105 protein-coding genes and 2 pseudogenes (1 of these 107 running past the window's edge) are annotated in these 115,343 nt (G+C 45.8%); 64 read left to right on the forward strand and 43 right to left on the reverse strand.

The annotated features are described in order from the left end of the window. Positions 1-5 precede the first annotated feature (5 nt). From G475_RS28150 to G475_RS0122060, 4 genes are all read left to right on the forward strand, one after another. The gene (locus G475_RS28150; RefSeq protein WP_407636223.1) at positions 6-110 is read left to right on the forward strand and encodes an IS3 family transposase; all 105 of its coding nucleotides are present in this window, start codon (positions 6-8) and stop codon (positions 108-110) included. Between the two features lie 606 nt (positions 111-716). After that, positions 717-1,253, forward strand: a complete 537-nt coding sequence (locus tag G475_RS0122050) for an RNA polymerase sigma factor (protein ID WP_026703101.1) — start codon at positions 717-719, stop codon at positions 1,251-1,253. Further along, positions 1,246-2,496 carry a hypothetical protein gene (locus G475_RS26595; RefSeq protein WP_026703102.1) on the forward strand — a complete coding sequence of 417 codons (1,251 nt, stop codon included), beginning with the start codon at positions 1,246-1,248 and terminating at the stop codon, positions 2,494-2,496. The genes G475_RS0122050 and G475_RS26595 overlap by 8 nt, the downstream gene beginning before the upstream one ends. 145 nt (positions 2,497-2,641) lie before the next feature. Continuing rightward, positions 2,642-3,127, forward strand: a complete 486-nt coding sequence (locus G475_RS0122060) for a hypothetical protein (protein ID WP_026703103.1) — start codon at positions 2,642-2,644, stop codon at positions 3,125-3,127. A 289-nt stretch (positions 3,128-3,416) separates the two neighbouring features. Here G475_RS0122060 and G475_RS0122065 read toward each other — a convergent pair whose 3' ends face one another. The 5 genes from G475_RS0122065 to G475_RS0122085 form a co-directional block, all read right to left on the reverse strand. Further along, complete coding sequence (locus G475_RS0122065) at positions 3,417-4,106, reverse strand: DUF421 domain-containing protein (protein WP_026703104.1); 690 nt, start codon at positions 4,104-4,106, stop codon at positions 3,417-3,419. 88 nt (positions 4,107-4,194) lie between these two features. Continuing rightward, the gene (locus G475_RS0122070) at positions 4,195-5,172 is read right to left on the reverse strand and encodes a DUF4003 family protein (RefSeq protein WP_026703105.1); all 978 of its coding nucleotides are present in this window, start codon (positions 5,170-5,172) and stop codon (positions 4,195-4,197) included. A gap of 87 nt (positions 5,173-5,259) precedes the next feature. Beyond that, positions 5,260-6,138 (reverse strand): L-serine ammonia-lyase, iron-sulfur-dependent, subunit alpha, encoded by an 879-nt coding sequence (gene sdaAA / locus G475_RS0122075; RefSeq protein WP_026703106.1) that lies wholly within the window; start codon positions 6,136-6,138, stop codon positions 5,260-5,262. Then, entirely contained in the window at positions 6,135-6,815 is a 681-nt protein-coding gene (gene sdaAB / locus G475_RS0122080) for an L-serine ammonia-lyase, iron-sulfur-dependent subunit beta (protein ID WP_026703107.1), read from the reverse strand. Before sdaAB ends, sdaAA begins: the two co-directional genes overlap by 4 nt. A 107-nt stretch (positions 6,816-6,922) precedes the next feature. After that, positions 6,923-8,254, reverse strand: coding sequence for a hypothetical protein (locus G475_RS0122085; RefSeq protein WP_026703108.1), 1,332 nt, complete (start codon positions 8,252-8,254; stop codon positions 6,923-6,925). Between the two features lie 237 nt (positions 8,255-8,491). On the opposite strand from G475_RS0122085, the gene G475_RS0122090 reads away from it, so the two are divergent. The 3 genes from G475_RS0122090 to G475_RS0122105 all read left to right on the forward strand — a co-directional run bounded on the left by G475_RS0122090 (position 8,492) and on the right by G475_RS0122105 (position 12,979). Beyond that, positions 8,492-9,508 (forward strand): NAD-dependent epimerase/dehydratase family protein, encoded by a 1,017-nt coding sequence (locus G475_RS0122090; protein ID WP_026703109.1) that lies wholly within the window; start codon positions 8,492-8,494, stop codon positions 9,506-9,508. Beyond that, positions 9,509-10,576 carry a dihydrodipicolinate synthase family protein gene (locus G475_RS0122095; protein ID WP_026703110.1) on the forward strand — a complete coding sequence of 356 codons (1,068 nt, stop codon included), beginning with the start codon at positions 9,509-9,511 and terminating at the stop codon, positions 10,574-10,576. 369 nt (positions 10,577-10,945) lie between these two features. Further along, on the forward strand, positions 10,946-12,979 hold the full coding sequence (locus G475_RS0122105) for an alginate lyase family protein (RefSeq protein ID WP_026703112.1): 2,034 nt from the start codon (positions 10,946-10,948) through the stop codon (positions 12,977-12,979). A 234-nt stretch (positions 12,980-13,213) separates the two neighbouring features. Here the strand turns inward: G475_RS0122105 and G475_RS0122110 are convergent, their stop codons facing one another. Both G475_RS0122110 and G475_RS0122115 read right to left on the reverse strand, forming a co-directional pair. Continuing rightward, positions 13,214-14,266: a response regulator transcription factor gene (locus G475_RS0122110; protein WP_026703113.1), complete on the reverse strand. Its 1,053-nt coding sequence runs from the start codon at positions 14,264-14,266 to the stop codon at positions 13,214-13,216. 1 nt (position 14,267) lies between these two features. Next, positions 14,268-16,097, reverse strand: a complete 1,830-nt coding sequence (locus G475_RS0122115; protein ID WP_026703114.1) for a sensor histidine kinase — start codon at positions 16,095-16,097, stop codon at positions 14,268-14,270. 146 nt (positions 16,098-16,243) lie between these two features. Here G475_RS0122115 and G475_RS0122120 point away from each other — a divergent pair, with 146 nt between their 5' ends. From G475_RS0122120 to G475_RS0122150, 7 genes are all read left to right on the forward strand, one after another. Then, a complete protein-coding gene (locus tag G475_RS0122120; RefSeq protein ID WP_035712509.1) occupies positions 16,244-17,593 on the forward strand; it encodes an ABC transporter substrate-binding protein in 1,350 nt (449 codons plus the stop codon). 39 nt (positions 17,594-17,632) lie between these two features. Then, positions 17,633-18,583, forward strand: coding sequence for a carbohydrate ABC transporter permease (locus G475_RS0122125; RefSeq protein ID WP_026703116.1), 951 nt, complete (start codon positions 17,633-17,635; stop codon positions 18,581-18,583). Positions 18,584-18,612: 29 nt separating this feature from the next. After that, positions 18,613-19,443, forward strand: coding sequence for a carbohydrate ABC transporter permease (locus tag G475_RS0122130; RefSeq protein ID WP_026703117.1), 831 nt, complete (start codon positions 18,613-18,615; stop codon positions 19,441-19,443). A 21-nt stretch (positions 19,444-19,464) separates the two neighbouring features. After that, on the forward strand, positions 19,465-20,229 hold the full coding sequence (locus G475_RS0122135; protein WP_026703118.1) for a sugar phosphate isomerase/epimerase family protein: 765 nt from the start codon (positions 19,465-19,467) through the stop codon (positions 20,227-20,229). 30 nt (positions 20,230-20,259) lie between these two features. After that, positions 20,260-21,273, forward strand: coding sequence for a Gfo/Idh/MocA family protein (locus G475_RS0122140; RefSeq protein WP_026703119.1), 1,014 nt, complete (start codon positions 20,260-20,262; stop codon positions 21,271-21,273). After that, a complete protein-coding gene (locus G475_RS26060) occupies positions 21,270-23,150 on the forward strand; it encodes a beta-N-acetylhexosaminidase (RefSeq protein ID WP_035712511.1) in 1,881 nt (626 codons plus the stop codon). The genes G475_RS0122140 and G475_RS26060 overlap by 4 nt, the downstream gene beginning before the upstream one ends. A 91-nt stretch (positions 23,151-23,241) precedes the next feature. After that, positions 23,242-24,264, forward strand: coding sequence for a hypothetical protein (locus G475_RS0122150; RefSeq protein ID WP_026703120.1), 1,023 nt, complete (start codon positions 23,242-23,244; stop codon positions 24,262-24,264). Between the two features lie 337 nt (positions 24,265-24,601). Here G475_RS0122150 and G475_RS0122160 read toward each other — a convergent pair whose 3' ends face one another. Further along, positions 24,602-25,270 carry an SOS response-associated peptidase gene (locus G475_RS0122160; RefSeq protein ID WP_026703122.1) on the reverse strand — a complete coding sequence of 223 codons (669 nt, stop codon included), beginning with the start codon at positions 25,268-25,270 and terminating at the stop codon, positions 24,602-24,604. 291 nt (positions 25,271-25,561) lie between these two features. Between G475_RS0122160 and G475_RS0122170 the strand changes: the two genes are divergently transcribed. Next, complete coding sequence (locus G475_RS0122170) at positions 25,562-25,855, forward strand: hypothetical protein (RefSeq protein ID WP_026703123.1); 294 nt, start codon at positions 25,562-25,564, stop codon at positions 25,853-25,855. A gap of 33 nt (positions 25,856-25,888) precedes the next feature. Beyond that, a complete protein-coding gene (locus G475_RS26065; protein WP_035712599.1) occupies positions 25,889-26,260 on the forward strand; it encodes an RDD family protein in 372 nt (123 codons plus the stop codon). A 201-nt stretch (positions 26,261-26,461) separates the two neighbouring features. Here the strand turns inward: G475_RS26065 and nasC are convergent, their stop codons facing one another. Both nasC and G475_RS0122185 read right to left on the reverse strand, forming a co-directional pair. Then, entirely contained in the window at positions 26,462-28,615 is a 2,154-nt protein-coding gene (gene nasC, locus G475_RS0122180) for an assimilatory nitrate reductase catalytic subunit NasC (protein ID WP_026703124.1), read from the reverse strand. Positions 28,616-28,631: 16 nt separating this feature from the next. Beyond that, entirely contained in the window at positions 28,632-30,902 is a 2,271-nt protein-coding gene (locus G475_RS0122185; protein ID WP_026703125.1) for an FAD-dependent oxidoreductase, read from the reverse strand. 153 nt (positions 30,903-31,055) lie between these two features. On the opposite strand from G475_RS0122185, the gene G475_RS27840 reads away from it, so the two are divergent. Continuing rightward, positions 31,056-31,967 (forward strand): DUF4349 domain-containing protein, encoded by a 912-nt coding sequence (locus tag G475_RS27840; protein ID WP_035712513.1) that lies wholly within the window; start codon positions 31,056-31,058, stop codon positions 31,965-31,967. 132 nt (positions 31,968-32,099) lie between these two features. Beyond that, a complete protein-coding gene (locus G475_RS26990; protein ID WP_026703126.1) occupies positions 32,100-32,450 on the forward strand; it encodes a M24 family metallopeptidase in 351 nt (116 codons plus the stop codon). Between the two features lie 232 nt (positions 32,451-32,682). On the opposite strand, the gene G475_RS0122210 is transcribed toward G475_RS26990, so the two are convergent. The 6 genes from G475_RS0122210 to G475_RS0122240 form a co-directional block, all read right to left on the reverse strand. Beyond that, entirely contained in the window at positions 32,683-33,882 is a 1,200-nt protein-coding gene (locus tag G475_RS0122210; RefSeq protein ID WP_035712602.1) for a DUF819 family protein, read from the reverse strand. Positions 33,883-34,017: 135 nt separating this feature from the next. Continuing rightward, positions 34,018-34,218 carry an STAS domain-containing protein gene (locus G475_RS0122215; protein ID WP_026703128.1) on the reverse strand — a complete coding sequence of 67 codons (201 nt, stop codon included), beginning with the start codon at positions 34,216-34,218 and terminating at the stop codon, positions 34,018-34,020. Between the two features lie 246 nt (positions 34,219-34,464). Next, entirely contained in the window at positions 34,465-35,610 is a 1,146-nt protein-coding gene (locus G475_RS0122220; protein ID WP_035712517.1) for a M20 family metallopeptidase, read from the reverse strand. A gap of 8 nt (positions 35,611-35,618) precedes the next feature. Next, positions 35,619-36,458 (reverse strand): MurR/RpiR family transcriptional regulator, encoded by an 840-nt coding sequence (locus G475_RS0122225; RefSeq protein ID WP_026703130.1) that lies wholly within the window; start codon positions 36,456-36,458, stop codon positions 35,619-35,621. 95 nt (positions 36,459-36,553) lie between these two features. Further along, positions 36,554-37,948, reverse strand: coding sequence for a YfcC family protein (locus G475_RS0122230; protein WP_026703131.1), 1,395 nt, complete (start codon positions 37,946-37,948; stop codon positions 36,554-36,556). Positions 37,949-38,181: 233 nt separating this feature from the next. Beyond that, positions 38,182-39,186, reverse strand: coding sequence for a DUF3231 family protein (locus G475_RS0122240; RefSeq protein WP_026703132.1), 1,005 nt, complete (start codon positions 39,184-39,186; stop codon positions 38,182-38,184). Positions 39,187-39,380: 194 nt separating this feature from the next. Here G475_RS0122240 and G475_RS0122245 point away from each other — a divergent pair, with 194 nt between their 5' ends. Further along, complete coding sequence (locus G475_RS0122245) at positions 39,381-39,905, forward strand: RDD family protein (protein WP_026703133.1); 525 nt, start codon at positions 39,381-39,383, stop codon at positions 39,903-39,905. 60 nt (positions 39,906-39,965) lie between these two features. Here the strand turns inward: G475_RS0122245 and G475_RS0122250 are convergent, their stop codons facing one another. Continuing rightward, positions 39,966-40,799, reverse strand: coding sequence for an STAS domain-containing protein (locus tag G475_RS0122250; RefSeq protein ID WP_026703134.1), 834 nt, complete (start codon positions 40,797-40,799; stop codon positions 39,966-39,968). A 479-nt stretch (positions 40,800-41,278) separates the two neighbouring features. Here G475_RS0122250 and G475_RS0122265 point away from each other — a divergent pair, with 479 nt between their 5' ends. The 8 genes from G475_RS0122265 to G475_RS0122300 all read left to right on the forward strand — a co-directional run bounded on the left by G475_RS0122265 (position 41,279) and on the right by G475_RS0122300 (position 49,807). Next, positions 41,279-41,752: a UPF0158 family protein gene (locus tag G475_RS0122265; RefSeq protein ID WP_026703135.1), complete on the forward strand. Its 474-nt coding sequence runs from the start codon at positions 41,279-41,281 to the stop codon at positions 41,750-41,752. A 278-nt stretch (positions 41,753-42,030) separates the two neighbouring features. Then, positions 42,031-43,812, forward strand: a complete 1,782-nt coding sequence (locus tag G475_RS0122270; protein ID WP_026703136.1) for an L-lactate permease — start codon at positions 42,031-42,033, stop codon at positions 43,810-43,812. Positions 43,813-44,019: 207 nt separating this feature from the next. Beyond that, entirely contained in the window at positions 44,020-44,706 is a 687-nt protein-coding gene (locus G475_RS0122275) for a GntR family transcriptional regulator (RefSeq protein WP_026703137.1), read from the forward strand. A gap of 60 nt (positions 44,707-44,766) precedes the next feature. After that, entirely contained in the window at positions 44,767-45,777 is a 1,011-nt protein-coding gene (gene allD, locus G475_RS0122280; protein WP_026703138.1) for an ureidoglycolate dehydrogenase, read from the forward strand. A gap of 103 nt (positions 45,778-45,880) precedes the next feature. Continuing rightward, positions 45,881-46,924, forward strand: coding sequence for a TRAP transporter substrate-binding protein (locus G475_RS0122285; protein WP_233275832.1), 1,044 nt, complete (start codon positions 45,881-45,883; stop codon positions 46,922-46,924). A gap of 86 nt (positions 46,925-47,010) precedes the next feature. Beyond that, positions 47,011-47,493, forward strand: coding sequence for a TRAP transporter small permease (locus G475_RS0122290; protein WP_051302832.1), 483 nt, complete (start codon positions 47,011-47,013; stop codon positions 47,491-47,493). After that, a complete protein-coding gene (locus G475_RS0122295; protein ID WP_026703141.1) occupies positions 47,490-48,767 on the forward strand; it encodes a TRAP transporter large permease in 1,278 nt (425 codons plus the stop codon). Before G475_RS0122290 ends, G475_RS0122295 begins: the two co-directional genes overlap by 4 nt. A 17-nt stretch (positions 48,768-48,784) precedes the next feature. Continuing rightward, positions 48,785-49,807: a zinc-binding alcohol dehydrogenase family protein gene (locus G475_RS0122300; protein WP_026703142.1), complete on the forward strand. Its 1,023-nt coding sequence runs from the start codon at positions 48,785-48,787 to the stop codon at positions 49,805-49,807. 257 nt (positions 49,808-50,064) lie between these two features. On the opposite strand, the gene G475_RS0122305 is transcribed toward G475_RS0122300, so the two are convergent. Continuing rightward, positions 50,065-51,087 (reverse strand): ATP-grasp domain-containing protein, encoded by a 1,023-nt coding sequence (locus tag G475_RS0122305; RefSeq protein ID WP_026703143.1) that lies wholly within the window; start codon positions 51,085-51,087, stop codon positions 50,065-50,067. 246 nt (positions 51,088-51,333) lie between these two features. Between G475_RS0122305 and G475_RS0122310 the strand changes: the two genes are divergently transcribed. The 3 genes from G475_RS0122310 (at position 51,334) to G475_RS0122320 (ending at position 52,977) form a co-directional block, all read left to right on the forward strand. After that, positions 51,334-51,834, forward strand: coding sequence for a DinB family protein (locus G475_RS0122310; protein WP_035712520.1), 501 nt, complete (start codon positions 51,334-51,336; stop codon positions 51,832-51,834). A gap of 146 nt (positions 51,835-51,980) precedes the next feature. Then, positions 51,981-52,331 carry a PadR family transcriptional regulator gene (locus G475_RS0122315; protein ID WP_026703145.1) on the forward strand — a complete coding sequence of 117 codons (351 nt, stop codon included), beginning with the start codon at positions 51,981-51,983 and terminating at the stop codon, positions 52,329-52,331. After that, on the forward strand, positions 52,321-52,977 hold the full coding sequence (locus G475_RS0122320; protein ID WP_026703146.1) for a permease prefix domain 1-containing protein: 657 nt from the start codon (positions 52,321-52,323) through the stop codon (positions 52,975-52,977). The genes G475_RS0122315 and G475_RS0122320 overlap by 11 nt, the downstream gene beginning before the upstream one ends. A 222-nt stretch (positions 52,978-53,199) precedes the next feature. On the opposite strand, the pseudogene G475_RS0122335 reads toward G475_RS0122320, so the two are convergent. The 4 genes and pseudogenes from G475_RS0122335 to G475_RS0122350 all read right to left on the reverse strand — a co-directional run bounded on the left by G475_RS0122335 (position 53,200) and on the right by G475_RS0122350 (position 56,891). Continuing rightward, positions 53,200-54,629, reverse strand: a pseudogene (locus G475_RS0122335) (xylulokinase). A 298-nt stretch (positions 54,630-54,927) separates the two neighbouring features. Then, positions 54,928-55,647 carry a hypothetical protein gene (locus G475_RS0122340; RefSeq protein WP_026703150.1) on the reverse strand — a complete coding sequence of 240 codons (720 nt, stop codon included), beginning with the start codon at positions 55,645-55,647 and terminating at the stop codon, positions 54,928-54,930. Further along, positions 55,631-56,518, reverse strand: coding sequence for an ATP-binding cassette domain-containing protein (locus G475_RS0122345; RefSeq protein ID WP_026703151.1), 888 nt, complete (start codon positions 56,516-56,518; stop codon positions 55,631-55,633). The genes G475_RS0122340 and G475_RS0122345 overlap by 17 nt, the downstream gene beginning before the upstream one ends. Next, the gene (locus G475_RS0122350; protein WP_026703152.1) at positions 56,508-56,891 is read right to left on the reverse strand and encodes a GntR family transcriptional regulator; all 384 of its coding nucleotides are present in this window, start codon (positions 56,889-56,891) and stop codon (positions 56,508-56,510) included. The genes G475_RS0122345 and G475_RS0122350 overlap by 11 nt, the downstream gene beginning before the upstream one ends. A gap of 175 nt (positions 56,892-57,066) precedes the next feature. On the opposite strand from G475_RS0122350, the gene G475_RS0122355 reads away from it, so the two are divergent. From G475_RS0122355 to G475_RS0122395, 8 genes are all read left to right on the forward strand, one after another. Next, the gene (locus G475_RS0122355) at positions 57,067-57,729 is read left to right on the forward strand and encodes an HAD family hydrolase (RefSeq protein ID WP_035712524.1); all 663 of its coding nucleotides are present in this window, start codon (positions 57,067-57,069) and stop codon (positions 57,727-57,729) included. A gap of 190 nt (positions 57,730-57,919) precedes the next feature. After that, a complete protein-coding gene (locus tag G475_RS26080) occupies positions 57,920-58,885 on the forward strand; it encodes an ABC transporter substrate-binding protein (RefSeq protein WP_035712526.1) in 966 nt (321 codons plus the stop codon). A gap of 23 nt (positions 58,886-58,908) precedes the next feature. Next, on the forward strand, positions 58,909-59,913 hold the full coding sequence (locus tag G475_RS0122365) for a FecCD family ABC transporter permease (protein ID WP_026703154.1): 1,005 nt from the start codon (positions 58,909-58,911) through the stop codon (positions 59,911-59,913). Beyond that, positions 59,910-60,941 (forward strand): FecCD family ABC transporter permease, encoded by a 1,032-nt coding sequence (locus G475_RS0122370; protein ID WP_026703155.1) that lies wholly within the window; start codon positions 59,910-59,912, stop codon positions 60,939-60,941. The genes G475_RS0122365 and G475_RS0122370 overlap by 4 nt, the downstream gene beginning before the upstream one ends. A gap of 13 nt (positions 60,942-60,954) precedes the next feature. Then, on the forward strand, positions 60,955-61,776 hold the full coding sequence (locus G475_RS0122375) for an ABC transporter ATP-binding protein (protein ID WP_026703156.1): 822 nt from the start codon (positions 60,955-60,957) through the stop codon (positions 61,774-61,776). After that, positions 61,745-62,434, forward strand: coding sequence for a hypothetical protein (locus G475_RS0122380; protein ID WP_026703157.1), 690 nt, complete (start codon positions 61,745-61,747; stop codon positions 62,432-62,434). Before G475_RS0122375 ends, G475_RS0122380 begins: the two co-directional genes overlap by 32 nt. A gap of 98 nt (positions 62,435-62,532) precedes the next feature. Further along, a complete protein-coding gene (locus G475_RS26085; protein ID WP_051302833.1) occupies positions 62,533-63,090 on the forward strand; it encodes a TraR/DksA C4-type zinc finger protein in 558 nt (185 codons plus the stop codon). 320 nt (positions 63,091-63,410) lie between these two features. Next, entirely contained in the window at positions 63,411-64,460 is a 1,050-nt protein-coding gene (locus tag G475_RS0122395; RefSeq protein ID WP_026703158.1) for an NAD(P)/FAD-dependent oxidoreductase, read from the forward strand. A 154-nt stretch (positions 64,461-64,614) separates the two neighbouring features. On the opposite strand, the gene G475_RS0122400 is transcribed toward G475_RS0122395, so the two are convergent. Continuing rightward, positions 64,615-65,667 carry a fatty acid desaturase family protein gene (locus G475_RS0122400; protein ID WP_026703159.1) on the reverse strand — a complete coding sequence of 351 codons (1,053 nt, stop codon included), beginning with the start codon at positions 65,665-65,667 and terminating at the stop codon, positions 64,615-64,617. A 143-nt stretch (positions 65,668-65,810) separates the two neighbouring features. On the opposite strand from G475_RS0122400, the gene G475_RS0122405 reads away from it, so the two are divergent. Beyond that, positions 65,811-66,458 (forward strand): FusB/FusC family EF-G-binding protein, encoded by a 648-nt coding sequence (locus G475_RS0122405; RefSeq protein ID WP_026703160.1) that lies wholly within the window; start codon positions 65,811-65,813, stop codon positions 66,456-66,458. A gap of 12 nt (positions 66,459-66,470) precedes the next feature. Here G475_RS0122405 and G475_RS26090 read toward each other — a convergent pair whose 3' ends face one another. The 7 genes from G475_RS26090 to G475_RS0122440 all read right to left on the reverse strand — a co-directional run bounded on the left by G475_RS26090 (position 66,471) and on the right by G475_RS0122440 (position 76,496). Continuing rightward, entirely contained in the window at positions 66,471-67,826 is a 1,356-nt protein-coding gene (locus G475_RS26090; RefSeq protein WP_051302834.1) for a purine-cytosine permease family protein, read from the reverse strand. Between the two features lie 13 nt (positions 67,827-67,839). Beyond that, a complete protein-coding gene (locus tag G475_RS0122415; RefSeq protein WP_026703161.1) occupies positions 67,840-69,576 on the reverse strand; it encodes a hydantoinase B/oxoprolinase family protein in 1,737 nt (578 codons plus the stop codon). Beyond that, complete coding sequence (locus tag G475_RS0122420) at positions 69,573-71,612, reverse strand: hydantoinase/oxoprolinase family protein (protein WP_026703162.1); 2,040 nt, start codon at positions 71,610-71,612, stop codon at positions 69,573-69,575. The genes G475_RS0122415 and G475_RS0122420 overlap by 4 nt, the downstream gene beginning before the upstream one ends. 25 nt (positions 71,613-71,637) lie before the next feature. Further along, positions 71,638-72,750, reverse strand: a complete 1,113-nt coding sequence (locus tag G475_RS0122425; protein WP_233275833.1) for a M24 family metallopeptidase — start codon at positions 72,748-72,750, stop codon at positions 71,638-71,640. A 70-nt stretch (positions 72,751-72,820) separates the two neighbouring features. After that, on the reverse strand, positions 72,821-74,251 hold the full coding sequence (gene nhaC / locus G475_RS0122430; RefSeq protein WP_026703164.1) for a Na+/H+ antiporter NhaC: 1,431 nt from the start codon (positions 74,249-74,251) through the stop codon (positions 72,821-72,823). 32 nt (positions 74,252-74,283) lie between these two features. Continuing rightward, the gene (locus G475_RS0122435; protein WP_026703165.1) at positions 74,284-75,309 is read right to left on the reverse strand and encodes a proline racemase family protein; all 1,026 of its coding nucleotides are present in this window, start codon (positions 75,307-75,309) and stop codon (positions 74,284-74,286) included. Next, complete coding sequence (locus tag G475_RS0122440; protein ID WP_026703166.1) at positions 75,306-76,496, reverse strand: NAD(P)/FAD-dependent oxidoreductase; 1,191 nt, start codon at positions 76,494-76,496, stop codon at positions 75,306-75,308. Before G475_RS0122440 ends, G475_RS0122435 begins: the two co-directional genes overlap by 4 nt. Before the next feature lie 213 nt (positions 76,497-76,709). Between G475_RS0122440 and G475_RS0122445 the strand changes: the two genes are divergently transcribed. From G475_RS0122445 to G475_RS0122455, 3 genes are read left to right on the forward strand one after another with little or no spacing between them, the layout of a single operon-like run. Beyond that, a complete protein-coding gene (locus tag G475_RS0122445; RefSeq protein ID WP_026703167.1) occupies positions 76,710-76,976 on the forward strand; it encodes a (2Fe-2S)-binding protein in 267 nt (88 codons plus the stop codon). Continuing rightward, a complete protein-coding gene (locus G475_RS0122450; protein WP_026703168.1) occupies positions 76,973-77,302 on the forward strand; it encodes a (2Fe-2S)-binding protein in 330 nt (109 codons plus the stop codon). The genes G475_RS0122445 and G475_RS0122450 overlap by 4 nt, the downstream gene beginning before the upstream one ends. Then, positions 77,299-78,531, forward strand: coding sequence for an NAD(P)/FAD-dependent oxidoreductase (locus tag G475_RS0122455; RefSeq protein ID WP_026703169.1), 1,233 nt, complete (start codon positions 77,299-77,301; stop codon positions 78,529-78,531). Before G475_RS0122450 ends, G475_RS0122455 begins: the two co-directional genes overlap by 4 nt. A gap of 40 nt (positions 78,532-78,571) precedes the next feature. On the opposite strand, the gene G475_RS0122460 is transcribed toward G475_RS0122455, so the two are convergent. From G475_RS0122460 to G475_RS0122470, 3 genes are all read right to left on the reverse strand, one after another. Further along, the gene (locus G475_RS0122460; RefSeq protein ID WP_156911864.1) at positions 78,572-80,014 is read right to left on the reverse strand and encodes an aldehyde dehydrogenase family protein; all 1,443 of its coding nucleotides are present in this window, start codon (positions 80,012-80,014) and stop codon (positions 78,572-78,574) included. A gap of 12 nt (positions 80,015-80,026) precedes the next feature. Then, complete coding sequence (locus G475_RS0122465; protein WP_026703171.1) at positions 80,027-80,911, reverse strand: dihydrodipicolinate synthase family protein; 885 nt, start codon at positions 80,909-80,911, stop codon at positions 80,027-80,029. A 92-nt stretch (positions 80,912-81,003) separates the two neighbouring features. Further along, positions 81,004-82,752, reverse strand: coding sequence for a sigma-54 interaction domain-containing protein (locus G475_RS0122470; RefSeq protein WP_026703172.1), 1,749 nt, complete (start codon positions 82,750-82,752; stop codon positions 81,004-81,006). 455 nt (positions 82,753-83,207) lie between these two features. Between G475_RS0122470 and G475_RS26095 the strand changes: the two genes are divergently transcribed. The 5 genes and pseudogenes from G475_RS26095 to G475_RS0122500 all read left to right on the forward strand — a co-directional run bounded on the left by G475_RS26095 (position 83,208) and on the right by G475_RS0122500 (position 90,657). Next, positions 83,208-85,391, forward strand: coding sequence for a choice-of-anchor I family protein (locus G475_RS26095; RefSeq protein WP_051302835.1), 2,184 nt, complete (start codon positions 83,208-83,210; stop codon positions 85,389-85,391). A 241-nt stretch (positions 85,392-85,632) separates the two neighbouring features. Beyond that, positions 85,633-87,514 (forward strand): annotated as a pseudogene (gene htpG, locus G475_RS26100) (molecular chaperone HtpG). Positions 87,515-87,676: 162 nt separating this feature from the next. Next, positions 87,677-88,723 (forward strand): TRAP transporter substrate-binding protein, encoded by a 1,047-nt coding sequence (locus G475_RS0122490; RefSeq protein ID WP_026703173.1) that lies wholly within the window; start codon positions 87,677-87,679, stop codon positions 88,721-88,723. A gap of 156 nt (positions 88,724-88,879) precedes the next feature. Continuing rightward, positions 88,880-89,392, forward strand: a complete 513-nt coding sequence (locus G475_RS26105; protein WP_035712530.1) for a TRAP transporter small permease — start codon at positions 88,880-88,882, stop codon at positions 89,390-89,392. Beyond that, on the forward strand, positions 89,389-90,657 hold the full coding sequence (locus G475_RS0122500; protein WP_026703174.1) for a TRAP transporter large permease: 1,269 nt from the start codon (positions 89,389-89,391) through the stop codon (positions 90,655-90,657). The genes G475_RS26105 and G475_RS0122500 overlap by 4 nt, the downstream gene beginning before the upstream one ends. Positions 90,658-90,790: 133 nt before the next feature. On the opposite strand, the gene G475_RS0122505 is transcribed toward G475_RS0122500, so the two are convergent. Genes G475_RS0122505 through G475_RS0122515 form a run of 3 tightly spaced genes read right to left on the reverse strand, consistent with a single transcriptional unit; the run spans position 90,791 to position 92,611 of the window. Continuing rightward, positions 90,791-91,378: a TetR/AcrR family transcriptional regulator gene (locus G475_RS0122505; protein WP_026703175.1), complete on the reverse strand. Its 588-nt coding sequence runs from the start codon at positions 91,376-91,378 to the stop codon at positions 90,791-90,793. A gap of 17 nt (positions 91,379-91,395) precedes the next feature. Then, complete coding sequence (locus G475_RS0122510) at positions 91,396-92,181, reverse strand: DNA alkylation repair protein (protein ID WP_026703176.1); 786 nt, start codon at positions 92,179-92,181, stop codon at positions 91,396-91,398. 13 nt (positions 92,182-92,194) lie between these two features. Then, a complete protein-coding gene (locus tag G475_RS0122515) occupies positions 92,195-92,611 on the reverse strand; it encodes a VOC family protein (protein ID WP_026703177.1) in 417 nt (138 codons plus the stop codon). Between the two features lie 131 nt (positions 92,612-92,742). On the opposite strand from G475_RS0122515, the gene G475_RS27455 reads away from it, so the two are divergent. The 4 genes from G475_RS27455 (at position 92,743) to G475_RS27940 (ending at position 94,253) form a co-directional block, all read left to right on the forward strand. Continuing rightward, a complete protein-coding gene (locus G475_RS27455) occupies positions 92,743-92,919 on the forward strand; it encodes a hypothetical protein (RefSeq protein WP_156911866.1) in 177 nt (58 codons plus the stop codon). Positions 92,920-93,080: 161 nt separating this feature from the next. Beyond that, entirely contained in the window at positions 93,081-93,350 is a 270-nt protein-coding gene (locus G475_RS27845) for a hypothetical protein (RefSeq protein ID WP_051302836.1), read from the forward strand. Beyond that, a complete protein-coding gene (locus G475_RS26110; protein ID WP_233275834.1) occupies positions 93,332-94,093 on the forward strand; it encodes an ABC transporter substrate-binding protein in 762 nt (253 codons plus the stop codon). Before G475_RS27845 ends, G475_RS26110 begins: the two co-directional genes overlap by 19 nt. Before the next feature lie 25 nt (positions 94,094-94,118). Further along, complete coding sequence (locus G475_RS27940; protein WP_267880120.1) at positions 94,119-94,253, forward strand: hypothetical protein; 135 nt, start codon at positions 94,119-94,121, stop codon at positions 94,251-94,253. Between the two features lie 22 nt (positions 94,254-94,275). Here the strand turns inward: G475_RS27940 and G475_RS0122535 are convergent, their stop codons facing one another. Then, positions 94,276-95,523: an ROK family transcriptional regulator gene (locus tag G475_RS0122535; RefSeq protein ID WP_026703178.1), complete on the reverse strand. Its 1,248-nt coding sequence runs from the start codon at positions 95,521-95,523 to the stop codon at positions 94,276-94,278. A 219-nt stretch (positions 95,524-95,742) separates the two neighbouring features. Here G475_RS0122535 and G475_RS0122540 point away from each other — a divergent pair, with 219 nt between their 5' ends. The 5 genes from G475_RS0122540 (at position 95,743) to G475_RS0122560 (ending at position 102,494) form a co-directional block, all read left to right on the forward strand. Beyond that, entirely contained in the window at positions 95,743-96,528 is a 786-nt protein-coding gene (locus tag G475_RS0122540) for an SDR family NAD(P)-dependent oxidoreductase (protein ID WP_026703179.1), read from the forward strand. Positions 96,529-96,557: 29 nt separating this feature from the next. Next, positions 96,558-99,365, forward strand: a complete 2,808-nt coding sequence (locus G475_RS0122545; RefSeq protein ID WP_026703180.1) for a glycoside hydrolase family 2 protein — start codon at positions 96,558-96,560, stop codon at positions 99,363-99,365. Positions 99,366-99,380: 15 nt separating this feature from the next. Continuing rightward, on the forward strand, positions 99,381-100,667 hold the full coding sequence (locus tag G475_RS0122550; protein ID WP_026703181.1) for an ABC transporter substrate-binding protein: 1,287 nt from the start codon (positions 99,381-99,383) through the stop codon (positions 100,665-100,667). A gap of 63 nt (positions 100,668-100,730) precedes the next feature. After that, the gene (locus G475_RS26115) at positions 100,731-101,654 is read left to right on the forward strand and encodes a carbohydrate ABC transporter permease (RefSeq protein ID WP_051302838.1); all 924 of its coding nucleotides are present in this window, start codon (positions 100,731-100,733) and stop codon (positions 101,652-101,654) included. A 15-nt stretch (positions 101,655-101,669) separates the two neighbouring features. Beyond that, positions 101,670-102,494 carry a carbohydrate ABC transporter permease gene (locus G475_RS0122560; protein WP_026703182.1) on the forward strand — a complete coding sequence of 275 codons (825 nt, stop codon included), beginning with the start codon at positions 101,670-101,672 and terminating at the stop codon, positions 102,492-102,494. A 2-nt stretch (positions 102,495-102,496) separates the two neighbouring features. Here the strand turns inward: G475_RS0122560 and G475_RS0122565 are convergent, their stop codons facing one another. From G475_RS0122565 to G475_RS27460, 3 genes are all read right to left on the reverse strand, one after another. After that, positions 102,497-102,850, reverse strand: a complete 354-nt coding sequence (locus G475_RS0122565; protein ID WP_026703183.1) for a DoxX family membrane protein — start codon at positions 102,848-102,850, stop codon at positions 102,497-102,499. 94 nt (positions 102,851-102,944) lie between these two features. Further along, positions 102,945-104,288 carry an NADP-specific glutamate dehydrogenase gene (gene gdhA, locus G475_RS0122570; protein WP_407636224.1) on the reverse strand — a complete coding sequence of 448 codons (1,344 nt, stop codon included), beginning with the start codon at positions 104,286-104,288 and terminating at the stop codon, positions 102,945-102,947. Positions 104,289-104,544: 256 nt separating this feature from the next. Beyond that, a complete protein-coding gene (locus tag G475_RS27460; protein ID WP_156911868.1) occupies positions 104,545-104,697 on the reverse strand; it encodes a hypothetical protein in 153 nt (50 codons plus the stop codon). A gap of 143 nt (positions 104,698-104,840) precedes the next feature. Between G475_RS27460 and G475_RS0122580 the strand changes: the two genes are divergently transcribed. Further along, positions 104,841-105,728 carry a LysR family transcriptional regulator gene (locus G475_RS0122580; protein WP_026703185.1) on the forward strand — a complete coding sequence of 296 codons (888 nt, stop codon included), beginning with the start codon at positions 104,841-104,843 and terminating at the stop codon, positions 105,726-105,728. Positions 105,729-105,762: 34 nt separating this feature from the next. On the opposite strand, the gene G475_RS0122585 is transcribed toward G475_RS0122580, so the two are convergent. Continuing rightward, a complete protein-coding gene (locus tag G475_RS0122585; protein ID WP_026703186.1) occupies positions 105,763-106,173 on the reverse strand; it encodes a VOC family protein in 411 nt (136 codons plus the stop codon). A 157-nt stretch (positions 106,174-106,330) separates the two neighbouring features. Here G475_RS0122585 and G475_RS0122590 point away from each other — a divergent pair, with 157 nt between their 5' ends. Genes G475_RS0122590 through G475_RS0122600 form a run of 3 tightly spaced genes read left to right on the forward strand, consistent with a single transcriptional unit; the run spans position 106,331 to position 108,433 of the window. Beyond that, the gene (locus G475_RS0122590) at positions 106,331-107,206 is read left to right on the forward strand and encodes an alpha/beta fold hydrolase (RefSeq protein ID WP_026703187.1); all 876 of its coding nucleotides are present in this window, start codon (positions 106,331-106,333) and stop codon (positions 107,204-107,206) included. Continuing rightward, positions 107,199-107,969: a TatD family hydrolase gene (locus G475_RS0122595; RefSeq protein WP_026703188.1), complete on the forward strand. Its 771-nt coding sequence runs from the start codon at positions 107,199-107,201 to the stop codon at positions 107,967-107,969. Before G475_RS0122590 ends, G475_RS0122595 begins: the two co-directional genes overlap by 8 nt. Continuing rightward, positions 107,966-108,433, forward strand: a complete 468-nt coding sequence (locus tag G475_RS0122600) for a helix-hairpin-helix domain-containing protein (RefSeq protein WP_026703189.1) — start codon at positions 107,966-107,968, stop codon at positions 108,431-108,433. Before G475_RS0122595 ends, G475_RS0122600 begins: the two co-directional genes overlap by 4 nt. A 281-nt stretch (positions 108,434-108,714) precedes the next feature. On the opposite strand, the gene G475_RS0122610 is transcribed toward G475_RS0122600, so the two are convergent. Next, the gene (locus G475_RS0122610; protein WP_026703191.1) at positions 108,715-109,821 is read right to left on the reverse strand and encodes a 5-methyltetrahydropteroyltriglutamate--homocysteine S-methyltransferase; all 1,107 of its coding nucleotides are present in this window, start codon (positions 109,819-109,821) and stop codon (positions 108,715-108,717) included. Positions 109,822-109,875: 54 nt separating this feature from the next. Then, positions 109,876-110,766, reverse strand: coding sequence for an AraC family transcriptional regulator (locus G475_RS0122615; protein WP_026703192.1), 891 nt, complete (start codon positions 110,764-110,766; stop codon positions 109,876-109,878). 288 nt (positions 110,767-111,054) lie between these two features. On the opposite strand from G475_RS0122615, the gene G475_RS0122620 reads away from it, so the two are divergent. The 4 genes in view from G475_RS0122620 to G475_RS0122635 are tightly spaced (at most 60 nt apart) and all read left to right on the forward strand, a layout consistent with a single transcriptional unit that may run on beyond the window. Further along, entirely contained in the window at positions 111,055-112,989 is a 1,935-nt protein-coding gene (locus G475_RS0122620; RefSeq protein WP_026703193.1) for a glycoside hydrolase family 127 protein, read from the forward strand. A 19-nt stretch (positions 112,990-113,008) separates the two neighbouring features. Beyond that, a complete protein-coding gene (locus G475_RS0122625) occupies positions 113,009-114,313 on the forward strand; it encodes an ABC transporter substrate-binding protein (protein ID WP_026703194.1) in 1,305 nt (434 codons plus the stop codon). Between the two features lie 60 nt (positions 114,314-114,373). Continuing rightward, the gene (locus G475_RS26120; protein WP_051302839.1) at positions 114,374-115,249 is read left to right on the forward strand and encodes a carbohydrate ABC transporter permease; all 876 of its coding nucleotides are present in this window, start codon (positions 114,374-114,376) and stop codon (positions 115,247-115,249) included. A gap of 13 nt (positions 115,250-115,262) precedes the next feature. Further along, positions 115,263-115,343 carry the beginning of a carbohydrate ABC transporter permease gene (locus tag G475_RS0122635; RefSeq protein WP_026703195.1) on the forward strand. The gene runs 738 nt beyond the window's last position, so the window shows 81 of its 819 coding nt (coding positions 1-81); its start codon is at positions 115,263-115,265; the stop codon falls past the right edge of the window.

Genomic DNA, 115,343 nt, shown 5'->3' on the forward strand with positions numbered 1-115,343 from the left:
AACTGATTTACAACCGCAAGCGTATCCACAGTACCCTGAACTATTTGACCCCGGTGCAGTATTATAAACAGCAGGTTCTGCGGAGTCGAGCGCCCGTAGAAACCTCCTAATGCAGGCAGGAGAATACTTTTTTCCTTAACCACCGCTCTAGATGATAGAGCGGATGGGTCAAGCGGTTTGAGCTTGACGCTTCCGCGGCATCATCTATCCTGACAGGTGGGAAAAAAAGCCTGCGTCCGTTCCGTTTTATAACGGACAAATCATAAAAAAAGGTGTCTACTTTCTTGACATAGATCCAATTGTTCACCTACGCACGCATGGCTGGAGTGAAAGACGTTCCTTTTTTCATTAAACAGCCTCCGCGAAAATAATAAAGATTTTGGGAGGGGGACCCAACATTACGGGCTCCCCCTGTTTTGTGTGCAGCCGGCGGACATATAATCCGTTATTTCCTCTATTTTCCCCTTTTTGAAGAAGGATATGGACATTTATTCCGTTATTTCCCGTTTTTAAGGAGAAATCAGCTGTCATTTCGTCCAATAGAGGAACAAATGTCCGAACAGCCGCCGGATATCCCATTTTCCCAATGATTAACGGAATATATGTCCGCTTAAAGAGCTACGTCCAAAGTTAAAATAAGATTTTAAAAACATGGGACTATTTTTTTATTCGTAACGTTACATAGGTAGAACAAACAACAAAAGGGGGTAAGGCACATGACCGGCGAAGAGTCGATTGAACTCGCCCGAAGCGGGAATAAAGAAGCATTTCACACCATCGTTCATACCTATTATCAAACCGTGCAGCGGTTCGCCTACCAGATTGGCGTCCGCCCGGAAGATATAGACGATGTGACACAGGAAGTGTTTCTGAGAGTATACCGGTCGCTCCGCTCCTATTCCGGCGGAACATTTACGACCTGGCTTTATTCGATTACGTTAAACACCGCACGGGATTTGATGAGAAAGCAGAAGCGGCAGAACCGCAAGATAGAAAAAATGAGAGAGACCACTCCGAATCATACGTATGAAACCTTGAATGTCAGCGAAGAAGCCATGGAATTGCATGATTTGATCCGCGGGTTGGATGAAAAATACCGAATCCCGCTCGTTCTGCATTATTTTCATCACCAGACCTATGCAGAAATCAGTGAGGTGACCGGTACCTCGGAGTCCGGGGTGAAGTCGCAGGTGATGCGGGCGAAGAAAAAACTAAAATATCAGATAGAAAAGGAGGGTGTGTCCAATGAGTAAGTCGTTTGAAGAACGTATGAAAGAGCTCGAAGATGGCTACAACCGTATGCCGGATTCTATCTCCCCGGATCAGATTATTCAAGGCGTGGAACAGAAATCCAAGAAAAAATCGTACTGGAAGCGTATCTATACGTTCGGCGGCGGTATTCTTGCTGCCGGCATTGCCACGCTTCTTGTGATGAGTCAGCCGGGAATGGCTCCGGGATCGGGTAACTCCAATTCTGAACCAGGCTCAGACTCGGATGGGCAAGCACCTTCAGCAGAAACGGAAGAAGATCCGGCTGAAGAAACAGAAGAGGAAGAAACACCCGAACTCACAGAGGAAAAGGCGTTTCAACTTATGGCCGATTATGAGGAATCCTTCACCTCGCTGATAAATGAAACAGATAGTCAGAAAGTAGAGTCCTACCAAACGACTGATGAAGTGCGGCAGCATTTTGAGGGCGTTATGTCTGAAGACTTGGCATCGTGGATGACCGACTCCTACTTTAGAGAGGAGGCAGACGGGGTATATGTAATTGCTAAAGATGCGCCGACCTGGCTTCAGGAAGATCAACCATTTGAACTCGAAGAAGAATCAGAAGGCCATGTCCGGATTGTGCAGGAACGTAACAATAATCTGCTCGGACATGTAGAGATGATTTACCACGCCGCCTATGTTGACGGCCAATGGATGGTGGATGAGATCGAGACGAATGAACTTGAGGATAGTAATAGCCCTGGAGATAATGCAGATGGTCATCAACAGGAGGTGGCAGAAGCTGCCCAGTCTGTGGTGGATTATCTTGTCAGCCAGGATATGCCCCGTCTTGCCGAGCTGGTTCATCCGGAAAAAGGGGTCCTTTTCTCTCCCTATGTCCATGTGGAAGAAGATGATGCTCAAGTATTGCAGGCCGGAGAAATAGAGAATTTCTTCCAGGATGAAGAGCAATATGTGTGGGGTACCCAGGATGGAAGTGGCCGCACGATAGAGATGACGCCGAGTGAATACTACGAAGAATATATCTATGAGGCCGACCTGTCCGATCCGGATGAAATTAACGTCGAAGAAATAGAAGAGCGCAGCACGATGACCAATAACATCAAGGATGTCTTTCCAGAAGCAACGGTGGTGGAATACTACATCGAAGGCTCGGGAGAAAATGCAGAAATGAGCTGGTCCGCACTGAATATCGTAATGGAGCAGGATGAGAACGGTGAGTGGAAAGTAGTCGCCATTGTTCATGACGAGTGGACGATATAGAATAAAAGGGTGTTAGGCGCACACCTCCCCCTTTTCCAGTAAAGAATAACGGCAGGGGTATTAACGGCCGGCATAGAAGGCATCCGTCTGCAGGTGGATGCCTTCTGCTTTTTAACAAAAGAAAGACATAGCGAGGTGGTATTTCATGGCCGACATACTTAGAAAAAGAAGGAAAGCTTCATATCTTTTAAGTCTGTTTATTACTTTTGTTCTCCTGTCAGCATGTGGAGAATCCGGCGAATCCAATAACAGATCATTAAATTATGGACAGCTACTTGCAGAGGAAAGTACTGGTGGTGCCCCTAACCTTGAAGTTTATCGTGTTTTCGAACAAGGAGAATTTGAAGAGAAATGGGAGTATTTTAAATTGTCAACTACCATGCCATCTGTTGATTGGGAAGAATCCGCTGTTCTTTTCATAGCAACTAATGAATCAAGTAGTTGCCCTATAGAAATAGAAACAATTGACATTAATTCTAGCAACAAGGCGATTCATTTTCAAATAGAAGATATTAGTGGGTTTTGTAATGATGATGCAAATCCAAAAACATTTGTAATTGAAATGGAACGGAGTGTTATAGAAGAGACGGAACAGATAAAGCTCGGAGCCGAAACTGCAGAAATACAATAGCGGTAAAAAAGGCGGCCAACTTGGAGGTTTATTTTTGAAGTAAATTATATTCATTTAGAAGATAAGAAAGTATAAATTTCGGACGTTTTCAAGAACCAGCTTCGGCGCCCAGCCGCTCGGGGTTTTCCCGTGCGATTTCGGGCAGCAGGCTGCCCTGCGCGGCCAGTCCAGAACTTGTTGCGGCTGCCCAGGGCGCTTGCACTTTTCATAATACCGAATTTCATTCAATTATGATGCTATTGAGAATAAAATAGTATAGGGCAGAAGGGCTCCCGTTGTCAGGCAGCCTCTATTTCGTTTGGGCTGCATCGATATACAACGAGCCATCTCGTTGAAGTTCCGCATAGAATATTTCTGAAATACTGGAGAATCCAGCCTGGTTAACCTGTTGCTGGACCCACTCTTCACTGAGTTCCAGTTTGGCAAGGTTGGGTTGATGCAGGACTCCGTCGGAAATGACTTTTGTGGGAAGGTAGTCTGGTTTTGGCGGAGCAGCAGGGTGAACATCCTGCTTCACGGCAGGCTGCTGGTTTTCTTTTTTCATAACGGAAAGGTTCCCATCTGTTTCTAAAACGGCAAATGCTACCTCCGATACAGAAAACGCATTTTTCTGCCGGAGCAGGGCTTTTAGCGCGTCCACATCCAGCCGCACCCGCTGCAGTGCCTCTTTTAGAATTCGACCGTTTTGGATCAGAATCACTGGATCCCCTTCGAGGACCTGGCGTGCTTTCTGGGATCGAATATCGATAAATCCCATGACAATCGTGAGCGCCGCCCAGGCCGTCAAGGCGGTCAAGCCGTTTCTCAGGCTGAAGGTCTCGCTGGCAATGAGATCCGCAGTAATTGAACCGATGGTGATGCCGGAAACAAAATTGAAAAATGTTAACTGCCGCAACTCTTTCCGCCCCATCAATCTGGTGAGCAGCAGCAGGGCGAGAAAAGCACAGACGACACGGAGAAGTACTTCTGAGACAGACAAAAAAACCGCTCCTTTTTTCCCTTAGTCTGTCTTATTCTATTGAATCCATGCAGGGGGCTGGAAAAAATATAGAGACTTTTCCCATCGATTAATTGCTACCACTGCTGGAAGCAGATGCAGATGCGGCGCTGGCTGCGGTGATGGTCGCTATCATGGCGGCCTGCTGTGCCTGAAGAATAGACTCCAGTGACGTATAAAGGCTTGTTTCTGCAAGTCCGGCATGATCCAGCTTTTCACTGACGAAAAAACTGCCGGCAATGAGGACGTTCATATCTTTGTTCCATTTAAAATGTTTGATCCCATTTAGCTGCTCGTACATATCGTGAATCTCAGCGATATCCACTTGTTCGGCTGGAAGCAAAGCCAGCATGCCAATCATGGGGTAATACATTGTTTTCGGCCGGATTCCTGCGTTTTTAAAAGCATCATGAACTTCTACAGTACGATGGACAAGCTGCTGGGGATTCTCCTGGCTTCCCATGGATAAGATGTGGCTTAAAAACTGAAGGTCATTTCCTTTCTTCAGTCCCTGCCTGCTTAATGCGTCGTAACAGGATTCGATCCGCTGAATCATGTCGTTTTGCTCTTCCAGCGCCAGCAGCACGGCGAGCGGATAATCCCCCGTCCCTGTCAAAAAAGGATGCTCCTTTTTCATCTCCTGATAGAGCGCCATCGCTCTTTTTGCGGTATCCTCTGCCGGGGATTCTTCATTTAAAAGGGTGGATGCCGCAATATACGTTGAAGTACCGCTTTTGAACTTCTCTTTTTTGAGGGTTTGGTAGACGTCGAACAGCTTCGGTATTTTGGTTTCGGGCTCGTCAAAGCTCACATCCAGCATGGCGGCCATGGTAAACCTTGGATGGGAGCGCATGGAAGAGAAGAGCCCGGCCTGTTTTTTTAACTCCTCCGCCACGTTTAAGAACGGATGTACCTTTACTTCTTTTCCTTTCATGACATACATGGAGGCTGTTGTCATGATAATCTTGTTATCAAATACTTTCCACTTCATTGCTTTTTTCAGTGTTTCATACGTATCCACGTACTGATTAATCTTTGCTTCACTCAACCTTCGAGCCCCTCTCTAGTTTCTTTCTTATCATCTACGAATTATTTTATATTTTGTTTCATTGAATGGATAGGAGAGGAGATTTTTTTACCCTCTTCCAAAAATATTGTCCATCATCGCTTTTCCTGTTGGAGTCTGGGCGAGGCCGCCTCTCGCTGTTTCCTTGTAATCGGAGGACATCGCATTTCCAATGTCAAACATCGTTGTAATGACTTCATCGGCAGGGATCACACTTTTCATTCCTGCCCGTGCCATATCGGCGGCGGTTAAGGCGGTGACGGCGCCAAACCCGTTTCGGACAATACAGGGAACTTCGACCAGGCCGGCAACGGGATCGCATATCAGGCCAAGCATATTTTTAAGTGACATCCCGACGGCATGGGACACTTCCCTTGGAGAGGCGTCATTTAATTCAGCGATCGCGCCAGCAGCCATGCCGACGGCGGAACCGATTTCGGCCTGACAGCCGCCTTCTGCCCCGGAAACAAAGGAGTTGTTGGCAATCACATATCCTAATGCTCCGGCACAAAAAAGTCCCTGGACCATTTTCTCGTCGGGCCATTGGTGTCTTTCCTGGGCGCTGACAAATACTCCTGGAATGACACCGCACGATCCCGCGGTCGGGGTGGCTACAATCTTTCCCATAGAAGCATTTACTTCGGAAACGGCAAGGGCATACGTCATCGCTTTGGCAGCATGTTCGCCGGCAATAGGATCATGGGAAGCGGTATAATGCCTGACGCGCTGCGCATCTTTTCCGGTTAAGCCGTTTTTGGAGGTGGTATCCTCGGTCAAGCCTTTGCGGACAGCGTTTTTCATCACCCCGTATAGGTCTTTCATTTGGGAAAACTCTTCCGTCGGAGTGCGGCCCGTTTCGGAAGATTGTTCTTCTATCATTAAGTCGGCGATCGATTTATTTTCCTGCTCCCCCAGTGTTACCAATTCTTCGATGGTTTGAAATCTCATGAGAGGACCCCCTTTGTTATATCCACCTTCCGTACGCTTTCCGTCCCTGAAACGCTGCCTATTTTAGAAACGACTTCTTCCGGAAGGGGATCATCTATTTCCATCACCATCATGGCTTCGCCGCTTCGACCTTTCCGATCGACTTCCATGTGGCTGATATTGACCTGTTTTTCCCACAACAGCCCGCTAATTTCAGCAACCATTCCCGGCCGGTCCCGGTACGTAATCACTAAGGTGGGGTACAGCCCTGTGAAGGAAACGTCAAACCCGTTTATATTTACAATCTGCACATTTCCGCCTCCGATTGAAGAGCCCGTGACGTTCAGGTGCCGGCTGGCGGCGCTTAAACAGAGCCGGGCTGTGTTGGGATGCAGATGGGAACCAGTCTCTTTGGAAAAGATAAGGTTGATGCCATTGTTTTTAGCAATATTCAGCGAATTTGGAATTTTTTTATCGTCGGTATCGAAGTTAAGCAGACCTCCGGCTACCGCAATATCTGTCCCATGTCCTTGATATGTTTCTGCAAACGAACCGTAAAACGTGACAGCTGCTTTCTCGGGCTGTTTTCCAAATAATTGCCTTGCTATTCTTCCCAGACGTACGGCCCCGGCGGTATGGGAACTGGATGGACCAACCATCGCAGGCCCAATGATGGAGAACACGTCTTTAAATTTCATGCCCTTCACCTCACTTACGTATTATTTTATGTGTCATTCCCTGTACCGGCAAGTCTCTTAAATGTCTATAAATCATGGAGGCAGCATTTCCACCTTTGCGGCAGGGGTTAGTTTTGGGAAAGAATAGAAATCCGATATATCTGTCTGGGTCTTCCTTTAGAGGCCGCTTTTTCTTCGCCGATGATTTCGATGAGCCCGGCATCCATCCATTTCACTAAGATCCGGTGCACGCTTCGTAAGGTAATTCCTAAGACGCCGGCGAGTTCATGGGCCGTATAATCAGTTTTACCGAGGCGGTCCACCTGAGCCAGGAGTTTATTCATATAAACGGCAGACATGCCGGCGGAGCGAGCCCTTTCCATCAACTCGGAATTTTTTATTGATAAGTCATACACGACAGGGTGCGTCATTTCTACCGGACCAATGACACTTTTATCTTCCCGGACAATAAAACACGTATTGCCGCCAAATTCCTGAGACTGTCCGAGAGCCAGCCGGGCGTTTGTCCCGGCGTTGGTGGCCGAGCGTCCAAATCCAATGCCGATGCTCAGCGGTACCCCAGCAGTTGTCTGGATATCATTTAACAGCGGCATAAATTTATATCCTCTCGTTTCCCGCTCGAAAATGCCGCGGGTCGTGAAAAACACATACTCTTCTCCTACATCGACTAAATGGCCGTCCAATTGTTTGACATAATCAAGCAGCATCCGTTGGATCTCTAATTTTAATTTCTGTGCTTCATGTTCAAGAGGACCGTTTCCTGTATGGTCTTTCAGGTGGTCAACTTTTATCAGTCCGACCACGATTTGAGATTCTTTGTTCCGTCTTGTTTCTGTTGCTAACAGCGCACGCTCCAATGCAATCATAATATCCTGATGGGTGGGGATGACCCATTCGTTGGGAACATTCATCCTCGTTAAATGCTCCGCCACGGACTTTATACTGGTTAAAGCCGCTGAAGTGATGCCCTGGTCGAACAAGCTTTTATGAAATGCTGCTATTTCCAGGGGAGAAGCAGAGGATACACCGTTGAAAGGATAGATAGTAAAATCCGTATGGTCCAGATCATACATAATCTCTTCCACATATTCTTTGGAAAGCATGTCGATGGAAAGGTTCTGCAGGCCGTCTGCGTTCTTTACGCGCGACAACGACCGGTAAATTCCTGTGCTCAACGGAATATAATGGGCGGACACATCAATCTCTGTTTTGTTATTGGTTTGATGATACGTGTAATAGTCGGAAAAGAGCAGAATTTCGACCCGGCTTCCTAAGGCAGAGGCCGGTTCCGCCGCTTCCTCTTCCTTTTCACAAGGCTTTAAATAAGGGGAGAACGATGGGAAATAGCTTAGCGCAGCCTTTACATGTTCAAGAATCACTTCCGGGCCGATCACTCCGATGGATACACTTTCCTGAGAAGAATAGTTATGAACAGACATAGGTTTCTCCTCCTATACGCGGTAAACTATCTTTTATTATAAACACACTTCGTGGTGCAGGCATATCTTTTGCCGGTATTTTAAAGACATATTATAGACGTTGTCTTTTTTTAAAAGGCTATTGTAGTATGGACTTACCGAAAAAATACCAGGGAGAAGGCCTGCATTCCTGAACCGATAATAAAATTCGGAATATTGGGACAAATGAAGCGAAAGGCTTTTGGAAAGGAGAATAACATGAAAACTGTGGCGGAGCTTGAATACAAATTAACCCAGCCTTCCGATGAACTAGTGCAAACGATGTGTCAGTTGGATGGGGATATCATTATTTTAGGAGTAGGAGGGAAAATGGGGCCGAGCCTGGCTAAATTAGCGAAAAAAGCCATCGATGCAGCCGGGCTGGACAAAAGAGTGTATGGCGTCTCCCGGTTTTCATCGGGGACGCTGCAGGAAGAATTAGAAGCCCATGGTGTCCAAACCCTCGCCGCCGATTTGTTGGATGATCACCAGCTTCAGCGCTTGCCGGAAGTGAAAAATGTCATTTTTATGGCCGGGAAAAAATTCGGCACGACCGGAAACGAACATTTTACGTGGGTGATGAACTCCTATTTACCGGGAAGGGTGGCAGAGAAATTTAAAAATTCACGGATGGTTGTTTTTTCGACCGGCAATATTTATCCATTTATCCCTGTCAAACAGATGGGGGTCACAGAAGATGAGCCTGTGGGCCCTGTTGGAGAATATGCGCAGTCCTGCCTCGGAAGAGAACGCGTTTTTGAACATTTTTCCCATAAATATCAAATCCCGATGGTTCTTTTCCGGCTGACGTATGCGATAGATATGCGCTACGGCGTCCTGATGGAAATCGCGAAAGCCGTAAAAGAGCAAAAGCCAATCAATCTAAACATGGGATTTACGAACTGCATTTGGCAGGGGGATGCCAATGACATCGCGATTCGTGCATTGCGGATGGCAGATTCCCCGGCTGTGCCGTTGAATGTAAACGGCCCGGAAGTGCTTTCAGTCCGCTGGGTGGCGAACCAATTTGCGGAAAAGTTTGATACTGCTCCGATTTTTGAAGGGGAGGAACAGGACAGTTCCTTTATCCGAAATGCAGCGAAAATGCATCAATTATTCGGCTATCCGAGCGTTACGCTGCGGGACATGATGGACTGGACGTCGGAATGGCTTGACGCCGGCGCCGAAACATGGGACCAGCCAACCCACTTTCAAGTAAGAAATGGGGCGTTTTAAGTGAAGGAATTAGAACAAGAAAAAAAGAAGGCTCTGCATGAAGGGATCGTCATCCCCGCTCATCCGCTGGCGCTGGACGCTTCGTATCAGCTGGACGAAGCGAGACAGCGTGCCTTAACCAGGTATTACTTAGCAGCAGGGGCGGGAGGCGTTGCGGTCGGCGTGCACTCCACCCAATTTGAAATCCGCGACTCCGGCGTCCATCTCTTTGAACCAGTACTCCGAATGGCGGCCGAAGAAGTCGCTAAAGCCGAAGCGTCTTATCCCATTATAAAAGTGGCCGGCATATGCGGTCCCACCGAGCAGGCAGAGCAGGAAGCCCGCTTGGCCGTTGAGTTAGGCTATGATATTGGATTATTGAGCATGGGGGGCTTAGCGGATTATTCCGAAAGTGACCTGTTAAAGCGGACAGAGCAGGTGGCTGCCATCATGCCGGTATTTGGGTTTTATCTGCAGCCGGCTGCGGGAGGACGGTACTTCAGCTATTCTTTCTGGGAGAAATTTGCCGATATCCCTAATGTCGCCGCTATCAAAATTGCCCCATTTAATCGGTATAAAACGATCGATGTCGTAAGAGCCGTGTGTCATTCTCCCCGTCGTGACGAGATCGCTTTGTACACCGGAAATGACGATAGTATTGTCTCAGATCTTTTGACAACATGGCAGTTTCATGTGGATGGCGGACTCGTGACAAAACGGATGGCAGGCGGGCTGCTTGGGCACTGGTCCTGCTGGACAAAAAAAGCGGTCGAGTATTTTGAGGAAATTAAGAGAGCCAGGGAAGAAAAGGAAGATGTCGTCCCAGCCGGGCTGCTCCAGCGGAATATCGAAGTAACTGACGCCAATGCTGCATTTTTTGATGCGGCCAACCAGTTCAAGGGATGCATTCCAGGAATTCATGAGGTCTTGCGAAGGCAGGGGCTGCTGGAAGGAATCTGGTGCCTGAATCCGGAAAATACACTGTCTCCCGGACAAAGCGAAGAAATCGACCGCATCTATCATGATTACCCCCACCTGCATGATGATGATTTTGTTCAAGAAAATCTTGCCAAATGGCTGGGGGAGTGATGCAAGCAGAACCGGATATCACTAGCGGTGGAGGACAGGAATCAATAGAGGCAGGCATCGCAGTGTCCTCCAAGAGACGATAAGCTTGGAAAGAAATAAAAGCTTGTGTTCTCCATTTGGATTTGGAGGACACTGTCCAGAAAAAACGAAAACTCTCCGTCCACCATTCGCCTAATGAAGCCATTTGTGTAAACATGATTCTGTAGTACTGTCCTCCACGAATGGTTTTTGGGTTAAGGGAAGCGAACCAGATCGAGAAAACTTACGCGAGGGGAAGGGAAAGCGTCCGCCAGCAGGGAATGTAAGAGGAGGAGTGTTTATTCAGGAAAACGAAGAAAGGATAAAAATTCGTAAAGAAGGGGGCGGCTTATGAAAAACAGGGAAACAATGCGATTTTTCTATTCCCCAAGCGATAGGGATTTCATTCAGGAAAACTGTAAACGATACTGGCCACACGAAGTGGAAGAAGTTATCGAACGAGCAGCCCTTGCCTGTGAAAATACCTTTGTTTTCACGCATCGCTGGGATATGGAACGATGCGAAGACCCGTATACGTTTAAAAACGGTATCGATTGGACCTTTCGGTTTCAGGGGGATTTTGAATGGACGGTGAACCTAAACCGCGCCAGGTTTATGGCAGAACTCGGGCAGGCCTACTGGCTGACCGGGGAAGAACGGTTTGCAGCCTCTTTTATCCGCTTAATGAACGATTGGCTCCGGCAAAATCCGGTCACGGAAGAAGAAATCCATCAAAGCAGCGCAAGACAATATAACGTCAAAGATACCTGGAGAAAGCTCGACAGCGGCATCCGCATCACCAATTGGTTGAAGGGATTCTTTTGTATTCAGGAATCTGAACAGTGGGGGGAGGTGGAACAGGAGGCGTTCATCCGTGCCCTGGAACTTCATGGCCTTTATTTGAGCATTGCTTATACCCCTCATGACAGGCAGAGCAACTGGGGGTTTCTCGAAACCAATGGGTTATTTCAAATTGCTTTGCTGTTTCCTGAAATAGAGGGAGCTTCCCAGTGGCTTCGACTGGCTGAAGAGCGGCTCGAGACCATGTGTGAACTGCAGGTGTTTGAGGATGGCATGCATAATGAACAAAGTCCCATGTACCACCACGAAGTCCTTCATTGCTTGTTTGAACCAGTACTGCTGGCTAACATAAATCAACATCCTCTTCCAAAAAAAGTGAGAGATACGTTGAATACTATGTTCACGGCATCTTTGTCCTGGGTGAAGCCGGACGGCCGCCAGCCAATGATCAGCGACAGTGATCATACCGACATACGGGATATCTTGACGCAAGGGGCTGTTCTGTATCAAAGAGGCGATTTGAAGAGCCGGGGCTATTCCGTGCTTGATTATGAAGGGATTTGGTATTTCGGAGAAGACGGCATGAAAAACTATCAAGCGCTGCCAAAAAAGGAACCGGCTTTTGGTTCCACCCTTTTGGCTCAGTCCGGCTATTCCGTGATGAGAACGGACTGGTCCGAGGAGGCCCATTATCTGCTGTTTGACGGGGGACACATGGATATTATCCGCGCCCACGGCCATGATGATTTTCTACATTTCGATTTGACGGTTTTTGGCACGGATTTTTTGCTAGACACGGGCCGGTACACGTATATGGAAAACGAGGAAAGGCGTTATTTTAAAGAATCGTTTCAGCATAACACGACCAGTGTGGATGATTTTAGTATTTCGGTCTATGAAAATTCCTGGAGCTGGGGCGCGATTGCCCAGCCGACGAACGGGTATTGGAACAGCAGTCAGGCGTTTGATTATGTGCAGGCCGGGCATACGGGCTACAAGCGGTTGGAAGATCCCGTGGATGTACTGCGGCAGATTCTATTCGTGAAACCATATTACTGGATCATTGTCGATACCTTTCGATCGCAGGCGGAGCATGAATTCAAACAGCATTTTCATTTTGACGAATACATCGCGTTGGATACAGCCTCCGCTGTCATAAACGCCCAGGCCAACAACGGGATCGGCTTAAATATGATCTCCTTGGAAGAGGCCGTTGTATTAGAAGAGCAGGCATGCTGGATCTCCAAACATTACAACCAGAAGGCACCTTCAAGGAAAATGACAGCAACGCAAACAGGAAAAGGATTCACCAAATTCGTAACAGCTTTGGTACCCTGGAAACAGAACGAAACCCTCGATTTTTCTATAACTAAGATCGATACGTTCGACACCCGAAATCGAAAACAAGCAGAAAACGAAGCCACAGCGATCGAGGTAAAAAGAGGAGGCAGCGACGCAGAAGTCATTGTATTTTCCCACCAGGGCCCGTTCAGCTGTCAATGCTCCGGTGCTCAGATGACAGGAGAGGTGCTTCTCCTGAAAAGACAGGGGGAGCAGGAACAAACGTGGGTTGTGAAGGTCTAGGAGAGCAGCGGAAATCCTTTTTTCAGAAGGAATGGGACATTTTTGCCGCTATTTCCTTATTTTAAGGTAAAATCAGCACCCATTCTCTCAGATAAAGGAATAAATGTCCGTAAGGATCGTGAAAATTTGTTTTCCCCCTTGTTTAGCGGAAAAAATGTCCGCGCAGGCTGCCCCCTGACAGATAGTGCACCGGCTACCTCATGAAACCACATTACACCCGGGCCGACCTGCCTGTCACATCCCGATTCGTTTGCGATACTCAGAGGGGGTGAGGCCGACATGCTTTTTGAACGTCTTGGTAAAATGAGGATAGTCACTGTAGCCAATGGAGTAGGCGATTTCATACGTTTTGCAGGAAGGATCGTGCAGCAGTTCTTTGGCCTGATCGAGTCGCCGTTTTGTAAGGTACTGAATAAAGCTGATCCCCATTTCTGCTTTAAATTCTATGCTGAAATAGGCGGAAGACATATCGACGGTATCGGCAACCTCCTGAAGCGAAAGGGTTTCTTTGGAATAATTGGTTTCGATATATTCCATGGCTGATAAAATTTTGGGACGACGGCCGATATTCCTCGTGTTTTTGATATGTTCCATCACCGTCCGGCAGATGCTATATAACGCTTCTTTCATTTTGGCTGTATCATTCGGGAGATCCGGCTCATGGAAGACGCTGATTTCTGCCAGGCCCTCTTTCTTTCTTTCCAGTTCCCCTTTCATATAAACGATAAGATCCATATAAAGGTTTCTCAGTACGAGGGGATCCTCGTATTTTTCTGATACGTTTTGGTGCATGTCCTGAATCAGCTGAAACACCTGTTCTTCTTCCAGCAGCCATAGTTTTTGAACAAGGTCTTCGGCAAAGGAGCGGAGAACCAGGAGCCAGTCTGATCTTTCTTTTGAAGTGGACTGATCGGCTTCGAGCTGTTGGTGGACTTTAGCCAAAGAGGAAAGAAATTGATCGGGCTTCAGCGGCTTCAATAGAAAATCGACGACGCCGTAGCGGATAGCGGTCTGCGCGTACTCAAATTCGTCATATCCGGAAATAATTAAAAATTTGGAACGGGCGTTGGTTTCTTTGACCTTTTCGATAAACTTTAACCCGTTTAATTTGGGCATGCGGATATCTGTAATAATAAGGTCCGGGGTGAGCTGTTCATTTAACTGCAGGGCTTCGAGCCCGTCTTTAGCTTCTCCGACAATCTTAAAACCTGTCTCATTTGAATGCAGCAACACAGAGATACTGGTTTTTATCATCTTTTCGTCATCTACCGTTATGGCTGTGAACATGCTATTCCTCCTTTTCATCTTGGCCATGCCCTGCATAGGGCAAGAGGATTTCCACGATGGTTCCTTCGTCGTCCGACTGCTTGATCTTTAAACGGTATGGGGGGCCGAAATTGCCATGCAGGCGTTTGTGGACGTTGATCAGCCCGATTCGTTTTGTTGTTTTATTTCCGTCTGGCAGGTCGTGGTTATAATAAAAAGCATCATTTAATTCCTTCCTTGTTTTCGCGGGCATCCCCTTGCCATGATCGACAATGGAAAGCTTATAATAATCGGGAGCCTTTTCTCCAAAAATGCCAATGAATTCAGGGTTCAGCTCGTGTTCTTCATACCCATGCACAAATGCATTTTCAATAATCGGCTGTAAGGTGAGCCTTGGCATTAGAACGTGTCCGGCGGTTTCTTCCTCACATTGGATGCTCACGGTCAGGTCATCGAACCGTTCTTCCTGAATCTCCAGGTACGATCGAATCTGCCGCAGTTCTTCGGATAAGGTCACAATTTTTTTTGAATTGCTCACGTTGTATCGGAACATATCCGCCAGGGATGTCGTCATTTTGCTGATCATGGGCTGATTTTCAATGATGGCATGGGAGTTGATGATTTCCAGGGTGTTGTATAGAAAATGCGGGTTGATCTGCGACTGCATCGCCTGAAACTCGGATTCTCTGTTTTTAAGCTCCAGCTCTTTTTCCACTACTTTGGAATGCTTTACTTCCTGGATAAGATGTTTTAATTTCTCTGTCATTTGATAAAAACTGTCGTACAGGCTGGAAACCTCGTCATCCCGGTAAAATGGCAGCGGCTTTTTCCTTTGAATATTAAAGTTTCCTGACTCTACTTTTTTCATCAGCTTTTGGAGATGGGTCAACGAATGCGTAAGAAAAAAGGAAAACCCGCCGACAAACAACAGGGCTACCCCGATTAACAGTAAGCCGATCCACATCGTGGAACTTCGCAGGGTGATCAGGGAATCTATAATGTTTCCTAAAGGAACACTGGCGACCATTGTCCAATCGGTCTGGCTCGAATGGTTATACACCCGCAGGGTCTTTAAGCTTTCATTGCGGTTGATAAAAAAGCTGTTCTCGTGATAAGAGGATTTATGCTCATAGGAAAATGTTCCCCCCAGCTCTTTCGGGTTGGGATGGTAAATAATTTTATCCTGATCGTTTACGATCCACACATCATTGAAGTGACTGGAGGTCACTTCGCTTACAATGTCAGAAATTTTGTCGAGGCGGAGGTTGATAATCAACAATCCTGAAGTATCATACGTGTTTTCATCAAATACCTTCCGGACAATAGTGAGGACAGGAGTTTCGTGGATGACGTCAATATCCAGCACTTGATAAGCTTCCAGGTTCTCTACATCGTTCCACAGTTCCCTGTTTCTCTCTCTAATCTCCTTCATGTTTAAATACCCGTCAGCTTTAATGTAATTATGAACCTGCATGCCTTTTTCATTAATCATGGAGATGCCAAAGATTTCAGAGCGCCCATCCAGAATCCCGGCAAACGCGTCTTCCTGAATCCGCTGGGAAATGATAAACCTCTCATAACGGCTGGACGTTTCCTTCTTTAGATCCAAATATGATTGAACCTGGGGTTTGGAGAGAAGAGGAACGCTTGCCTGTTGTAAATCGTTCATATAAAAGTCCAGGTATTCATTGGTTTGCTTCAAAAGGTCCTGGCTGTACTGAACCGCATTATTTTCGATGGCAGCTGTGGTTTTTTCATACCAGAGCTGCCCAAATATCAACAGCGGGATACAAACAAACACAAGGATGACAAAAAACAGTTTAAAGTTAATCGATCCTATACTGAAGAACATTGGGCTGCTCCTTCCATAAACTGCAAATCGGTAATTTCATTCTATTTAAAAAAACACAAATTTTCAAATAAATATCCATTTTTTCTTTTCTGACTTGGCTTTATGATAAATGATATAGATTTACGAAAAAGGGGGAGAAAAGATTGATGAAAGATATTTCCAGGTTATTCATTCCGCTTGCTGGAGTTATAGTCCTCCTGTTAGCGGGATGTTCCGATACGTCCGAAAACCAGGAAGAAGCTGATGCAGACGCTGGCTCTACAGGCTCCGATGAAACCATTACGCTTGGCTATTATTCTTCAGGCAGCGCCGACGAAAAAATGGAAGATATCATTTCGCAATTTGAAGAAGAACATCCTGACATCACGATTGAAACGCAAAATTCACCGTATCAGCAGTTTTTCCAGAAGCTGGATACACAGATCGCAGGAGGCAACGCACCGGATGTTTGGCTGTCCGATGGCGTGTTTGTTCAAAAGTACGCGGAGCGCGGGGCAGCCAAGGATTTAACAGAGTGGATCGATAACGATTTGGAAACAGACGAATATTACGGGCTGGATTTCAATAAGGGCCCGGAAGGAAAGTATTGGGCTGTTCCGCAGGGTATTCAAATTGGAGCCCTCTTTTATAACAAAGATATGTTTGACAAAGCAGGGGTAGAATACCCGGATGACAGCTGGACCTGGGAGGATCTGAAAGAAGCCGGGGCGGAGCTGACCCTTGATACGAATGGAAACACGGCGGAAAATGCGGAGTTTAATGCAGAAAACATCAATCAATACGGGCTGACATTTTTTAATATTACCGAAGGCTGGATGCCGGTATTGAAGTCTTATGGCGGCGGGGTGCTTGATGAGGATCTGCAGACGTCTGTTATTGATACCCCGGAAAATTTAGAAGCGGTTGAATATATGACGGATGGAATGGAACGCGGCATTTTTACCGATCCATCCGATTTACAGGCCTTCCAAAGCCCAATGTCTCCGTTTCCAAGTGAGACGGCTGCGATGCGCATCGGCATTTACGCGAGAACGCTTGCCGCGAATGAAACGGGCGTGAATTATGACGTAACGGTGCTGCCAAAAGGGCCGGATGGAGAGCGATTCTCTCCGGTCATCGCCAACTCCTGGATCATCAATGAAGATACATCGGATGCAAAAGCAGAAGCGGCCTGGGAATGGATTAAATATTGGGTGTCAGAAGATGATGTGCAAAGACAGTGGGCGGAATTAGGTGAGGCAGTGCCGGTGAAAAAATCGGTGGCGAACTCCGATATGTTTTTGAATTCTGGGGAGAAGCCGGAGAACAAACAGGCCTTTCTCGACAGTTTCGAATTTGCCGATACCTTGGATGTAAATGCTGTCTGGTCGGAATGGGTGGATCAAATGACAGACAATTTGAATAAAACGTTCCTTAACGAAGTGGAGGAGGAGGAAGCGTTAGAGAGTGCGGATAAAGACGTGCAGCAGGTCCTGGACGAATTTTATGAAGATTGATCCTAGATTCATGAGATCAAGATAGAAAGTGTGATACTTGTGAATACAGAAACGGTAAAGACGCAGAGAAAAACGAAGAAAAAGAAAGGGCCCGTATTAAATCATGAAGGGAAATGGGGTCTCCTGATGGTTACCCCTTACCTTCTTCAATTTATCATTTTTATTTTTTTTACGCTGCTTGCTTCGTTGTACTTTAGTTTTTCCAGCTATGATATGTTGAATCCTCCAGAGTGGATAGGATTAGAAAACTATAACAAATTAATCCAGGACCCTGTTTTTTGGCAGTCTTTAAAAAATACCATCTATTTTACCGTTTTATTCGTCCCGACCCAGACGATATTGGCATTAATTTTGGCGGTGGCTTTAAATCAAAGTTTAAAAGGGTTGAAGTTATTCCGAATTGCGCACTTTATTCCCGTTATTTCTTCCTGGACCGTGGTGTTGTATGTCGCCGATGCTATTTTTAACCCGCGTTTCGGCCTGGCAAATGATCTACTGGTAAAGATAGGGCTGCAGCCGCAGCAGTGGTTGAATGATGAACAGCAGGTCATTCCCGTTTTGGTGGCCGTTGCGGTATGGAAAGGCGTTGGCTATATGATGGTCATTTATTTGGCAGGGCTGCAGAATGTACCGGAAGACCTTTATGAATCGGCTGAAATTGAAGGAGCCGGCGTGTTGAAGAAATTCAGGCATGTCACCGTTCCATTGATTTCGGGAACCACATTTCTTGTGCTGGTCCTCAGTACCATCACAACCTTCCAGGCGTTTGAACAAATTTATGTAATGACAGGGAACGGCGGAGATATTACTAGTGCGGGAGGACCGGACAATGCAAGTATGGTATTAATGCTGTATTTATTCCAGCAGGGGTTTTCCTTTCTGAAGATGGGGTATGCTTCCGCGATTGCCTGGGTCTTGTTTCTCATCTTATTTGTCATCACGATGATTCAGGTCAAACTGCAGAAGAAATGGGTGCATTATGAGAAATAGATGGCTGTGTCACACAGGGGGTGCTTTTCATGAAGAAGAATTTTCATAAAAACAGAAAAAAGATCGGCTATATCGTCATTATTCTAAGTTCCCTGATTATGTTTACCCCTTTCATTACAGCAACATTAAATTCGTTAAAGACGTATGCCCAGTACACTGCTGTGCCGGTGGAATGGATCCCAGATCCAATTCGCTGGGAAAACTATTCGGACGTCTGGCAGATGACGGATTTTGCCCTGTATGGCTGGAACAGCCTGATTGTCACCGTGATGTCCGTGCTGGGAGCGATCCTCTCCTGTTCCATGGTGGCCTACGCTTTTGCGCGTCTGGAGTTCCCTTTTAAGAATTCGCTATTTTTCATGGTACTTGGCACGTTAATGATTCCGCCGGTTGTCATGATTATTCCGCAGTTTATTATCTTCCGCCATCTCGGATTTCTGGATACCCTGGTTCCCTTATGGATATTGGAATGGCTGGCTCAGCCGTTTGGCGTTTTTCTCATGCGGCAGGCATTTCTTGGCATACCTAAGGCGTATGAGGAAGCGGCCACGTTGGATGGGTGCACCCCATTTCAAACATACTGGAGAGTTTTTCTTCCTATGTGTAAGCCGCAATTAGCCACTCTCACTATTTTCACGTTTATGACAAAGTGGAATGAAATTATGGCACCGGTGATTTATTTATCTTCCGCAGAAAAATACACCCTTCCTATTGGGGTGCTGCAGATGTCCGGAGCCTGGTTTGGCAAAGAACAATATCTAGTAGCCGCAGCGATCATGTCACTCATCCCTATTCTGATCGTCTTTTTATTAACGGAGAAATTTTTCATAAAAGGGGCCAGTTCTTCAGGATTGAAATAAGGAGAGAAGGAGGGAGAGCAGATGGCAGACATTTTCATAAACACGGTTTTGCTGGAGAAAAACCGCTGGGAACCGGGAAGGCCGTCTTCCCTCCATATCAGTGAGTGGATGGAGGATTTTCAAAGACACGGTTTTCGTGGGGTGGAAATATGGGAAAATCATGCCCTGCAGGCGTCGGAAACGGAAGTCCGGCAGGTCATCGAATCTTCCCTGCCGATTGAAATCTATAATTCTTATATTAGCTTGGAAGACGAATACGAGAAAGAGCGGAAAGCTGCTGCTGCGATGATCCATAGACTCGAAGTAAAAAGAGTAAAATTTAATTTCGGAGTTTCTTTCTCACAGAAAGAAGAATATATGAAAAATTTATTACATTTTAAAAGCTTACTGCCGCAAGACTGTGAACTATTGTGTGAGTGCCATCCTGGGACAATATTGGAGGAACCGGCAGAGGCGGAAAAAGTTTTTAAAGAGCTGGCATTGGAACGCCTGGGAGCCATTATTCATCCTTTTCACGTGGAGACAGATCCTGGATTATGGCTGCAGCATTTGGGTTCAGCCGTGACCCATGCTCATATCAGTTTGTTCGACGGCGGTACGTTTTTTCAGCTGAAAAAGCGGCCGGAGTTTGTGAAAGAACGGATCCACATCATGAAAGAAGCCGGCTTTGGGGGAACCTTATCGCTGGAATTCACAGAAGGAACTGCATCGGTGGAGGAAACGCCGGAGAAACTGTATCAACATGCGCTCGAGGATCTTGCTTTTTTACTTCATCATTATGTATGAAGGGTTGAAAGCGGGGAGGGAATGATACACATGGATGTTACTGTCGCCGTTATTGGAGCAGGAATTATTGCGGAAGAACATCTGCAGGCCGTCGAAGCGGTGGAAGGACTGCATGCCCTGGCCGTTGCTGATATCAATGCACAAAAAGCGGAAATGCTTGCAGAAAGATATAACACGAGGAGCTATACCGATTATCAGGACATGATTAAAACGGAAACGCCTAATATGGTAATTATCACCCTGCCTCATTATTTGCACAAAGAAGCGTCCGTTTTTTCGGCGGAGCAGGGGTGTCATATTTTACTGGAAAAACCGATGGCTTTGACTGCGGCGGAATGTGAGAAAATCATACAATCCGCCAGAAAAAACCGCGTTCAATTGATGGTGGGTCATATTCAGCAATATTTTCACGAGAATAGAACGGCAAAACAGATCGTGGAACAAGGGGAGCTTGGTTCGCTGGTGATGATCAATGAAACACGGCATCTTCCTTATTTCACCAGGGAGCGCCCGCGCTGGTTTTTCGAATGTTCAAAAGCTGGCGGAGGCATTGTGATGAATCTTGGGGCGCATTGTATTGATAAGATCCAGTGGCTGCTTGATACCAAAGTGTCTCAGGTGATGGCAGCGATGACGTATAAAGGGGAAGAGGCAGGAGTGGCAGCGGATGTGGAGGGAAGCGGACTTTTATTCCTTCACACGGAAAGAGGGATTCCGGCTTCCATATCTTTGGCTGGATATGAGGTCGTTCCAAAACAGAGGACAGAGCTGATTTTTACAAATGGAATGATGAAAGTGGAAATCGGCAAAGGGGTTTGGGTGATCAGAAGCGGTGTGTATGAAAAGGTTGCATCTACCAAGGAAACCCCGCCCTTTGTCAGGCAGTTAACGGAATTCCTCCGTGCTGTGAAAGGAGAGGGTACGGTAAAAAAGTCCGGGCCGTATGCCAAATCGATTATCGAGGTGCTGGAGGCGGGATACCAATCCCACAAGCAGGGAAAAATGGTTTCCGTACCGCCGGAAAGGAGAGCGGATCAGCCGTGAATTGTTGGATCAAAGGAGATATTCAAGATCTTCAATCAGGAATAGAAGAATGGGAGAAAGCTTTTGACTTTTCTCTCTCAAAGGAAGGCATTCCTGTCACGGTGAAACGGGAAGATACAAGTAGTCTGCACGTGTCATTGAAAGAAGGAAAAGGCGAAATTCGTTACAGCCAAAACATTCACTTTTTTCGGGCACTGGGCCTGTTTTTAGAACATGCCGGGAGGCGCAGCACGTTTCAGATTGAAGAGCATCCTCAGTTTGAATCGAATGGAATCATGCTTGACTGTTCCCGGAATGCGGTGATGAAACCGGAGCAAGTCAGAAAACTGATCCGTATAATGTCCATGATGGGTCTGAACAGGCTGATGCTTTACATGGAAGATACGTATGAAGTAAAAGAGCGGCCGTATTTTGGTTATATGCGCGGGAGATACAGCCACGAAGAATTGAGACAGCTGGATGAATATGCCTGCCGGTTCGGGGTGGAAGTAGTCCCGGCGATACAGACCCTGGCCCACCTAACGACGTTCCTGCGCTGGGATGCTGCGGCAGACTTGAGGGACACCCCGGATATTCTGTTGGCCGCCTCCGGTGAAACGTATACGTTTATCGAGCAGATGATAGAGTCTGTCAGCTCTGCCTTCCGCACGTCCCGTATTCATCTTGGTATGGATGAGGCCCATTTCCTGGGACGGGGAGAATATTATAAAAAAAACGGGCCCAGACCAAGCTTTCAAATTATGAATGACCATTTACATGAAGTATTGAAGATCACGAGGGAAAAAGGGCTGCAGCCGATGATCTGGAGCGACATGTATTTCAGAATGGCGTCCGTTAAAGGCCATTATTATGATGAAAATGCGAGTGTTCCAGAGGACGTTATAGAGAATATGCCGAAAAATGTCCAATTTGTATATTGGGACTACTATCACGAAAAGGAAGAAGTGTATAGAAGCTTTCTGCAGAAGCACAAGGCTTTTGGGACGATGCCCCTGTTTGCAGGAGGGTTGTGGACGTGGAATGGAATAGCTGTGAATTATAAAAAAGCGTTTCGAACAACGGATGCTGCGATGACAGCCTGCAAAAAAGAAGGGGTGCCCGAAGTGTTCGCCACGCTCTGGGGGGACGACGGCCAGGAAACAGAGCCATTTACGGCCCTGCTCGGAATACAGTTGATGGCAGAACACGGGTACGTAAGGGAATTGGATAGGAAGAAGGTGAAAGACCGATTTCGTTTCTGTACGGGCGCCGATATGGAGGCATTTATAACATTAGGAGAATTAGATCAACCTCCTGGAACAGCGGAAGAAATCCAGCTCGAACCGGATAATCCTTCGAAGTTTCTGCTGTGGCAGGACCCCCTGATGGGATTATTTGATAAAGAGGCAGAGGGAATGGAGCTTCCGCGTTTTTATCAGGAGCTCGAAGGAGACTTGGAAAATATGAAAAAGAAGGCAGGACCATGGGCATTTCTATTTGATGTGCCCTCCCGGATCTGCTCGGTCCTCAGCTTGAAAGCTGAGCTTGGTGTAAAGGTAAAGTATTATTATGAAAAAAACGAGAAAAATCAATTACGGAAATTGGAACAGGACGTTCTGCCAGATTTGAAACAACGCGTTGAAAGGTTGAGGAAACGGCACTATGAACAATGGATGAAGATCCATAAACCGTTTGGGTGGGAAGTGATTGATATCCGATATGGCGGCTTAATTGCAAGAATTGATACGACCCAGCGCAGGTTGTCCGAATATTTGAAAGGAAACCAGGTGTTAATAGAGGAACTGGAAGAATACCGGTTGCCGTATTCCTCCGTGAATCAAAGCGGGTATGTGAGAAATAATGTGTATAAGCAGATTGTCAGCCCGAATGTATTTTAATCGTATTCTGCCCTGAAAGGGGGTGTTATATTAAATATTTGTAATTTTCTTAATATTAGGTATTTATTCTAAAATGAAAGAGGTGTGAAAGATGGAGAAATCCAAAAGGAAGGTATGGCTGGTTTGGCTTTTAACTGCGGCTGTGATCGTAGGTAGTGTGCCGGCATCGGGTTTGGCGGAAACGACGTCCGGCAATGACAAGGCAATGTGGGCATGGTTTCCAAATGAAGACATCAATACAGAAGCAGGACGGGAGGAACTGGTTGAATTTTCAAAGGAAAAAGGGATTAATGTGATTTATCTTAATATTGGTGTACGGGAGGATATCCCTCAGGTCCCTCCGTTCCCTTACCGCCATATGCATCCTAAATTCAGTGTTGGAAAGCAGGAAGGAATCCCTTATCTTCAAATGCACCCAGCGCAGTATCAGAAGTTTATTAAACTGGCTCATGAAAATGATATCGAAGTCATTGCATTGGATGGTGCTTCCGAATGGGCCAAGAAGAAAAACCATAAAACGCCTATCATACGTATGATTCAGGTGGTGAAGTATAACAACTTTTCCGACGAAGAGGAGCAGTTTGACGGAATACAAATGGATATTGAACCTTATTTGCTTGACGAATGGGACACAGAAGAACGCAGCCAGCTGATCCTGGATTATTTAAATGGACTGAATAAATTAGATACTATTGCCGCGGATCACCATATTGATTTTATGATTGCCATGCCGTTCTGGTTTGACGGGAAAGAATATGAAACCGCATACAATGATGTAACCAAACCATTGTCGGATCACGTGATGGACATCGTGGATACGGCAGCAATTATGGCCTACCGCGATACAGCGGAGGGGAACGATTCGATGATATATCACTCGGAGCATGAACTGGAGTATGCAAACGAAAACGGAAACACCATTGTTATCGCGGTGGAAACGCAAAATTTAGAAGGAATTGTCGAACCTTATTATGAAAAGGTCTCCTATTTTGAAGAAGGCGAAGCTTATATGGATGAGAACTTAGAAATCGTTGATGCCGCTTATGCCGAGGAACCAGGATACGGAGGGCAGGCCATCCACAAGTACCAAAGCTACCGGTCGATGAAGCCTTAGAATCTGGAAGAGGGTGGTCATTGGGCCCTCCACCCTCTTCTATCCTGAGGACGTAAAATAACGCCCCCTTTGGAATACCACCAAAAGGAGGAACCCTGCCTATAAATCCACCGGATGATATTGATGCAGGTGGACATTTTTTCCCATTTTGACAGGTAGTTCGGACATTTATTCCGTTATCTCCCCTTTTCATCGTAAAAAAACGGTCCAAAGACCCAATAGAGGAAAAAATGTCCGAAAAAGCTGCCACAAGTCTCTTACATTGATATTTAGCGGAACAAATGTCCGCAAGGTAATCTCCGCTCTCAGTGAAGAGGGAAAAGAGCTGAAACCGCCTTTATAATGGGTTCAGTAGATCCTCCGCGTTATTTTTAACATTGTTGACGGCCTTCGACACGGGATATGCTTCCATGATGGATGAATCTATGGGAGCCAGGCAGTTTTGCAGGGCGTGATGGTCCTGGATGCCGGGGTCCAGCCATGTCGATTCCAATTCTTCCTTCAGAATAACCGGCATACGGTGATGGAGGCCTTCCATAAAAGCATTGGCCTCGATTGTTAAGATCGTACAGGTGAAGCGTTTGTCTCCCTCTTTCTTTTCCCATTTTTCCCATAAGCCAGCCAATGCAAAGAGACTTTCGCCGGCAAGCCGGATGCGGTATGGCTGCTTTTTTCCATTCTCTGTTTTCCATTCATAAAAGCTGTCTGCAGGAAGAATACAGCGCTGGGTTTCGAGCGGGCGCTTGAAACTGTTTTTGGTATGGGCTGTTTCCGCGCGGGCGTTTATCATTTTGTATCCGATGTTCGGATCCGAGGCCCAATGCGGAACCAGTCCCCATGTCAGGACTCCGAGACGGTTTTTCGCTCCATCGTTAATCACGGCTGCCACGTTCTGCCCCGGAGCGATGTTAAAACTCGGCTCATAATCCTCTAATGTCGTATCTTCAATGTCAAACCTCTCCTCGATCTTCTGCAGAGGTACAGTCAGCGTAAAACGTCCACACATAGAAAAAACTCCTTCTTTTCGTATTGCTATTAGCTTAGGGTTTTTCTTTCGTCTTTATAACGAAAAGATTGAAGAATCGGCCCACTTTTGAAATAATTGTAAATATCATTTGTGTTTCGGAGAGGGGGAAGCGATGAGTTTGGTTTCCTTGATGTTGGGGGTTGGAGTGGTTATTCTGCTGATAATCTTGATTACAGGGACCTCGGTGAAAAAATAAGTGGACGGCGGCGCTTATTTTTGTTGTAATAGAAAGGAAGTTTTTTACATAATAGATACATGAGAGGTTCGTGGATGATTTATATGTTTGTCCTTACGGGTGTCCTTTTATTGATCAGCGCTTGTTTTTATTTTCATAGTGTCGGAGAGTTTGCAGGCATCTTTCTGTCTATTTTTTTTCCTTCTGTCACTCCCTTTGTTTTTGAGCAGGTGAAAAATACAGAAGGCGTGGGGGAAGAGATCGTGTATGCTATTCTCTTTTTTATTGGGGTCAGCTGGCTTATTGCTGCTCCTGGTCTTATACCGCAGCGGCAGCAGAAGGAAGAAAGGACAGCAAAGAAGGAAACAGCATCGTCGGACGAAGCTTGAGAAAAACAATGTAAGAGGGAAAGGGCGGTTGGCGTGGAAGAACGAGCTGGATTTTGGATAAGACTAGGTGCAGGCATCCTGGATTCTCTTATTATAGGATTCTTTTTTGGATTGATCACATGGGTGATCTATGGGGAACTATATCACGAAGAGTTTAATGTAACGGATCTATTGAGTTTATTGTATATGATCCTGCTCCCGGTGTTCTGGCGGGGATATGTGATTGGAAAGCGGCTTGTTAACATTCGGATTGTGAAAGAATCCGGCGAAGACGTCACGATTAGTACGATGCTGCTGCGGGTTCTTGTGGGAGGGCTACTTTATGCCTTCACCTTTGGGATTGCGGCAATGGTGAGTGCCTTTATGGTCGGACTCCGGGAAGATAAAAAATCGATTCATGATTGAATGTGAAACACGAACCGAAACAGCCGCAGTATCAATAACATCTCTGTTTCGAAATAATAGCTGAATAGAACTGTCCACCATAACCATATATAAGACTTTTTCGGAAATCCTAAATAAAAATGTCCTCCAGATGCGTTTGGAGGACATTTTTTTGCCGGTATACGTAGGAAATTGTCCGATATCTGCCGTCAGTCTCCGGTATTATCCGGAGCCTGCGCTGCTGGCTGCCGGTCGGATAGAAACGGCAGCCCGCTTGAAGCCAGGCATCCTGCAGACGGGGTCCAGGGCACTGTCAATGAGGCGGTTGATGTTTTGCTTGCCGCCCCAATGCATCGGAGCAAATAATGTATCTTGCCGTATCTCCTTTGAGACGGAGCAGCGAAGGGTGGCGGAACCGCGCCGGGAAGTGATTACTACGAGTTCCCCGGAGCGGATCCCGTATTTTGCTGCGGTGTCGGGATGGATCGATACGTAAGATTCAAACTCCCGGGCGGCGAGACGAGAACTGCGCTGTGTCTGTTCTCCGGTTAAATAATGATTCATCGTACGTCCTGTTGTAATATAGAGTGGATATGTTTCGTCAATCTCTTCTTTGGAAACTTCTTCTGCGGCTGATTCAGTGAGAAAATGAGCCCGACCGTCTGCGGTGGCGAAGCTTTCTGAAAATAGGGTGGTTTCTTGTTTGGCATTTTCGGATGGGCACGGCCAGAAGACACCGGATTCTCTACGGATACGGTCGTACGTCATGCCATAATAGTCTGCTTTGCCGCCGCGGGAGGCCAGCCTGAGTTCGTTAAAAATATCTTCGGCTTTTTCATAGGAGAATAACGTCCCCCGTCCCATGACTTCCGCTATGGCGGCCATGATCTGCCAATCATGCCGGCACTCTCCCGGAAGCGGCCGGGACGCTTCGCGCAGCGTGACCCGTCCTTCCACGTTCGTCAATGTCCCTTCATCTTCGAGATAAGAACTGGTGGGAAGAATAACATCGGCGTAGGAAGCGGATTCTGTCATGAACATTTCTGCTGCCACCATAAAGGATACGGAAGAAAATGCTTTATGAACGAGATTGGCGTTTGGGTTGGAAACGACAGGATTGGAGCCGATGAGAATCAGACTTTTGATTTCTCCTTCTTCCATGCGTTCCATCATTTCGTAGGCAGAAACGCCTTTGTCCGGCAGGTCCTTTTCTTTGACACCCCATATGTCTGCAATATAGCGTCGGTGTTCCGGGTTGTCGATAAAACGATAGCCCGGGAGCTGATCCGCTTTCTGACCGTGTTCGCGGCCACCCTGCCCGTTCGCCTGGCCGGTAATGGCCCCGTAACCGCAGGCGTATTTGCCAATTTTGCCGGTAAGCAGCAGCAGGTGGAGAAAATGACGTACCGTTTCGTGGCCATTGATTTGCTGTTCAATGCCGCGTGCCGTCAAGATCATCCCGGTCGGGGCGGATGCGAATCGGTAGGCCGCTTCCTGAATGTCCTGCAGGGAAAGGCCGGTATCTTCAAAAGCTGTTTCCATATCGACGTTATTCAGCATGTCCCTTAGTTCGTCATAACCGGAGGTGCGTTCCCGGCAGAACGATTCATCGTGTAATTGATTTTGTAAAATATAGGTTTCGAGCAGGAGAGCGAGCTGCTTATCCTGGCCTGGCTTTATTTTTAAATGAAGATCTGCCATGGCGGCGGTATCGGTTTCTCTTGGATCAATGACGATCAGGAAACAGCCGTTCTGCCTTGCTTCTTCCAGATAAGGAACGAAGGTAGGCTGGCATTCGGAGACATTGGTGCCGGCAAGAATGATGCACTTAGCATCCGGAATCTGTTCGATGTGATTGGTGAAGCCGCGGTCGATTCCAAATGCTTTCATCCCTGCCGAAGCAGCGGAAGACATACAAAAACGGCCGTTGTAATCGACATATTTGGTGCCGAGTCCGACACGGGCCAGTTTTCCGAGCAGATAAGCCTCTTCGTTGGTTAAAGAGCCCCCGCCATACAGGGAGACGGAGTTCGGACCATGTTTTCCCTGGAGATGGCTCAGATTTTTCTGGATAACACTCAGGGCTTCTTCCCAATCTGCCTCTTGAAACGCTCCGTTCACTTTGATAAGGGGGGTGGTAATCCGTTCGGGGTGGACAGCATGCTGATAGGCGTTTTTTCCTTTGACGCACAGCCTTCCTTTCGTCGTGGGATTATCCACCCCGATCGTACGATATTTGACGCGAGCCCCTTGTTTTTCCTCTAGAACTTTCTTTTTACACTGCATGCTGCAGAAGGGGCACTGGGTATGATAAACTATTTCTTCTGCTGCTTGCTGCTGTCGTTTACGGAAGGTAGCCAGCATCTGTTCACTCATAGTTATTCCTCCCTGGTCATATTGAATGGATAACGGCGTTCCCTTGAGCGATTTCAATGTGCTCCTCGAGCGCCTGTATCAGCAGTTCCCTGTCGTCTTCGAGGAACAAGATTTCCCGGATTGTAACCGGAGAGAGGCGCAGGATCCAGTCGGCAAAGGGTTCCTCGAAAAAGGCGGTTTCGCGGAAATGTTGGATCGTTGTTTTCACCATATCTTCGACTTCCTGCTCCTGTGCAGCGTAAAGGATAATACGGCCGGTGTCTCCTTCGGCATGCATTTCCCAGGCGTCCTCGTTCCAGACGAGCCCAAGCTCATATTTTGATAACCCATCCGGGAACACGCTGGTAGTTCTGATTGTAAACGTGGAGGGAAACGATAACGTATACAGGTTTCTCTCCAATCGATAAAACAACTCACGGTTACGGCGGGTTTCGATCGTGAACGGCTTCAGGTTGGCCCCGGCAAAAACGTGCTGGGGGAGGCCCGCTGCAGTGCATACCTCATTCATCTGTTCCTCCGTTATTTCGGAAAGCGAGAGGCGCTGGTCTGATTCGAATCGCAGCCGGGAACCGGGGAGGTTCTCCTGCAGCTTCATCCATTGCCGCAGTATATCACCGGAGTCATCGCCTCTGATCGGAAGAGAAGTAACGGTATAGCGGCCGTCCGCTTCTTCCAACACCCATGGTGCTTTCTGCCAGGCGATCTTTCCGGTAAGGGAAAAATAATACGTTAAAGCCGGAATACAGATGTCGCAGCCTTCGTTTTGCCATGCTGCCGAACGGAAGACATCCTCCATTCTCTTCCATTCTCCTGAAAAAACTTTTTCTTTGACCTGCTCTTCTTCCCACATCGTACAGGAACAGAAAGTATTTACTGAGGCCTGGTCTTTACAGCGGTCAAACACCTGAAGCAGACTGGAAACATCCGCTGCACAGCCTCCGCATGAGGTCGAGGCCCGCGTGTCTTCCTGAATGGTAGCAGCACTTGCTTTTTCGGTACCTGCAATGTGGCGGAGAATGGTCCGTTTGTTGACCTGATTGCATTTACAGATCGTGGTTTCCGGTGTACAGTGCACGAGTTTTTCCGTTTTGCCTTCTCCAGAGAACAACTGAATTTTTTCTGACATCGATAAAGGCTTTTGGTTTTGCAGCCGTTCTGTGATGTCATCGGCGGTGGATGTATCCCCGAAAAGGACCGCTCCTTGGATAACATCATGCCTGAGCACCACCTTTTGGTAAAGCGGTCTTGTGCTGTCCGCCTGGACGATCACATGTGTGTCCTCTGACTCTTCCATTCTGCCGCCGGTGAATAAATCAACCCCTGCAATTTTTAAATGGCTGTAGGAAGAGGATCCGTTGTAAGGGGAGGACGGTTTTCCGCATAGGTGAAGGGCGGCGGTATGGGCGTGTTCATATACCGGCGGCACAAGACCGTACGTTGTCCCGTTATGCTCCGCGCATTCTCCAATGGCATAGACACTGTCTGTGCTTGTTTTCATATAATCATCGACAAGAATGCCCCGGTTCACCGCCAGTCCGCTCTCTTCAGCCAGCTGGCTGTTCGGCAGGATACCGGCGGCAAACAATACGGTATCGGCAGGAAGGGACGTACCATCCTGCAGGACCGCTCCCTTTACCTCCTGTCCTCCTGTTACTTCCTGAATGGATTGGCCGAAGTGAAACGTAATCCCGTGTTTCTCCAATTCTTTTTGTAGATACTGAGAGGCGGTTTCGTCCAGCTGCGGCGGCAGCAAGGTATCGGCGCGCTGGATTACTTCCACCTTCGTTCCTGCTTTGGCAAGGCCGTAAGCTGCTTCCAGGCCGAGAAAGCCGCCGCCAACCACTACCGCTTTTTGTCTTCGGAAGGCGATGTCTTTCAGGCGGCGGGCATCCTCTAAAGTGCGGAAGGTTTGGACTCCTTTTTTGCCGCTTCCTGGAATATTCAGACGAACCGGGGAAGACCCCGCCGCGATCACAGCGTAATCATAGCCGTACCGCTCTCCATTTTCGGTGAGGACGGTTTTTGCTGGTGGATCTATCTGTATGATTCGTTCATTTGTATGCACATGAATATCGTTATCGGCGTACCAGTCTGAGTGATGAGGGTATAGAGCCGCTTCCCTATGTTCGGCCTGCAGCCAGCTAGAGAGTTTGACCCGGTTATAGGGTAGAAAGGGCTCTTCCCCGAACGCTTGAATGCTAAATTGCCCGGGCGCTTCGGCCACGATGGTTTCCATTAGACGCAGACTGCTCATACCGGTTCCGATCACAATTAATCTCTGTGTCATGGACTCTCCCCTCTCTTCTTCTATCTTCACGTAAAAAAATGTCACAGACTACTGTTTCGAGAGGAAATATTACAAACTTTTTTGAAAAGCGGGAAAGAAACGTTTCCCCTTTCTTCACGTCTAACGAGGCAGAAAAAGAAAAGGGGGTCTATTATGTGGAAGTGGATGATGACTGTGCCGGCGGTGATATTGCTGATTCTTGCGGCTGCCTGTAATAATGAGGAATCACAGGAAGCACAACAAGATCAGGCCTCGACCGAAGAAGCTGCCAATGATGCAGGCACAGCTGAACAGTCGGCGCAGGACTCCAGCGGTCAGGCTGGTGGAAGCAGTGCAGATACTGGAGAGAATACAGAGGCAGCGGAAGATATCGATGCTTCGGACAGGATGGTGATTAAAACCGGAAACCTATCTATCGAAGTGGAGAACTTCCATGAAGCCGAGCAGCGGATTGAAACCCAGGTGGAAGATACGGGCGGCTACATCGTAGAGTCCGACATGCAGGTGAGTGCCGGCGGCGAACGGAGTGGATCGCTGTCCGTCCGGATTCCACAAGAAAATTTCTCTCCCTTCATGAATGGTCTTGAATCCGACAGTATTCGTGTGCAGGAACGTTCGACCCAAGGGGAAGATGTTACCGAAGAATACGTGGATCTGGAATCCCGGCTGAGTTCTAAAGAAACCCAGGAAGAACGTCTGACTTCCTTTATGGAAGAAGCCGGGAATACCGACGCTCTCCTGCAGATTTCGGAAGACTTATCCGCCGTCCAGGAAGAAATCGAGCAGCTGAAAGGGCAGATGAACTACCTGGAAAACCACGTGGCCTATTCCACCGTCGATATTCAGATACAGGAAAGCACCGGCTCTACCCTGCAAAGTGGAGAATCGCTGAACACGTGGGAGAAAGCGCAGAATCTATTCACACGGACGCTGAATGGAATCGTCCGCGCCGCATCCGGCATCGCCGTCTTTCTCATCGGCCTGTCCCCGGTCCTTGTTCCGCTGTTACTGCTTGCCGCAGGTAGTGCTTTCTTCTATAGAAAAAGGAAAAGAAATGAAGAATAGAGCAGGGAAGATATTCACCATTTTTTGCATTGGTGAGAAGAGATGCTGCAGAAATTATGGGACACGGCGGGAAGCTTTTAACGCGGGACTGGAGAAGGCAAAACCAGGTTCGAAAAAAGCAAGCTTGGACGAATGGTGAACAAAACAGCGAGACAGCGGGGTTTTACCGTTATTAAAAATCTGACGGGACACGGGGTCGGACATGAGGAACCGGAGTATATTTTTAATTTCTTCTCGCGCTGGGATGATGAACTTTTAAAAAACGGTATGGTTCTCGCGTCTGTGCCCTTTATTTCTATATTTGAAGAAGAAATGTATCAATCTAACGATGGATGGAGGTTTTTAACAAATGAAAGCGTGGTGGCGCAATTTGAACATACCATCAACGAAGGAAGGCCCGATTATTACGACATTGCAAGAGGGCCAACAGAGGTAAAAACGATGGATTCAGATAGACATAGGGAATGGCGAAACGTACGGTAGGAATTTTAATGGAGGTTCTGGATTCTGCCGGTCCGTTTGAGTTTTTTCGCTGGCGGCTTTCGCTGATTCTGACCGTAAAGCATTTGAAGTGAAAACTGTTTCGGAAGATGGCCGCATGATTTCAGCCAAAGTAAACATGAAGCACTAAGGATAATAAGCAAACAAAGTAAAGCCCCATACCTGCTGAAAAAGCGGAATGGGGTTTTTTTCTTGTGTTCCTTTGTGATTATGCCTATCCCCCGGCGATCATCTGGGCCAGTTTTCCACACAATAAGGCGGCATAGGTTCCGACCACGTTACCTAAAATACCCATCAATAGACCAACAGGTGCCAATGCCGGTTGGAACACCGAAGCCACAATCGGGGCAGAACTTGTTCCGCCGATATTACCCTGGGATCCGACAGCTACGAAAAACAACGGCGCTCTTAATAATCTGGCAGCACCAAAGATACAAATGATATGAATAGCTAACCAAACAACTCCCATGAGAAGAAATTGGGGGGACTGCACAACATCTGCTAAATTTGCCTGTGCCCCGATGACGGTTAAGAATAAATATATTCCTAAATAACCGATTTTACTGGCACCGTAGTATTCCAGGTTTCTTACTTTTGTAAAGGAAAGAGCGATGCCAACAGCCGTAATGATAATAAACGACCAAGTGGTAGTGCTCATAATATCACTTTTTGGAATAAAGTCCATGTCTGCGAATACACGAATGATATAGGATCCTGCCATCCCAATGCCTAAAATTCCAAACAGCTGTGGAAGCTGCAGCGGTTTAACATTTCTCTGCATATCTGTCGCAATATCTTCATTCACCCGCTTAATGGTAGAATTATCCGCCTCATTCCACGCATTGAACTTATCTTGAAAACTGGATAATGCAATCATGACACCCATCCAACTGATGCCGACTAACGTGTCTGTCAAAATGACCGGACTTAATATATCATCAGGTGTCTTAAATGCTGAAATCATGGCACCCATGTTTGCTGTTCCGCCAATCCAGCTTCCAGCAAGGGCACCTACCCCACGCCAAGCGTCTTCCGGCAGGATGCCCTGGAATAGAGCAAAGGAAATCGGGCCGCCAATAACAACACCTATTGTCCCGGCCAGAAATAACACAATGGCTTTCCCGCCAAGCTTAATTGTAGCCGGAACGTTCGCGCTGATCATTAATAATAACAAACCTGCCGGCAGGATATACGTACTTAGAAAACTATATAAATCCGAACTTTGCGGAATAATACCAAAGGTGGTGGAAAGCATTGGTAAAAAGTACATCCAGATTAAAGGGGGAGCATATCGAAAAAGCTTATTTATAAATTTATTATCTATCGTAGATAACATAAATAGAATCCCGACAATGGCGATTAAATAAGCAAAAACAGCCATCGGATCTTGAATGACCGCCATATCCTTACCCATGATGAGAAACACCTCTTGCTGTCCTTTGAAAATTTTTTCTATTGAATGATAATAAGACTCAGCCATTTTATCACTTTTTGAAAAATGTTCAAACGAAAAAAATTGTGAACTCTACCGTTATTGGGGGGTTCTTTGTCATTTGAAAAAAAGCAGGCTGGCTTTTGTTTCTACCCTGGACTCAAGATCGAGACCGATGTCGACTATTTTCTGGGAAACTTCAGGCCGTACACCGGTAACAATGGGATGGCTGCCCGTAATATGAAATCCCTCAATCACCCGCATCAGTTGATCTGCTGCTTCTTCAATGTCAGCGATGCCGGAAAGGTCAATAATCAAAGTCTAGATCCCCTGATCGCAGAAAGTCATCTGGTTTATCCATATGCGTGGTTAATTTTTCAAATTGTTCAATAAAAAGTAATAGCGTCCCTTCGGATAGCCTGCACCCATCCCAGCTCCTGTTATATAAGGAGAGGGGCAAAAGAAAAAAGTGCAAGAACGACTGCATCGAGCACCAAACATTCCACCCCATCCTTAAGCTTTAAGGACGGGGTGGAAGGAGAAGAAAAAGCATAGAGAACTTTATTATAGTTTTGTCAAAATCCTCGCTAATAGGGCTGCTCTTACCGGGAGTTGATCCATCAAAATATGCTCGTGTTCTGCATGAGGACCTTCCCCGGCAGCTCCGAGCCCATCAAGTGTCGGGACGCCGAGAGCGGCGGTAAAACTTCCGTCGCTGCCACCGCCGACAGAGGCCTGCGTTAAAGACATACCGATCTCAGCAGCAGCCTCCTTCGCAAGTTGAAAAAGGTGTTCGGTCTGCTGGGTCTTTTCCATGGTAGGACGAACGATTCCGCCATGGACCTGCAGGGTGGTGTGCTCATTTATTGGGGCCAGGTTTTGTATAAGCTGATCCATCCGTTGGGCTTCCTGCATCGTTTTTACACGAACATCCACTTTCATTTCCGCGTATTCGGGAACGACATTGATTCCTTCTCCGCCCTGTGTGACACCGATATTTACCGTTGTGCCTGCCTGATAATCCGTGAATTCATTCAGGTATAGAATTTGCTTGGCCATTTCTACATTAGCGCTGACGCCGTCCTGGTGATTATTTCCGGAATGGGCGGCAATTCCGTTTATTGTAATCGTGTACCGCAATACACCCTTTCTTTCTGTCTTGAGAGCCCCTGTTTCTCCCTGGGCTGCTTCCGGCACCAGCACAGCCTCACTGCGCCTGGCTTCTTTCTCGATGTAGGGCCGTGACGTGTAAGAAGCAATTCCTTCATGATCCCCGTTACATAAGACGACTATTTTTTTAGGGGGTATTATTCCCAGTTCTTTACATGCTTTAAGGGCCCATATCGTTTGAATAAGACCGCCTTTCATATCGATGGTCCCCGGGCCGTAGACTTTATTGCCATCGATGCGGAAAGAAAGACGGCCTTCTTCCCAAACGGTGTCAAAATGCCCGATGATCAACAGCTGCTTCTTTCCTTCTCCAAAGGTGAAGCGAAGATGATCCCCTGTTTCCGTCTGGGAAATTACCTCCGGATTCAGACCGAGACGCTGGGAAAAAAGATCTGTTAACACTCGCCCGCATTGATCGACTAAATACTTATCCGGGGTGGGGGAATCCGATTGTACCAGTGTTTTCAGGTCGGCGAGGATGTCAGATTGATGCCGCTGCAGGTAATACAATATATCTTTGATGACGGCCACTCCTTCCATTTATACATTCATTCAAAAATGCTCTCATCTTTCTGATAGAATTCTTCTAATTTTTGAAGGCGTTCGTTCATCGTTGTATCATCTTTTTTTCGAACGCCAACAATGAGAAGATTCAAGAAGCTCAGCACCGGAGCTATCGAATTATAACCGCTTTCATCTCTATTGGTATTTGTTAATAATGTGATATCAGCTAATCTTCCTATCGGTGACAGCTTCGAATCCGTCACGGATATCGTAAAAGCTCCCTGTTCTTTCGTTTTTTCTAAAAAGGCAAAAGTGTTTTTTCGGTAGCGCGGGAACGAAATGGCGAGAACCACCGTATTTTCTGTGATCCCCAGTAATTCCTCGTATTCATTTTTATATTCGATCAATTTTACATTTTCTCGAAGAAGGCCGAGCGTTAAGGAAAACCAGGTCGCAGCGGCATAGGCTGTATGATAGCCGACGACCAGTACTTTATCGGCTTGGCTGATCTGTTCGACAGCTGTCTCAAAATTTTCGATATCCATTGTATTCAACGTTTGTTTGATGATTTGGATATCCTTTTCCATGATTTGGGAGTAAGGATTATTATCATTATTTACCTCCTGCTCCCAACTATAGTTATTGTGGTTAATAATCTGTTTTTGAATGGTTTTCTGCATATCCGAGAACCCGCTGAATCCCAATGCATAGGCGAGACGGATCACGGTAGTTTCGCTGACATTGGATTCGTTTTGAATTTCAATGATCGTGTTGTAGCTTGCTTTCTCCAGGTTTTTTAAAATATATTCAGCCACTCGCTTTTTTCCTGGGGACAGGGTGTCGTATTTTTCCTTTACTAACTCTTCAAATGATAATTCATTCAATTTTTCCACCTCTTAGAAGAAATTTCTGCTTCACTTATCATAAAGTAGAATAATTCACTTCGCAAATGAGCATAACTTCTTCCAAGGGGGAGTTTTTAAAAAGGCCCATAATCTATAAGAACAGCTGCGACTACAAAGACTATCGCAACAAGGGACCAGAGACATACCAGCGGAAAAACAAAACGTATCCATCTGATCCAGGACACCCCGCCAACCGCCAGGACTGCCATAAGAACGCCGGAGGTAGGTGTGATAATGTTGGTAATGCCATCTCCGAGCTTAAAAGCGATGACAGCCGTCTGTCTTGTTAGATCGAGCATATCAGCCAGAGGTGTCAGCATCGGCATAACCACTGCTGCCTGGCCGCTTCCGGAAGGAACTAACAAATTAAAGATAAGATTAAAGAAAAACATGGCAAGGGCCCCTAGCATTGGGGATAAGTGGCTTAAAGGGACAAACAGGCCATTTACGACCGTATCTAAAATCAGCCCGTTTTCCATCAGGACAGTGATGGCTTTGGCTATTCCTATAATTAGAGCTCCATAGAGGATATTCCGGGCACCGCCCATAAACTTCTTCACAAAGTCATTTGGATGAATTTTGGCGATAATCGCACTGCCAATGGCGTTCATTAAGAAAATGGCAGCCAGTTCATTGATTCCCCATCCTAGATTAATTGATCCAAAAACAAATACCCCTAGACAAAGAGCAAAGAATAAGATCAATAGTTTATGTGTTGTTGTAAAAACAGGATTTTCTTCGCCGGGTTCCTCATGGGAAGGTTCATCACTGAAAGGTCGATCCCCCATTAAACTTTTCGATGGATCTGCGCTGATTTTACGTATATACAAAGATACATAAGTGATCGTGACAGCTAATAGTACGAAAAATAGGATAACGCGTAGCGTGAGACCGGAGAAAAGGGGAAGTTCTGCGATTTCCTGAGCCACCCCCAATGTAATAGGATCAAATACAGCAGCGGCAGATCCTGAAAAATAACCAAGATACACAATAGCTATTCCGGCAATGGCATCCAGTTTCAAGGCTTTTCCAAGAATGATGCCAAGTGGAATAAATGCAATGACAGCATTAGATCCGACTCCGATGGCGGAAATGATTCCAAAGGTAGTGGAAACAGCTGCGACGAGGAGATAGGTTTGATTTCTTGTTTTATTCACCAATACCTTTACCCCTGCATTTATCGTTCCCGAAGATTCAATCACAGCAATAGCTCCACCCATGATCAAAACCAGAGAAATCAAGTGTGCTGTATCGATAATCCCATTTTGAATAGCAAGAAATAAATCCATAATACCTAAATTAGCTGAATCAACGAAATGAAAGCTCCCAGGTATGACGGTCTCCACATCGCCGGAAGTCCGCTCAAACTCGCCGGATGGGATCAGATAACTCCCTACCCATGCTAATAGCAGAAGAGAAAATAAAATAACAAACGCATCCGGCATTCCTATTCTTTTTAGTTTGTTCATAAGGAAGGACCTCCTTTTAAAATGGTTGAAGCGTTTTCAAAAAGGGTGGAAGAAAAAAGTTTTCCATGTGATTAGATGATATCCCCTCCTTTCTAAAAAAGAAGAAAAAACTTCATTAAATTAATAAGTAGAATTTTTTTCTTCTTTAAAAAGCATAACAAAAAGAGATAGAAAGTCAATATCTTTAATTTTTATAAGGGACAGGAGCAGGGAGGTCAGCCCCGACAAGGCTGTTACTTCCCTTTTGCAATTCTTTCCCGGTCCGGGGCAAGGGGCGGCTGCTCGAGCCACCTGTTTTTTGTCATTAAATCAAACCAGTCTTTGGTAATGGAAAGATTTTTTAATATGATTTGTTCGTAATGTAACACTAGATCACTGCGCATCGCGACAGCGAGAGCGGCCCCGTGATAGGCCTGCGAGGTCTGCAATAAAAAACCGATATGGTAGAGCATTAATTTATCGGAAAAAGGGGAATGGCGGGACATGGTAACTTCAGATTCCCAGGACATCGGTACCGGGAGGTTGTCTTGATGCAGGATTTTCCCCAGGGACTGGATTTGCTTGTCTGCATTTTTTTGGGTAGCCTTTAAAAACTTTCTCACCTTTTTGGATTGGGCCGCCTGGCTGAAGCCAATGGAGAGTGTTTTTTCCATAATTTTCTTTTTAATATTAAACGAAAGACTCGCAATTTCTGTGGCAGCCAGGGGACGTTGATCTGAAAAATGACCATCCAAAAAAGAAGAACCGGAAATGAACGATGGCCCCGCTTCCGGATAAAAATAGGGAGTTCGCTGAAAGTGTCCCTTTTCCAGTAATAATTCAATCGATTCCTGAAAAATCAGCTTCCCCTCCGTATCACAGGTATCATAAAAATCACGTAAATCTTTTCGAACAGAAGAACCAAGGGAGGAAATATGCCCCAGTAAACCGTGGGATGTCATGATATGCAGGTAATGAAGGCAGAATATGTCGGAAAACAGCCGCTCCCTGCCTTTATGAAGATCCTTGTCGGTGAATCCGATGGGAACCGGAAATCCTTCAAATTCCAGGAAAGAAGCAATCTGATTTTTCTGGTTTTCAAAAATCTGGAGCGCTTTATCAAAAAGATCTTTTGTTTTTTTGTCCTCTATAATGGAAGCCATATATTTATTCACGATATAGATTGCTGTTCCATTTATATATTCCGTCCACAACGTTCCAATTTCAGCGGAAGTCAAATTTATGCTTTGTTTATCCATACCATCACCTCCCCCTAAAGCTTTCCCAACATGGGGGAAATTATAGATCGAGCTGCAGCACTGGACGAAATCTTCTATAAATAGCTGTTTCAAGATGCACTTATATTATAATGATAAGGAGAGCGGTATCCCATATCCCGACTTTTTATATTTTTTGTGTAGTCTTCCATTTCCCGGGCAAAAGGGGGTCTTATATGAACGCTTCTTTCTATCTCCGAGTCAAAGCTTTTTTATTCGACTATTTGCTCATGGCAGCGTATGGAGCCGTTTTATTTTTCCTGAGCACTGTTCTTTTTCCATCAATACAGCAGTGGTTTTCGGGAGGAGCGGCAACAGCGCAGACGGTTGGTTTTCTGCTGGTGACGCTGCCGGTTTCTCTATATTTCATTGTCAGTGATTCTGTCATTGGCGGACAATCCTTTGGAAAAAGGAAAACGGGAATTCAGGTTGTGGACCATCAGTACCATGCCCTGTCGGTTCCGCGTGCTGTGGTTCGTACGGTGCTGAAATTTCTGCCGTGGGAGCTTTCTCACTCCATGGTGTACCGAATGGTGGATAGCGGGGGAGGGGACGTACCGTGGGAATTATACCTTCAGGTTGCTTTAGTTTATTTCTTCATTTTTACCTATGTTTTATTGGCGGTTTTTACAAAAAAGAAGCAGTCGCTGTATGATAAACTGACGGGAACCCAGGTCATAAAAATACCGCGGCAGAGTTGAGAAGCCGCGGTATGCGTTAGATTGATAGGAAAGGTATTCCGTCTCGGCTGCCTCCCTTTCTTATGACGAATGAGGGACAATGAAATAATCGGATAAAGCCTGCTGCAGGCTTCCTTTTGTTTCCGCTTTGGTCTGAACGCTTAATCCCATCTCTATTAATTTTCCGGCAACTTCAGGACGGATTCCTGTAATAATCGGTGTACTGCCCATAATATAGATCCCATCAATGACCCGCATTAAGTGTTCCGCCACGTCTTCCTCGATTTCAGCGATGCCGGAAAGATCCATAATCAAGGTTTGAATGCCCTGATCGCCGATCTGCACCAGTACTTTTTCCTCGATGGTATTCATCCTGGCCTTATCCATAAAGCCGATCAAAGGGAGGACACACATGGAAGAAGAAACAGGGATGAACGGCACGGATAAATGCTCTACCAGCTCCCGCTGGGATTCCAATAATTTATCTTTGTACTTGGAATAGCTGAGAAAGAAAGAGTTGAGAAATTTATCCACAAAATCATTAATTCGTTTCTCCAGCGCAAAGAAGTTCTCCCCCTCTTCCTGTTTCAACGTTTCGTACTGTTCCAGAAACCGCCACAGCGTCCGGCGGATCGCCTGCACCCATTCCAGTTTGAACGTCAACGTCAGAGAATACTTCGCCCAGGCCACACCTTCCTGTTCTGAAAACTCAATCAAGTCTGCTTCCCGCTGATCTACAATATAAAATACCAGTTTATGTGCGTTATTAATCAGGTCGATATTACCGATCCGCTGAATTTCTTCGATTTTTTCCCGCACATTCACGGCTTCTTCCAGTAATTGTTGTTCAAATCTGTCCTTATTTTCCGACAGGAATTCCTTCATATTTTGTCCTTCATGATAAACAACATCCATGTCCATGGCCACCACACTCCATCTGTATGTAATAAATTAGTTCTAATACAAACCACCTATGACATTCCCGATTTGGTGATATATTAAACTACATATCAGCAGAAAAAATAAAAAAAAACAGAAGAAGAGAGAAATGGAAAGATGAGGGTAGAGCTAGTAGAATGAGTGTAAAGAGAAGGAGGGAGTGCTATCGTGAAATGGAGCAGCTGGCTTTCTCTCATTTTCAGTGTTATGCCTGTAATCGTCTTCACAGCGATTCTAGGGGGTTATGAGTTTTCCCTCGCAGCTCTGTAAGAAATAAAATGTAATGAAAACAAAGCATTTGAAATGGAAAAACCGGTAAACCTAAAAGAACTGGAGGAGATTGTCCCGGCTTCCGAGTTTGAGATAAATTATTTTCCCAATTCATGGACTGGGAAGGGGGAAGGTCAGGATAGTTTACACCAAATAAACCATGGCCATCATAATGGGGGAGAACAATGAATTCATCTATACATTTAGATACAGTAGTAGAAGCAGTGATGTATTCTCCGGACCAGGTGACGTCTTTTCTGAACCGGGAGACGGGTGATGTCGTGCAGATTCGGGAGGATGTGCTGCGGCGGGCGCAGGTGAAAGCACCGCATGGAATGTTGGACGCAGAGGAGAAACAAGAGAGGCAATGGGCGGATGCCGTGGTGTCAGCCGGTGCGGATATCTACCTCCCGCTCCCGGACCGGCGGGCGGTGGATGAGTATCAACTGATGGAGGAATTTATCCAAAATTTGAAAAACCCAATGATGCGCAGCATGCTGACAAGAGAACTGACGGGGAGCGGCGTGTTCCGCCGATTTCAGGACCGTGTGCTCGAACTGGGCCTCGCCGGCGACTGGGAAGCTTTCCGGAATGAGGGGTACCGGGCTTTTGCCAGAGGGTGGTGTGAGGCACACTATGTTCCTTATGTCGACGAATAGGACGTTCAGAGACTTTTGTCCGTCCCCGTCGAAAATTGACAAAAAAGAACTAATTTTACAAATAAATTGAAAACTTTTTTGAGTCATGGTTTAATATAAGATAGGTCATCTCTTCGATAAGACCTTTCTTCTTTTTTTGCTCCTATAAAGAAACTATGTTGCTTAATAAGCAACATTTGTCTAGTGGTTCATAATCCGCTGTTTTTATGGGTCCTGACTATGGCGGGTTATTCTCCTAATAAAACAACATATTAAAAAAGGAAAGAAGGGAAAAGATGATGAGTACTGGAATGTTGGCCTTTTTATCGTTATTACCAATCATTGTGGTCGCGGTTTTCCTTGTGGGGCTGCGCTGGCCTGCCAGTCAAGCGATGCCAATATCCTTTGTTGTCGCCGTGGCCCTGGCCCTATTAGTGTGGCGGGTGCCTGGTACGACTGTGGCGGCGGCCTCTGTGAACGGCCTGGTGACGGCCGTATCCCTGCTGTATATCATTTTTGGCGCCATTCTTTTGTTGAACACCCTTCAGGAGAGTGGCGGACTGAAAACGATCCGGCAGGGATTTACCGATATTTCCCCGGACCGCCGTGTCCAAGTGATTATTATCGCCTGGCTGTTTGGCTCTTTCATTGAAGGATCTGCCGGCTTTGGCACTCCCGCTGCTGTAGCAGTTCCATTAATGGTAGGTCTCGGTTTTCCAGCCATGGCCGCAGTAGTGGCCGGAATGGCGATTCAGAGCACCCCGGTTTCCTTTGGTGCTGCTGGTACTCCAATGCTGGTAGGAGTTCAGGAAGGATTGGCGGCGGATCCCTCCATCACCAGTAATTTTCTGGCTTTGACGACCGAAATTGCTGGAAAAGTTGCGATTCTTCACGCCGTGGCGGGGCTTTTTATTCCGCTCTTTATGGTTGCCTTGATGACCCGATTCTTTGGGAAATACAAATCATTTGCGGAAGGTATTAAAATGTGGAAGTTTGCCTTGTTTGCCTCGGTGGCGATGACCATCCCGTATGCCCTCACAGCGAATCTGCTCGGACCGGAATTCCCGGCGATGATTGGCGGCCTGGTGGGTCTTGCTATCGTAATACCGGCAGCCAAAAAAGGATTTTTAATGCCTCCGGAAGGAGAAACGTGGGATTTTGATGAAAAGTCCAAATGGAATCCGGAATGGATCGGTTCTATCGAGTTAAAGGATGTGGCCCATAAAAGTGGCAGCATGAGCATGGGAAAAGCCTGGACTCCGTATTTGCTTATTGGGCTGCTGTTAGTTATCACAAGATTGGAAGCGCTTCCTTTTAATGAATGGCTGAACTCCTGGACCCTCGGCTTGAACAATTTGTTCGGAACGGATATTTCCGCCGGGTTTGAGCCATTATTTTCCCCTGGTTCTGTTTTTCTGGTGGTTTCCCTTATCACGTTTGCCCTCCATGGAATGAACGGCTCGGCCTATAAGAAAGCATGGGCCCAGTCGGCCAAAACCATGATCGCAGCCTCGGCGGCACTTATATTTACAGTGCCGATGGTGCAGGTGTTCTTAAACTCCGGCGGAGGAGCAGCCGGGTATGCCAGCATGCCGGTAGAACTGGCCGGAGCGGTGGCCTCCGCGGTTGGGGAATTCTGGCCGCTGTTCGGTACCTTCATCGGTGGAATGGGAGCTTTCATTGCAGGGAGTAATACGGTAAGCAACATGATGTTTTCCCTGTTTCAATTCGATGTAGGTTCGCGTATCGGTGTGGACCCCACCTGGATCGTTGCCTTGCAGGCTGTCGGCGGGGCAGCCGGGAACATGATCTGTGTACACAATGTTGTCGCAGCCTGTGCTGTAGTGGGGCTCGTCGGGAAGGAAGGAGCCATTATCCGAAAAACAATTTTCCCGTTTCTATATTATGCTTTATTGACAGGAGCCCTCGGCTATTCCATCGTGTGGTTTGGAGAAAAAGGGTTATTTAACCTCGGAACACTCATTGTCCTTTTTATCGCACTAGCCGCCTGCTACATCATTGCCGGAAATAACAAACGGCTGCCTGTCATACCAAACCAGGATAAAAAAATCGAAATGTAAAAATAAAGACACGAATTTGAGGGGGATCCCCTTAGGTCGTGTCTTTTTTCTAAGCAGGAGGTTCTTTAGGAAAATAGCCTCCTGCGTTTAACAGGATCTAGGTATTTGGAAATATTTATTATTTATACCTATTGCTTCCATTCTTGTATTCTTTTACACTAGTATACAAGAAAATAACATATAAAAAATGGGGGGTGGATTCCATTCATGAATATTAAGGAATTGACGAATAAAGATGCCAAATCCATGAGAAATGAAGTCTATGCTTCGCTGCGCCGGGAAATCACTTCTTTGAAGCTGGAGCCAGGATGCCCCATTAGTGAAAACGACATATCAAAGCGCTTGCAGGTAAGCAGAACACCGGTGCGGGAGGCCTTTCTAAGGCTTTCCCAGGAGGATCTTATTACGGTTTACCCTCAAAAAACAACCATTGTCTCCCTTATCGATCTGGATCAGCTGGAGGAAACAAGATTTATGAGGGAGCATTTAGAAGCTGCGGTGGCAAGGTCTGCCTGTGAACGATTGCCTGAAAAACATCAAGCCCGTCTTGCTTCCATTATCGAGTCTCAGAAGGAAAAAGCGGCGAATAATGAATTAATCAACTTCTACAAGTTGGACGATGAATTTCATGCTTCCCTTTATGAAGGCTGTGACAAGCAACGGATTCTGACCGTTGTTCAGGATATGATGAGTAAAAATTTTAATCGTGTACGCGTGCTGAGTTTATCTGAAAAGCTTAACACGGATATCATTATCTCCCAGCATGAAGAAATGCTGAATGCCATTAAGGCTCAAGACAAAGAAGCGGCAGAACAGGTGGTTCGGAAACATTTGCAGCTGGTAACCATTGACCGTGAAGAACTGGAAAAGAAATTCCCAGGATATTTTAAATAAAGCGTTGGTTTTTATATATTTATGTAACCGCTTCATCACAAAGACCAGGGAGATGATGGAATGTCGGACCTTATTGTAAAAGCAGAGGAAGTAAAAGAACTGGTTGTTGAGAAATTGATTTCAGTCGGTCTGTCTCATAATCATGCAGCCACTGTCTCGGATGTGTTAATTCACGCTGATCTTCGTGGTGTTCATTCTCACGGTGTTCTGAGGACAGAACATTATGTCAAAAGACTGGCAAAAGGGGGGATTAATGCCGATAGTGATTTTTCTGTGGAAAGAAAGGGGAGGGCTGCTGCATTATTTGACGGTGATAACGGCATGGGGCACGTGATTGGGAAAGAAGCCATGGATTATTCCATCCAGCTATCCAAAGAGAATGGGATTGGTATCGTTGGTGTTATCAATTCAAGCCACTGCGGGGCACTCTCTTATTTTTCGGAACAGGCAGCCAAAGAGGATACGATAAGCATGATTGTGACACAGACAGATAGTGCGGTTGTTCCTTTTGGAGGAGCAGCGTCTTACTTCGGAACGAACCCGATAGCATTTGGATTTCCTGCTAAAAACAAGCGGCCGATTATTCTGGATATGGCGACAAGCAACGTTGCTTTCGGAAAGGTCCTGCATGCAAGAGAAAAGGGGGAGTCGATCCCGCCGGACTGGGGGGTGGAGGAACATGGCCATCCCGTAACGGACCCCTCTGAGGTCAAATATCTTTTACCAGTGGGAGGGCCGAAAGGGTACGGCCTGGCTCTGACCGTCGATGTATTATCCGGAATACTGACAGGTTCAGCCTTTGGCCCATCCATTACTCCGATGTATGGAAATTATGAAGAATACCGCCGGCTCAGCCATACGATCATTACAATGGATGCAGGATTATTTCTGGAAAAGGAGGAGTTTTTAACCAGCATAGATCAGATGATAGAGGAACTGCACAAAGTTACACCGGCAAAAGGTGTGGAGAAGGTACTTGTTCCCGGGGAACCGGAACAGATAAAACAGGAGAAATACGAAAAACACGGCATTCCAGTGTCCAGGACCGTGTACGATTACCTCAAGTCCTGAACCATACCAAACGGTCTTTTCGAAGGGTATCTTGCATTGGCGAAAGGGTCATGATCACTTGGCAAACGAGTTGAAAAATAAAGCGAAAAGGGGAGAGGTTGAAGTGCATACCATATTCCGGCTCTTTATTATGACAGCGTTGTTATTGACAATGGCAGCTTGTGGGGATGAAGCATCGGAGAATGAAGGAACCGCGGGAGACGGAGAAGGGCCAGACAGCGGGAATACGAATTCTGGGGAGCAGATTACGTGGAAGCTGGGCCACCTATCCAATGAAGATCATTCCTGGCATGAAACGGCAGAACGTTTCGCGGAATTGGTCGACGAAAAGACAGACGGACGGCTGCAGATTGAAATATACCCGAATGAAGAGCTTGGCAGTGAAACGGATGTCATTGACAGCATTAGTGCCGGCACCGCTGATATGACGATTACCGGCGAATCGATGGCAAACTGGGCTCCGGAAACAGCGATGCTGGGTGCCCCCTATGTGATTAACAGTGAAGAACACCTTCAGACAGTCGTAGAAGGGGGTATCGGGGAAGAACTGGAACAGACGATTAAAGAAGACGTCGGCCTTACTCCTTTGTATTATCACATGAGGGCTCCCAGGAATTTAACCTCCAATGAACCGATTTCTTCTCCGGATGATTTGAACGGATTTAAAATGCGTGTTCCAAACGTTCCGCTGTTTATGGATGCCTGGTCAGGAGCCGGAGCAAGTCCGCAGACAATGGCTTTCAATGAAGTATTTACCGGGCTGCAGCAGGGTGTGATTGACGGACAGGAAAACCCGGTGGATTTGATACACAGTGCGGGTTTTTATGAAGTGCAGGACTATGTGAACGTGACAGAGCACGTATACGGATGGGTCTATGTTGTCGTTGGCAATGATCAGTTTAACGAGTTGGATGAAGAGATGCAGGAAGCTGTCGTGGAAGCCGGGGAAGAAGTACAAAGCCTGAGCCGGGAATTATATGAAGAGGATACAGAAGAATATACGAACATGCTGAAAGAAGAAGGGATGGAATTTAACGAAGACGTAGATAAAGAAGCGTTTGCAGAGGCGATGAGACCAGCGATTGAAGAAAGTCTCAATGAAGAACAGCTCGACCTATATGAAAGAATTGTAGAGGCGGGAGAATAAAACGGACGACAAAGAGCGCGTAATGCTCGCGCTCTTTGTCGATAAAGAAAATTTGGTTTTGAAAGCCTTGGAAAGAGGAGATAGGCATGCAGATATATCATTGGTTAACCCGGGTGATTCAACTGCTCACGCTGCTGTTTTTTTCTGCGCTGATTTTGGTGGTAATGCTTCAAATTGTATCTCGGTTTATGCCTTTTGGTTTTATGTGGACCGAAGAAATGTCGCGTTTTTTATTTATATTTGCGGTGGCATTTGGAGCTCCCCTTGCTATGGAGAAACGGGATTATGTTCGGGTGGATGTTCTTCTGGGGTTTTTGCCGACGAAGCTCAGAAAATATTATGATGCGGTCATTTATTTGATGACAGGGCTCTTTTCCACCTTGTTAATTTATTATGCTTACGAATTAACGGTGATTGGACAAAACCGCACCTCTGCCACCCTGGCCGTTGATATGTCTTATATTTACGCCAGTATGATTGCATTATTTCTGCTGCTCGGTTTATACAGTTTCTGTAATGTGTATTTTGTGATCCAGGAAGCAAAAGCAGAGGGAGGAGCGGATGAATGATGGCTCTTTTGTTATTTTTATCTTTTATTGTACTCATTTTGTTAGGAGTTCCGATTGCTTTCAGTCTCGGTCTTTCCTCTCTGTTGTATATTTTTATACAGGATATTTCCATGAATGTGATGGTCCAGAAAATGTTCGAAGGCATCAATTCGTTCGTTTTATTGTGTATCCCCGGGTTTGTCCTGGCTGGAAACCTGATGAATGCCGGTGGAATTACGCCTAGAATCATAGACTTCACCAAAAAAATAGTCGGGCATATCCGTGGCGGTCTCGGTCTGGCCAATGTTGGATCTTCGATGGGGTTTGCGGGGATATCGGGAACAGCACTTGCTGATACGGCAAGTATTGGAGCGGTAATGATACCGGCCATGAAGAAGGAAGGCTACAGTGCTCCTTTTGCAGTGGCCGTTACGTCGTCTTCCTCTACCATCGGGCCCATCATTCCTCCTTCTCTGCCGATGATTATTGTGGGGACTCTTGCCACGGTATCGATCGGGGATTTATTCTTAGCGGGAGCCGTACCGGGAGTGTTGCTTGGTATCAGTTTAATGATAGTGACCTATGCGCTGTCCGTGAAAAAGGGATATCCGAAAGGAGAACGGGAAAGTCTGAAGGCGATAGTGAAAGCGTTTCCTGATGCTTTTTGGGCGTTAATGATGACTGTGGTTATTCTTGCCGGCATTTTAAGTGGAATGTTCACACCGACAGAAGCTGCGATTGTAGCGGTGGTTTATGCACTCTTTGTAGGGCTCTTTCTCTACCGGGAATTAAAGTTGAAAGATATTCCCGGCATTATGATTGATTCGATGATTACTACTGCTGGAATACTGGTGCTAGTTGGTTTTGCCAACTTATATGGCTGGATCCTCGTTAGTGAACAGATCCCGCAGTTAGTGGCAGATACGATTCTATCCATATCGCCTAATGCGATTGTCGTTATTCTTCTCTTGAACCTGCTGCTGCTGTTTATCGGAACTTTTATGGAAACGATTGCCGCTCTCGTTATTTTGTTTCCAGTCCTGCTGCCGGTGGCTGTAGAAATTGGCATGGACCCTGTTCAGTTCGGGGTGATGATGGTGCTGAACCTTATGATCGGCCTCTCCACTCCTCCGGTCGGTGTCTGTCTCTTTGTGGCTTCCAATATCGGAAAAGTCTCTCTCGTCCGGGCCTCCGTGGCATTGATTCCTTTTCTGGCGGTGAGTCTTGTGGTTTTACTGCTGGTAAGTTTTGTTCCAGAGATTACGTTATTTTTACCAGACTTGATTGATTCTTGAGAAAAGGGGAAGATGATATGAAAGCGATCCAGGTTTCAGAACCGGGGAAGTTACAGGTTATCGAAAAAGATGAACCAGCAGCCCCGGGAGCAAATGAAATAAAAGTGAAAATGAAACGAATGGGAATCTGCGGATCGGATATCCACATTTTACATGGGGAAAACCCATTTGCCACCTATCCGCGCATTATTGGCCACGAAGCAGCCGGAGAAGTAGTGGAGGCAGGGACAAACACGGCTGGAGTTGGTAGGGGAGATAAGGTGGTTCTTGAACCTATTCGCTATTGCGGACAGTGTTATCCCTGTCGAAAGGGAAGACCTAATGTGTGTGAATCCCTGCAGGTATATGGGGTTCATCTTGACGGCGGCGGCCGGGAATATATCACGGTGGAGGAGAGTGTGGTGCATAAAGTAAACCCTGAGCTGGATTGGTCAGAGGCCGCGTTAATTGAGCCTTTCACCATTGGGGCACAGGCCGTGTATCGGGGCCAGGTGCAAAAAGGAGATCTTGTGTTTATTATGGGGGCCGGTCCCATCGGCTTGTGCTGTTTGAAAATGGCAAAGGAAGCCGGAGCGGCTGCCGCTATATCCGATTTCAATGAAAAACGGCTTGCTTTTGCTGCAGAGTGGGGTGCAGACTTTCTTCTGAATCCGCAGAAGCAGGACGTGGAAGATACGATAACAGCCTGGAGCGAAGGAATGGGAGCCAACGTTGTCATAGACGCGGTAGGAACGACAAAAACCTTGGAACAGGCCGTCCAGGCAGCCTCCGCGGCAGGGCGTGTGGTGCTGCTCGGGTTTCATCCCGAACCTTCTTCCATCACGCAGGCCCTCATTACGAAAAAAGAGTTGAGCATCTGTGGTTCAAGACTGCAGACCTATCGTTTCCCCGGAGTCATTGATTTATTTAATTCTCCAACCTTTGATGTCAAAGACTTGGTGAGCCATGAATTTCCTTTAGCCAATGCCGCGGAAGCTTTTTCCTTAATAGAAAACAATCCGGAAAACGTACGAAAAGTAATGCTCAAAATCAGTGAATAAAAAATGCTCCCTGGTTTCAGATGCGCGGCGGAGGACATTTATTCCGTTATTTCTTTCATTTGTCCGATTTTGAAAGGGGAATTGGACATTTGTTCCGTTATTTACCCTTCACAGTATAAAAAACGCGGCCTGGAGCCCGGATAGCGGCATAAATGTCCGAAAAAACCGCCCTTCGCCCCTGATTCTGCCATTTAGCGGAATAAATGTCCGCCAGGGGCACCGCCTACAATATCAGCTTGTAACCTGCCCGTCGTTTCTTATTCATCATTTTCGACAAAAAGGTTTTCACGGTACCGGATCATGCGCGCATTCCATTTTGGGCGGACGTCTGCTTCTTCCCCAAGAATGTAATATTGTAAGAATAAATAAGGAAAATTGACGTTGGAACCGAGACTCATCACCTGACTTCCGCAGAAGCGGGGGTTGACATCCGTCAATTTATATCCCTCTTCGGTTTTGATAAACTGGATATTGATAAAACCATGGGAAACCAAAGCTTTCGTGATGCCAGACGCTGCTTCGATCAACTCTTTGTTATATACAACCGTTCCGTCCAGAACAATACCATTGGAAACGCCGGTGCGTTCCCGGGGCAGGGCAGTAACGATCCGCCCTTCATGGATGAACACGTCCACGCTGTATTCCATCCCTTCCAGGTACTCCATGGCGAGTCGTCGTTCTGTAGAAGGAATATCACAATAATCCTCCATACTTAATATGTTCCGTTTTCCTTCCTTCACCGCGTTCAGAAAAGTTTCCCGGTCTGTTAAAATAAAGAATCCCAACGCCCCATGGCTGTTCACCTGTTTCGTCACAATGCAGGAGTGATCGGAAAAATGATCACGGCGGATGCGGCGTAGTTCCTCACAATGATTAAACCCGTGATATTTCGGAATATAAGCCGAAAACCCTGTTTCTGCTAAATACTGATAAATGCTCTCTTTATCCATTAAGACCTCAAAAATACGGCTTTTCGGGAGGGCCACTTCAACCTGCAGCCGGTGGCGGAAGTCATTATATATGTTTATTTCTTCATGGAGAGACGGGAAGACAGCATCTATGTTTTCCTTTTGCACAATATCACGGATCGCCTGTTTATAATGTTCTGTTTCAGAATAACGAGGGATCTGATAGACAGCATCGCAGAATTGATTGCCGGAGGTCACCCGCCTGCGGTCCGCCCCCACAATATACACGTTTTCTTTGTTTTTTAGTCCATGCAGGATACCCTGGGCGGTCGGACCTCCGATTCCTGTTACTAATACATGTATGCTTTCCATTATTCATCTCCTTGGATAAAAGAGTCACGTGAGAAGGTACTGGAATTATAAATATTATGTGCCTAATCTTCAAAAGCAATCCGTCCTGTTTTTCCCTCCTCCTTTTACCCTGTGTCCGCCTATTTATAACATGGTAATATAGGGAAATAAAAAAGGGGAAAGCCGTTTAAAAAAGCAATCGAAAAGAAGGTTCGATCGTGATTTCTGTTAGGATAAAAGCAGGTAAAAAAGAAGGAGGAAGAGAAAATGGAGCGAAGTCTCAATGAACTGCTCATCCAGGAATTTTCTGAGGAAGCTGCTTCCACGCGTCAGGTGCTGGAACGGGTACCGGAGGAAAAACTGTCCTGGGCGCCGCACGAAAAATCAATGACGCTCGGACAGCTGACCCTTCACATTGCCATTCTTCCAGATAGGCTGACTGAGTATTTTAGTGAATTGACCCGGAATGCCCCTGACGTCCCTTTGCCGGAAGCTGAATCTGCAGCGCAGATACTCACCGAGCTGGAGCAGAGCGAAGCAGCTGTGATGGAAAAGATAGAGGAATGGTCGGAAGAGGAATTAATGGCGGAGTGGAAAATGGTAGAACAGGAACAAACGCTTCTTTCCGGTCCGCGGTACTACATGATCCGTTCCATTCTGTTGAACCACTGGTATCATCACCGCGGTCAGCTTACCGTTTACCTGCGTTTACTTGATATCCCGGTTCCTGCGGTATATGGTTCCAGTGCTGATGAAAAACCCCTCTAAAAAAGAACATTCGCGCTTGAAAGAACTGCGGGTTTCCCCGCAGTTTTTTTATGTGCTGATTTTGAGGGGATAATTATTATTTTCGGAATATTACTTTGACAGATGAAGTAATATGTTGTAAATTATATTTCAGGAGGTGAGGAGGTATGGGCAAAAACATATCCACAGATTTAATCCGCGGCCATACCGATACGATTGTTCTGAACGTGCTGCGCCACGGGGACAGCTACGGGTATGAGATATATAAAAAGATAGTAAGGCTAAGCGGTAACCAATATCAATTGAAAGAAGCGACATTATATACAGCTTTCCGAAGACTGGAAAAGGAGGGATCGGTTGAATCCTACTGGGGCGATGAAACCCAGGGCGGCCGCCGGAAGTATTACCGGATAACAGAGGCAGGACTTCGGCATTATGAACAAAACAAAGCGGATTGGAATTTTGCCAAAGATATTCTGGATAAGTTAATTGAAGGGGGAATAGAAAATGAGGAATAATCAACTCGACCGCAGGGTTCGTTCCTATGTGGATGATCTTTTCGCCGGTGTAGGGGAAAGCCAGCAGCTGTACGAGCTGAAAGAAGAATTATCCACCAATTTAAAAGAAAAAATCGGTGATTACAAAAAAGAGGGAAGAACCGAAGACGAGGCTTTCAAAGAGGCTGCCGCTTCGATTGGGGACTTGAGCGGCCTGGTGGACGACATGCGAAACATTGGCGAGGATAAGGTGAAACAGTCGGTGTATTCTTCTATGACAAACCGTATCTCTACAGCAGGGCTGATTATTGGCGTACTGCTTGCATTGTTTGGAGCGCTGGTGACGTTAATGCTGTATTTTATGGAGCTTCCTCCGGTGAGTACAGCGGGGCCGGCTATTTTTATAGTGATAGGATGTATTTTAATCACCTATAGCTCGCTGACAAGAGAAACAACCAAAAAATTTGCCATGAACAAAATCCGGGCGATGCTTTACACGGCTGCGGCAGGTTTGATTTTATTTGGATTTTACACGGCAGTTACCTCTGGTTTTGCCACAGGAGAAATGTTTATTGCGGTCAGCTCCATGATGGTATTTTTACTAGCAGGCGTTGGATTGTGGCTTGGTTTGGTTTTAACCGGCAGAAGCCGCCTCAAAGGGCAATAAATCCTGCATGCATGAGGAGGAGGATTCAGCCGGGTGCAGGGAAAAAATCAAGATATTTTTACAAGGGTTCATGACGAATATTACAAATTCAAAAGTGACCCTGTTCTTTCTAGTTTAAATCCTTTCCCAAGTGAACACATCCTCCGGGAATTGACGGGAGAAGGAGAAACGGAATTGTTCCGAATGCTGGAAAAACCCCCTTCTAGCAAAGAGGGGGTTTTCCTATATTAAAGAGAGGGTCTCGACGGCTGGATATAACTTTAAATATGCCGCATACCCGTTCTCGTAAAGCTCGCGGTTTTCCAGATGCGGCTGGTACATTGCGTCGTTTCTTTTTTTCAGAAAGTCAGCAGCGAAGGTGTGATAATCCGGAGACCAGCCGAGCTGGTAAAAAGCAGTAGCAGAGATGCCAAAAGCCGGCAGGTATTCACTGTTTTCCGGTACGCGGACCGTCTGCCCGGTAACATCAGCAAGGACCTGACACCATGCTCTGCTTTTTGTTCCGCCTCCGATCAGGGTGATATCGCCTCTATCCGCCACATGACGGAGGGAATAGCAGAGGCCTTCCACGACCGCCCGCAGGAGGCAGTGGTATCGGGACGGATTCCGTAGAAAAGTCCAGCTGCTTTTTTGTCCTGAACCGGAAACCGTTCTCCGTGAAGATAAGGCAGAAACAGCAGGCCGCCGGCTCCCGGGCGCGCCGCGTTAATGGTTTCATCAAAGGCATGATATCCGGCATCCGACATATACGTCTGTTTCGCCCAGTCTAACACGTTGCCCGCATTCAGAAGCGGTGCAATCGATATGTAATGCTGGGGGAGAAGGTGAGCAAGTGTGAAAACTCCAGTAGAAGAGGAGGCAGGTTCTGCCGCCGGCACAGCGGTCCATCCTGTGGTGCCGATATAATAATAACTGTCCCCTTCCTGCAGGGCTCCGGCTCCCATCGTACTTGCCCCGGCATCACCGGCACCGCACATAACAGGAATCCCTGCTGGAAGCCCGCAGCTGTTCCCGGTCACATACCCGGCAACGGCCTCTGGTGCGAGGAGCTCAGGAAGGGAAAAATGGGGGCAGCCGGCTTTCTGAAGGATATCAGGAAACCAGGATTTACTGTGAATATCCATCGCCCCTGTGGTCGCGCCTGTGACCGTATCAGTAACCAGGCTTCCGGTTAATTTGTAAATAATATAGTCTTTGGCACTAAAGACCACGGTTCCCGCTTTTTCCCCGTGGTGTGCCAGCCAGCGCAGTTTTGCCAGCGGGGTGGAGGGGGCGATGGTGTTGGCGGTGACGTCTTCAAGATATGGATGATGCCGGCGGATCCATCCAGCTTCCTCTCCGGCCCGCATGTCAGAATATAGTATCGCGCGTTTTGTCGTTTCATTCCCGCGGATTAGAATGACATCCTCCATTTGGCCGCTGAATGTTACGGCCTGTATGGCTTCCCGTGGAATGGCATGCCGTTCGAACCAGCTGTCGGTAATTTCTCTTATTCCACTCCACCATTCCTCCGGATCCTGTTCCATCTTTCCATTTTCTCCTTTAAACGTCTGCACGGTTTTTGCCCCTTCTGTGTAAATACTTCCATCCTTTTTTATCAGGAGGCCTTTTACAGCAGACGTGCCAATATCAAATACAGCAATCAATTCCATTTTCTTTTTCAATCTCCTTCATTGGATGAGGATAAGAAAATCATATTACAAAAACACCTGAATGATAAGACCAGCCAAAAGGACATATAATCCCTTATTCCCCGGATTTTCTCCTTTTCAGAGGAGTTATCGGACATTTGATGCCTTATTCCTTATGGTCAGGGTAAAAGAAGCAGGCATTACCCTATATAGCGGCAAAAATGTCCGATTATCCCTCTAACATCCACTTTTTCTGCCGTTTAACGGAATAAATGTCCGCGGCGGCCTCCACTCCAATTATCAGTTTTCTGCTTTTCTCTTAAAAGCGGACCGCTGTTTTTTTGGTGATCTGCCAGATGATGAGAAAAACAAGCGGGAGCAGCAGCACCGCGGCTGTTATGGAAAGGCCGCCCGCCACCGCTCCGGATTCCAGGGATAATAACATGGAGAGTCCTTCGATGGTTTCAAATCCCCATAACATATCAGAGACAGCGGTCAAAAGGATGCCCAGGGCGATAAATCCTAAGCCGGGAAGCCATCCGTACCGATGAAATCCTGCTCCGATCAGCCAGCCGATGAGATGATACATGATCAGGTTGAAAAAACAGATAGGGATAGCGGCAGTCATACTGACATCCAGGCCTATGATCGTACCAGCTTCCATGATAGAAGACAGTTCCATGACGTTCATAACAGCATGCTGAATCCCTGTAAGAATGCCGGCGGCAGCAGTCAGACCAGCTGCCAGTAAAACAGCCGTTACTCCAGTGGCGGTGAAAAATTGGTTTCGTGTAATACCAAGCTTGATGTACGTATCCAGAAAGGAGTAAGAAAGAAAAATCGCAATCACCAGCATAAATAGTTTTGCTGGCTCGAAGGAAAATGTCAGGAAGTTTGCGAGAGTGTCCCCATACTGGGAGGTAACGAATATCATGCCGATATATAATACAACGACAGCACTCAGCAGCCAAAGCGCCCATTTTCCCTGCTGTATAAACATATCAATGATCAGTTTCGATTGATTAGTTTGTGTTTTCATCGTTTTCCTCCTTGGTTAAATGAATAAATAGATCCTGCAGCGAAACCGGGCCGATTTCCAGCCCCTGTTCCTGAGCCAGACGCTGATTTTCTTCGGAGAGCTCTCCATAAACCATCACGGATTTTGTACCGCCGAGGCTCCGGGTATTCAGCTCTGTCATATCGCGGGTAAACGCATCCACCAGTGCAGCGCCGCCGGTAATCGAGACCCCTCTGTTCATTAGGGCATCATTGGTCTCCTGCAGCAGAAGTTTCCCCCGATGAATCATCAGGACTTCCTCGAATAAATAGTCCATTTCCGACACAAGATGGGTGGAGATGATCATGGTCCGGGGAGACCGGGCCTGATCTTCCACCACTTCTTCGTAAAAAATTTCCCTGGCCGGGGCGTCCATGCCGAGGTAGGCTTCATCAAAGATCGTCACGGGCGACCGTGCAGCAAGCCCGAGAATAACCTGCAGGGCGGACTGCATCCCCTTCGACAGCTGATTCACCGGAGAGTCTAACGGAAGCTGAAAACGTTTAGCCAGCTGAGTCGCATACTCTGTGTCAAAATAAGGGCGGTAGCGGGCTGTCAGTCTGATAAGGTGTTCCACTTTATCGCTTTCATCCTTGTAATCCTCATTAAAAATATACGAGACATAAGGCATGATCCGAGGATTGTCAAAAGGGATCCCGCCATTTATCTGAATCGTCCCGGAAGTTGGCTCCTGGAAGGACGCCAGCAGGGATAAAAGCGACGTTTTTCCGGCTCCGTTTCTTCCGATTAGTCCGTATATTTTTCCTTGCTCCAAGTGACACGAAATATCATGCAGCGCCTCCGTCTTTTTGTATTTCAGGGAAACATCTTTCAGTAACACATCAAATGTCATTAGAATTCCTTCCTTTCGCTTGCTGGATCAGAGTAGTAACTTCTTCCTCCGATAGCTGCAGTTTGTGTGATTCTTCGACCATCGGAAGAACATAATTATCAAAAAACGCAGTTTTTCGTTTTTCTGTTACTTTTGTTTTGGCTCCCTCTGCCACAAACATCCCGACTCCTCTCTTTTTATAAATAATCCCATCGTCCACCAGTAAATTGATGCCTTTGGAAGCGGTCAGATGATTAATTTTGTAAAAATGGACAAGTTGATTGGTGGAGGGGATCTGGTCCCCTTCCTGAAGTTGATTATTTACGATTTGGTCTTCTATTCGGTCCCGTATTTGCAAAAAAATCGGCTTATCGCCCTCAAGCCCCTTGCTCACTCGAAAATCACCACCCTATTTGGAAGCTTCAGTATAACGGTTATATAGTTATGTATATAAGTATAATACAAAAAGGTGCTATGTCAATATCCTATTTTAAAAAAGAAGCAGGAAGGAATATTTCTACCTTTAGGTAATGTGGTAAAATCAGGGTAAAAAGAACAGGAGTAGAGTTATGAAAACGAATACGCTGATTTTTGATATGGATGGAACATTGTTTGACAGCAGAGAGCTGTTGAGCCAAGCGATTGAAAATACCCTTCAATATGGGGTGGAGCAGGGAATGTATTCGGATCAGGGATGGACGGAGCAGGACCGGGTTGGCATTATCGGCGAACCTTTCTATCCAGGATTCCGGAAGCTGCTGCCGGGGGTTTCAGAAAACATACTCGAGAATCTGGAGCCGGTGCTGGACCGCTTCCTGCTGACAGAAATGGATAAGGGAGCTGGAGAACTTTTTCCAGAAGTAAAAGAAACGCTTCAGAAGCTGGCTGATGAAGGATATCAGCTTTATGTCGCCAGCAATGGAAATGCAGAATATGTTCCCGCAGCGCTGGAACGGGAAGGACTAGCCCCTCTTTTTCGGGGGATTTATTCTGTACAGCAGTATCAGGCTGGCAATAAAATCAATCTCGTGCGTATGATTCTCGATGATGCCGGGGCTGATGCGGTCATGATCGGGGACCGCTCTTCCGATATTGAAGCTGGAAAAGAGAACGGCCTGCTGGTCATCGGCTGCCGCTACGGTTTTGGAAGCGAAGAAGAGGTTGCCGCGGCAGATGAGCTCGTCGACAGCATGGCGGATCTGCCCGGACTGTTAAAAGAAAAACACATTTAGATGAAACACCGGACCTTATACAGAGGTCTGGTGTTTTTTATGTTCATGATAAAAAATAATCAGTCGAAAAAGCCATGACTTCTTCAAAGGTCCCGCTTTTTTTCTGAATTTTGTTGACGAGAATGATTATCAATTATACAATACAATTAATATTGAAAATCATTATCAATTAAAAAGAGGGAGGCATATCATGGGTCACGTTATTCCAATATTATTGCTTATTTTTACGGCAGCCTGCGGTTCCGAAGAAGAGGATGCTGCCGGCGGCGGAAAGACTTCCGGCGGGGATAGGACATCCGGCAGCCAGGAAACAAGAATGGTAGAACATGCGATGGGGGAGACAGAGATTGAAGGGACACCGGAGAAAATCGTTACCTTATATCAGGGGGCCAATGATACAGCGGCAGCTATGAACATAGAACCGATCGGCATTGTGGAATCATGGACCCAGCAGCCGATCTACGAATACTTACGAGACGATTTGGAAGGAACGGAAATTGTCGGGGAGGAGACACAGCCGAACCTGGAAAAAATTGCTGAAATGAACCCTGATGTCATCATTGCTACGATTACGCGCCATGAAGATATTTATGAGGACTTGTCGGCGATTGCCCCGACGGTAATGGGAGAAGAAGTGTATGAATGGAAAGAAACGCTGGATCTGATGGGCAGAACGCTGAATAGGCAAGAAGAAACCGATCAGCTTCTGGCAGACTATAATGAACGCCTCGACACGTTCAAGGAGAAAATGGGAGAGGAGCTTCCGATCGAAGCAGCAATCACGAATTTCCGCGCCGATCACGCCCGCATTTTCTATATGGGATTTGCCGGCCGGGTGCTGGAGGATGCTGGTTTTGAACGCCCGGAAGGACATGACAATCCGGATGAATGGGGCATTAAGCTGTCTTCCAAAGAGAGCATACCGGAAGCTGATGCGGAAGTGATTTTCAACTTCAATTCCGGCACCGAAACGGAACAGATTGAACAAACCTATGAGGAATGGACCAGCCATCCGCTCTGGCAGGAACTGGAGGCCGTGCAGAACGATGAAGTATATATGGTCGAGGAAGAAACGTGGAACGCCGGAGGCGGGGTACTATCGGCCAATCTAATGGTTGATGATTTGTACGAGATATTTGATGTGGAAGAGAATTAATGCAGGAAAGGGAAGGAATATTGATGGCAGCTAAAAAAGACAGAAAGGCTTTCGTTTTTCTGCTTCTCCTTATTGGGTTTGTGCTGGCATTTGCAGCCAGTCTGGTGTTCGGACAGACACCAGTTACCGTAGAACAGGCTGTCCATTCCTTTCTCTCCTATGATAAAAACTCGACCGAACATATTGTGGTTCGTTCCGACCGTCTGCCGCGGGCCGTGATTGCTTCGGTTACTGGTGCATCGCTGGCGGTGGCGGGAGCATTAATGCAGGCACTGACGAAAAATCCACTCGCATCCCCGAGTATATTCGGAGTTAATCAGGGAGCAATCTTTACGGTGGTGATCGGAATCGTATTTTTCTCCGTCACGTCGCTTGCATCACTCGCCGGCCTTGCTTTTCTTGGGGCAGCCGCGGCGGCGGTGATTGTTTATTTTCTCGGTTCGCTCGGCCGGGACGGGTTGACTCCGGTGAAAATCGTGCTGGCCGGCGCAGCGATCAGTGCCCTGTTTCAATCTTATACGCAAGGTATTCTTGTTCTTGATGAAGCAGGTCTGCAGGATGTGCTGTTCTGGCTGGCTGGTTCCGTCAGCGGCAGAACCCTTGAGATGCTGCAGCCGGTTCTTCCCTTTATAGGAAGTGCTATTGTGGCAAGTATGTTTATAGGAAAAGCGATTAACCTTCTTGTTACAGGAGAGGACATTGCCAAGGGAATGGGACAGCACGTTGCTGCGCTGAAAGCCTTCATGGGTCTTCTTGTAGTACTGCTGGCCGGTAGTTCCGTTGCGGTGGTGGGGGCTGTTGGTTTTATTGGACTTGTTATCCCCCATGCGGCCCGTTTTTTTGCCGGCAATGACTATCGCTGGCTGCTGCCGATTGCCGCCCTGCTCGGTGCCGTACTTCTTGTGGCTGCGGATGTGCTGGCACGTCTGTTAATTATGCCGCAGGAGGTGCCGATTGGTGTGATGACAGCAATGATTGGCGGTCCTTTCTTCGTATTCATTGCCAGAAAGGGAGTGTCGGGCGTATGAAACGTGAAGGGACTCTTCCACCCAGCTCGTTTTCTCTAAAAACACGGACGGGGCGGGTACTGCTTCTCCTTTTTCTAGCCGTGCTGTGTACGTGTATCCTAGGGCCTATGCTTGGCAATACCCTGCTGTCCCCGCTGCAGGTCATCCAAACGATAGCCGGTGCCTCAGGCGGTGCCAATGAATTTATTGTCATGAACTCTCGTCTGCCTCGGACCCTGGTGTCTCTTTTGGTAGGTGCGGCCCTTGGCGTTTCCGGCGCCCTCCTGCAGGGCGTGGTCCGAAATCCGCTGGCCGCGCCGGATATCATTGGGGTGACAGGCGGCGCATCAGTCGCAGCGGTCGCGTTTTTAACGTACGCTTCCGGGTCGGTCGGCATCGGCTGGCTGCCGGCAGCAGCTGTCTGCGGAGCTCTGCTTGTTTCGATGCTTATTTACATGCTTGCCTGGAAAAAAGGCGTGACGCCGATGCGGCTGATATTGATCGGGATTGGTATTGCCGCCATTATGAGTGCCATGACGACGTTTATGATTGTCGTTAGCTCTTCTGTTTCAGCAGCGCAGGCCTACTTGTGGCTGACCGGCAGCATTTACGGCGCCTCCTGGAACGATATGTATGCCATGCTGGCAGCGGTGGTTCTGCTTACTCCGCTTGCTCTTGTTTTTGCAGGAAGTTTGAATGCCCAGCAGTTTGGAGACGACACCGCAGCAGGTCTCGGGGTCCGCACCGAGTTGGACCGGTTTATATTGTTATTTATCAGTGTCGTACTGGCTGGTGCGGCCGTTGCAGCAGCAGGGGCAATAGGGTTTGTCGGCTTGATTGCGCCGCATATTGCCCGTACGTTAATCGGCCGGACATTCGCTCCGGTCATTACCGCTTCTGCTTTTCTCGGAGGCCTGCTGTTGTTTGGGGCGGATGTGACTGCACGAACCATTTTTTATCCGGTGGATGTCCCGGCGGGAGTATTTACTGCCGCTGTAGGAGCGCCGTTTTTTCTGTTTCTTTTATACCGGAACCGAAACCATTTCTAGGAGGAGATTGTGTATGGGAATGCTGGAAGCGGAGGCATTGACGTTTTCCTATGACGCTGGCCCGATTTTGAAAAATTTGTCTGTATCTATTCCGGAAGGGAAAATCACGGTATTTATCGGAGGCAATGGCTGTGGGAAATCCACCCTGCTGCGTTCGATGGCACGTCTTCTGCAGCCGGATCAGGGCACTGTATTGTTGGATGGGGAGGATATTTCGCGGTTGAAGACGAAAGAAGTGGCAAAAAAGATGTCAATTCTGCCCCAGGGGTCGTCTGCCCCTGAAGGATTAACGGTAGAACAGCTCGTACGGCAGGGGCGGTACCCTCATCAAAGCTGGTTAAAGCAATGGTCCCCGGAAGATGAAACGATGGTTCAGCAGGCCCTGAATGCCACGTCGATGAAGGAAAGGGGCTCCCAGCCGGTCGATGCCCTTTCCGGCGGACAGCGTCAGCGCGCCTGGATTGCTATGACACTGGCGCAGGGATCGGATACCCTGCTGCTCGATGAACCGACCACGTATCTGGATATGGCACATCAAGTGGAGGTGCTGGACTTGCTGTATGATTTAAATAATAAAGAAGGCCGGACGATTGTAATGGTGCTTCATGATATGAACATGGCCTGCCGCTATGCCCATCGTCTGGTGGCCATGCAGAACCAGACTATTTATGCAGAAGGACGGCCGGAAGATATTATGAAAGAAGGGCTGGTTCGGGATGTCTTTCAAATGAACTGCCGCATCGCCCCGGATCCTTTATTTGGAACGCCGATGGTGATTCCGCATGGAAAGGGGAGAAAAAATCATGTTGCCTTCTCTGCTGCCAGTGCAGAATGAACGGATCAGTGCCCGGTTGTTAAACGATGACAGGTGTTGTCTTGATTATTTGAAAAAGCTGCAGAAAAAAATACAGGCCCCTTCCCTGCTCGTCGCTGCCTCCCAGTTTTCAAAGCGCTACGCCCGGTTCGTAACCGAAGCCGCATTTTCACCGATATATCTGGAACAGCGGTATCCGCTCATGACTCTGGATGACGCGGAGCTGGTGACGGATTGGAGCGCGGAAAAATGGAGCCCGTCGTTTGCTTTACAGGAGCAAAGCGGAAGTGCCGTCAGTCGAGAAACTGTGATGCACGACGTATTTGCCGGGCATCTGGCCCCGCTCTGGAGGACAATGAATACTGTCACCCGGGTGCCAATGCCGATGCTCTGGGAAAATACAGCGGTACGCGTATTTTCCCTTTATGAAAAAAAGCTTCCATCATCGGCGGCAGCACCGCTTGAAAAACAGATCGAAGGGGATTTTCGTTATATGGTGCAGGAAGCCTCCGGGGAACTATTCGGGGAAGCTGCGAATCCGCTTCGTCCCTTTTTTAATTCATCCACGGAAGAGCGAAATAGCAAAAATATACGTGTCCGGAAAACCTGCTGTTTTCTTTACGAGACCGGAGGCGGCCGTTCCTGCTGCTCGACTTGTCCAAAATATCACAACTTCTAACACACCCGGGATAAAGACAACCCGGGTTTTTCTATGTTTAGTTTTGGCTGTTTATGTGAATGAAAACTAAGAAGGCTCTTTATAAGGAGGACGGTACGATGCTTACAGAAGCTCAAATAAATAGATTAAATGAAAAGCTGAACGAGCAAAAGATGGAAAACGAAAAAGTGCTGCAGGGCGAAAACAGTGAATCTGTTCCCGAAGAAGGCACGGGCGAATTATCAAGTTATGACAATCATCCGGCGGACCGGGCAACCGAGCTTTCCGAAAGGGAGACGGATGCGGCGCTGAATAATCAGGCCCAAGCACAGAACGAACAAATTGAGAAAGCGCTCCAAGCTATCAAAAATGGAACGTACGGCATCTGCGAAGTCTGTGGAAAAGAGATTCCATATGAACGCCTGGAATTGGTTCCGGAAACCCTGCGCTGTACAGATCACGCGGAAGCAGACGTTCAGGATGACGTGGAAACAGCGGAGGAAGATGTGCTTGATCCCGGCATCGGCGCCGACCGCGGCAATGAAGAAGAAGTCATTTATGACAAAGAAGATACCTGGGAATCCATAAGCGGCCATGGCACCTCCCAGACGCCGTCTGACGTGCCGGAGGAAGAGCGCGTTTACCATGAAACAAATAATGGGCCGGATAAAGCCTGACAGAAGAAATGCTTCCTGAAAGCGGGGAGCATTTTTTTAAGATTGGAAAGTGGATAATTTGGCGTTTTTGAGATCCAGCTCTGGCGTCCCGAAGCGCGCGAGGTCCACAGAAAAGCCTGCAGGACGCAGGAGCGGTGTTCGTAGCAGAAGGGCGCTTGTGCTTTTCTTCATGCCAATAGACAACGTTCTCCTGAGGACAGAAGGGAGGAGAAAATGGCTGATTCAAATGCTCTCTATCGCCCATTTATTTTATCATTGATAATGATTTTCAATTTCGGTAGAATGAAGGTAGGAATTAAATGGAACGGGAGGGCTCACCCATGAAGGATGAAGAACTGTTTGACGTAACGATTATCGGAGGCGGACCGGCAGGGCTGTATTCGGCTTTTTACAGCGGACTGCGTGAGATGAAGACAAAAATCATAGAATACCAGCCGTACCTGGGCGGGAAAGTTCATGTATATCCTGAAAAGATGATATGGGATGTAGGGGGGCTTGCTCCGACGCCAGGAGCAAAACTAATAGAACAAATGGTGGAACAAGGGATGACCTTTTCTCCGGAAACCGTCCTCAATGAAAAAGTGGAGACAATGACCAAAAATCGAGCCGGCCATTTTGTCCTCCAGACCTCTTCCGGCGGGAAACATTATTCAAAAACGGTGATTGTAACTGTGGGCAGCGGTATATTGAATCCGCAGAAGCTGGATATTGAAGGAGCCGAGAAATTTGAGGTTTCCAACCTTCATTATACCGTCAAGTCACTTGAACGCTTTCAAGGAAAAACAGTCGTTATTTCGGGCGGCGGCAATTCTGCCATAGACTGGGCCAATGAATTGGAGCCGTTGGCAGAAAAAGTCTATCTTACTTACCGAAAAGGAGATTTAAAGGGCCATGAAGCCCAGATTTCCCAGCTTTTGAACAGTTCGGCAGATTGTTTTTTTCATACATCCATCAGCAGGCTGCATGCTGATCCATCCCAGGAAGCGATTGAATGCGTCGAGCTGTTGAACCATGAAACCGGGGAAACCTCTATCCTTCCTATCGATGATGTGATCGTGAATCACGGGTACGAAAGAGACGCGGATCTGCTCGAGAACAGCCAATTGAACATAGATATGATTGATGATTACTTTGTCTCGGGAAATGCCAATAGTGAAGCCTCCGTTGCTGGTTTGTATGCAGCCGGGGACATTTTAAAACATGATGGCAAATTGAATCTGATTGCCGGCGCTTTTCAGGATGCAGCGAATGCCGTCAATAAAGCAAAACAGTTTGTCCGGCCGGATGCTGCTGCGGTAGGAATGATCTCTTCCCACAATGAACGATTCAAGGAACGGAATAAACAATTAATGAAGCAGAAGATGCGATAGTAAAAACAAGCGGACAACAGGGGTCTCCCTCTTGTCCGCTTATTTTATTATGTTGAAAAGTATAAGAAGAAAGGAAGCTGCTCTCCTCTTTGCTGTAATCCCTCCAAACCCAAAAAGACGGATCTCAGGCGTTTTTCCCCAAGATCCGTCTTTCTTACTTCCTCCAAGGACGACTTTTAACTTTTTTGGGATTGAGCCCGTTTCCGAGGGAGCCGTACGATTGATTACTGTAAGGTTCCACTAATTCGTTTTGATTAAAATAAACACGCGGCGTTTGCCATAGTGCTTTCAATGCCCGGCTCATCGGCATTTCATGATATCGATCCGGCCACATTTTTTTTATCTGTTCCTTGACCAGCGGGTAATATTTTGAACTCATGCCGGGAAACAAATGATGTTCCGTGTGATAGGAGAAATTAAAATGCAGCACATCGACCCATTTTGGAACAGTCACCGTCAGACTGTTTGCAAGGGGGTCATTAACGGGAACGAGAGGATTGAGGCGGTGGTTGGTAGAGATATAAGCCATCACGATAAAGTTCGCAATCAATAGCGGAAGCAGGAAGGCAAACAGCCAATTCTCAAACCCTATGAAAAAAAGTAAGCTGATCCAGCTTGCCCATGGTACAATAGTTTGTAATAAAACTTCCGGCTGCTTGCGGGGTTTAAATTCTTTTAAATAGATCCCCAGCATTTTCAGAGAATGAACGGAAAACTGGATACTCAACGACGCGAACGCAAAAAAGGCTCGGATAAACAAAGGGAGGCGGTAGACGTTTCGGAACCCTTTCATTCTTGATATTTTCTCCAATGTCGGCCAGGCGTCCGGGTCGTGGTCCTCGTGCTGGGTGTGGACGTGATGAGTAAGGTTGTGCCATTTTCTCCAAATTTTTGGGCTGACACTAAGCGGCCAAAATGCGATGGCTCCCAGTATGTCCCGCAGCCATGCCTTACGAATAACGGTGCCATGCAGAATTTCATGACCGAGAAACCCTAAAGCCGCGAAACTTGCTCCAATAACGAAAGAAAAGATAAGATTAACGATAGGGTGAATAGGGAACAACCCTATCATCAGAAAACAAACGGCAACGACAATCAAATATGCTAAACCGCCAAGTAAACGGGCTGGTGCTGGTTTGAATGCTTCTTTTGGTAAATGTTTTTTTACCTGCTTAGCATAAACGGCGAACTTTTCCAAGTCACTCATGGTAAAGCCCCCTTCATTATTATGGATGCCTCTCAACCTTACAGACATCCAGCCGAAAAAGCAATGGATATTATTGTCTGATCTTGATAAACGAGAAAAGATCTATAAATCTACTAGCGGAAAATTAGGAAGGAGACGAATACATGACGGAACCTTTCATTCGGAATCACCACTTAAATGTGATAAAGAATCAAGGCAGGTATATTCAACATTGTTTCAGAGATGTCGAAGATTCCAATGTCATGCAGGCCGTAAAAGGACAGGCAGCCGACCATGTGAAGGATGCTTTTTCTGCATTAAAGGAAGAGGAAGCGGCTGTCATTGAACCCATTTCAGAGGTCACTACAAGTATTGGGGTAGAAGCGTTCATTGGCTCCGTCTACCCGTATGTTCAACCATTTCCTTCACTGGACAAAGAACAGGTCCGGCAATTATTTCCCCACCACAAAAAAATGCAGCTCCCTGATTTGGAAGCTGTTGATTTTTCCCAGAGAACGTATCTAGGCTGGAATGATCCCGGCCATCGAAAAAAGTTTATAGTGTATGAACTCGATGGGAAACTCATTGGCCTGGAAGGACGCTACACTCCCTCCAAAAAACGGGACTACTGCTTTTTCTGCCAGGAATTAATGCCGGTCACGCTGGTTAGTTTTGAAACGAATGATACAGATGAAGGCAATCCGGAATTCTACCGGGCCATCGGCCAGCATATTTGCATCGACAGCGGGCAATGCAATAAAAACATCACCGACGTCTCCCGACTCGAGCATTTTGTAAGGAGAGTGGTGTGAAAAGGGAAGATTTTAATGTCTTCCCTTTTCTCCTGTTTTAGTTATATATACTGGTTTGTCAATTTCCTTTTCAAAAGAGTTGCTTAATTCTGAAAAGTGATTTGGTTTTATTTTAGCCTGAATTTTCATTGCAGCAATATAAACAACCATAGATATTAATAATGATTGTATGGCGGGAATACCTATAGGAAAGGTATATTGTGTTAAATAGCCAACGCCAACACCGATTACCATGCTTAAGGTAGCTATCCAATTCCATCCCTGTTTATCCACCCATGTTTGTTTGCGTATGAAGAAAAAATCAGCAAACATAATTCCTGCTATAGCCGGATAAATGACTGCTAATATGATGAGAAACGCTTGAAAGAAATTTAATATCCCAATTAACGCCAGTAATACCCCGAATAAGGAACCAATTAATGTTAATATCGCTCTTCCTTTTCCGGAGTTGATATTGAACATATTTGCTGCTGCCAGACCTATGGAATAACTAGCCACCAATTGACTTGTCCATAGTGCCACAAATAATATAATAAATCCCCAGAAAGGAAATCCTAGTTCTTGCATGACATTAACGATGTCTGCCTCTCCAATGCCAACAGACATAACAGCGCCAGTGAAAAAGAAAAACAAACCAATGACTACTATACCTAAGGGAATTAATGACTGATCTTTAATTGTAGGCCTTGAGTATCTGGTATAGTCGGAGGCTATCAGCCATTGGGCAACATTCGCACCAAGTACAAGACTAATCCCTCCATAAATAGTCATTGAGGAATCAGGGTTCCAGGAAAATATTCCTTCCCATCCCGTGGTGCTGAGAGCAAAATAGACTCCTGATCCTATTAAAATTAATCCGGCAGGGACGGCAAAATAATCTGTCCATTTCATGGAACTATAGCCAATGACAGCTGGTAAGGAGAATATTACTCCTGCGATTAATGTAAGTACAGACCATATCAACCATTGTTCATTATAATCGATTCCTACTACCGCAGATATCGCATTGCCTGCTGTAGCTGTATTTATACCAAACCAACCCATGTTTAATACAACAAGTGCCAATCCAACGATAAATCTAGCTTGAATCGCTCCGAAGCTTGTTCTGGCAATAACAGAGGCGGGACGGCCTGTTTTAGCTCCCAAATACCCCTGTAAGGCATTTCCTATCCATTGGACCACAACCAACCCGACCAAAAGAATAAAAAAGACTTCAAGAAGTCCGAAGCTTCCGGCTAATGTAGCTCCGACCATAATCACTGGAACCGCAAATTCCAGACCGCCAAAAACGGTAGCCGGACCTAACCAATGACTTCTTTCTGACTCTGGTACTGGAGTGAACACCGTATCATTATCCATGTTACTCATAGTACGTCACCTCTTATTTTAAATTTGTTTGCCTATGGTAATGGGTTTGTTCCTCATCAAGGTCCAGTTTTTCATTAAGAACAACTCCATATTTCTGAAAAGCTTCTTCTACATCAATGTAACCGTCTTTCACATCATCGAGCACGGTATTTGGAGAACGATCAAATGGATGACCAAAACCACCGCCCCCGCCAGTTTCCACCTTCACTTTATCCCCCTTGTTCAATAAATAACCGTTTGTTTTTAGCATTGATTGACTTGACTCTACTTTTTGTACAGTAACGTTTGGAGGAGCGCCCGCTTCTCCATTAAAGAGCCCCCATGCGGGCGTTAAAGAGCGTTCAAACCATAAATTAAGTAATACGTTATCCGTGCATATTTCATATTCTTTTAATATTCCTAAGCCCCCTCGATTTTTTCCAGCTCCTCCTGAATTTTGGCGCAAACTGTACGTATTTACTTTTAAAGGGTATTTAGATTCTAATACTTCTACAGGCATATTTTTAAAATCACCATTCGCATTATTTATCAGTCCGGACTGCCCGTCATTTGCTGAAAATCCACCCCAGCCCCCCGCGGTGGGTTCCACGTATAAAAATGGTTTATGTTCTTTAGAATCAAATCCAGACAAATTAATAACCATTGAATCTCCATAATGGGCAGCAGCACATTGATCCTGTAAAACATTTGATAGTGCTTTTATAATCAGGTCTATTAATAAACCTAGCGAGGAAAAATACCATCCACAAGCCGCTGGTTCTTGTGCACTCAATATTGTTTTATCTGGGACAAAAATATTCATTGTTTTAAAGTTTCCACCAGTAACCGGAGTCTTTGAACCAATTAAATGTTTGAAGGCCACACGGCAGGCAGATATGGTCTGTGCTTTTCCGCAGTTTGTCATCCCTTGACGTTGTAAGCTGGTTCCAGTTAAATTAATGTCCAGATTTTCTCCATAAATGGTTAGTTTTACTTTTATAAGAACAGGTTCATCACTTACCCCATCATTGTCTAAATAACCTTTCTCTTCATAAATCCCATCAGGTATGCTGGCAATATTTTCCCGATCAATCATTTCTGACTGTTTAAAGATGTCGAGCACTGCATTGTTTACGGTCGTCAAACCGTGATTTTCAATAATTTCAACGTACCGTTTTTCTCCTGTTTTACATGCAGCTATTTGGGCATTCAAATCTCCCAGCGATGATTCTTGAAATCGTCCATTCATCGTAATAAGGTCAATGACATCTTTTCTAGGGCGCCCCTGTTCATAAATTCTTGTAGGGGGGATCCGTATCCCTTCTTGATATATTTCGGTGGCATTCATCGAAGAACCCGGATCTTTTGCGCCGACATCCATCCAATGGGCACGCGTGGCAGAAAATCCAACAATTTTATTGTGGTAAAAAATAGGGGATATTATTGTTATATCATTTAGGTGGGTACCTGCCAGATAGGAATCATTCATTAAATAGATATCTCCTGGCTTGTAATTTTCTTCTCCTCCTATATATTCGCTGGTGAGTTTAATACATTCGTCCAAATTCCCTAAAAACATTGGAAGCCCGGAAGATTGACCTAACAGTTCAGCCTTTTCATTAAAAATGCCTACACTACAATCTTTCATTTCATAAATGATAGGGGAAAAAGAACTTCTCGCTAAACTTTCATTCATTTCTTCCGCAGCTGAAACAAAGGCGTTGCGAATAATCTCGGTTGTTACTGGGTTTTCTGAGAATATTTGATTCATGTATGATTCCTCCTTGTAATTTCAAGACTTCCAGAACTATCAAGCACCACGTTGAAGTCTTCAGGAACTACTACGGTAGAACTTGATGTTTCAATAATCATTGGACCGAGTGCCGATTTATTTGGAGTTAAATCGAAAATGGAATAAATCGTGGTTTCTTTTTCTACAGACTTCCAAATGACGGGTTTTGACCTCGGGGAGCTGGCCCTCCCGTTCTTATTGTCTATTCCCTTACTTCGTTGTTCCTTCTTTAACAATCCCTTGCCAGTCAGTCGAAGATTTACGATTTCCACCTGGCCTTCGGGGTTATTATGACCATATATATTTAAATGTTTTTCGTGAAAATCTGTTATTAAATGTTTAAGGTTTTGGTTTGTTACTTCATTAGAACTTAGGGGGACCGTTACCGTATATTCCTGACCAGCATATCTAAGATCGGATAAATAGGTAAAAACCCTGTCTTTTTCACTAATTTTTTGTTGATTGAGAATTTTATCCGTGTCTGTTTTCATTTCGTGATATAGTCGATTCATTATCCCGTTGTCACACTCTTCCATTGTGGAAACGTAAGTTCTTACATCATCATGGCGAATATCCGTTTGCAGCATTCCCCAAGCTGAAAAAGTTCCGGCCATGGAAGGTATCATAATTTTATTTATCCCAAGTTTTTCCGCAATGAACATTGCATGCATGGGTCCGGCGCCGCCAAAAGCTACCAATGCAAAGTCCCGGGGATCGATTCCTTTACTAATGGTCAATGTACGAATAGCGTCTGCCATTTTGGCGTTAGCTATATCGCAAATACCTTCGGCAGTTTCAACCACGCTTAAGTCTAATTTCTCAGCCACTTTTTCGATAACGTTGTAAGCACTTCTGTAATCCAACTGCATATCGCTGCTGGAAAATCCTTCTGAATCGATTCTTCCAAGTACCAGATTGGCATCAGTCACCGTTGCTTCTTTGCCGTTATTACCATAACAGGCCGGACCGGGATTGGAACCCGCACTTTCAGGACCGACTCTTAAACCGCCGCCTTCAACCCAGGCAATCGAACCGCCTCCAGCCCCAATCGTATGAATATTTACCATCGGAGTCATGATAGGGAATTTTTCCAGCTTCGCTTCTGATGTGACATCCGGCTGGCCATTTACTATCATGCTTACATCGAAGCTTGTTCCCCCCATATCGACACATATAAGGTGTTGCAGTTTATTAGTTTGGCCTATTTCTGTTCCGCCGATGGTTCCTCCTACAGGACCGGACATCATCGTTTGAATAGGTATTTTTTTTGCGATTTCCGCAGTCATTACACCTCCATTAGATTGCATGATATAAAGTTCCGAATCTAAATCCTTTTTTTTCGTTTCATCATCGAGTTTCTTTAGATACCTTTCAACTATCGGGGCTATATATGCATTGATGATCGTTGTGCTTGTTCTTTCGTACTCCCGCCATTCTCTGACAATTTCATGGGATAAAGATACGGAAACATGAGGCAGATATTCGTTTATCCAATGTCTTATTTGTTTTTCATGTTCAGGGTTATTGTAAGCATGCAGCAAACAAATCGATACGGAATTCAATCCGCGTTCTGTAATTGTATCTATTATTTTCAACACTTCTTCCTCATTCAAGGGAGTGTCGACACTGCCATCGGCTAACATTCTTTCATTTACTTCAAACACATCGCGTCTTTCAATTAATCGTTTTGGCTGTCGATATTGAATATTATAGATTTCCGGCCGATTAGCCCTGCCGATTTCGTATATGTCCTTAAATCCTTTTGTCAAAATTAAAGACATGTCAGCTCCTTTTCTTTCTAGAAATGCATTTAATCCGGCAGTCGTCCCATGAACAAAAAAGTCCACATCTTTTAAATTGGAAATAAGCTTATTGACTCCATTAAGAACACCCAAAGACAGGTCCTCAGGGGTGGAAGGAGATTTAGCTGTTTGGTACTTGCCTGTTTGTTTGTCATATAAAACAACGTCAGTAAAAGTGCCTCCGATATCAGCTGCTATACGGTACCTACTCATCGTTTTGGTCCCTCCTTGTGGTAAATCACTTATTTAATGTGATAAGATCTTTTGGAAATGTTGTTAAAATCTCAATGTCCCCATTGGCCTTTACGTACACGTCATCTTCGATTCTTACTCCGCCCAGGGAAGGAATATATATTCCAGGTTCAATAGTAAATACCATCCCTGTTTCCATTTTTTCTTGATTTTGTTCATGAATAGAGGGGGCTTCATGAACTTCCAGGCCAAGACCATGTCCCACTCGGTTATTAAAATAGTCTCCATATCCGCACGCATGGATGTGATTCCGGGCTGCTTTATCAATGTTTCCTAAAGATTGGTTGACCTCTACCGCATTGATCGCCAGTTCATTAGCTTTCAGAACTGTGTTATAAATGTTTTTCATTTCTTTGCTTTCTTCGCCAATAAAAAAGGTTCTGGAAATATCAGAACAATATCCCCCCACTTTTACTCCCATATCCACTAATAACGGGCAGCCCCTTTGTATTGGATTATCACCAGGAGTACCATGCGGGAGGGAGGAATTTGAACCAGCGAGTACAATGGTTGAAAAAGCAGGGGCCTCTGCTCCTTTCAATCGCATCAAATATTCAAACTCTGCCACGAGCTCATTTTCTGTCATGCCTATTGATACTTTTTTAAGACCCTCTTCTAATACGTTTTCAATCACTTTAATAGCCTGTTTTACTTGCTTTATTTCTGAATCAGATTTTCGAAGGCGCAATGAGGTTAATATCTTTTCAATATTTATGAATTGGCCATGTGGATAAATTTTTATTAAATTCTCATATCGTTCCACATTTAATTCTTTTTTTTCAATTCCAATTTGATTTGCAAAAGTTTGGTTATTTTGTTCGATAACGGAAAAAGGAGATTCGTCGTCAGAAATAGGAATAATGGAATGGATTGTTTCATTTTCTCGTGCGGCTTCAAAATCTAAGGATGGGACATACAATGAATCCTCCTCAGAAGTTCGATCAATCACTAATGCCAGCAAACGTTCATGGGGCTCTGAGTAGAAACCTGTAAGGTAATAAATGTTGACTGGTGAAGTTATAAAGCTTAGATTCACATTATTTTCATCTAATTTTTGTTTCAACTGAGCTAATCTCGATTCATATTCTGAAACCATCATTTAACACCTCTTTTATTTATGCAGGCTGATGTAAATATAGTTAAACGTGTAGGGAACTTACTCAAAAATATTACACTTGAGCTACATTTTTTTCATTGTCATAATTTTCGGAATCAGAATCATCTGCTGTGTACCAGATGAATTTACCTGTAAAACCATAGATAAGCGTGATGATGATGACGAGGAAGTGAAACCATAAAAAGGGGAGATAAGCCATGGTGGATACTCCCAGCGTGGTGGCCATGAATACACCGCCGTCCGACCAGGGGACCATTGGTGTCGTGATCGTTCCGCCGGCTTCCGTATTTCTTGACAGTACCCGCCGGTCAATATTCAGGCGGTCGTAGTTTTCTTCTGTGATTTTGCTCCCGGTAATAACGGATACATACGCGGCCCCGCCGAAAAAGTTCCCGAAAAAGGCAGCAATTATAGTAGATAGTGTAACTTTGCCGGCGTTATCTGCCCAGTTCAGCAGTGTCGTGCAAATCACCTGCAAAATTCCTGTCACTTCCATTAATCCGCCCAGCCCAAGGGCCAGCAGTATCAGAAGGATGACCTCAAGCATCGATACCATTCCGCCGGTGTTCAACAGCGTATCCATAAATTCTACCCCGGAATCGATGGAATAGCCGGCATAAGAAGTTTGAATCGCATCAAGAAATGGCAGCCCCTGAAAGGCAAACCCCCAGACTGCCCCCAACAATGCTCCAAACGTGATAGTGGGGATAGACGGTTGTTTCATGGCGAGCAGCACAATAACGATCACAGGAGGGATGAGCATATACCAGGCAATGTTAAACTGCTCCCGCAGCGCTGCCATCGCTGTTTCGGCCTGGGTAAGGTCAACATTGGCTCCTACATAGAAGAAACCCACCAGTAAAAATAACAGACAAGCTATGATGAAAGCAGGAGTACTCACCCGGAGCATGGATTTAATGTGTTCAATAATATTTACTTTGGTTAACGAAGAGGTCATCACCGTCGTATCGGATAACGGAGACAATTTATCTCCGACGTAGGCACCGGAAATAACAGCCCCGGCGACCAGCGGCAGTGGAATACCAAATCCCTGTCCTATTCCGATCATGGCAATCCCGGCTGTTCCTACAGTACCAAAAGAGGTGCCGGTCGCTAAGGAGGTCAAAGTACATATAAGCACGGTGGCGAATAAAAATATGCTCGGGTTTATAACTGCCAGACCGTAATAGATAATGCTTGGGACGATGCCGCCGGCGACCCAGGTTCCGATAAGAGCTCCGACGGTAATCAATATCAGGACAGCTTCCATTCCGTTGGAAATCCCCTGCAGCAGGCCTTCCTGGAGTTTTTTATAATGAAAACCAAGCCATATCCCAAGTCCGATCACCATAAACCACGACGTGAAGAGGGCCAGTTGAATCGGCAGTTCCAATATATTAATGAAACTGAACATAATAATAATAAAGAGAATAAGAACCCCAACCACTTCTGCGGCTGTCGGGAGACGAGGATCTTTTGTCATAAAATAACCACCCTTTTTAATATTTAAAATTTTTAATGTTCTTCCATTTCCGGGATCAACAGAAATCCTTCCTCCAGTGGATCTTTTGGATCGATAAAAAACTGGTGCATGCCGGTGATCCAGGCTGATCCGGTGATCCTGGTTTCAACAGCTGTCCCTGTTTCCATCTGAATTTCATCTGTGACTTCTCCTTGAAACACACTTCCTACAATGCTTTCATGTCCAAATCGTTCGTTTTTTTCTATTTCTTTTTTTGCATACAATGCTGCCAGCTTTGCGGAGGTTCCGGTACCGCACGGCGAACGGTCTATTCCACCGGGAGGGACAACGACCGTGTTTTTAATAGAAGCCTCAGGGGCTTCTGCCTGGCTGAAAAATTCAATGTGGGTCAACCCTTTGATAAAGGGTTTTTCTGGATGTTGGATCGTGTGATTTTCGTTTATTTTCTCTCGCAGGCTGACTGCTTTCTTTATGATGCGCGGAGCATTTTCCGGGTGAAGCTCCAGACCCAACGGCCGGGCATCGATAATGCCGTAAAAGTTTCCCCCGTAGGCAATATCGCAGGAAACCGTCGTATCCGCCGCTTCGTCTTCGATCTGGATGGTTTGAAGAAAGAAAGAAGGAACATTGGTAAAGGAGACCTCCTGGGCGCGTCCGTTTTCCACCTGTATGTCTACCTTCACCAGTCCGGCGGGGGTTTCCAGCGTCAGGGTGGTGATAGGTTCCACGGCCTCGATTTTTCCGGATTCTATTAATGCGGTACAGAATCCAATGGTATCGTGCCCGCACATTGGGAGGTATCCGCCGGTTTCTATATAGATGACTCCTACATCAGCATCAGGGTGGCAGGCTTCGAGCAGCACGGCCCCGGACATGACATCGTGGCCTCTCGGCTCAAACATTAATAGCTTACGGATCCAGTCATGATTCTTTTTCATATCGAGCATTTTTTCTTCGATCGTAGTCCCCTGTAATAATGGAATGCCGCTGACAATAGTCCTTGTTGGATTCCCCCCGGTATGCGTATCGATCGTGTGAAATATATGCCTGGTGTTCATGGATGGACCTCCTTTTGTTGAAATCGCTGCAGGGATAATGGGGTAGTGGGAATGATGGTTTCCGGTGCCTCCTCTATCAATTCCTGAATCAGTTTTCCGGTTACAGCAGCCAGGCTGATGCCATCCCCTTCATGTCCCGCTGCCACATAAAACCCTGGATAGTCCACTGCTTCAGAGACGATAGGCAGATGATCGGGGGTCCAGGGGCGCAAACCTGCATAACTTCGAATCATGAGCATGTCTTTCAATTCTGGATAAAAACGGGCCGCGCGCCTGGCGATATTTTGAACCACCCTGAAATTAACTTTTGTATCAAATCCATTGAATTCCCGGCTGCTGCCGATAAGAAAATTCTGGCTCACCGTGGGTTCGAATACAAGGGCGGCGCCATTCCTGTCTGTTTCTTCATCTACTGTGCGTTCCCCTCCGAATTTTGAAATTAAATACCCGAACTCCATTACTTTCCGCATCCCGACCGGCATTTCGCGGGACGCGACAATAATATGTCCCTTTCTGGGATGAATGGGAATATCCATTGTCTCATCCAGCAAGTTACCGATGAAGGGCGCCCATACTCCTGCGGCATTGACGACTTTATCGGCGTATATCCGCCCCCTGCCGGTTTCTACCTTATACTGATATTCCTCCTGCAGGAAGGTGAGATTTGTCACTTCGGTATGAGCATGAAAAACAGCTCCATGCTTTTCGGCACCATGAATGAGGGAATAGGTCATCAAATAAGGGTTGACGGTGGCGTCACTTTCACATTCCAATCCTCCCGGGAGATCATCCGCAAAATACTTTGATTCCTGCTTCAGATCCTGCCGATCCAGCATTCGGAAAGGAAGCCCCTCCCGTTTCTGCTGGGTCACCCATTTTTGCGCGGCTTCCATTTCTTCCTCTGTTTCACAAACTAAAATACTGCCCGGATTTCTGTATTCAAAGGGGATTGTTAGTTCTTCCTGCAGCTCATGAACCAGTTGCTGGCTGACCAGGGACATTTTGCTGTCAAACCCTGGGTCTTTATCGATGGCAAGGATATTACCGTCACATTTAGATGAGGTGCCTGCGGCAAATTCTCCTTTGTCTATCAACATGACATCATGACCGGTTTTCGCTGTGTAGTAAGCTATCGCACTGCCAATTATCCCTCCTCCAATAATCAGAACTTCGCAACTTGTTTTCATAGGAACCCCCTTTCTGCTTCTTTCCTTCTTAAATGCAAACAATATGCCAACCATGGAAAACGTACTCATCTTCAAAAGCAGAAGTAAAAACTGTCAAGAAGTTTAGAAAGTGAGTCTAAAAATTTAGACAATTGGAAGAGGAGACAGCGGGGAACCCGTTTAAAATGTTGGCTGGATTTTTGCATATATAAAGAAGGAAAGGAGGAACTCATTATGATGGATCGAGAGACGATCATTTGCCGATGTGAAGAAGTAACCTATGAAGAATTAATAACTACAGCAGACTCCTACCACTGTTCGGCACGGGAATTAAAACTTCGGACACGTGCTGGAATGGGAATATGCGGCGGAAGAACCTGTCGTTTTTTAATAGAAGATGCAGCAGAGGAAAGCAAAGAGAAAGTTTATGAAAATATTCCGTTAAAATATCAGCCTCCGGTACGCCCTATGAGGTTTGATGAAGGAGGAAAAAATAAATGAATAGAATTACCGATCATCCTGTGTTAGGCCGAACGGAGAAAAAATGTATCGAGTTTTTCCTGGACGATACAAAAATGACAGCACGAAGCGGGGAAACGATTGCGGCTGCCTTGCTTGCCAATAACATACGGACCTTAAGATATCATGAAGCTTCGGGATCACCTCGGGGGATTTACTGTAACATCGGCCACTGTTTTGAATGCAGGGTCGAGGTGGACGGAAAGACCGGAGTGCGGGCATGTATGACCGAAGTCTGCAGCGGGATGCGGGTATACCGGCAGCAGCAGCTTCCCCGCCCTTTTCAGGAAGGGGGGAGGGAAAGATGAACGAAGCGGAAGTCGTTATTATCGGCGCAGGGCCTGCCGGTTTAAGCGCGGCAATTCAATCAGCCCGCTGCGGTTTGCGTGTGACAGTATTGGATGAATTCATGAAACCGGGAGGACGCCTGCTTGGCCAGCTGCATGAAGAGAAGAAAGGAGTATGGTGGAACGGGATTGAGGAAGCTGATCGATTATATGAGGACGCGGTAAACAGCGGGGTCCATATACGTTTAGGAACAACCGTTTATCATATCGAAAAGGAAAACCGGTGGGTGACAGAAACATCGGAAGGAACCTGGGAATCACGCTGCTTACTGCTTGCTGCCGGCGCGGCTGAAACACCGCTTCCGATAAGCGGATGGACTCTGCCGGGCGTCATGTCTATTGGAGCTGCGCAGGTCATGACGAATGTGCACCGGGTGACACCGGGCAATAAAGGAATCATTATAGGGATTAATCCGTTGACGATGGCAATCGCAAGAGAACTGCAGCTCGCCGGCGTGGAGATAGAAGGTATTTATATTCCTCCCTATGAAAAGAAGTTCCGGCAGATGGAAACTCCTGAACAGATACTCGCCGGTATGCAGCGCATGGCCCATTTGGCTCCTTCCTTTCTCCTGAGGGTGGGAAGCAGATTTCTGGTGAACCAATGGACGAGGCAGAAAGCTATTCAATTTTATCCCAAAAAAGGGTTGTCTGTCTGGGGCATTCCCATTCATTTTGATAAAACGGTCACAAAGATTATTGGGGAGAACGAGGTGAAGGGCGGATTTATTTCGTCCATCAACGCGGAAGGAATTATTAAGGAAGAGGAGCAGTACAGGAAAGAGGTGGATTTTGTCTGTATTTCCGGCGGATTATATCCCCTGGTGGAACTGGCAGCGGTGGCAGGCTGTCCGTTTTATCTTATTCCGGAACTGGGCGGACATATCCCGCTTCACAACCAAACGATGCATACGCCGGTGGAGGGATTGTTTGTTGCAGGAAATATTACCGGGATTGAATCGGCGAAAATAGCGATGGTCCAAGGGGAAACGGCTGGCTTATCAATGGGGAAAGCTGTAAACGGTACTTCCAGGGACATAGAGGAGAAACTGCACCAGAGTGTGCAAAATGAAAAACGGATCAGGGCGGAAGCGCTCATTCAGTTTCACCCGGAGGTTAAAAAGGGAAGAGAAAAAATGCACGAGCTGTGGCAGAATTATGTCAAAGAATCAGCAGCGGCAAAGGAATAGATAAAAAGGGCAGTCCCTGCAAGACAGGGGCTGCCCTTTTTTACAGCTGCCATCCGTAGTTGACAGCGCAGGTCTTGGTTTCACTGTAGAAAGACAGGGCCGCCTGTCCCTGTTCTCTCGTATGGGAACTGGATTCTTTCATGCCTCCAAAAGGAGCCTGATATTCGACACCGGCGGTTTCCTGGTTGACCCGCACCATACCGGCATTTGTTTCCTCGAGGAAGCGGTGGGCTTCTGATAGATTGTTGGTGAAAACAGAAGCGCTTAAACCAAATACTGTATCATTGCTAAGGGAAATGGCCTCGTGGGTATCCGACGCCGAAACAAGCACGATAATAGGACCAAATGTTTCCTCCCGCCAGAGCTCATGACTGGTGTCGATGGCTTCTACAATAAGCGGAGAAATAAAGTAGCCGTGCTGGCTTGGAATATCTGCTTCTGCGATCACGTTTCCATCTTTTTTGGCGAGCGCGTGGTAATGCCTGACCTTTTCAAACTGTTCCTTTGAAGCCACAGGGCCGGAATAGGCTTCTTCCTCTCGGGCTGGTTTAACCTGCACATGCTGCATTTCCTGAAGCAGAGCTTCTTTCAGTTTTTCTTTTACACCCTCTTCCACAATGACCCGGCTGGTGGCGGTACATTTCTGCCCGGCAGAACGGAAGGCGCCACTGAGAAGGGCTGCAGCTGTTTTTTTCATATCTGCATCTTTTAATACAATCGCTGGATTTTTCCCGCCCATTTCTGTTTGATACTTAATATTGCGTGCTGCGCACGTTTTCGCTGCCTTTCTGCCAACCTCGGTAGAGCCGGTGAAGCTGAGGGCATCTATGGAGGCCTCCTCCAGGAGGTGCTGCCCAACTTCCCGGCCTCGGCCGATAAGGAGATTAATCAGACCATCCGGCACTCCGGCTTCTTTAAACACTTCCATCATTTTATATGCAGTTAATGATGCGTTTTCTGCCGGCTTCCAGATTACAGCGTTCCCACAAATCAAGGCCGGGGCTATTTTCCATACAGGGATCGCTGCCGGGAAGTTCCATGGGGTAATCACGCCGACAACACCCAGTGGGACACGTTTTGCATATTGGAGCACGTGCGGGGCGCTGGATGGTATCGTATCTCCATCGGGACGGACACCTTCCGCCGCGTAATATTTGAAAAGTTGAACAGCCCGCTGTACCTCTCCTTTCATTTCCGTGATCGGCTTTCCCATTTCGTCACTTCCGGCTGCAGCGATTTCCGCGGCATGGGTACTGATGGCATCCGCCAGTTGATAGAGCAGCTGGCTTTTTTGCGCGCCAGTTTTTGCGCCCCATTCTTTCTGGGCAGAAACGGCAGCCTGTTCCGCCTTCCTTACTGATTCTTTTGGACTGTACATGATGGTTCCTACTTGGCTGGTGAGATCGGACGGGTTCCATACTTGTTTTTCACCAACGGTTTCCTGCATTTCTTTTCCGTTTATTATACTGACGGCTGTAATCATTAAGAAACCTCCTTACTGAGAGATGGTTGTTCCTTTTGCATAATGGAAATCTGCTTTGATGGAGGCATAGTAGTCATCCGGGAGCGGCAGACGCGGCGGGCGTGTCGGGCCGCAGTCCTGTCCGGCAAGTTTTGCCATGTATTTGATGGACTGAACGAGCTGCGGATTGGCATCATAATGAAACAACGGCAATAATTTTCGATACAGAGCCAGCCCTTTTTCGATTTCCCCTTTTCTGCCATAGTGGAATAGCTCGCAGCCTTCCACTGGCAGGGCATTGGGGACGCCTGAAATCCAGCCGGTGGCTCCGGATAACGCTCCTTCAAAGGCTAAATCATCTACGCCGATCATTACCTCCAGATTTGTTTTTTCTAAGATGTCGTGCACGCGCCGGACGTCACCGGAAAATTCCTTAACCCCAACAATATTTTCAAATTGACCGATTTCTTTCAGCAATTCCGGTGTGAGATCTGTCGGGTAATCGTGAGGATTGTTATAGGCTATAACGGGCAGGCCGACATCAGACAGGGCTTCATAGTGAGCGAGTATTTCGTGTTTCATCGGGTTATAGTTGATGGGCGGAAGTGCCATCAGGCCGGCCGCTCCTGCATCTTTGGCGTGGCGGGCCCACTTCGTCACCTGCCTGGTTGAAGGAGCGCCGGTCCCCACCATAACAGGGACACGGCCGGCAGCAGCTTCAATTACTGTTTCAACCACCTTAACCCGTTCTGTTTCTTCGAGGGTGGCGTACTCGCCAAGTGATCCTCCCGGAATTAAACCATCCACCCCCTGATCAATTAACCATTTGCAGAATGTCTGCAGTCGTTGATAATCGACTTCTTGATTCTCGTCAAAAGGAGTAATCAAGGCAATATATACTCCGTCGAAATAAGCCATCCCTTTCTCATCCTTTCTATAATGGGTCTGCCTATTTTTAATGCAAAAATGATGCCACATCTGTAGGACAGATGCGGCTCGATCTATGTGTATTATAAATGTTCCAGATGATGCCGGTTTAATTTATTGTACAGGGTGGCCCTGGAGACCCCCAGTGTTTTCGCAGCCATGTTGCGGCTGCCCTGTTCTTTTTCGAGAGCTTTGCGGATAATCGATTTTTCATGTCGTTCCATTTCTTCCTTCAGGGACAGCAGAGGAACTGAAGGTGCTTTGCTGTTTTCTTCCATAGAAGGAGAGGTAGGTCCAGGATTCTGGTGCAGCCGGTCAGGAAGATCTCTTGGTTCGACGACTTGATTGGAGCTGAATACGACAATGTGCTCGATCACATTTTTCAGTTCTCTTATGTTACCGGGCCAGGAATATTCCATTAACAGCTGCATAGCTTCCGGGGAGATCAGTTCGATCTGCCGCTGATATTTACTGGCTATTTCATACAGGTATAAATGAGCGATGTCTACAATATCATCCCGACGTTCCCGCAGCGGCGGTATCGTTAATGGAATGGTGTTGAGCCGGTAATACAGATCTTCCCGGAACCTGCCATCATCCACTAACTTTTCAAGATTCTTGTTAGTGGCTGCCACAATACGGCAGTCTACTTTTAACTCTTTTGTTCCGCCTACGGGAAAATAATAATTTTCCTGCAGCACTCTTAAAAATTTCACCTGCATGTCAAACGGAAGTTCTCCGATTTCATCAAGAAACAGGGTGCCGCCTTTAGCCAGCTCAATTTTTCCCGCCTTTCCTTTATTTAAGGCACCGGAAAAAGCGCCCTTTTCATACCCAAACAGCTCACTTTCAAACAAGGTCGGGGAAATGGCCCCGCAGTTAATAGCAATAAAGGGAGCTGATTTTGGTTCCCTGATTTGGTGAACGGCCTTAGCGAATAACTCTTTCCCTACCCCCGTTTCTCCGTAAATAAGGATCGTTGCTTCCGTAGAAGATACCTTTTTAATTTTTTCTTTCACCTCATCCAGTTCCTTGCTATTGCCATTAATCATCATAAAGGGATCAGGTTCAGCGTTCAGATTCTGCATTTTCTGCTCCAAATCGCTGATTTTCTGGTTCGCCTGAAACAATTCCCGGTGAAGCTGCACATGACTGGTGACATCCACCTCAGCAGCAACCGCTCCGACGATGTCTTCATGTAAATAAATAGGTTTGGCATTGATAAGTACAAATAAATCGGGGCGGGGCTGGTGCTGAAATCGTTGATAGGATTTTCCGGAATAGAGAGAATCTCGGCATTTTAACATGGATTCCTGGAAAAATTCCGTCATCGGCTTCCCCAGAATGTCTTCTTTTTTAATGGAAAATATCTGTTCCGCCCCGGACGTCCAGACGACGGTCCGTTCGTGTTCATCAATCATTGAAATAGAGGCATCCATTGTGTCTATCATCGTATCGAAATATGCCTTCAGATAGGAGTAGGAATGGTGAAAAGCAAAGAGAGCCTGTTTGATATCCAATATTCCTTCTGTTTGGCCGAACTTATTTATTACCACAGCTTTTTCCGATGTTTTGCATACAGAAAGAAGTTCTTCTAAAGAAGCGGACGAAGTTAATACAGGCAGTTTTGTAGAAAAAGTCAAAATGATTTCCTTTGTCAGCTGTACATTTGTTGAGCCCCCGCAGAGACATACATAATAGGTTTCATTATAAAAATAAATGATTTCCCGATAATGTCCCTCACGAAAAGCAGATCGAATGTCTTCCCAAGTCGTGAAGATTTGCACGTTTTCATCAACGAGTTCCCGCAGTTCAGGAAGATGATGCCGCATAGATAGGATGCTCCTTCTGTATAAGTGTTTAGATAATTTTACAGTAGTTATAGAAAAGTGTAAAATATTTTAGAATTTTTTGTATTCCTATCAGGAATGGGGATGCTTTCACAAAGAAGTCAAAAGTCCCAGAATTGAAGAAGTGGAAAATTGGGAATACAATAGCTGCTTAAATACAGAGAAGTTCCAATGTTTTCTGACATGGATCCCAGTGATACAGGGGATGTTTTCTCATTTAAGGGGGCTGCAGCACGTGAATCGATATATCAATGAGATAAAACAACTGCTGAAAAACACTGCAGGTGTCAGGTGGAGCCGAAGACGGGCATCCCTCAGACTTGTGTTCCGGAGCTTTCTTTACGAAAAATTAGAGTAAATTAAATAATATATTTATAATCTCTTCACATTCTTTTCTTACAATGCAGGGAGATGCTAGGAAAAGGATGTGAAGGGTAATGAAAAAATCATTTTTAAGGTTTACGGCAGCAGGCAGTCTCCTGCTGACAGCCGTTTCCCCTTCCGCTGTACTTGCGGAAACGTCTTCCTTTTTTCAGTATGGAGAGGAAGAACTTAGTGTTTCACAAATCGCCCAGTATGACAGTATGGCAGGGGAGGGCGGTACAGAAATAATGGCCTATGATGCTGGATCGGAAAAAGCATTCATTACGAATGGAGCCGAAGCAGGACTTGATATTGTTTCTTTTTCTTCGTTAGGCTCCGGACAATATCAGCAGCTTGAATCAAGGAAGCGGATTCAGGTGTCGGAGTTTGGGCTAGAACAAGTCGACGATATTACGAGTGTGGCCGCTCATCCAAACGAAGACTTGATCGCCTTATCCGTGGTCAGTGCCCCGAAAACAGATCCCGGCTATGTCGTGTTTTTGACAAAGGATGGAGAATACATAAAAGCGGTGCAGGCCGGAGCGCTGCCGGATATGGTAACGTTTACTCCGGATGGCACGAAACTTCTCGCTGCGAATGAAGGAGAACCGAGTGATGATTACAGGGTGGATCCGGAAGGGTCGATTTCTATCATTGATATTATGGAGGGAAGTCCGGCGGCTGAAGCGAAAACCCTATCTTTTTCAGAGGACAAACTGGATGAAAGTGTAAGGACGAGTTCAAGAGGAACCGTGCTGCAGCAGTTGGAGCCGGAATATATCACGATAACGGAGGACAGCCGTACGGCTTATGCCGCTTTGCAGGAAAACAACGCCATCGCTGAAATCAATCTTGAAACCGAAACAATAGACAGCGTGAAAGGGCTTGGTGTGAAAGATCATTCGGTGCCCGGCAATGAGCTGGATGGGGTGGAAAACGGCAGCATGGAAATCGAAACCCTTCCGCTGCTGGGACTGTATATGCCGGACGCCATCGATACATTTACAGCAGACGGGCAGACTTATATTGTCACACCGAATGAAGGAGACGCCCGGGATTATGAGGCCTATTCGGAAGAGGTGGAAATCGGAGATATTATAGACTCGATAGACTTGAATGCCGATCATTATGAAGGATACACCCAGGAAGAGCTGGATGAGAGGATCGAAAACGGGCTTCTCGAAAAAATGGAAGATACCGAAATCACTGCAGAAAACGGAGAAGTGGATGGCACGTACGAAGCACTTTATTCTTACGGTGCCCGCAGTTTTTCCATTTTTGACGCAGAAACGATGGATCTTGTTTATGACAGCGGCTCGGAGATAGAAGAAATTACAGCGGAAGCGCTGCCGGAGCATTTTAATACCAACAACGATGAATTAGAATTTAACGGGCGCAGTGATGCGAAAGGCCCGGAACCGGAGACGACCGTGACCGGAGAGGTGGATGGAACAACCTATGCATTTACCGCGCTGGAACGCTTCAGTGCCGTGATGGTCTATGATATAACGGATCCGGCGGATGCTTCGTTTGTTACGATGATGTCAAGCCGTGATTTCTCCGAGGATATAGCCGGTGATGTGGCTCCGGAGGGATTAACCTTTATTTCTGCTTCTGACAGCTCTACGGGAGAAGCACTGCTGGCAGCGACTCACGAAATGTCCGGAACCATCGCGGTGTATGAATTGTCCGGAAAGACTGGAGAAAACGGGTCGGTCTTTCAGGATATCGACAAAGATTACTGGGCCTATCCCCATATTAAAGAACTTCAGGAAAATGGCATTGTAACCGGCCGGACGGATGGCACATTTGCTCCTTCCGAAGAGGTAACGCGGGCTCAGTTCGCGGTCATGCTCAGCCGGGCGCTCGACCTGGAACAGGATTCGGACCGGGATGGCGTTTTTGAAGACGTGCCGGAATGGGCGGCAGATGAAGTAAAGGCGGTGTATGAGGCCGGAATTGCGACCGGAAAAACAAACGGAAGATTTGTCCCGCAGGATTCCATCACCAGAGAGCAGATGGCGGCTATGCTGGTACGTGCTTACGAATACCAAACCGGGGAAACTGCAGAAGCAGCGGAGATTTCTTATAACGATAGAGACAGCATCAGCAGCTATGCTCATGATTCGGTGGAAAAAGCAGCCGGTCTCGAATGGATGACAGGCACCGGGGACGGAATGTTTCAGCCTAAAGAAGCAAGCACCCGGGCCCAGGCGGCAAAAGTAATTTCTATGTTAAAGCATGATCTGGAGGAATAACTATTTGATCTAATCCGGGCCGAGGAGGAAATCGATCGCTCCAAAGATGACACCTTCTTCTGCGGACAAGATCTCCGAACGAATTTTCAAAGGGCTGCTCCATTTGTGGAGGAGCTCCTTTTTTTCTTTTGAAATTCTTGACATAGCCGCAGGAATCGTTAAAATATGAATTGGGTTAATTAGCACTCGGACAAGCAGAGTGCTAAAAAATTGTCGGAATTTGCAAGGAGGGACTATTCTCATGACAGCAACAAAGCAATTTGAAGCGGAATCGAAACGTCTGCTCGATATTATGATTAACTCGATTTATTCGCAGAAGGAAATTTTCCTGCGGGAATTAATTTCCAATGCCAGTGATGCGATTGACAAAATGTATTATAAAGCCTTGACCGACGATTCTATCACCTTTAACCCGGATGATTTTTACATAAAGGTGAGTACGGATCAGGAGAACCGTATCCTGAAAATCGAGGATACCGGAGTGGGCATGACCCGGGAGGAACTTGAAGAAAACCTTGGAACCATTGCAAAGAGCGGATCACTCGCATTTAAAAATGAAAATGAAATTGAAGACGGGCACGACATCATCGGCCAGTTCGGTGTCGGTTTTTATTCTGCATTTATGGTAGCTGATACGGTGACGGTGTATACAAAATCGGCCGACAGCGGAGAAGCCTTTAAATGGGAATCCAACGGTGCAGAAGGATACACGATCGATCCGGCGGACAAAGGAACGCATGGGACAGAAATTTATATAAAAGTTAAAGAAAACTCGGAAGAAGAAAGCTATGATGAATTCCTGGATGACAACCGGCTTCAGTCTATTATCAAAAAATATTCCGACTACATCCGTTATCCAATTAAAATGGAAGTAACCGAGCAGCAGCCGCAGGAGGATACGGAAGAAGAAACTGTGGAAGTGACGGAAGAAAAAACGATCAACAATATGATCCCGCTCTGGAAAAAGAACAAGGACGAGCTGACTGAGGAAGATTATGAGGCCTTTTATTCCGAAAAGCATTACGGTTTTGATAAACCGCTGAAGCATATTCATCTTAATATTGACGGTCAGGTCCGCTACCAGGCGCTTCTATTTATTCCGGAACAGCCGCCGTTTGATTATTACACCCATGATTATGAAAAGGGCCTGGAGTTGTACTCCAACGGTGTGTTGATTATGGAGAAATGTGCTGATCTGCTTCCTGATTATTTCAGCTTTGTCAAAGGAATTGTGGACTCTGAAGACTTATCGCTGAATATTTCCCGGGAAATGCTGCAGCATGACCGGCAGCTCCGTCTGATTGCGAAAAATATTAAAAATAAGATTCGTAAAGAGCTGCAGGGCATGCTCAAAAACGAACGCGAAAACTATGAGAAATTCTTCCAATCTTTCGGCCGGCAGCTGAAATTCGGGGTTCAGATGGACTTCGGCAGTCATAAAGATGACTTAAAGGACCTGCTGCTTTTCTATTCCTCGAAGGAAAAGAAAATGGTCAGTCTTGCTGAATATGTGGAAAGAATGCCGGAAGATCAGCAGTATATCTATTATGCTACCGGAGATTCCATCGACCGTATCGAGAAACTGCCGCAGACCGAAATGGTCCGGGACAAAGGGTATGAAATCCTCTATTTCACAGAGGACATCGATGAATTTGCAATTAAAACAATGATGTCCTATGATGACAAGCAATTCAAGTCCGTGGCCAGTGGTGATCTTGGTATTGAAGATGAGGAAGAGGAAGAACAGGAAAAGTCCGAGCAGGAAGAAAATAAGAGTCTGTTCGAAGAAATGAAGAATCAGCTTGACGGCAAAGTGAAAGACATTCGTGCTTCTAAGCGTCTGAAAAGTCATCCCGTCTGCCTTGCCGCCGACGGAGAAGTATCCATTGAAATGGAGAAAATCCTCCAGCATGCCGGATAATCAAAACATCAAAGCCGACAAAGTACTGGAAATCAATATTAATCACGATGTCTACAGTTCTCTCAAAGAGGCGTATGATAACGACAAAGAGAAGTTGAAACTCTATACCAATCTTCTCTACAACCAGGCCCTGTTGATCGAAGGCCTGCCTGTAGAAGATCCCGTCGCCTTTACCAATGACATGTGCAAAGTAATGGATTAAAAAATAGCATCTCTAGTCTCTTTCCATACGGAAGGAGACTTTTTTTGTTCCTAAAATGAGAAGGGTGTTCTCTAAATGATAGGAATGATTGCAACCGCTTCAAAATAGAATGTCTATTAAAGATATAATCTCTTTAGTAGAGGGATGGGAGGGAGAGTTGTCATGAAAAGAGTTGGTATGTTTGCGGTGAGCGCCGTACTGCTGCTTGGCTTAACGGCCTGCGGGGAAGAGAGCAGCGGCGGAGAGAAGCAGGAGGACGGAAACGGAAGCAGTGCGGAAGGAGAGACATCCGCCGAAGCAGAATACGAAATTACCTTTGGGCATGTAGTATCACCAAATACTGCAAAAGGACAGGCGGCAGAGCATTTTGGAGAACTGTTGGAGGAAAAAACAGGCGGCCACATAGAAGTGGAAGTCCTTCCGGATTCTCAGCTGGGAAGTGACCGGGAGATTATTGAACAAATGCAGTCCGGGACCGTGGAGATGAACGCTCCATTTACGGGAGTACTTCCTTCCTTTGCCCCGGAATACCAAGTATTTGATCTGCCTTATCTATTTGAAGACAAGGATCATGCGTTTGATGCCATGCACGGAGAACTGGGAGAAAAATTAAATGGCTACATTCAGGAAGCCGGAGTGAAAGTACTGGGATACTGGGACGGGGGCTTTAAACATTTTACCAATTCCGAGCGCCCGATTGAAACACCGGACGATATGAATGGGTTAAAAATGAGAGCATCGCAGAGCCCGTTAATTTCGGCGCAGTTTGATGCCTTAAACGCCGGCGGCGTATCGATTGATTTTTCGGAATTGTACACTTCCCTGCAGCAGGGGACGGTAGATGGACAGGAAAATCCATTATCCAATATCGTGACCCAGAATTTTTACGAAGTCCAGGATTATATGACGTACAGCGGGCATGGGTACATGGGTTACGTTCTGATGATCAGTGATCAATTTTATCAAGAACTGCCCGAAGAGCTGCAGCAGGCGGTGGATGAGGCAGCGGAGGAAACAACCGAGTGGCAGTGGGAGAAAGCAGCAGAGGACGAAGAGGAATATCGCCAGGTGGTGGAAGAATCCGATATGGAAATTACGGAGTTGACAGAAGAGCAGAAACAGCAGTTTATGGAAGCGACAGAAGAAGTATATGACGTGTATAGGGAAGAAGTAGAAGATGCGGATGACATTATTGAATTAGTAGAGTAGTACGGGAAGGGCTTCACTAAGGGAAGCGGACGTCCATGCTGTCGACGGAAGAGAAGTGATGTCCGGCTTTCCCCTTCCCTATTAAAATATTCTTAAAGCCCCAGACTGACAGCTGCAGGACGTTAGCCCTTTTGAAATAGAATAGGAGCGGTCATGATGCGTACATGCAATAAGTTACTAAATCATGCAGAAGAATATTTTGGTTTTGTCACGTTACTCGGAGCCACCTTTTTAGTGTTTGTACAAGTTGTTCTTCGTTATGTCTTCAATTATTCTCTTATTTGGACCGAAGAAATGGCAAGGTATTTAATCATATGGTTTATTTTTATAGGAAGCAGTATTGCAGTAAGAGAACGAGCTCATGCGAAAGTGGACGTGCTCTTTTCCTATGTTCCTCCCCGGATCAAAAAAATGCTATCTATTTCTGCTTCCTCCATGGGTATCCTTTTTTGTGTGCTGATTACTGTCTCAGGGTGGCAGATGATAAAAAACGTGACGCAATATATGAATGTTACTCCAGCCCTCGAAATTCCTATGTATATTCCCTATCTGGCTATCCCAATCGGCGGCCTGTTGATGGGTCTACGTTTTTTGCAATTGCTGCTCGAAGATTGGAAAAAAGTCTCCTTAAGTAAGGAAGAGGGTATGGAAGGGGAGAAACGTTTATGATAACTATCTTCATCTTTCTTGTCCTGCTGCTGATAAGTACCCCGATAGCGGCAGCCCTCGGCCTTACAAGTATTTATGCGGTATTGCAGGCCGGGAATTCACTCGATAATGTAGCACGGACCATGTTTGCCGGGATTGATTCGTTTTCTCTGATGGCGATCCCTTTTTTCATCTTTGCCGGTGATTTAATGCTGGCCGGAGGAACGTCAAAGCGTTTAATTGAAATGGCAAGAAAACTGGTAGGCTGGACGACGGGAGGTCTGCCGATAGCTGGTGTTATCTCCTCGATGTTTTTTGCCGCGCTGTCCGGTTCTAGTCCTGCCACCGTGGCTGCCATAGGCGGCGTGATGATTCCATCTCTTCGCGACTCCGGGTACTCCGGCAGATTCTCGGTGGGGTTAATGTGTGCCGCAGGCTCTCTTGGTATTATCATCCCGCCGAGCATTACCCTGTTAGTGTATGGGGTCATCGCAGAAGTATCCATCAGCGAGCTATTCATGGCCGGGGTGATTCCAGGATTGTTTATCGGGCTGAGTTTGATTGTGGTCAGTTACTATATTGCGAAAAAAGAAGGCCATACGCCGGATAAAAAACCACATTTTAAAGAAGTCGCTGCTGCTGTTAAAAATGCGGTATGGGGTATTTTTATGCCTCTGATTGTTCTGGGCGGTATCTATTTTGGCATATTTACACCGACAGAAGCTGCTGTGGTCGCGATTGTTTATAGCTTATTGATTGGATTCTTTATTTATCGTGAATTAAATCTGAAAACCTTGTTCGCTGTAACCAAGCGATCGGTCGTCATCGCATCGATGGTGATGCTTGTTATCTCCAGTGCCAAAGTATTCAGCTGGTATTTAACAATGGAACAGATACCAAATCAAATAGCGTCAACGATTCTGGAAGTTGCGGAAAATCCTGTGCTTGTTATTCTATTGATCACGGCTGTTCTGCTGGTGGTGGGGATGTTTATGGATCCAAGTGCAGCCGTTTTGGTAATGGCTCCGCTGTTTCTGCCGATGGTAATGGAGATAGGAATCAGTCCAGTTCATTTTGGGATTATTATGATTGTGAACCTGGCCATAGGGATGCTGACACCACCGTTTGGCTTGAACCTATTTGTAGCTGCCGGTATCAGTGACTTGCCGCTGACCAATGTGATAAAAGGAACCTTGCCTTTTGTTCTCGTTTTGATTACAGCCCTTTTAGTCATAACGTTTGCTCCTTCATTGTCTACCTATTTACCGAGTATGATATATGACTAAGGATCCTATCATGAAACCCTTTTTAATCTTCCAGACTTAGACAGGCTGGAAGATTTTTTGTTGTGAAGTTGTAAAAGAGCAGGTCAAGTTAAGATTAATATAGGGGATCAATGTTATATGAACATTTCTTCAATTACATTCTATATCCATTGAGCAGGGTTTGTAGAGTATCCATCGATTCTTGAATGGTTTTCGGACGATTTGAACTTTCAGCAATCCAAAGTGCCGCTTCGTTCATAGCACCGGAAAGACAATGGGTCAAAGCATCAATGGAGGAGACGGGACTGATTATCCCTTCTTCTAACAAAAGCTGCAAATGTTCTTTTAACGAGTTCATCGCATATTCTTGATCCATTTTTCTAAAGGTATCCCAGCCTAACACGGCGGGTCCATCTATTAACAATATCCTCTGATTTTGTGTTTCCGAGGCGGATACAAGAAAGGCCCGGCAGCCGTTTAAGAGTTGTTCCCACAAATCATCACTTTTCATAGCTTCTATTTCTATTTGTTTTCCTATATCTTTTTGCACCTCTTCAAACACTGCCAAAAAGAGCCCTTTTTTATTCGAGAAGTGATGATAAATCACGCCCCTTGTTAATTGAGCTTCGTTTACAATTTCCTCTAATGCCACATTTGCATACCCTTTTTCCGTGAATTGTTGCCTGGATATCTCTATAACACGTTGTATTGTCTGGTTGGTTTCCGTTCTGGTTTTCTTCAAAAGTTTACTCCTTTGGTTCAATAAATTTCCAACATGGCCATAAGCTTCATGGCCTCCATGTCCTTTTTCTTGATCAATGTTCTTAATCCATGTTTCATGACGTGACTATTCATTTTTTTATGTTGGCTGCATTTTTTGATCCAATTTATTGCCACATCAGGATAGTCTTTGGTGATGTCATTGATGTGGTTAGAAACAGATTTTTGTACGTATGGGGAGGGGTCATCCAATAAATTTTCTAATAAATACAGATTGTGATGAGGATCATTATTAATAGGAGATATCCTTTTTGCCCAAGGCAGCCGTGGCCGGGTCCCTTCGCTGACCAGCCTCCTGACGTGAGCATTGGAATCTGTTATCCATTCATCAAAATACAGAAGGCATCGCTTAATGTCCAGTGATAAATAAGGCCGTATCGCGTATTCAGATGTATGGCGTTTGGTGATTTCAACCATTGCCTGCATGGACGTGTCAAAGTGATGAAGACCATATCGCTCCACAAAGAAAGCAACAGGCATGAGAAAATATCCCTTTGTAAACATTCCTTCTTCTGTTTCATTTTCCGGGCCTAATACATGTAATAAAATGGCCAAGGCTTCTTTATAGTCATGAGGAAGATGGTTTTTAAGTTCGTCTGCGAATACTTCCACCCTGGCCTTTAATTCTTTGTCCTGCACCTCTCTTGAAACATTGAAGAGGAAAGAATCTGTGGGAAAATGTGGGTCATAAGGCTTTATTAATTGAGATAAACGCACAGCTAATTGTTCATCAAAATACAATTTCAGTGGAATATATTTACCCAATGTATTCTTCCTCTCATACCCTTTCTCGGTATTGATCCGCAAACGATTCACTTGGTGGAATAACTGTGATTACATCAATCAGTACCCCGTTTGGATCACTTGTAACAAAGTGCCGCTGACCAAAAGGTTCATTACGAATATCCAGGAGTAATGGTAATTCCATTTCTTGTATGAATGTTTTGTAGAGCTGATCAACATCATCAACCTCGAAATTAAGAATCAGGCCTTGAGCATGCTTTCCAAAGCCTGCTGGTATTGTCTCATGGTTCTGGTCCAGAATTGCTAATTCGTGGTTCGACCCTTCCATTTTTAAGCTCATATACCAATCTGCTTCAAAAACAACGGAATAATCAAAATATGTCCGGTAAAAACCAGCTGTTCTCTCAACATCCTCTGTCATAATGACTGGATAAATACTATTCACTTTCATTCAGCACACCCCTTATTCATCTTTACACTACAATAACATACATACTGTATGTATGTAAATAATGTATAAATATACGCCTTTTGCTTTACCATATAAAGGAATGGAAAAGGGTTCTATAGGAGGGGGCATTAGTGATCAAAGCGCTAATCTCCTCTTCTTTTTCGTTGGACGGAGCCGTTTGCTCGACTCCAGCGGGAGAAGCGTCAGCCGAAGATCACCGGGTGGTTTTCCCGGTAGCTGAGGCGACGCCCGCGGAAAGCGAGCAAGAAAGGCGGAGTCAAACAAAAGCGCTTCTTATATTTGGGTAATCAACAGCCGTGATATAAATACTTTTTTGTAAAATAGGAAAAGACGTGCAAATCTATCGTGCTATTCCCCCCTTTGACTTTTCTTTAAGAAAGTGATAACTTTATTTATGAAAATGATAATCATTATCATTATAATAACGCGGTTTAAGGGGGAGAAAAGCATGCAGCTTACTCGGTTGATAATTTTGGGTGTTTTGATACTGCTGTTTGTCAGTGGGTGCGGCAGCGAAAACGGGGAAACCAGTGAATCAGGGAGCAGTGCGGAATCAGAGGACAACAAGCAGGAAACAGTGGAGGACAATAAGGTGCAGGACGAACAAACCCGTGTGTACGAAACAGACAAAGGAGAGGTAACTATCCCGGAAAATCCAGAGCGTGTGGCTGTGGCGGTGCAGGATTTTATGTCGGTTATGTGCTCGCGCTGGGAATAGAGCCGGGTGGTGCTGCGGGATGGGTCTTTGATGTGCCTTATTATGAAGAGGATTTAGAGAATACGGAGGCTGTCGGAGATAAAGAAAGTGTTTCCGTTGAAAAAATGGTGGAAGTGAATCCGGATATCATATTTACATATATGGAGGACAGTTACGATCAGTTGTCGCAAATTGCTCCAACGGTATACATTCCATTTGGCAGCTATAACTACCGTGACCTGTTATTGGAGATGGGGGATATTTTAAACAGGGAGGAAGAAGCAGAAGACTGGCTGGATTCATTTGATGAAACAGTGGCTGCGAAAAAAAAGGAATTGTTTGATCATATCGGAGAAGATGAAACAGTGGCTCTCATAGAACTGAGTGAAAAAGATGTATTTTTGTATGGAGATTCCTACGGCCGCGGCGGTGAAATTCTATACAATGAACTTGGGCTAAACGCTCCCGAACCAGTGGAAGAGATTGCTTTTGAGGAAGGATGGGCAAAAATCTCCATGGAGACGATTCCAGAATACTTGGGAGACGCTGATCACATCTTTCTTGGAGTAAGAGGAGAATCTGTAGGAGAAGGAGATGGTGGTCAGCGTAAAGACGAATTAGAATCTCTTGATGTCTGGAATAGCTTGAAGGCCGTGGAAAACGGCAACGTGTATGAATATGATGTCGATACGTATTATTTCAGTGATCCACTGGCGCTCGACACACAGCTCGATGAAATCGTTGATGCTCTGATTGAAAAATAATCACAGCTATCGGTCGTTCTATCTTATGGCGATATTAAAGGAAGAAATACCGATTCCCTATTATGTGGATGTTCTTCACTATGAAGCCTTTCCCAATGACAAGCTGAAAGCTCATATTGAACGGGAAGGACTGGCTTTTTATGAAAAAGCTTCAGTGTGAGAGAGGAGCTTGACTCTGCTTCCTACGTTATTCCTTCTTTCCCCGCTTTCGATAAAGGAAAGTCTCCTTTGAAAACGTGTTCTACCCATAACGTAGCAGCTCCGAGAACGTCCGCTTTCGCCCCCAGTCCGGATGTTGTAATTTCGAAATCCTCCACATTTGTCTTTAATGCATGGGTGTAAAAGGATTCAATCAGCGGGTCCATCACCGATTGTTTTCCCCGCAGGATCCCTCCCGTAATAATAATTTTTTCGGGATTGAACACATTGGCTAAGGTGGAAAGGCCGATCCCCAAATACCGCGAAGCTTCTTCGAGTATATTGGAGGCGAGTTTGTCATTGTTGTGGGCAGCGTCATAGATGTCCGTTATGGTTACATGGTTCACATCAGTATAACGTTCCTTCAGAAGACTGGGGAAACCTTGCTTTATTTTACTCCTTGCCTGGCCGGCGATGGAGAGTTCACTGGACAGGGTTTCTAAACATCCATAATTTCCGCAGGAGCAAAGGGGGCCGTTATCCTGAATAATGGTATGGCCGATCTGGCCCGCTCCGTAATTTCTGCCGTGAAAAAGCTGGCTGTCAATCATAATGCCGGCCCCCACTCCATAATCCACGTTAATCGTAATAAATGAGTTTAAATTTTCTCCTTTTCCAAACCAATATTCCGCCAGGGTCAATGAATTACAGTCGTTATCAACAAGTACGGGCAATTTTGTTTTATTTTCCAGTAACTGCCGGATAGGCACGTTTTCCCATTGTAAATGAGGCGGATAAACAGAAATGCCTTCCATTGGATTAACGATTCCGTGCATACCCAGACCTATTCCTAATATATTTAAACTGCCGACCTCATATTTCTGTATCACAACTTGGATGACTTCATTCACTCTCTCCATCATTGTTTCAGGGTCGGTATTTTCCGGTAGAGCAGTTTCCGTGTACGCCATCGTTTCGCCTAAAATATTATATAACCCTACCCGGATGGATTCAGAACGAATCGAAACCCCAATCACGTGAAAAACCTCTTTTTTCAGTTGGAACAGAGTGGGGAACCGGCCCCTTTTAATTCTGGATTCCCCAAGATTTTCGATGACCTGATAAAGTTCCAGTTCTGTCATGATGTCGGTTATAGCTGGAAGAGTCAGCCCGGTTATTTTAGAAAGCTCTGATTTGGAAGCAGAGCCCTTTTCTTTTAATATGCGGAGAACTAATTTCTGATTCATTTGTTTCATCATATCCTTGCTTATTTTTTGAGCGGGATTATACATGATATATTTCTCTCCTTTAGATTAGGCTGGCTATTTTGTAAAGTAAGTTTATTATAATAAACAAAACACCAAAAAACAAATGGGATTTATTCACTTATTTTTTAAAAAAACATTGACTTTATTAAAGTGAGTTAACTATAATAAAAATAACATAAAGCGCTTTCAAATTAAAGACAGATAACATGCGCCGGATTGCAAGGAGAATGGAGGGGCTTGGTTTTGAGACGATTGGAGAACCGGACAGCTATTATAACAGGAGCAGGGAGGGGGATTGGCAGAGGCATTGCAGAATGTTTTCTGAAAGAAGGAGCCAACATTATTATAGCTGATTGTAACCAGGAAGAAGGAGTCAAGACCCAGGAAGAATTAAGGCAGCAAAGTGAAAACGTATATTTTATCCAAACCGACGTGAAATCAGAGGACAGCATTAAAAATATGGTAAACCGAACCGTTGATATTTTTGAAAGAATCGATATCCTGGTTAACAATGCCGGAATAACCGTTTTTGAGACGTTGGAGAATGCAACCATTGAGGACTGGGACAATTTAATTAATATAGATCTAAGAGGACCGTTTTTGTGCAGTAAACATGTCCTTCCTTATATGAAAAAACAAAAGAAAGGTTCTATTATAAACATTTCCTCCAATCATGCAGTGGCCACTTTGCCGGACACAGAAATTTATGCCGCGGCAAAAGGGGGGGTGAACGCGATGACTCGAAGCCTTGCGTTGAGTTTGGGGAGATATGGGATTCGCGTTAATGCTATTTGTCCAGGATTTACCGATACTCCGCATTATAGACAATGGCTGGAAGACTCAAACAATAAGGAAAGAGTGGAAAGGGAGGTGAAAAACCTGCATGCCCTGAAAACGTATTGCACTCCTGAAGATATAGGAAACCTTGCCGTATATTTAGGTACAGAAGGGGCCGGCATGATGACGGGTGAAAACATAGTTTTAGATGGAGGGGTAGCAGCCCGGCTGTATCACTCAAAATATTGCTGATTTAGTTCTTGGAACAGGAGGCAGGCAAAATGAAAGAAGAAGCAGACATTTTACAACTCAACGGGGAATGGTATTTTTCTTTAGATCCGGATCTTTGTAAGGATTGGCATCAGAGACCTGCAGAAAAACCGGAGAATACGATCCAGATTCCAGGTTCCTGGGAAGAGCAGGGGTTTGGGGAGACGTCCGATCACGATCCGATTGGAACGTGGAAGAAAGACAGGGAATATGAGGGGACAGCCTGGTACGTAAAAGAGATAGACATTCCCCAAGGATGGAAGAAAGAAAACCACCGTTATCTTGTCATAAAAGGGGTCCGCTGGTTTACGGAATTGTTTGTGGATGGAAAATCAGCAGGCACGAATGACAGTCTCATCACCCCGCATTGTTTTGATATATCTTCTCTTATTCACCCCGGCCGCCGTCATCATATTGTGATTAAAGTCGATAATTCGATGGCGCTGCGCCTGCATGAAAGCCATATTCATTCTTATCATACCTCTACGTACTGGGGCGGGATTACCGGTGGAATTGAAATTAGGGAACAGCCGCCATTTTCTTTTCAAACAGAATTGATTCGTTCTGATTTTTCCCGTCATGCAATTACATTTGACTGCTCTTTTTCTATGGAAACTTTTCATCAGGAAGGATGGTCTCTGCAGGCAGAGGTTTTTCAGGAGGATGGTCAGATTGCTGCTGAGAACAGAATTCCATTGACCCATTCTCGTGCATCAATCGAGGTCTATCTAGGACAGAACGCGGTGTCCTGGTCACCGGCACAACCTTATCTATACCACGTAAAACTTACATTACTCAAAAATGAAATCCCTTACACGACAAAGCAGTTTCAAACAGGATTTCGAGAAATAAAAACAGACAGCGAATGTTTCTTATTAAATGATATCCCTGTTTTTCTAGCCGGTTATGTGGATTGCTGTGTTTTTCCGAATACTGGTTATCCTGTATGGGATAAGAGTCATTATAGATATCAATTTCGAAAAGCGAAGCAGTTTGGATTCAACCACGTGCGTTTACATGGATGGACGCCGCCGGAACCATTCTGGGAAGCGGCGGATGAAGAGGGCATGCTCGTTCAGGCGGAACTGCCTCATTGGAGCAGGTATTACCTGAATAGAAAAAAGAAGGCTCCTGCTGAAGTCCAGTCCTTTTTGAAAAGCGAATTGGAAAATGTATTAACTCTTTTAACACGACACCCCTCCTTTGTCATGTTTTCGATGGGAAATGAACTTATAGGAGAAGATGGTCATGAAGAGTTAAATGAGCTGGTGCGTTATGGCAGAGAACTTGATAGTACAAGAATCTACACGGATAATACAGGGTTTGGCCAGCTTCCCGCAAATGACCGGGAAGGAGACTTTTTCATTCCCACCCTAAACTGGCATCCCCCTTATAATATTGATCATGCAGCTGGTCCGGAGACCACAATGGATTACCGTGAGGTCACAAGGCTTGAACACAAACCATTAATCGCCCATGAACATGGGCAGTTCACGATGTATCTGAATCCGGCAGAAGAAGAAAAATATCAGGGTGTCTTAAAACCAAACTGGCTGAAAACGACGATAGAGACATTGAAAGCAAAAAATCTTGAACACAGGGTGGATGAATTTATAGAGGCTTCCGGTGTCCATCTGGTACGATCCCTGAAAGAAACGATGGAAAAAGCACGCAGAACGCCAGGATTGTCCGGAATTCAACTGCTCGATATCCGCGATTTTCCTGGACAGGGCCATGCTACTGTCGGTATTTTGGATGTTTTTTGGGACGATAAAAAGGTTGTTTCAGCGGAAGAGTTCAGGCAATTTAATGACCAAACAGTGCTGCTCATGCAAAGCGGCAGCCGGACCTATTATAATGGAGAACACTTTCAGGCTGGGTTAGAGGTTTCCCATTTCGGAAGTAACGTGGAAACAGCGGAAGTGAGATGGAGGATAATTTCCGAGAAAGGAAAAACAGTATGTGAAGAAAAACGCGGGGAACTACGCATCAGCGGAAAGGGTCTTACCAGACTGGCTGATATCAAGTGGGAGATACCGGAGGGCCGCAGCTTTAAATGGCAGCTTAAAGCAGAATTAAGGATCGGCGCCAGGACCTATTATAATGACTGGGATTTTTGGTCCTACCCAAGGCTGCCGCTGCCTGAAACACAGCATATCTGGACGAATATTCCTGACTTACGGTCCATATTATACGATGCCCGGGTAGAAGATACGATCGGGATTAATGAACACAGCTTTCAGGCAGAAAACAATGTCGATGCAGCTGTAACAAATCAGTTATCTCGGGATGTCCTGCAATACTTGATAGACGGGGGATCTGTTTGGATGATGGCGGAGAAAAACAATCAGCATGGGGAAATTCCCACGAGATATCTCCCTACTTTCTGGAATTATGTGTGGTTCCCAGAACAAACCGGGACCACAATGGGAATAATAAATCATCCTCATCCGGCGTTTCGGAATTTTTCTCTTGATCCATTCTCAAACTGGAATTGGTTTTATCTTGTGGATAACACACCGGCTATCAGTCTGGATCTCACGCCGCAGGTGGATCCAATCATAGAAGTGATTGACAATTTTAATCGTGCCAAAAGACTTGCTTATGCTTTTGAAGGAAGAGTTGGAAAAGGGAAGTTGTTTGTGACAACGTTTAATCTGACGGATATCAAACTGATCAAAAAGCCCGAATTCCGCTATTTGATTATAACCATCCTGCACTATTTGAACAGCAGGGAATTTCAGCCAACTGCTTTCCTAACGGTAGGTGAATTATTAGGTATTTTTAAAGTGAGATCACTAATTAAAATGCGTTATTAAAATGGAGGGACAAAGATGAAAAAAATTTTGTTTACAGGCATTATCAGCATGGTTGGGTTGACGTTGATGGCATGTTCAGGAAGCGGCAGTTCTGAAGGCAGTTCCTCAGATGATGGGAAGGAAGAAATAACAGTTTGGACGTGGCCTAATAATGATCAAACCTTCGAAAACATTACCATTCCAATGTTTGAGGAAGAGCATCCCGATATTAACGTAAAGGTAGAAGCTTTCGGATCAGAAGAATACCCTCAAAAACTTAGGACTTCTTTAACAGCCGGAGAAGGGCCGGATGTAGCAATGGTTGAAATAGCAAACGTTTCTGATTTCAGAGAAATGGGAACATTCGAAAATTTAAATCAAGAGCCATATAATGCCGCTGAATTAAAGGCAGACTACGTTGATTATACCTGGGAGTATGTAGAAGGTGATGATGGAAGTGTCTTCGCTTTGCCAAAAAATACGGCTCCTGCAGCTATGTTTTATAATAAAAAAGCATTTTCAGAGGCTGGACTTCCCACAGACCCGGACGAGGTCCATGAATTAATGAAAACATGGGATGATTATGTGGAAGCGGCAGGTGAGTTATCCACGTCTGGAGAAAAGTGGGCCATCTCCACGCCCAATCAAGTAAAAGATACGATTATTCAGCAGAACGGCACTCCCTACTATGATGAAGAGGGGAACCTCCAGATTAATAATGAAACATTCATGGATGCCTATGATTATGTAGAGCAGCTGGATGAAATGGATGCTTTCTCTCCGTATGTGGAATTTTCATCAGAATGGAATGGAGCGATTCAGAATGGTTCGGTAGCGACCTATTTTCACGGAAACTGGTTTGAAGCGTATTTGAAAAATAATTCCCCGGAAGGAGAAGGGAACTGGGGGGTGACGTATGCTCCGGAGTACAAAGGACAGAGTGCATTTAATGACGGCGGGGACTTTATTGGAATTGTCAAGGACAGCGAAAAGAAAGAGACAGGCTGGGAATTTGTTCAGTTTGTATCCCAGAATAGTGAAAACTTAGAAAAAATGTATACCCAGGATGCCCTTTATCCTGCCTATGAAGAGGCATTAAGCAATGAATGGATGAATCAGGAAAATGAATTTTTTGGCGGGCAGGTAACGAATGAGATTTTTGCAGAGGTTGCCGATAATATGGAGGCTCCTTCTATTTCAGTGAACGACCCTGTCGCCGAAAGCGGAGTAAACGATCTGTTAAGTAATATTACTGAGTCGGATAGAAGTCTAAATGAAGCGTTGGAGCAGGCTGTCAGTGAGATTGAAGCAAGACAGGAATAAAGAGTAGAAACTCGGGGGAGGGAACTTCCTCCCTGACATTTTCCGTTGTAGGAGTGGTCCGTAATGACTATACAAAAACACGGTTCTTCTCCCGTTCAAAAGAATACGTGGAGAAAAATTAAAAACAATAAAGCGTTTTACATTTGTATTGCTCCTTTTATGATTCTATTTTTATTGTTCAGCGCTTTTCCGATTGTTTCCTCTTTTTTTCTTGGCTTCACAAAGTGGAATGGGGCGGGACTGCCCGCTTTTGCAGGGGTAGACAACTATGTTCAATTGTTTCAGGATCCTTTGTTTCTGCAGTCCATCTATAACACGATTTACATGTGGTTTTTTTCCACTTTATTCACCCTTGGATTGGCCTTTATCCTGGCTTATTTAGTAAATTATTATATTAAAAAGGCAAAGGGATTTTACCGGGTGGTGTTTCTGTTTCCATTGTTAGTGGCCCCGGCCTTAACAGCTATTATCATCAGTGTTGTGTTTTCCACCAATTCCGGGGCGGTGAATTCAGTCATCAGCTTATTGATGGAGGGTAGATTCACCCAGGAATGGCTTCGCTCCGAGTTTTGGATCAAACCACTGATTGTACTCATCATTGTGTGGAGATGGACCGGTTACCATTTCATCTTATATATCGCCGGATTGCAGACAATTCCTGATGAATTATACGAAGCGGCCAGAATCGATGGAGCGAATCCATTGCAGATGATAAAAAATATAACCCTTCCGCTTATGCTTCCGATCATACTAGTTAGTTCCATCACAGCAACGGTAGGGGCGATTCAGTTATTCGATGAACCGTATGTTTTAACGGATGGCACCGGAGGGGTAGGAAATGCTGGTTTGAGCATGGGCATGTATTTGTATGAAACGGCTTTTGAATATTTTGATTTTGGATTGGCTGCGGCCCAGTCGTATGTCTTGTTTGCAATGATACTGGCGGTCACATTGGTGAATGCCAGGCTGCTCCGTAGAAGAACGTAAGAGGAGGATGACGGCATGAAAAATATCAAAAAGTACTTTGCTCAAACGATAGTGTTTATGATCATGTTGATTTTTATATTTCCGTTAATATGGATGTTTATTCTCTCAACGAATTCTCAGCCGGATGTTTCGGGGTTTCCTCCCCCTATACTTCCAGGAGCCGAACTGGTAGAGAATTTTCAACGGCTGACGGATCAGATCCCTTTCTTTATTAATTTATGGAACAGTATTTATGTCGGCCTGAGCAATACCCTCTTGATCTTGTTTGTATGTTCCCTTGCAGCATATGGATTTGCAAGGTTTTCTCAAGCCCCGGGACATAAGTGGTTTTTTTATCTAGTAATGGTGGCTATTATGATACCGCCGTTAGCCGGTATTGTTCCATGGTTTTTGGAAATGAGCTGGTTCGGATGGCTGGATACACATTGGCCGTTGATTATCCCGACAGCCGCATATCCGTTTGGGGTTTTCTGGATGTATCAATTTATCAGGCAGGCGATTCCGGAGGAAATCTATGAATCAGCGACATTAGACGGAGCCTCAGAGTTCAGAGTTTACTGGCAGATTGTTGTACCTTTAATCAGACCGGGATTGGCAGCTTTAGCGACATTATCTTTTTTAAATTCATGGCAGAATTTCCAGATGCCTCTGATTGTGTTGAACAGTACCGATAGGTTTACGATCCCGCTTGCCCTGACGAATTTAACTACTCTTTATGGAAATGACATCCCTGCTATAATGCTTGGGACCTCATTAAGTGTACTTCCGGTATTAGCAGCCTTTATGTTAATCACGAGACATTTCATTTCCGGGTTAACAAATGGAGCAGTGAAGTCGTAAGTTCAGGGGTGTTTGTAGTAGAGCAGTGCCAACAGACCAAGTATTACGATATCAAGCCGGGCTTCAAATAAAAAGGTCAATATGCCGTTGTCGAGCAGTGGGATTTTAGTCAGCAGGATCGCGCCCAGAATAATAATAATCAACGGAATCACGGCATTTTTTACCTGCTGGTTAATAGCAAGGAGAACCCCGCAGAATATTTCCACCAGCGCTGCAGCCATCATGATGTTTAGGGAAAAGGGTAGATCTACGCCGTTTAATATTTCCGGATGGATGATTTTCATAAGGCCTGAAACAATAAAGACAAAAGCCGTAAGACAGCGGATAATACGTAACGCCGATAACGCGCCGGCCATACTTGTCCCCTCCTTTTTTACTCATTCTATGAGAAAAGAAAGAGACTATAACCTTTGAGGTACAAAAAAAGACCTGTTCGGGGGAACAGGTCTGTTAAATGACGCCTTGATCGATCATGGCATCTGCTACTTTTAGAAAACCGGCAATATTGGCGCCGGCTGCCAAATCACCGGGACGTCCGTAAGTCTCCGCAGCGCGGATGCTGTTTTCATAGATTGTTTTCATGATTTGCTGGAGTTTATGATCTACTTCTTCGAAAGACCAGGACAGCCGGGAGCTGTTTTGGGCCATTTCCAGCGCAGATACGGCAACGCCTCCAGCATTTACAGCTTTAGCGGGGCCAAACAGGACGCCGTTGGATTGGAAGGTGTGGATCGCTTTCAGAGAAGAGGGCATATTGGCGCCCTCTCCTACCGCCTTCACTTCATTTGCTACGAGAACTTTTGCAGAGGTTTCATCAATTTCATTTTGGGTGGCGCATGGGAGCGCAATGTCACAGGGAATGCACCAGATGTCGGAGCCGTTTTCATTATATTCGGCGTCCGGATGGCGGGCGACATATTCGGACAGCCTGCCGCTCTGCTCCTCTTTTATTTCCCGGACTGTTGGTATGTGGATACCCGTTCGGTCATATATATATCCGCTGGAATCACTGCAGGCCACTACCTGTGCTCCCAGTTCTTCTGCTTTTTGCATCGCGTAAATAGAGACGTTTCCAGATCCGGATACTACCACCGTCTGTCCCTGCAGGGAAGTTCCGTTCTCTTTCAGCATTTCCTCCATAAAGTAGACCGTGCCGTAGCCGGTTGCTTCTGTACGCCCCAGGCTTCCGCCAAATTCGAGACCTTTCCCGGTTAATACGCCTGCTTCAAAGCCACCGCGGATCTTTTTATATTGTCCAAACATATATCCGATTTCTCTCGCCCCAACACCAATATCACCAGCTGGAACATCGGCATTGGGACCAATGTGTCGGGCCAGTTCGTTCATAAAACTCTGGCAGAAGCGCATGATTTCTCCATTTGATTTTCCTTTTGGATCAAAGTCGGAACCGCCTTTTCCTCCACCGATCGGCTGACCCGTCAAAGAATTCTTAAAAATCTGTTCAAACCCTAAAAACTTAATAATACTTGCATTCACAGTAGGATGAAATCGTAAACCGCCTTTGTACGGTCCTGCCGCACTGTTGAACTGGACGCGGAACCCCCGATTGACCTGGACATGCCCCTGGTCATCCGCCCACGGTACGCGGAAGGAAACCATTCGTTCCGGTTCTGCCATCCGTTCGAGTATGTTTTCATGCATGTATATCGGGTGCGCAGCAAAAACAGGAACCAGGGAATCGAATATTTCCCGGACCGCCTGATGAAATTCTGTTTCTCCTGGATTGCGGTGCGTCACCTTTTGATACACGTCTTCTATGTGCTGTTCCGCCATTGCCTGGTCTGTCTGCGTTGTATGAACTGTACCTGCCATGTTCCTATCCCAACCTCTCCTTATCACAGATAGACAAATGTATTGCCCTTAGCCGCTGAAAAATCTGTTAGGTTGTATTTTATAATTTAGATCTAGAGAGAAACAATATAAAGTGGAGATTGGTTTCATGCCATAATGAGATGATAGAGAGGGAGAGGAGGTGTATGTAAGAAAAGCTGTAAAAAAACCGGCCGGTTTAACCTATAAACATTCAACTCTATTTTCTTGAAACCTTTGGAAGGTAAAAACCCTGATATTTCCTATTAATTTGTTCCATTTTCTTTCTGCGGTGGTTTTCTGCTATTTCTGGTTTCGTGTATTCTTCCTGAATGACGCGTTCCTGCCAAAATCTCCAGCCTGTCTTTTTCATTGTCTCCCCCCTTTCCTCATGGAAACACTGCAATGTTTGTAAAATAAACAATATACATGTATTTTAAAAGGTGGGAATCATTCTGATCAATATAAATAAACGATAAAAAACATATCAAAATGCGATGAATGGAGAGGGACGAATTGGAGATACGTCAGTTGCACTATTTTATGGAAGTTGCAAAACGGGAGCATATAACGGAAGCTGCAGAAACCCTGCATGTGGCTCAGTCTGCGGTAAGCCGTCAGATCGGAAATCTAGAAACCGAACTGGGGGTGGATTTATTTGTGAGGCAGGGAAGAAGGGTAAGGTTAACACCGATCGGAAGAGTTTTTTTAGAAAGCACGAAACAGGTAATACAAATGCTTGACAGCGCCACACAGGAAGTTCAGGAATATTTGCAGCCGGAGCGGGGGACCATTCGTATAACGTATCCGATCAGTATGGCTGCTTACACACTGCCAACAGCTATATCCTCTTTTCGGCAGGAATATCCAAATGCGAATTTTCAGCTGAAGCAGAATATTTATTATGATGTAATTGAAGAAGTGATCAATGGTGAATTTAACATGGGCCTCCTAGCTCCGGTACCGGTAGAGGTAGATAAAGTAGAAGGACATGTATTATTTACGGAAAACGTGATTGCTCTTCTTCCGAAGGATCATGCCTTTGCAAAAGCAAAAGACGTAAGATTGGAGCAGCTGCGGGACGAATCCTTTATTCTGCTTCCGGAAGGGATGCATTTTCGGGAATTAGTTATTCAGGCATGTGCCGAGGCAGGATTTGAACCGAATATAGCGTTTGAAGGAGATGACGTGGATGCATTGAAGGGGCTTGTTTCTGCCGGTCTTGGGATTGCTTTAATTCCTGAAATAACACTTGTGGACACGACCCCGCGTTTCACTGTGAAGAAAAAAATCAAGCAGCCTCAGGTCACGCGTACCGTTGGTATCATTACACCGGCAGACCGTCAGCTGCTGCCTACAGAAAAAATATTTTATAACTTTTTATACGATTTTTTTCGACATTAAAGAGAACGAGAAAAACCAATAAGAGAACGGCGTCTTATGATTGCTGCCTATTCAGATCCCAGGTTACGCCAAAGGGATCCTGGACTTTCGCATATACCGCCCTCCAAAACGTTTCCTGCAGCTCCATATGCACGATGCCTTCTTCTGCCAGCGCGTAGTACACGGTTTTCTGTTCGTCCTCGGTGTCAAAATCGAGGGCAAGGGTAAAATTATTTCCTTTCTCCACCGCCTGGCCGGGAAAGGAATCGGATACATAGACGAGCATATGGCCCTTTTGAAAACGAGCATGAATGATTCGTTCGTCCGCTTCCGGCGGAGTGGGAAAATCAGCTTCGCCAAACGTCTGTACCTCAAATACCTCTGCTCCAAACACTTTCTCATAATATTTCAGCGCCGCCTGAGCTTCTCCGTCGAACGTTAAATAAGGAATTGTCTGCTTGATCATTGGAAGCCTCCTAATACCAGTCTACTACAATCTTTCGATACTCCCCTTTTCCTTTCCTCTATTATTCTCTAATAGATCTACCTGCAGGAAATAAGACAATTATCGAGAAGTGTTTTAACAGAAATAATTTTACAAATATAGAAAGAAGGCATCTTAGATGGGTCGGATTTTAGGGAAATACTATTTTGAAGACGGGGCCGTGATGGAATATACAATTGCGGGAAGCGGTCCGCCGGTGCTGATGATGCATGGAGGACATTCGAACAGCCTGGAGGACTTCGGCTATGACGCTATCCTTGCTGCAGGTTATTCTGTGCTGACCCCGTCCCGGCCGGGATATGGGGAAACCTCGGTCTGCATTGGTGAAACGCTAAGATCGGCGGTAGAAGCTTACAGGAAACTGCTGGATTTTCTGGATATCGCAAAAGTTGATGTCCTCGCGATGTCGGCCGGCGGTCCCAGCGGGATTCAGTTTGCTTCGCTTTTTCCGGAACGGGTTCGCTCTCTTACTTTGCAGTCAGCTGTCACTAAGCCATGGATGAGCAGCACCGATAGGGAATATGCGGCAGCGCGGCTGCTTTTCCATCCGTTGATTGAAAAAGGGACTTGGCGAATCATAACAGCGATGGCACGCTTTTCACCTTCCTTGGTTTTTCGACTGATGGCTTCTTCGTTCAGCATGCTTCCGTATTCAGCCATAGGAGCCGTTTTTACCCGGAATCACTTGGAACAGTTTCATGACATGTTAAAGCGCCAGCGCTCTCAGGCCGGCTTTCTTCTGGATATTGAACAAACTCAAGCGGTGATGACGGAGGAGCTGAAAAACATCAGCTGCCCTATGTTGATTCTGCACAGCAGACATGACAATTCGGTACCGCCAGCCCATGCGTTTCATGCGAAAAAACTGGCGCCGCATGCGGAACTGCAAGTGCTGGATCATTGGGGGCATCTCCTGTGGATTGGGCCGGAATCCGAAAACGTCAACCGAATGATAATATCCTTTCTGCGAACAGGAGGACGGGGACATGATTGATGCTCATATCCATCTGGAACAATATGATCATGTGCCGGAGCGGATATCTGAATGGCAGCGTGCCGGGGTGAGGCAGGTAACAGCCGTGTCCAACGATCTTGCTTCTTCCTACCGGACACTTGAATTAAAGGATAAATTTCCTGATTTCGTACTGGCTGGATGCGGTTTTCACCCGGAAAAACCACTGCCGGCCACAGCAGAATGGGAAGAATGGAAACAGCTTGTAAAGCTGGAAAGAGACCGAATCTCCTGTATCGGAGAAATTGGACTGCCGCATTACGAGTTGGACCATCTTCCCTCGCCGCTTGACGTTTATAAAGAGTTTCTTGCTGAATGTCTGGCTTTTGCCTCAGATTTGGAGCTTCCCGTCGCCCTTCATGCTGTTCATGACCAAGCCGGAATGGTTTACGATATCCTTCAAAGAGAAGCTCCAATGCTCCCAGCCCATTTCCACTGGCTGAAAGCCCCGGCAGAGGTGGTGCAGCATATAACGGAAGCCGGATACATGATTTCTGTTACCCCGGAAGTCTGTTACCGGGAGCGGGACCAGCATTTAGCAGCGATGGTTCCGGATGAACAGCTTTTAATAGAAACGGATGGTCCATGGCCCTTTCAAGGTCCATTTGAAGGGGCAGAGACATCGCCTCTTCTGCTGGAAGCTGTACTTGATGTTCTTGCAGCACAAAGAACAGAGAAGAAGGAAGATCTGCGGAAAAAGACGGCGCGGAATGCCACACGTTTATATGGGAGGGACCAAACATGAAACAATCACCCCCAAAACTGCCGCTCACGCGTAAGGAACGTTCGGCGCTGAGAAAGCATCATGTAGTACTCGCTGACATACATACACGCCGGGTTGAAGAACTGCAGAAAATGCTGGACTGCCCGAAGGATCGGGCAGAGCGGCTTCACGCCCTGGCATTGTTTCAACAGATACCTTCCATTGGAGAAAAGGGGGCGACACAAATGGTCGATGGGCTCGGTGTTCGGACATTCGAAGAGGTGACTTCTAAAAACGGGGCGCAGTGGCTGGATCAATTAGAACAAAGGCTTGGCGTCTGGACGGATCCATGCGTTGAAGATCAGCTTCGCTGTATCGTCTACCATGCAGGGAATCCGGGAAGCTCCCGGCAGTGGTTTGATTTTACAGAAGAAAGAAAAGTTTACCGGGAAATGGAAGGATACCCCGCAGACCGTCCAACATTACCCTGGTACGAAGAAAAGTGACGATATAAAAAGCTGAACAGAAAGGGTGAAGCCACGTTGGACATTTGTTCCGTTATTTCTTCTATTTCACCCAGTTTCAAGGGGGAACTGGACATTTATTCCGTTAATCACCATTTTCAGCATAAAAAAAGCGTCCAAAGCCCGGATAGCGGAACAAATGTCCAAAAAAACTGCCAAAGGACCTTTAATCAGCCATATAAGGGAATAAATGTCCGAAGATAGTATAAAGAAAACAGGCATAATGAGCGATTCATCATGCCTGTTGTGCCGGCTGCCCCGGTTCAGCTTCCCCATACCTCTTCTGCGATGCGCACCACATGGCGGAGTTTCTCCCACTGCTCGTCCTCGGTCAAAATGTTCCCTTCTTCGGTGGAGGCAAAGCCGCACTGCGGACTAAGGCTGAGCTGATCCAGGTTCACATATTCCGCCGCTTCATGGATCCGCTTTTTCACTTCTTCAGCATCTTCAAGTTCCCCGAATTTCGACGTTATCAAACCGAGCACAATGCTGAGATCCGGACGATTCACGTAACGGAGCGGTTCAAAGCCACCGGCACGGTCGGTGTCGTATTCTAAAAACAGCCCATCCACATTCAGTTTTTGAAAGATGGTTTCGGCCACTGGTTCATATCCGCCGGATGCGATCCAGGTGGAGCGGAAATTGCCTCGGCAGATGTGCATCGTGATCTTCATATCCTCTGGTTTATCAGCCATAGCGTCATTAATGGTTTTGGCGTACCAGCTTTTGATCTCTTCCGGATCCACCCCTTGGCCGAGGACTTCCTCCGGCTGGTCTTCCGAGCAGAAGTACGCCCAGGACGTATCATCCAGCTGAAGGTAACGGCAGCCTTCTTCATAAAAAGCATGGATGGCTTTTTTATATACGGCGGCCAGGTCATGGAAAAAGGAAGCACGATCCTCATATACGCCGCCGGCAAATTCAGTGCGGAAATGAAGCATACTTGGACTTGGGATGGTCATTTTCGCTGTATGGTCCCCGGCGATGCTTTTCAGGAAACGAAAATCATCGATCATCGGATGGCTGGTGAAATCAAGTTTTCCAGTGATACGGAGGGCACGGGCTTTCGTTTCTACTCCTTCAAACTGAATCCCGGTCTCGGCCTCATATTCTTCTACGCCATCCAGCCCGCTCAAAAAGTCAAAGTGCCACCAGCTCCGGCGGAATTCGCCGTCTGTGACAGCTTCAAGGCCTGCTTCTTTCTGCTTCTCTACAATACGGGTGATTTCCAAATCTTCTATGTCCCGCAGCCGCAGTTTGTCGATTTCGCCGTTTTCAAATTGGCGCCGTGCTTTTTTAATCTCCTCGGACCGGAGCAGGCTTCCTACATGATCAGCCCGGAACGGGGCTTGTTTTTGTTCTCCACTCATATTCCATTCCTTCTTTCTGTGTAAATGTTAGGTCAGTTGGTTTCTAGTATAACATTACTTATTATTCATATGGGTCCGGTAAAACGCTTTTCTGAATTCAGTCGGGGTCAAATTTTCATAGTTTTTAAACAGTTTCATGAAGTATTTTTCGTCCTCCATTCCTATGGCAGCTGCCACTTCTTTGACACTGCTGCTTGTACGGCTGAGCAGCTCCTTAGCTTTGGAAATTTTAAGCAGATGAATATACTCGCTTACATTCATACCCGTTTTGGTTTTAAACAGTCTTGATAAGTAATCTTTGTTGTAATTAAATTCTTCCGCTACTTTTCTTAATGTAAGGTCCTCCAAAGCATGGATTCTTGTCCACTCCATAATTTTTACTAAATGATGATCGAGCTGGTTTTCATGATGATCATAATAAAAATTCGTTATATTCTGTTCGGATAATTCAATTAATAAAGACGTCAATAAATAGTGCACACTGGAGGACGTGTAATAATTGGAGTTATCGACGTGCAGGAGCTGCTGGAAAAGAATATTAACGCGGTCCGATACTGTTAAATTAAAATATCCAGGTAGATAAATGTCTGTAATAGCATTCTGGGTGTCAGGATTTCTTCGCAAATGTGATATTTCATGATCCATTTCTTCATCACTTATTTGATACATCGGAGCCGGGGATAAAAAATGGACCCAGTAAAAAGATAAGTTTGGAGGACAGTCTGCATACCCTTCGTGCGTCTGCTCCGGCAGCACAAGCATGGTCTGACCGGGTTCAATACTATATTTCTGTTCGGCCTGTTTCATATAGAGGGTATGGTTCACCCCAATGATAAGCTCATAACTGTCAATCACTCTCTTTTCATGTCTCCAAGACTTATCTGAAACAAACTGTCCGGCAGAGATAAATTCCAGAGGCTCTTTAATACTGGTTTTTATATGCACGTCCAACACCTCCTTCAAAAATATAGGTCAGTATTCTACACCCATTCTTTCTTTTTAACTACCGACAGCCTATAGAGCGAATGATATGATTTAGGTAATAAGCTAATTGCTCTTTTTATTATAACAAAATAAATACCAATATAGAACGATAAGAAGAGGGATGAATAAGAGATGATTGAATTATTGGAAGGAACAATAGAGACAGTTTTAAAATGCTATAGTCATTATATTACACTTATTCTAATATAAACTACACGTTGTAAAAGAAGGGGAAAGGGGATTTTAAAAATGACTAAAATGACAGCGCTTCCATTATCGAATATCCAACTGAAAGACCAATTTTGGAAGAAACGGCAGGAACTTGTGAGATACTCCGTCATCCCTTATCAATGGAAAACGTTGAATGACAATATTCCTGGCGTGGAGCCGAGTCATACGCTCGAAAATTTCCGAGTCGCGGCTGGGCTGTCGAATCATTCTTACTATGGCATGGTTTTTCAGGACAGTGACTTATATAAATGGCTGGAAACCGCATCGTATTCGTTATCTATAACACGAGAAGAGGGACTGGAACAAAAAACAGATGAGGCAGTTGCGGTTATCGAAGCAGCCCAGGAGGCAGATGGATATCTTCACACCTATCATCAATGCGTCCACCCTGACCGCAAATGGACCAATTTACGGGATGACCACGAATTGTACTGTGCGGGCCATTTAATAGAAGCCGCGGTGGGGTATTTTGAAGCAACTGGAAAAAATCAATTGTTAAAAGTGGCGTGCCGGTTGGTAGATCTTATTGCTGAAGTGTTTGGGCCGGAAAAAGAGAAACGAAGGGGCTACCCGGGCCACCCTGAAATAGAGCTGGCTCTTTTAAAACTATATAAAACCACAGAAAATAAAAAATATTTAAACCTGTGTAAATTTTTTGTTAATGAAAGAGGAAGAGAACCGCACTATTTTGAATGGGAAGCGGAAGAACGGGAAGAGAAAAAACGGAAGGAACATTCTTATTCCCAATCCCATCTTCCTATCAGAGAGCAGACAAGTATAGAAGGACACGCGGTACGGGCGGTATATCTCTACAGTGCCGCCGCTGAGCTTGCTGCAGAATGCAAAGACGAAGAATTGGCAGCTGCGTGCAAAAGACTGTGGGAGAACATGGTATTAAAAAGAATGTATATCACAGGAGGCATTGGTTCTTCTCACTATCACGAATCGTTCACCTTTGATTATGATCTTCCAAACGACAGAGCTTACACTGAAACATGTGCTTCGGTCGGATTGGTCTTCTGGGCCTGGCGGATGATCATGATTGATGCAGACTCTTCTTATGCAGATGCTATGGAAAGGACCATTTATAACGGCCTTATTTCCGGGATGTCGCTGGATGGAACGAAATATTTTTACGTCAATCCATTAGAAGTATGGCCGGAAGCAGTCCAGAAGAGAAATGACTTATCAGATACAGAGGTAACTAGGCAGGGGTGGTTTGTATGTGCCTGCTGCCCGCCAAATATTGCCCGGTTTCTAAGTTCATTTGGCCAATATATGTTTACCCTGAATGAAAAAGCCAAAGAGCTCTATGTTCATCTATACGCAGGAAGTGAAACCAATTTAATTATTAATAATCAGCCCATTACACTTACCCAGACTACCGATTACCCTTGGAAGGACACCGTATCATTCAAGATCGATTCGGAAAAAGAGGGGGTGGAATGGACACTGGCCCTGCGTCTTCCTGGATGGTGCCAGGATCCAAACATACAGATTAATGGAGAGGTGGTAATTCTGAATGAGGTCACAGAAAAAGGATATGCCAAATTGAAAAGAGCCTGGCATACGGGAGATGAAATCGTACTCACGCTGCCGATGAAGCTCCATTTCCTAAGAGCAGATACCAGGCTGCGGGAGAATACAGGAAAAGTGGCGCTGCAGCGGGGACCCATCGTGTACTGTGTGGAAGAAGCGGACAATGGAAGAAACCTTCAAGAAATCCTTGTTTCGGATGAAACTAGTTTACAGGCAGAATATGAAGAGCTGCTTGATGGAATGGTGATTCTTCATGGAAGAGCATACCGGGAAACTATGCCATTAAGCAGCGAATTATATACGACGAGGAAGCCGGAACAAGTCACGGTCGACTTGAAAGCGATTCCGTATTATGCCTGGGCCAATAGAGAACCCGGTGAAATGAGAATTTGGCTCAGAGAAGCATGCAGATAATTTTGAGGAGGGGATTCATATGAAAGGTAATGTGGCATTACGGGTAGGTATCGTCTGTATTACTGCCATTTTTCTGGTAAGCGCTTGTTCTTCAGGGACCTCCGATTCGGGGGAAGAAGCAAATGGAGGGAGTGAAGGAAATAGTGATGCGGTAACGCTTCATATGGCTAAACTGGAGAGTGATCCGAATGGAATGATGGAAGATGCACGCCAAAGGTTCAATGAGGAACATGAAGATATTAAGGTAGAATTCGTCGAAATGTCCAATAATGCTTCAGAAATGCACGATCAGACGGTGACGCAGTTAACAGCAGAATCTGATAATTTAGATATCGTTAATTTAGATGTGGTATGGGTGGCTGAATTTGCAGAAGCAGGCTGGCTGAAACCATTGGATGACATGTTTACCGAAGATATGCAGGGCAATTATATTGCACGGCAGGTAGATGCGATGAAATATGATGACAACATTTGGGCTGTTCCGTGGTTCAACGACCTTCATCCTATGTGGTACCGGGAAGATTTGCTCGAAAAATATGAGCGGAGTGTTCCGGAAACGTATGAAGAAGCTGTAGAAACGGCTCAGCTGATTCAAGAAGAAGAAGGCGTGCAGGGATTTTCCATGCACTGGGGCCGGTCGGAACAGCTGATTGTCAGCTTCACCGAATTTTTACATGCGAAAGGCGGCAATTTCTTCGATGAGGAAGGAAATGTAACGATTAACAGTCCAGAAGCAGTGGAGGCCCTGCAATTCATGGTGGACATGGTTGATGAATATGAAGTAGTTTCCGCCTCTGCGATTGGGAATGCCACACCGGATGATGCCCGGATTCCATTTACTCAGGGGCAGGCTTTGTTCCATCCAAACTGGGGGTACGTATACAGTGTGAATCAGGCAGACGACTCGCCGGTAAAAGGTAAAACTTGGGTAGCCAGTAATCCTGGATTTGAAGGCGGCCAGAAAGCAAATGCCGTAGGCGGATGGAACTTTGCGATTGCTGATCACACTGAACATGCCGAGGAAGCGTGGGACGTGATCAAATGGTTTACAACTTTTGAAAATCAGAAAACCGTATTAATGGGAGGCGGCCAGGTAGGGACGCATCTCGATCTGTATGAAGACGAAGAGGTACTAGAAGCAAATCCGTACCTGGAAGAATATCTTACCGTTTTTGATGATGCCTCTGTCAGACCGACGCACCCGCAGTACGCCCAATTGTCTGATATGGCACAATCCCATATTCATGAAGCATTAAATGGAGACGTGTCTCCGCAGGAAGCTCTGGATGCACTGGCTTCGGAAATAAAAGGTTTGAATGATTGATTATTATTAAATGAATAACCGCCGGGTAAGCGTAATCCTGGCGGGACCGGGGGGTTCCAGGTGCGAAACAAATATTTGCCTTATTTCTTGCTGATTCCGATGTTTATCATGATTATTGTCATTGTATTTATCCCGCTTCTTACCACCGTTTTTTACAGTTTTCAATCTTATCAGCTGTCGGATCCCGATGCGCAGAATACGTTTATCGGACTGGATAATTACGCTGCGCTATTTCAAAGTGAGAGATTCCGTTCTTCTATTATAACCAGTCTTATTTACATTTTGGGCAGTGTAACCGGCATGCTGCTGTTTGCCCTCATTACTTCACAGATCGCAAATCAATCATTTAGAGGGCGGGCTTTTTTCCGGGCATCGATCCTGCTTCCCTGGGCTGTGGCTCCTGTTGTGGCTGCCCAGGCTTGGAAATTCATGTATGATACGGATTTTGGGGTTATTAATTTTATCCTGAAAAAGATAGGGGTCATAGAGCGAAGTATCCCGTGGCTCGTTTCAGATCATTATGCCATGTTAAGCGTCATAACGACGAATGTATGGAAAACAACTCCGCTGCTGACTTTGATTGTTATATCCGGTCTTCAGACAATTTCAAAGGATCTTTACGAAAGCGCAGATATGGATGGATCGAATGCCTGGCAGAAATATTTTTATATCACGCTGCCCCTGATCAAACCTTTTATTCTTTTAGGTTTAATATTTACGACCCTGCAGACTATTAACGTGATTGATATCGTTTATATTATGACGGGAGGAGGCCCAGGGGAAGCCACGGAGATTTTCACCCTTTATAATTACAAAGTATTTTTTCAGTATCTCGATTTCGGTTTAGGCGGAGCGATGGCAGTCATTGGGGTCCTCGTAATCGGAGTATTAATTTCTTTTTATGTTAGAGGGATGAACAAAAATATGGAGACCTGAAAGGAGGTACAGCATGAAACAAAAATCAGGCGTTCTGTTTTGGATATTTTTTACTCTCCTTGTTCTCATAAATCTTACCCCTTACCTTTGGACC

It is taken from the genome of Salibacterium aidingense DSM 18341 (assembly GCF_000429685.1).
GTDB lineage: Bacteria > Bacillota > Bacilli > Bacillales > Marinococcaceae > Salibacterium > Salibacterium aidingense.

Excerpts from the sequence above, each read along its gene's own strand:
- G475_RS0122050 (WP_026703101.1), top strand. The coding sequence starts at position 717 with ATGACCGGCGAAGAGTCGATTGAACTCGCCCGAAGCGGGAATAAAGAA.
- G475_RS26595 (WP_026703102.1), top strand. The coding sequence starts at position 1,246 with ATGAGTAAGTCGTTTGAAGAACGTATGAAAGAGCTCGAAGATGGCTAC.
- G475_RS0122060 (WP_026703103.1), top strand. The coding sequence starts at position 2,642 with ATGGCCGACATACTTAGAAAAAGAAGGAAAGCTTCATATCTTTTAAGT.
- sdaAA (WP_026703106.1), bottom strand. The coding sequence starts at position 6,138 with ATGAGATTTCAAACCATCGAAGAATTGGTAACACTGGGGGAGCAGGAA.
- sdaAB (WP_026703107.1), bottom strand. The coding sequence starts at position 6,815 with ATGAAATTTAAAGACGTGTTCTCCATCATTGGGCCTGCGATGGTTGGT.
- G475_RS0122085 (WP_026703108.1), bottom strand. The coding sequence starts at position 8,254 with ATGTCTGTTCATAACTATTCTTCTCAGGAAAGTGTATCCATCGGAGTG.
- G475_RS0122090 (WP_026703109.1), top strand. The coding sequence starts at position 8,492 with ATGAAAACTGTGGCGGAGCTTGAATACAAATTAACCCAGCCTTCCGAT.
- G475_RS0122105 (WP_026703112.1), top strand. The coding sequence starts at position 10,946 with ATGAAAAACAGGGAAACAATGCGATTTTTCTATTCCCCAAGCGATAGG.
- G475_RS0122110 (WP_026703113.1), bottom strand. The coding sequence starts at position 14,266 with ATGTTCACAGCCATAACGGTAGATGACGAAAAGATGATAAAAACCAGT.
- G475_RS0122115 (WP_026703114.1), bottom strand. The coding sequence starts at position 16,097 with ATGTTCTTCAGTATAGGATCGATTAACTTTAAACTGTTTTTTGTCATC.
- G475_RS0122120 (WP_035712509.1), top strand. The coding sequence starts at position 16,244 with ATGAAAGATATTTCCAGGTTATTCATTCCGCTTGCTGGAGTTATAGTC.
- G475_RS0122130 (WP_026703117.1), top strand. The coding sequence starts at position 18,613 with ATGAAGAAGAATTTTCATAAAAACAGAAAAAAGATCGGCTATATCGTC.
- G475_RS0122135 (WP_026703118.1), top strand. The coding sequence starts at position 19,465 with ATGGCAGACATTTTCATAAACACGGTTTTGCTGGAGAAAAACCGCTGG.
- G475_RS0122140 (WP_026703119.1), top strand. The coding sequence starts at position 20,260 with ATGGATGTTACTGTCGCCGTTATTGGAGCAGGAATTATTGCGGAAGAA.
- G475_RS0122150 (WP_026703120.1), top strand. The coding sequence starts at position 23,242 with ATGGAGAAATCCAAAAGGAAGGTATGGCTGGTTTGGCTTTTAACTGCG.
- G475_RS0122160 (WP_026703122.1), bottom strand. The coding sequence starts at position 25,270 with ATGTGTGGACGTTTTACGCTGACTGTACCTCTGCAGAAGATCGAGGAG.
- G475_RS0122170 (WP_026703123.1), top strand. The coding sequence starts at position 25,562 with ATGATTTATATGTTTGTCCTTACGGGTGTCCTTTTATTGATCAGCGCT.
- nasC (WP_026703124.1), bottom strand. The coding sequence starts at position 28,615 with ATGAGTGAACAGATGCTGGCTACCTTCCGTAAACGACAGCAGCAAGCA.
- G475_RS0122185 (WP_026703125.1), bottom strand. The coding sequence starts at position 30,902 with ATGACACAGAGATTAATTGTGATCGGAACCGGTATGAGCAGTCTGCGT.
- G475_RS27840 (WP_035712513.1), top strand. The coding sequence starts at position 31,056 with ATGTGGAAGTGGATGATGACTGTGCCGGCGGTGATATTGCTGATTCTT.
- G475_RS26990 (WP_026703126.1), top strand. The coding sequence starts at position 32,100 with ATGGTGAACAAAACAGCGAGACAGCGGGGTTTTACCGTTATTAAAAAT.
- G475_RS0122210 (WP_035712602.1), bottom strand. The coding sequence starts at position 33,882 with ATGGGTAAGGATATGGCGGTCATTCAAGATCCGATGGCTGTTTTTGCT.
- G475_RS0122220 (WP_035712517.1), bottom strand. The coding sequence starts at position 35,610 with ATGGAAGGAGTGGCCGTCATCAAAGATATATTGTATTACCTGCAGCGG.
- G475_RS0122230 (WP_026703131.1), bottom strand. The coding sequence starts at position 37,948 with ATGAACAAACTAAAAAGAATAGGAATGCCGGATGCGTTTGTTATTTTA.
- G475_RS0122240 (WP_026703132.1), bottom strand. The coding sequence starts at position 39,186 with ATGGATAAACAAAGCATAAATTTGACTTCCGCTGAAATTGGAACGTTG.
- G475_RS0122245 (WP_026703133.1), top strand. The coding sequence starts at position 39,381 with ATGAACGCTTCTTTCTATCTCCGAGTCAAAGCTTTTTTATTCGACTAT.
- G475_RS0122250 (WP_026703134.1), bottom strand. The coding sequence starts at position 40,799 with ATGGATGTTGTTTATCATGAAGGACAAAATATGAAGGAATTCCTGTCG.
- G475_RS0122265 (WP_026703135.1), top strand. The coding sequence starts at position 41,279 with ATGAATTCATCTATACATTTAGATACAGTAGTAGAAGCAGTGATGTAT.
- G475_RS0122270 (WP_026703136.1), top strand. The coding sequence starts at position 42,031 with ATGAGTACTGGAATGTTGGCCTTTTTATCGTTATTACCAATCATTGTG.
- G475_RS0122275 (WP_026703137.1), top strand. The coding sequence starts at position 44,020 with ATGAATATTAAGGAATTGACGAATAAAGATGCCAAATCCATGAGAAAT.
- allD (WP_026703138.1), top strand. The coding sequence starts at position 44,767 with ATGTCGGACCTTATTGTAAAAGCAGAGGAAGTAAAAGAACTGGTTGTT.
- G475_RS0122290 (WP_051302832.1), top strand. The coding sequence starts at position 47,011 with ATGCAGATATATCATTGGTTAACCCGGGTGATTCAACTGCTCACGCTG.
- G475_RS0122295 (WP_026703141.1), top strand. The coding sequence starts at position 47,490 with ATGATGGCTCTTTTGTTATTTTTATCTTTTATTGTACTCATTTTGTTA.
- G475_RS0122300 (WP_026703142.1), top strand. The coding sequence starts at position 48,785 with ATGAAAGCGATCCAGGTTTCAGAACCGGGGAAGTTACAGGTTATCGAA.
- G475_RS0122305 (WP_026703143.1), bottom strand. The coding sequence starts at position 51,087 with ATGGAAAGCATACATGTATTAGTAACAGGAATCGGAGGTCCGACCGCC.
- G475_RS0122310 (WP_035712520.1), top strand. The coding sequence starts at position 51,334 with ATGGAGCGAAGTCTCAATGAACTGCTCATCCAGGAATTTTCTGAGGAA.
- G475_RS0122315 (WP_026703145.1), top strand. The coding sequence starts at position 51,981 with ATGGGCAAAAACATATCCACAGATTTAATCCGCGGCCATACCGATACG.
- G475_RS0122320 (WP_026703146.1), top strand. The coding sequence starts at position 52,321 with ATGAGGAATAATCAACTCGACCGCAGGGTTCGTTCCTATGTGGATGAT.
- G475_RS0122340 (WP_026703150.1), bottom strand. The coding sequence starts at position 55,647 with ATGAAAACACAAACTAATCAATCGAAACTGATCATTGATATGTTTATA.
- G475_RS0122345 (WP_026703151.1), bottom strand. The coding sequence starts at position 56,518 with ATGACATTTGATGTGTTACTGAAAGATGTTTCCCTGAAATACAAAAAG.
- G475_RS0122355 (WP_035712524.1), top strand. The coding sequence starts at position 57,067 with ATGAAAACGAATACGCTGATTTTTGATATGGATGGAACATTGTTTGAC.
- G475_RS26080 (WP_035712526.1), top strand. The coding sequence starts at position 57,920 with ATGGGTCACGTTATTCCAATATTATTGCTTATTTTTACGGCAGCCTGC.
- G475_RS0122365 (WP_026703154.1), top strand. The coding sequence starts at position 58,909 with ATGGCAGCTAAAAAAGACAGAAAGGCTTTCGTTTTTCTGCTTCTCCTT.
- G475_RS0122370 (WP_026703155.1), top strand. The coding sequence starts at position 59,910 with ATGAAACGTGAAGGGACTCTTCCACCCAGCTCGTTTTCTCTAAAAACA.
- G475_RS0122375 (WP_026703156.1), top strand. The coding sequence starts at position 60,955 with ATGGGAATGCTGGAAGCGGAGGCATTGACGTTTTCCTATGACGCTGGC.
- G475_RS0122380 (WP_026703157.1), top strand. The coding sequence starts at position 61,745 with ATGTTGCCTTCTCTGCTGCCAGTGCAGAATGAACGGATCAGTGCCCGG.
- G475_RS26085 (WP_051302833.1), top strand. The coding sequence starts at position 62,533 with ATGCTTACAGAAGCTCAAATAAATAGATTAAATGAAAAGCTGAACGAG.
- G475_RS0122395 (WP_026703158.1), top strand. The coding sequence starts at position 63,411 with ATGAAGGATGAAGAACTGTTTGACGTAACGATTATCGGAGGCGGACCG.
- G475_RS0122400 (WP_026703159.1), bottom strand. The coding sequence starts at position 65,667 with ATGAGTGACTTGGAAAAGTTCGCCGTTTATGCTAAGCAGGTAAAAAAA.
- G475_RS0122405 (WP_026703160.1), top strand. The coding sequence starts at position 65,811 with ATGACGGAACCTTTCATTCGGAATCACCACTTAAATGTGATAAAGAAT.
- G475_RS26090 (WP_051302834.1), bottom strand. The coding sequence starts at position 67,826 with ATGAGTAACATGGATAATGATACGGTGTTCACTCCAGTACCAGAGTCA.
- G475_RS0122415 (WP_026703161.1), bottom strand. The coding sequence starts at position 69,576 with ATGAATCAAATATTCTCAGAAAACCCAGTAACAACCGAGATTATTCGC.
- G475_RS0122420 (WP_026703162.1), bottom strand. The coding sequence starts at position 71,612 with ATGAGTAGGTACCGTATAGCAGCTGATATCGGAGGCACTTTTACTGAC.
- G475_RS0122425 (WP_233275833.1), bottom strand. The coding sequence starts at position 72,750 with ATGATGGTTTCAGAATATGAATCGAGATTAGCTCAGTTGAAACAAAAA.
- nhaC (WP_026703164.1), bottom strand. The coding sequence starts at position 74,251 with ATGACAAAAGATCCTCGTCTCCCGACAGCCGCAGAAGTGGTTGGGGTT.
- G475_RS0122435 (WP_026703165.1), bottom strand. The coding sequence starts at position 75,309 with ATGAACACCAGGCATATATTTCACACGATCGATACGCATACCGGGGGG.
- G475_RS0122440 (WP_026703166.1), bottom strand. The coding sequence starts at position 76,496 with ATGAAAACAAGTTGCGAAGTTCTGATTATTGGAGGAGGGATAATTGGC.
- G475_RS0122445 (WP_026703167.1), top strand. The coding sequence starts at position 76,710 with ATGATGGATCGAGAGACGATCATTTGCCGATGTGAAGAAGTAACCTAT.
- G475_RS0122450 (WP_026703168.1), top strand. The coding sequence starts at position 76,973 with ATGAATAGAATTACCGATCATCCTGTGTTAGGCCGAACGGAGAAAAAA.
- G475_RS0122455 (WP_026703169.1), top strand. The coding sequence starts at position 77,299 with ATGAACGAAGCGGAAGTCGTTATTATCGGCGCAGGGCCTGCCGGTTTA.
- G475_RS0122460 (WP_156911864.1), bottom strand. The coding sequence starts at position 80,014 with ATGATTACAGCCGTCAGTATAATAAACGGAAAAGAAATGCAGGAAACC.
- G475_RS0122465 (WP_026703171.1), bottom strand. The coding sequence starts at position 80,911 with ATGGCTTATTTCGACGGAGTATATATTGCCTTGATTACTCCTTTTGAC.
- G475_RS0122470 (WP_026703172.1), bottom strand. The coding sequence starts at position 82,752 with ATGCGGCATCATCTTCCTGAACTGCGGGAACTCGTTGATGAAAACGTG.
- G475_RS26095 (WP_051302835.1), top strand. The coding sequence starts at position 83,208 with ATGAAAAAATCATTTTTAAGGTTTACGGCAGCAGGCAGTCTCCTGCTG.
- G475_RS0122490 (WP_026703173.1), top strand. The coding sequence starts at position 87,677 with ATGAAAAGAGTTGGTATGTTTGCGGTGAGCGCCGTACTGCTGCTTGGC.
- G475_RS26105 (WP_035712530.1), top strand. The coding sequence starts at position 88,880 with ATGCGTACATGCAATAAGTTACTAAATCATGCAGAAGAATATTTTGGT.
- G475_RS0122500 (WP_026703174.1), top strand. The coding sequence starts at position 89,389 with ATGATAACTATCTTCATCTTTCTTGTCCTGCTGCTGATAAGTACCCCG.
- G475_RS0122515 (WP_026703177.1), bottom strand. The coding sequence starts at position 92,611 with ATGAAAGTGAATAGTATTTATCCAGTCATTATGACAGAGGATGTTGAG.
- G475_RS27845 (WP_051302836.1), top strand. The coding sequence starts at position 93,081 with ATGCAGCTTACTCGGTTGATAATTTTGGGTGTTTTGATACTGCTGTTT.
- G475_RS27940 (WP_267880120.1), top strand. The coding sequence starts at position 94,119 with ATGGCGATATTAAAGGAAGAAATACCGATTCCCTATTATGTGGATGTT.
- G475_RS0122535 (WP_026703178.1), bottom strand. The coding sequence starts at position 95,523 with ATGTATAATCCCGCTCAAAAAATAAGCAAGGATATGATGAAACAAATG.
- G475_RS0122545 (WP_026703180.1), top strand. The coding sequence starts at position 96,558 with ATGAAAGAAGAAGCAGACATTTTACAACTCAACGGGGAATGGTATTTT.
- G475_RS0122550 (WP_026703181.1), top strand. The coding sequence starts at position 99,381 with ATGAAAAAAATTTTGTTTACAGGCATTATCAGCATGGTTGGGTTGACG.
- G475_RS26115 (WP_051302838.1), top strand. The coding sequence starts at position 100,731 with ATGACTATACAAAAACACGGTTCTTCTCCCGTTCAAAAGAATACGTGG.
- G475_RS0122560 (WP_026703182.1), top strand. The coding sequence starts at position 101,670 with ATGAAAAATATCAAAAAGTACTTTGCTCAAACGATAGTGTTTATGATC.
- G475_RS0122565 (WP_026703183.1), bottom strand. The coding sequence starts at position 102,850 with ATGGCCGGCGCGTTATCGGCGTTACGTATTATCCGCTGTCTTACGGCT.
- gdhA (WP_407636224.1), bottom strand. The coding sequence starts at position 104,288 with ATGGCGGAACAGCACATAGAAGACGTGTATCAAAAGGTGACGCACCGC.
- G475_RS27460 (WP_156911868.1), bottom strand. The coding sequence starts at position 104,697 with ATGAAAAAGACAGGCTGGAGATTTTGGCAGGAACGCGTCATTCAGGAA.
- G475_RS0122585 (WP_026703186.1), bottom strand. The coding sequence starts at position 106,173 with ATGATCAAGCAGACAATTCCTTATTTAACGTTCGACGGAGAAGCTCAG.
- G475_RS0122590 (WP_026703187.1), top strand. The coding sequence starts at position 106,331 with ATGGGTCGGATTTTAGGGAAATACTATTTTGAAGACGGGGCCGTGATG.
- G475_RS0122595 (WP_026703188.1), top strand. The coding sequence starts at position 107,199 with ATGATTGATGCTCATATCCATCTGGAACAATATGATCATGTGCCGGAG.
- G475_RS0122600 (WP_026703189.1), top strand. The coding sequence starts at position 107,966 with ATGAAACAATCACCCCCAAAACTGCCGCTCACGCGTAAGGAACGTTCG.
- G475_RS0122610 (WP_026703191.1), bottom strand. The coding sequence starts at position 109,821 with ATGAGTGGAGAACAAAAACAAGCCCCGTTCCGGGCTGATCATGTAGGA.
- G475_RS0122620 (WP_026703193.1), top strand. The coding sequence starts at position 111,055 with ATGACTAAAATGACAGCGCTTCCATTATCGAATATCCAACTGAAAGAC.
- G475_RS0122625 (WP_026703194.1), top strand. The coding sequence starts at position 113,009 with ATGAAAGGTAATGTGGCATTACGGGTAGGTATCGTCTGTATTACTGCC.